The following is a 115343-nucleotide window of genomic DNA, read 5'->3' on the forward strand; positions in this document are numbered from 1 at the left end:
CGGTGCCGGCCGGCAGGTGCTCGACCGCGGGCTGCCACGCGGGGGCGGGCTGGCGCGAGCCGATCCGCACCGGTTCCGCCCCCGGCGCGAAGCGCCACCATCCGCCACGCTCGCCACCGCCCCGCTCGCCGACCCGGCCCGAGCCACCGCGCTCACCGCCCCGGCCCGGGCGCCGCTCCGGTACGAACAGACCGCCGCCGGGCACCACGAGGGCGACGCCGTCGGGGGCGATCACCTCGATCTCCCAGGTGTCGGCGATCCGGCGGGCCACGGCGGGCTCGTCCGGCCGGTCGTCGCCCGCGGCCGACAGGACGAGCCGGACCACTCCGACGCCGTCCGAGCGGAGCGAGTCGAGCACTCCGCCGAGCCGCGGCCACAGCTCACCGGCTGACGACGTGTCGGCCCCGGCGACCACCGTCACGGTGTGCTCCGGGTCGGCGGAGAGGGCCCGGACCAGGTCGGCGACGTCGGAGGCGGACAGGGTGTCGTCCGCGGGAGAGCGGAGCAGCATGACACCGCCGTGCTCCTCGACGAGCAGCGCCCCGCCCCGCCCGCGGCCCTCGGGACGCTCCAGCGTGTCCAGCGTGGTGACGGGCGCGGACGGCGCGGGGTCGGTGGCGGGCCCGGTACGGGCTCGGGCGCCCCGCCCGCTGAACCAGCGCGCTCTGGCGCCCCCGGAACGGCTCACGCCTGTCCTCCTCGTTCTTCTTGTTCTTCTCGTTCTTCTCGTTCTTCGCGGGCACCGGCTTCTCGGGCACCGGCCGATGTGGCTTCGGCCTGAACCGCTTCGGCCCGTTCGCCCCCGTCCGTCTGCTCGAACCCCAGCGGGCCGGTCCGGTGGAGGTGGCGCGGCGAGGTGTGGATCGGGATGTCGTCGGAGCGCCACTGGCCGACCACCGCGAACTCGGGCGGCGCGGGGTCAACCGTGGCGGCAGTGGTGGCCGGGGTGGTGGCCTCGCCGTTGGACTCACTCATCGTGTTCTCGCTTGCTGTCGCACTGTTCTCTTGCTGGGCGAGCGGCCCTGACGACTCGCCCACCGACTCGGCCAAGGTGACCGACCGGCCCACCACAGGACTGGCCGGCGAAGCCTTCCGGCGGCGCTTGGCGGTGTCGTCCGCCTCGGTCAACGGCTCTCGCTCTCGCCGGAGTCCGGCAGCTGTACGTCGGTGACGCGCTTGCTGCGGGGCGCCGCCGTACCGCCCCCCGGTGCGGTGCCCTCGCGGGCCACTGTCGTCGGCCACTCGACCTGGGCCTCCTCCGCCCCGGCCTCCTCCGCGGGCGCATCGGCCGCGGCGGCCATGATGTCCGCCAGGCCGTCCGTGGTCATCACCATGCTGACCGGGGCGGAGCTGTTGATGCACAGGCTGTGCCCCTCCGGAAGCCGCTCCAGGAACGCGGGCACCCGCACCCGCTCGAACCCCAGACGTCCGGCCGCGTGCAGATAGCGGGGCGAGGTGTAGATGGGGACCACCGCCGTGCCGTCCGGCGCCGACGCGCTCACCGGTTCGCCGTCCGCCGTGACCAGCACCGCGACCTCCGCCTTGGCCAGCGCGGCGGTGACGTCCTCCGCCGGACCGTAGCCGGTGGTGGCGAGTTGGATGGCGGCGTCCACGTCGTCCTCGGGCTCGGGCCAGCCGAGCGCTTCCGGGGAGGGCTGGTAGCTCTCGTTGTCCTGCCACTCCACGATCTCGCCGTCGTCGTCGGAGCGCCACTGGCCCACCACGGCCCAGTCCGGCGGCGGGCCTTCGCCCTGCCACGCGGGGTCGGTCAGGTACAGCCAGTGGTTCGGCGCCAGTTTGGCGGCCTTGACGAACTCCTCCGGCGGCTCCGGAACTTCGGTGTCGCCGGACGCCCCGGGCGCCGTGCCGTCGGGAGACGTCCCGGGTGCCGGGGCATCGGCTGCCGCCTCGAACTCCGCGAAACCGGCCGTCGGTTCGGCCGATTCGAATGGGGTGATCGCGGCGGAAGCGCCCTTGTCGCTCATGCTGTCCTCGCTTACTGGGCCGACTGGCTCACTGCTGGCAATGCTCGGCGTGGTCGATGATGTGGGCGCACCCCTGCGGGGTTGCCCGGTGTGCCCGCTCCGTCCCCCCGAGGCGCGTCACGTGGATCTTGACATTCCGCCCGCCTTCCAGCCGGCGACGGGTCAGCACCGGGCAGGCCACGGCGAGGGTGACCAGGCTGGTGCCGGCCGTACGGTCCGGCGTCGGCTTGTTCCGCGGGGGCTTCACCACGGTCTACGGCACCCCCTCGGTCACCTCGGCCGACGGCACCGGCGTCTCGGAGGCCGAGCCGTGCGGCGGGTCGGGGGTGAGGAGCAGGTGGACCGGGCCGCCGATGGTGCGCAGGACGAGTTCGACGGGGCGCCGCGCCCGGTCGGTGGCGCGGGCCGCCGCGTCCAGGGCGAGCCGGAGATCGGCGGGGAGCGTGCCCCCCCTGGGTGTTCAGGGCCTCGTCGGGAGTGGCGCCGTTCCGCAGCGCCTGGCGTACGGCGTTCAGCGTGCGCCGGGTGTCGGCCGTGACCTCGCCCGCGTCCAGCCATACCTGGGCCCGCGCGTCCTGCTCGGCGAACCCTTCGGCGAGCCGGTCGCCGAACTCCTCGGGGCGCAGCGCCCGCCAGTCGTCGATGCCCTGTTCCGCGAGGACGGCCGGGGCGTCGTAGACCTCCGGGGACGGGCGGGCCGGGGTGCTGCCGGGGTTCACGGGCGCGCCGCTGGGCACGGGCGGGACCGGGAGCGGGGCGTCCGTGGGGGTGGTGGGGTCGGCCGGTTCCATGACGACCCAGCTCTTCGCCGTCGGCTTCGCCTCCTGCGGCGAGGGGGACAGGGACAGCACCGGGTGCTGCGCCCCGCTCGGGTGGGCGATCCCCGTCCTGCCGCGGGTGAACGTCGTGGGGCGGCCCAGCCGATCGGTCAGCATGTCCGCCAGGCGGGTGTCGTAGAAGCCGGGGATGTCCAGCACCAGGACGCCGCTGAGCTCCCGGTCCACGAGGGAGGGGTGATAGGCCATCAGTTCCACGAACTCCGCGAACGGCACCCGGAAGACCCGTGGCTTGTCGCGGAAGCGCAGGCGTAGGGCATCCGGGTCCGACGGGTCGTAGGACGCCCGCACCACGAAGGGCACCGCCCGGTCGTCGCCGTAGGAGTCCTGACCGGTCCACGAGGCGTCGACGAGGCCGTCGGGCGTCTGGATCCTGGAGGTGTCCAGGCTGTTGATCTTCGTCCCGGTGGACCAGTCGTTCCCGACGTTCGCCCCGTTCAGCAGCGGGTTCTTCAGCCGGTCGGCCCGCGCGAAGGGCTTGGCCATCTCCAGGTGGAACGCGGCAAGCACATGGGGATCGGCGGCGTCGCGGCCGCGCGCGTACGCCTTGCCGACCAGCGTCCACAGCTCCTCCCGGCGCGCGTCGTCCACCGGGTCGGTCGCCTTCAGGTGGAGGGCCTTCCGGGCGAGCCCGTCGACGTCCAGACCTGGCCGGTGGAGCAGCTCATGGGCCTTGACGCGGGCCCAGAACGCCCGGGAGCGGTGGCTGTCCTCCACATCGGAGGCAGTGACCTTCAGCATCAGCGCGACGACGCCGTCCCAGGCCACCCTCGAAGGACCGTCCTTCCAGGCGCTCGCCGCGTCCACGGCGGGGGGCAGCGTCACGAAATCGCTCAGTCGCGCGCCGTCGGCCGCGTTCGCCGCTTCCAGGAGCACCGCGCGGTAGTCCGCCCGGCGCGGCTCCGTCCGGCCCGCGGGGAGCTTCGCCGCGACGATCCGGTGGAAGAGCTCCATCGTGAACGGGCCCGACGCGCCGAACCTGCTGTCCGCGTGCCACATCTGGTCCAGCGCGGCCGCCCCGCGCAGCAGCCTGGCGTACTCGGGGTTCTTCTCGATGCGTACGGCGTCGTCCACCTCCTTGCCCAGCGCCAGCCTCAGCGCCCGCACCAGCCGCCGCGTCCGGTGCCGCTGCGGTCCGGACACCCTTCCGTCCGGGCCGCTGAAACCGATCGCCCGCGCCCGGCGGTTCAGCTCGGCGGACCTGGGCTCGGGGAAGTACTTCGCACGCGCGGACCGCCGCGCCTGGGGGTCGGTGTACATCACGCGGAAGTAGACGCGGTTCGTCGGCTCCTGCCGATCCGCCATCGCCGCTGTCCGGATGGTGCAGCGCGTTTTGCGTCGCATCCCGTTGGAGTAGAGCTGGCCGACGGCCACGTCCTCCAGCGGGTCGGCGACGAACGGCCCGGGGAAACCCTGACCGGCGTTGCCGTGGTAGGGCAGCCGGGTGTCCTTGGGCGAGCCCGCCCAGCAGATCTCCAGGTCGACCCAGTACTCCCGGGGGTGGACGGACATGCTGTTGCACCGCGCGCGGGCCCACTGTTCCGTCTCGGGACCGTCCAGCCCGCGCTTGCTGCCGTCCCGCATCGGGAGCACGATGCCCCCCGGATATCCATGGGCGCTCTGGTAGACCGCAGGGGCGGCCTCGGCCGGGTCCGCCGGGGTGAAGAGGCTGGAGAAGTCGCGGGTGGCGGGGTTGTAGTGGGCGAAGGACGTCATCTGGTCGATGCGGCGGAGCAAGGACTCACGGCGGTCGGCCAGGTCGGCGGGTTCGAACGCGGAGCGTCCGATCTGCTTCCTGTTCAGCTTGCTGACGATGGCCCGGGTCTCCACGTCGTGGTGCCAGTCGGGCACGTCATCGAGGGAACCGGGGTCCAGGTCGGGGACATTGGGCACCCAGTCGCCCCCGGGTTCCCCCTCATGGCGGACCACCCGGACCTTCGTCGGCTTCCCCGGCTGGACGGTGAGCTCCACATCACCGCTGTGCGCGTAGACCAGGCGGCCGGTGCGGAACGCGAGCCGGCGCGCCAGGAACAGGAGGCCACGGCCCGCATACGGAACGGCCAGCACGATCGGCACGTCCATCGGCAGCCTCGACAGCCCCGGGTCGTGCACCATCAGCTCGGCGAACTCGTCGATGCCCAGCTCCCGGGTGGTGCCGTCCGGCCACGGCACCACGATCTTGTACTGGTCCCCCGCGGCGGCCACGACGAAGGCGGGCTCGTCCCAGGCCCACGGCTGGTCTTCCCGCCACAGGCCGGTGGTCCTGCCCTGCTTGTCCTTATCGGCCCGATCGACGATGGAGGTGTCCAGCTCCCCCGCGCCCGAGCCCGTCCAGTTCAAGCCCGCGGGCTCCCCCGGGCTCTGAACGTCGGTGAACCGGTAGCGATCCCCCAGTACGCCCTGCTGCTGGGCGTGGAACGCGCCCAGTGCCGCCAGGCTGGTCGCCCGGCCCGTCTTGCCCGCCTCCAGCACCAGGTCGAACAGCTGGTCCCGGACGCCCTGGTCGACGACCGTGCCCGTGGGCAGGTGGAGGAGGCTCCGGACGAGTGCGGGCACGTCCATCGGCCCGTGGCGCAGGCCCTTTTCCTGGCGGCGCAGCCGGTCCAGGGTCTCCGCCGCGTTCGCGCGGGGCTCGGTGGTGATCCGGATCAGGGTGGGCCGGGGGAACTGAGCGACCCTCTTGTTGGCGGGGACTTCGGGGAGGCCGTACTGCCGCATGTCGAAGTCGTGCGGGCCCAGGCGCGGCTGATCGGACGGCACGTCCCGCTGGAGGGTGGCCAGCGCGACGCCCAGCTCCCGGAGCAGGAGCGCGTACACGGCCTGGGCGCGCCGCGCACCGCGCTCCCGGGCCAACTCCTGCCGGGCCGGCAGCTCGGCGTCGGACCGTACGTCGTTGCCGAAGCCGGTGATGAGAATGTCCGGCAGGGGCGCCCCGGCCCGGTGGTTCCGCAACCCGGCCAGGGCGAGGCGACGGGCCAGCCGCCGCACGCTCGCCCGGTCCGCGTCGGACAGCGCGGTCGATCCCCGTACGAACGACACCCCGGCCGTCGGCGGCAGCGCGGTACGGGAAGCGGGCTTCGAGACCGACGCGGAGCGGTCGGAATCGGAGTCGGAGTCGCTGTCGCTGTCGCTGTCGTCGGGTGCGGACGAGGCGGTGTCGTCCGAGAAGAGGCTGTCCTCCGACTCGGAGGACTCGGCCTCCGACTCGCCCGGGGCGTCCGGCATGTCGTCGTCCGAGTCCGACTCCGCCGACCCCTCGAAATTCAGCAGGTCGGCGTCCCACGCGTGCCCGTCCAACGATGCCGCGGCCGCCGAGGTCACCGGCCGGGGAAGCGGGGCGGGCGGGGTGGCCTCGGTCCACCGGGGCCGCAGACCCAGCTCCCGCCGCAGCGTGTCGGCCAGTTCCACGGCCGACCGGGCGTCCGGCCCGTGGTCGAGCAGGTGCTCGGCGACGTCCCGTACCGCCTCGCGGAACGCGTCCTGGGCAGGCCATCCAGTCGAGGTACGGCCCCTTGCCGAACAGGCCTGTGGTGCGCGATCCGGTCGCGCTCGCGTTCTGGTCGACGTTGGCCGTCAGGAACTGCGGCTGCTCCGGGCGTACGGCGGCGTCGTGCGCGGGGGCGCCGACCCGGGTCAGCTGCCACCTGTTGTGGGACGCCTTGGCCAGGACCCGGTCCACGATCCCCGGGGAGTTGTTGTCGGCCACCACCGAGAGGGTCTGGTGGGGCAGCCCGTCGAGCGGCCCGGGTTTCCCGTTGTCCTCGGCCGAGGCGTTGATCAGCTTCCTGGCCTCGTCGCGGGTCATCGCGGTGCGGGTGACCGGGTTCGGGTCCAGATACGGGTTTTCGGCACCCTCCGCGTGCGGGTCGGTCTTCGGGGAGTGCTCGGACGGGACGCTCAGCAGCACCTTGCCCTGGACGGCCGGGACCTCGACGTTTCCGCCGATGATGTCGCCCCGGCCCTTGGGGCCGCGGGCGAAGAAGGAGGTGCCGAGGATGCCGAAGGTGACCAGGCCGCGCAGCAGGCTCCGGGGCCGCCAGTAGCCGCCGGTGCTCATGGTGAGGGAGCAGTCGTAGGAGACCAGGTTGCCCGGCTTGGTGCTGATCGCCATCTGGTCGAACGTGGCGGTCGCGCCGTAGCCGGAGTCGTCGCGCGTCTGCCAGCCCGCCTGGTAGCCGAGCTGTCCGGTGAGGGCGTGGTTGGGGACCCCGATGTTGTCGACGGCAGTGTCCCGCAGCGACGCCATCGCCTCGAAGCCGAACTCGGCCCCATGAGTCCCGTGCTGGCTCTCGTCCAGGTCGCCCAGGTCATCGGCGGTACGGCCATCAAGACCACCGAGGCGTTCAACGAGGCCGTCGACGGCGTGCTGTTCATCGACGAGGCGTACACGCTGCTGTCCGACGGCAAGGGCTCCGGCGCCGACTTCGGCAAGGAGGCCATCGACACGCTGCTGAAGCTCATGGAGGACCACCGCGACGAGGTCGTCGTCATCGCCGCCGGATACACCGACGAGATGGGCTCGTTCCTCGCCTCCAACCCGGGTATGGCCTCCCGCTTCACCCGGACCCTCGAGTTCGCCAACTACTCGGTGGAGGAGCTGGTGACCATCACCGAGAGCATGTGCGCGGCGCACCGCTACGAGCTGGCCCCGAGCACCCAGGACGCTCTCGCCCGGCACTACGAGCGGATACCCCGCGACGCCACGTTCGGCAACGGCCGCGCGGCCCGCCAGGTCTTCGAGGAGATGATCGACCGGCAGGCGTTCCGGCTCGGCTCCATGGCCAACCCCGCCGAGGCCGACCTCTCCCTGCTGCTGCCCGAGGACATCGCGGACGAGTCGGCGGCCGCGGCGGGCGCGGGCGGCGGCCGCAGCTCCGAGGAACTGCTCGCCGACCTCGACGCGATGATTGGCCTGGAGGCCGTCAAGCGCGAGGTCACCGACCTGGTCAAGCTGCTGTCGGCCACCAGGCAGCGGCAGGCCGCCGGCCTTCCCACTCCGAAAATCAGCCACCACCTGGTCTTCTCGGGTCCGCCCGGCACCGGCAAGACCACCGTGGCCCGGCTCTACGCCGACCTGTTGCTCTCCCTGGGCGTGCTGGCCACCGGCCAGTTGGTGGAGGTGGCCCGCGCCGACCTGGTCGGCCGCTATGTGGGCCACACCGCGCAGCTCACCAAGGAGGTCTTCGAACGCGCCCTGGGCGGCGTGCTGTTCATCGACAAGGCGTACACCCTCACCCCCGAGGGCGTCGGCTCCGACTTCGGCCGAGAGGCCGTCGACACTGCTGCTGAAGCTCATGGAGGACCACCGCGACGAGGTCGTCGTCATCGTCGCGGGCTACACCGAGGAGATGGCCCGCTTCCTCGCCTCCAACCCGGGCCTGGCCTCGCGTTTCTCCCGCTCGGTGGACTTCGAGCACTACTCCACGGACGAACTGGTCGAGATCATGGGCCGCCACGCCACGGCCTCCGGCTACGACTGCGCACCCGAGACGGTCGAAGCGCTGCTCCAGTACGTGGCCGGACTGCCGCGCGACCGCTCGTTCGGCAACGCCCGTACGGCCCGCCAGATCCTGGAGGCGATGATCGGCAGGCCCGGCGGATCGGCCCGATGACCGCACCGGGCCTGGACGACCTACGGTTGCTGCTGCCGGACGACCTCCCGACGGACACGCGGCAACCGGCGGGCTGACCCCGCCGGTGGCGCAGCCGGCCATCCCAGCCGTGAGGAAGAACCGTCAATTAGATACGCTGGGACGGAAAATGAGCCTTGACCAGGAGCGATCCAGGGAGCCTGGAATGCGGGAATGGGCTGCGGCGGGCCACGCGGGACATTGGAGGAACGGTGTCAGGGTCGATAGGGTCCACCGGAGCGACCGGGCCCACCGAGGACGCGGAAGCGCTCGCGGAGCTGCTGCAGGGGCTCAAGGAACGCTCGGGGCTGAGCTACGGGGCGCTTGCCAAGCGGCTGGGCATGAGCACCTCGACGCTGCACCGTTACTGCAACGGCAGCGCGGTGCCGACCGACTACGCGCCGGTCGAACGGCTCGCCCGGGTGTGCCGGGCGACCCGCGAGGAGCAGGTCGAGCTGCATCGGAGGTGGATTCTGGCCGATGCGGCGCGAGCACGCAGGAGGCCGGGTCCGAACGGAACAGAGCCGGAGGGAACGAGGCCGGAGGGAACGGCGCCGGGCGGGGCTGGACCGGAGCGAACGGCGTCGGCATCCACTGGCAGCGGACTCCGCAAACCAGGTGAAAGCGATGAACCAGACGTCGGCAGCGTCGCCCCGTCCTCCCCCGCACACCCCCGCCGACGCCGCACCGCGCTCATCGCCCCCGTCGCCGCGGCCGCCGCTCTGGGAGCCGTCGCGCTCGCCTCGATTCTGCCGTCCTTCAGAGGCGACGACGACGGCTACCAGAGGGCCGGGGACACCACCGTGGGCACCCTGGCCGGCCCGGAGGACGACGGAACCCCGGCCGACACAATCCCGGCCGCCTCCGACTCCGCTTCCCCGTCCCAGCCCGAGAAGAAGGGCAAACCCTCGGCGTCGGCGTCCGACGCCCACAACAGCGGAGTCACCACCGAGCAAGCCGAGGCGGCACCGGTCAAGGTCACCACCCGGCCCTACGTCTACAAGAACCCGTGCAACCAGCACTTCCTCGTCGACAGCGAGCCCGCACGGGTCGGCCCGCCCGTCACCGAGCAGGACGCGCCCCGCTGGGCCGCCGCGTACGGCGCGGTCCCCTCGGGGGATCAGCGCGTCGCCCTCTCCGTACAGGGCACCGGGAAGGACACGGTCGTCCTGGAGGCGCTGCATGTACGTATCGTCACGAAGGACGCCCCGCTCGCCTGGAACGACTACTCGATGGGCGTCGTCTGCGGCGGTGGCGGCGCCGCCGTCAAGAGCGAGTCCTTCGACATCGCCCTCGACGACGGCAGCCCCCAGGTCACCCTCAAGAACGGCCAGCGCGACTTCCCTCACAAGGTCAGCGAATCCGACCCGGAGGTCTTCTACGTCACCGCCCGCACCAACGCGCACGATGTCCGCTGGGACCTCTCCCTGGACTGGTCCAGCGGCGACCGCCACGGCACCGTGCACATCGACAACAACGGCACCCCGTTCCGCACCAGCGCCCGCCGGCCCGGCTACAACTACCAGCCGGGCAGCAGCGAGTGGGTCAAACGAGGAGGCTAGGACCTGTCGTCAAAGGGCGCGGCCGGAACGGTCATCCGGTGGGTGCCGGGCGGGGCCTGGTACAGGGCGCCGGCCGGGTGCGCCCCAGCGTCATCGGCCGGGGTCTCCCCCACGACCACGACGTTCCAGGGCAGTTCACTCTCGGTCTCGATGACTGTCTCGCCGCCCGAGCGCCGGACGGTGAAGACCGCGGCGGCCGCAGAGCCCGACCGTGCGGGGATGGTGGTGACGGTCACGGAGCCGTCGGCCCCGCCCGGGTACACATGAAGCGTCACGCCGTCCGCCCAGTCGGATCGCGGGCCGTCGTCCACCGCGCCGAAGGGGACCACCGAGCCCGGCCGGGCCAGCAGCGGCAGCGTATGGAAGCCATGCCGCTCGCGCCTCCAGCCCGGACCGCTGACCCGCTCGCCGGTGAGCACATTGGTCCAGATGCCCTCCGGTACGTAGTACTCGACCGTGCCGTCTTCGCTGAAGACGGGGGCCACCAGCAGATCGGCGCCGAGCATGTACTGCCGGTCGAGCGCGTGGGTGCCCGGGTCCTCGGGGAATTCCAGCAGCATCGCCCGCATCACCGGTGTGCCGGACTCCTTGGCCTCGACCGCCGCGTGGAAGAGATACGGCATCAGCCGGTGCTTCAGCCGGGTGAAGTCACGGGTGACCTCCACCGCCTCCTCGCCGTAGTCCCACGGCACCCGGTAGGACTTGCTGCCGTGCAGCCGGCTGTGCGAGGAGAGCAGACCGAACTGCACCCAGCGCTTGAAGACGGCCGGCGGCGGGGTGCCCTCGAATCCGCCGATGTCGTGGCTCCAGAAACCGAAGCCGGACAGGCCGAGGGACAGGCCGCCGCGCAGCGACTCGGCCATCGCCTCGAACGTCGACTCGCAGTCGCCACCCCAGTGGACGGGCATGCGCTGGCCGCCGGCGGTGGCGGAACGGGCGAAGAGCACCGCCTCGCCCTCGCCGCGCTCTTCGACCAGTAGGTCGAAGACCGTCTCGTTGTAGAGCTGGGTGTAGTAGTTGTGCATCCGCTCCGGGTCCGAGCCGTCGAACCAGACGACGTCTTCGGTCGGCACCCGCTCGCCGAAATCGGTCTTGAAGGCGTCCACTCCCTGGCCGAGGAGGTCTCGCAGCTTGGCTGCGTACCACTCGCGGGCGGCGGGATTGGTGAAGTCCACCATGCCCATCCCGGCCTGCCACTTGTCCCACTGCCAGACGTCACCGTCCGCCCGCTTCAGCAGATAGCCGGCTGCCATGCCCTCGGCGAACAGGTGGGACTTCTGCGCGATGTACGGATTGATCCAGACGCAGACGCGCAGCCCCCGCTCCTTCAACCGGGACAGCATCCCTTCGGGGTCCGGGAAGACCTCTGGGTCCCAGACGAAGTCGGACCACTGGTACTCCCGCATCCAGAAGCAGTCGAAGTGGAAGACGCTGAGCGGGATGTCCCGCTCAGCCATGCCCGCCACGAACCGGGTCACCGTCTCCTCGTCGTAGGAGGTGGTGAAGGAGGTCGACAGCCACAGCCCGAACGACCAGTCCGGTGGCAGCGCGGGCCGGCCGGTGAGACCCGTGTAGCGGCGTAGCACGTCCTTCGGGGCGGGTCCGGCGATGACGAAGAACTCGAGGGACTGGTCCTCCACGCTGAACTGGACCCGGCCGACGTTCTCGGAGCCGATCTCGTAGGAAACGTTGCCCGGGTGGTTGACGAAAACACCGTAACCACGGTTGCTCAGGTGGAACGGCACGTTCTTGTAGGCCTGTTCACTGCTGGTGCCACCGTCGGCCTGCCAGATGTCGACGCTCTGGCCGTTCCTGGTGAACGGGGTGAAGCGCTCGCCGAGGCCATACACGGTCTCGCCGACGCCGAGCGACATCTTCGCCAGCATGTGGTGGCGGTCGTCGGCGTCGGTGACAAAGCCCATGTCGCGGGGGCCGAGCGAGGTGATGACCTTGCCGTCGGAGACGAAACTGAGGTTGCAGGAGCCCTCGGTGTCGGCTTTGAGGGACAGCGCGCCCGAAACGAGCTCGACCGTCGAGCCTTCGCGGACGGTCTTCGCATGCCCACCGTCCGGTTCGGGGTTAAGGGTGAACGCCGGGGTTCGGGGGCGCCTGCCACCGTGGTGCCACAGCCGTACGCCGATGACACCCTCGGCTGGTGACCACGCCTCCACGGTCACCAGCGGGCCGTTGAGCGTATCGCCGCGGTGCCGGATGCGGGTGACCGGCGCGTAGAGGGTGAAACGGTCGTCGGCGACGTCCACGTCGGCGACGGAGGTGGCATAGCGGGCCGTCACGCCCGGCCGCAGCTGCCAATAGCCGTCGGTGAACTTCATCTCAGTGCTCCTGCGTGGACGCGCGGTTGACGGTGATCAGCTCGCGGAACCAGTGGTAGCTGTCCTTCGGTGTGCGTTCCTGGGTCTCGTAGTCGACCCGTACGATCCCGAAGCGCTGACCGTAGCCCCGGGCCCACTCGAAGTTGTCCAGGAGCGACCAGCAGTAGTAGCCGCGGACATCCACCCCCGCGTCGATGGCGGCGGAGACGGCCGCCACATGGTCGCGCAGATACGCCACCCGGTCGGTGTCCCGCACGGCTCCGTCCGGCGAGACGGTGTCAGCCTCGGCGGAACCGTTTTCCGTGATGTAGACGGGCGGCAGGTTCGGGTACCGCGCGGCCAGGTCCACCAGCAACTCGGTGAAGGCCGCGGGGACGACCGGCCAGCCCATGGTGGTGTGCCGGGTGCCGTACGGGTCGCTCTCGGCGACCCGGATGTCCATCGCGGTACGCCGGGACGCGTGGGCCTCCGCGTACGGTGCGTCGGAGACGGTCAGCGGGCGGTAGAAGTTCAGCCCCACGAAATCCAGTGGTGTGCCGATGGTGTCCAGGTCACCGTCGCGCCGGTACGAGCCGTCGGCCAGCTCGCCCCAGGTTTCCGACTCATCGGTGGGATACCGGCCGTTGAACAGGGGCTCCGTCCAGACCTCGTTGTGCAGCGTCTCGGCGCGGCGCAGCGCGGCCAGGTCGGCCGGGGAGGAACTGGCCGCGTGAATACGGTCGAGATTCAGTGTGATGCCGACCTGGGAGGCGCCGGCCTCGCGCAGCACCCGCACCGCGTTCCCATGAGCGAGCAGCAGGTGATGCGCGGCGGCCAGGGCTCCGGTGCCTTCGCGGGCGCCGGGAGCATGGCGTCCTTCCGCGTATCCCACGAAGGCGGAGCAGAAGGGCTCGTTGAGGGTGATCCACCGGCCCACCCGGTCGCCCAGTCGCTCCACCACCAGCCGGGTGTACTCGGCGAAGGCTTCGGCGGTCTCCCGGACCCGCCAGCCGCCCCGGTCCTCCAGCGCCTGCGGCAGGTCCCAGTGGTAGAGCGTGACGGCCGGGGAGACACCGGCCTCGAGGAGCGCGTCGGTGAGCCGGTCGTAGAAGTCCAGCCCCTTCGCATTGGCCGGGCCGGTGCCCCGCGGCTGGATCCGCGGCCAGGCCACGGAGAAGCGGTAGGAGTCGACACCGAGCCGGCGCAGCAGTTCGACGTCCTCCCGGTAGCGGTGGTAGTGGTCGCATGCGGTGTCACCGGTGGCACCACCCTGGGTGCGGCCGGGAGTGTGGCTGAAGGTGTCCCAGATGGACGGTCCGCGGCCGTCCTCGTCGTGCGCGCCCTCGATCTGGTAGCTCGCGGTCGCGGTCCCGAAGACGAAGCCGGGTGGGAGGACGGGAAACCGCGCGGTGTCCGGTGCCTGAGGTGAGGTGCTGCTCATGCTGTATTGCGGACCTTCCGGGTCTTGAGAGGTGTGCGTACTACTTGACCGAGCCGCCGGTGATGCCCGCGGCGACGTACTTCTGGGCGAGTATCAGCAGGATCGCCGCCGGGACGGCGGAGACGACGGCCGTGGCCATGACCGCGCCCCAGTCGCTGACGTGGGCGCCGATGTACTCGTACATGCTGAGGGTGATCGGCTTGACGTCGTCCGTCGTGTTGAGCGTCAGCGCGAACATGAAGTCGGACCAGGCGAAGAGGAAGGTGAAGAGCCCGGCCGTGATGAGCGAGTTACGGCTGATCGGGAGCACGATGCGGACGAAGGCGGTGAATCGGTTCGCCCCGTCGACCATCGCCGCTTCCACGATCTCCTTCGGGATCGACACCATGAACGCCCTCAGCAGCACGATGGAGAACGGCAGTCCGAGCGAGGCGTCGGCCAGGATCAGCCCGGGGAGCGAGTTGACCAGGTGCAGGTCGACATAGGCGCTGTAGAGCGCGTTGGCGATCACAATACCGGGCACCATCTGGGTGATCAGGGTGCCGAACACGATGGACCGGCCGCCCCGCACACCGAGCTGGGCCAGGCCGTAGGCGGCGGGCGCCGCCATCGCGAGACAGACGACGACCGCGCCGAGGGCGACGACCAGGCTGGTCACGAGCGAGCCGCCCTGGCTGTCCAGCGCCCGCTCGAAGTTCGACCAGCCGGGCGAGGTGGGGAACCAGCTGGTCGAGGCGAGACTTTCGCCCGGCTGAAGGGCGATGTTGAGCATCCAGTACAGGGGGAAGAGCAGAATGGCCAGAACGACCAGCGCGATGACGGTGTTGCTCCACCGTCGCACAGTGCGGGCGGACATGGCGATCACTTCCCCTGACCGAAGTCGGACCGGTTGGCCCGGAGATAGAACACGGCGAACACCGCGCTGATGAGGATGAGGACGTTGCCGACCACCGCGCCCTGCCCGAAGTCGAGCTGCTGAAATGACAGTTGGTAGGTGGCGGTGCCCAGGGTCTGTGTGGAGTCGGCCGGCCCGCCGCCGGTCAGCGCGAGGATCAGGTCCAGGATCTTGATCGTCGACATGAAGCCGAGGACCAGGACCACCGTGATCACCGGCCGCAACTGCGGCAGTGTGATGCTGCGGAACGTACGCCAGGGACCGGCGCCGTCCAGCGAGGCGGCCTCGTACATCTCACGCGGGATCTCCTGCAGCCCGCCGTAGAGGATCACCATGTTGAACGGGATGCCGACCCAGATGTTGACCAGGACCGCCGACAGCAGGGCGACGCTCGGACTGCTCAGCCAGGGCACCGGCTCCGAGGTGAGGTGCAGGTTCATCAGCAGGGTGTTGAGCACCCCGGTGTCCTGGTCGAGGAGTTTCCGCCAGACGACCGACGAGACGACCATCGGGATGAGCCACGGAAGCAGCAGCACCGCACGGGCGAAGCCGGACAGCCGGAACCGGCGGGAGAAGAACACGGCCAGCGCCAGGCCCAGCACGAACTGGCCGAACAGCGAGCCCAGCGTGAAGAGGGCCGTGTGCCACAGAGACTTGGTGAACAGCTCATTGCCGAACACCGCGGTCCAGTTGTCGAGGCCGTTGAACGGTGCCTCGCCGGTGAAGAAGGTACGCGGTGTGTAGTGCTGGAAGCTCATGACGACGTTGCGTACGAGCGGATACCCGAAGAACGCCAGCATGTAGAGCACGGCGGGGGCCACGAAGAGCCAGCGTGTCAGCGCGGCGCGGGAGGCTCGCCGACTCGGGACCGCGGGGCTCGCCGCCGCGGACTTGGCGGGCACGGCAGTGGTGGTACTCATGAAGGCTCCTCACTCTCCGCCGGCCGTGGCCTGCGACTGGGCACGCTTCAGCGCCGCTTCGGGCGAGGAGCTGCCGGTCAGTACAGACTGGAAGGCGCCCGCCAGGGCGTTGGAGACGGCCGGCCACCGGGCGCCGACCTTGGCGGTACGGGAACGGGCGGTGGCGACGGTGTCGGCGAAGCCCGCGAGCTTCGGGTTGTCGGACTTGTACTCGGCGGCGGCGTCGGCCCTGGTGGGGATGTTGTTCACGCCCGCACCCCAGCCCACCTGGTTCTTGCGCTCGTTGAGGCAGTTGAGGATCTTGGCGGCGGTGGCCTGGCGCCCGGTGTCGCCGGTACGGGGCAGGGTCATCACGGTTCCGCCCATCGGCGCCACCGGAGCCTTACCGGCCACGGGCACCGGGATGGTGGTGACCGCCCAGTGCAGGGACTTGTGCTCGCTGAGCACGGGAACCTGCCAAGGGCCGTTGACCATCATGGCCGTCCGGCCCGCGATGAACTGATCGTTGACGTCCTGCTGGTTCCAGGTGACCACGGCGCTTGACGCGGACCGGTCTTTGACCAGGTCCTTCCACAGCTGGACCGCTTTTTCGCCCTTGCCGTTGTCGATGTGGGCCTCGTCGCCGCCCGCGGACCAGAAGAAGGGAAGGAACTGGTACACCCCGTCGGCGTCGGGGGTCGCGCTGAAAGCCATCCCGAACGTCTTGCCCCGGGTGAGCTTCTTGGCCGCCACCTTCAGCTCGTCCCAGGTGGTGGGCGGTGTCACCCCCGCCTCCTTCAGCACGTCCGTGTTGTAGAACAGCGCCAGGGTGTTGACCGAGCGGGCGATGCCGTACGCGGTGCCCTTGAAACTCCCCATGCTCACCGCCCCTGGCGAGAGCCCGTCCACCCTCACGCCCGCTGTCTTCAGCGGGACCAGGCCACCGGTGTCCGCGAACTGCGGCAGCTCCGATCCGTCCAGCTCCAGGATGTCGGTCATCGAGTGCGACGACGCCATCCGCAGCGCCTTGGTCGCCACTTGGGCGGCGGGAACACTGGTCTGCTCGACCTTCACTCCGAGGGGCTTGGCACACCGGTCGAAGAACTTCTGCTGCTGGTCGTGTTCATGCTGGTCCGTGGCGGAGTTCAGCACCGTGATGGTGTCGGGGTCGGCCTCCTGCGCGCATCCGGTGAGGCCGGCCGAGGCCACAAGGAGGGTCAGGAGCAGGACCGGCGCCGGCGGGCGGCGGCGAAGCAATGGCATGTGGGTGTCTCTCGGTTCGGGCAGCGGCTCTGGCTCCGGCTCCGGCTGTGGTTCTGCGAGGAGGCGGGGGTCGTACGAGGTCGGTGTTCCGCGGTGGCCAGTGCGCCGGAACATCGCGTCGAATCGATTCGACGAAGTGGACTGGAGTGATGTTAAGGGCAGGTATCCGATGGCGACAAGTGTCTCAGGAGAGGAAAACAGCCACGGCTGCGCCGGGCAGGCGCGCGGGGAAGCCCTACGGCGTTCAGCCCCGCGGGGCGGTGAGCGGCGCGTCCCCCGGCAGCAGGGCCGGGGCGATCAGCAGATGACCGACGGCGTCGGCGAGCAGCCGGGGACCGGCCTCCGCCTCACCTGCGGCGGTCTCGTGCAGCGCCATGGCCGCGGCCACGGCGAGCCGGGTCACCTCGCCGGCCAGCGTTTCCACCGGCAGTTCGACGCGAGGCAGCCGACGGCCGGCCGGGTCTCCGGGCAGGGCGCCGATCACCACGACGGTCAGATCCTCGGGTATACGGAGCCCGGTATCGGTCACGGACGTCAGGATGTGGTGATGCGCGGAGGGGTGCTGCACGATCAGCGCGGTCGGCCGTCCGCCCGCCCCGCCGTCCGCGCGCTCCGCGAGCAGCACCCGGAGCCGGCGGGCCAGCCCGGCCGGATCGTTCACCGCATGGGCCACCGTGACGGCGGCACCGGTGCTCCGGGCGCCACGGGCCGCTCCGGCGATACCCCGGAGCGCGTAACTGCGCCTGGCCACCACTTCCGCCTTGGTGGGCGCGAGGTACACCATCTCGCGGTGTCCCGCGGCGGCCAGCTCGGACACCACCAGGGCGGCGGCCTCCTCCCAGTCCAGGTCGGTCCATGGCAGGGCGTCCTCGTCGGCCGGCCGCCCGATGAGCGCGGCGGGAAAGGCCAGCTCCCGCACGACGTCGATCCGGGCGTCCTCCATATCGACGGCCATCAGCACCGCCGCGTCGGCAAGGCCGCTCAGTGCCACCCGGCGCAGCCCCTCGGCCTTGTCCTGGGACGTGGTGAGCAGCAGGTCGTAGCCGAGTCTCACGGCCGCGTCGCTGACCTCGATCGCGAAAGCGCCGTCCACAGCGTTCCGCCGGCCGGCCGGGCGGGGCAGAGCGAGCGCGATCACATGGGTACGACTGGAGCGCAGGGTCCGGGCGCTGGCCCGCGGGTGATACCCGAGCGCGTCCACGGCCTCCTGCACACGTCGGCGCGTCTCATCGGAAATGGGCCGGGAGCCGTTGAACACGTAGGAGACGGTGCTCGGTGCGACCCCTGCGTGCTGGGCGACATCCCTGATGGTTGGCAACCTCGACCCCTCGGTGATGCGGGCACGACGACGAAAGGCCCGAGCGGCAAACCCCATCATATATGCGACGCCTCACCTGCATATATGCGACGGCTGCCGATACTGCGAAGTCAGACCACGGAGAGACGCAGATCTGTCACATACCAGCGGCCTTCCCTGACGCCGGCCTCGATCCTGACAGCGACCTCGTCCTCGTCCACTCCGGTGGAGTTCGACAGGACGATGGCCTTCAGCGTCTGACCGTCCACGGTGATCTGCTCACCGTCGACCGTCGCCTTCTTGTCCGTGACCGGGACCTCGGCGACCTTCACCGTCGGGGGATTCTTCGGCTGGTCGGGGGTGAACGCGGTGTGCACGCGGTGGACTTGTTCCTTCATCTCCTTTGCCTCTTCCCCGTTGCCCGAGCACATCTCCGCGGTGTTGGGCGTCGGGGGAGCCCCGTCCATGCCCGGGTTCGCCATGGCCAGGCATGCCTCCTTGGCACGGTCCTGGACGACCGCGGTGACCCACGTGGCCACCGCCCCCCGCACCGAGGACTGATCGCCGGCACCGGACTGCCCCTTCCGGGACGGAGTGGCGTCGGCGGTCGAGGCCGAGCCCTTGGTGTCCGTCGTCTTCGGCGAGTCCGCCGAACACCCCGCCAGGACGGGCACCGCGGCCATCACACAGATGCCGACGATCCAGCTGACAGCAGTCTTCTTCGACCTGACCATTTTCACTGCGCTCATGCTTCCTTGACCTGGGGGTTCGGCGGAACTGCGGGATCTCGGGATCTGATGCCCCGACAGCAAAAAGGTGCGGTTGACCTGCGAGGATACGAAAGTCTGCAGCGAATCCGTGGCAGCGGGCAGGGCACCTCGGGGGTCGAGAGTAACAGGGTGGGAACGTCGGCTGTCCGCGGTGGCCGACGGGACGAAGCCGGTCGGGCTCATATCCGCGATCGGGCTGCCGTATGACCTCTCACCTGCACTTATTGCTTCGACACTGTCCGGTGGCGCTCATATTCCACAACATTGACGCTGTGGTTCAAGCGTGCGCCGCGCCACCCTCCTTAGGCTGCGCCGAGATCCGTAGTAACGGGGGTTGCCGGGAGTAACGGGGGTTGCTCCGGGCCCCTCGCATACCTGGCCTGACAGCCGCCACCACAAGGAACACCTGATGAAGCACGTCTCTCCGCCAAGATCCACAGTGGGCCCCTTCCCTCGCGAAGAGGCAGTTGGTCTCCATGACGGTGCCCGCTTCACTGCCCGCCATCGGCGGTGACAGCGATCCAGGCCCCGCCGCGCAACCTGGGCGAGCCGTACTCCGGCCGCCCGTCAGTACATCGGGGGGTACCTCGGCAGCCGTTCGCGGTGTGCCAGGAGGTGAGCGAACAGCATGAACTCAAGTCACGAACAGACCAGGCGATACGCCATACTCGGTCCGGTCGAGGTCCTGCACGGTGAGACGCTGCTGAATCTGGGCCCACGGCAGCGCCGGGTACTGCTCACGCGCTTGCTGATCGAGGACGGTCGGCCCATCTCGCTGCCACAGCTGTGCCGGGATCTGTGGCAGGGAGACCAGCCCGCGGCGGCGGCCTCCTCCGTACGCGCGCACATCAGCAGGCTGCGCTCGGTACTCGACCCGGTGCGCCAGGGCCGGTCCACCGTGCTGGTGAACGGACCGGCCGGCTACGCCCTGAAGGTGCCCCGTGAGGCCCAGGACACCGTACTCTTCGAGCGGTCCCTGGCCAGGGCTCGCGAGTTGCTGCGAAGCAATCAGTTCGCCTCGGCTCACACGGAGTTGGAAACCGCGCTCGGACTGTGGCGTGGCGATGCCCTCGGTGAGTCCGCCGAGTATGCCTTCGCGGCGCGTGAGGCGGCACGGCTCGCCGCCGCCCACCACGATGCCAGAGAGCTGCAGGCCACCATCCTCATCGAACTGGGCGATCTGGAGCGGGCGGTCGGCATCGCCGAAGATCTCGTCGTCAAGGCCCCGCTCCGCGAGGCATCCTGGGCGCTGCTGATGCGCTCGCTGTACAAGATGGGCCGGTCGGTCGAGGCGCTGCATCAGTACGGGCGGTTCCGCACCATGCTGGCCAAGAACCTCGGTCTGGACCCCAGCCCCGGGCTGAACGACCTGCACACCGCCATCCTGCGGCATGACACCGCGGTCCTCGGTAGCCCCCGTCACTCCCGCTCCGCCACCACCCTGTCCCCTGGTCCCGGCGTCACCGCGGAACCGCTGGTGGGCCGGACGGCGGAGACCGCCCATCTGACCGCCGTCCTCCAGACCGCGGCGGCGGGCCGCACCCAGTGGGTCGTACTCTCCGGTGAGCCGGGGTCCGGAAAGACCCGGCTGCTGGACGAGATGTCGGACCAGGCGGAGGCCGCCGGGTTCACCGTCACCCGGGCCGTCGGGGGACAGACGCTGAGCGAGAGCGAGGAGATCTCGGTGGTGTGCCCCGCCACCCAACTCCTGGACGGCCTGCGCCAGGAAGATGCCGGAACACCGACCAAGGACGGTACCGGCGGGGGGCAGCTCACCGCGCTCCTGCGGGAGCTGAACCGACAGCCCACCGTGTGTGTGATCGATGATCTGGACTGGGCAACACCGGACTTCCACGCCCTGCTGCGCCGACTCTCCATCGTGCTGCGGGGCGCCCGCGTCGCCGTCGTCTGCGCCCTGCGGAACGCCGATGTCCCCATGGCCAGCGGGCTGCTCGCGGAGCTGGCCCGGCACGGCGCCACCAGGCTGCATCTGGAGCCGCTGTCGGTGGCCGACGTGGCCGAACTGCTCACCGCCCACGGGGAAAGCGCCTCGCCCGATGAGGCATCGGCGTTGCACCGGCGCAGCGAGGGCAATCCCTTCACCCTCGGCGAGCTGTTGAAGCTCCGGCCCGACCGGCGCACCGGGCCCTCGGCGCGGGTGCCGGCCTCGGTACGCAGCGTCGTACAGGCACGGCTGGCGGAACTGCCGGCCGCGGCCAAAACCATGCTCACCTACGCCGCCGCCGACGGTGAAACGCTGGACATCGGTCTGCTCGCCGATGTGCAGGGCATGTCGCGGGACCGGCTGCTGCCGCTGGCCGACGCCGCCGTCACCGCCCGCGTCCTGATCTGGGACGCCGGCCCCGATGAGCACTCCACGGGCCGCTACCGCTTCCCCGAACTGCCCCGGGAGGTGGTGCTGTCCACTCTCACGCCCTCCTCCAGACATCTGCTGCACGCCGCGCTCGCCCGTGAGCTGGCCCGCAGCGGCGGTGCCGACCCGGCGCGAGTGGCCCGCCATCTGCGCGCGGCGGGCCCGATGGCCGAAGTCGCGGAACCCGACCGGAGCCGCAGCCCGGCCCAGGACCACGGGCGCTGACGCGTTCCCTCACCCCGTCACCAACCCCACCCCCGCCGCCGGACCCGTGTCCGTGGCCAGAGGAGAAGTACATGTCCGATCCGCACAAGGCCGCCGGCCAGGCCGACCATGCCTCCGCTACCGGCGAAGGGGCCGCCACCGCCTCCGGCGACGCCGCGAGCGTCGAGGCACATCTCACCGGCAACGATGCCCCCACCGTTCACCTCGCCGGGTCCGCGTCCGGGTCCGCAAACGAGGAGGTGAGGAGCGCGCGTGCCATCGAGGAAGTCACCGCCATCCCGCGAGGCGGCCTGCCCGCCCGTCCCACCTCCCAGCCGAGGACTGCAGTCAACAGCAACGACGTGCAGACGCCGACGGCGTCCGAGACCTCGGCGGCCTGGAGCGACGGCGAGGCCGAAGCCACGACCAGCGCGGAACCGGTGAGCGATACGCGGGCCGGCGGTGGCATCCGCGGCTGGGCGTCCCGCCTGGGCAGGGGCTCGGCGGCGACGGCGGCCGCCGATGGGGAGGCGGACGGCGTCGCCGCGACGGCCACCGCCACGGCGGGCTCCGGTGGCGACTCCCCCGACGCGGACGGGGGTTTCCCCGGCCGCCCCAAGAGGCCCGTGCTCGCCGGTGCGGCCATGGCGGGGGCCATCCTCATCGCCGTACCGCTGCTGGTCATGGCCACCGGCAAGGACGATGACGACAAGAGCGAGAAGGTGAACTCCGCCCGCTCCGCCGACACGGTTCTGGACGATGACGGCTCCAAGTCGGGTGATTTCGTCGCCGAGTCACCGACGCCCAAGAAGTCGAAGACCACCAAGGAAAAGGAGAAGGAGACACCGAAGAAGACCTCCTCCCCCGCGGCGGAGAAAGCGGCGGCGAAACCGACCCCCAGCCCCTCGCACTCGGCGAAGGCCGAGAACAAGAAGCGCACAGCGGCCAAGCAGGCAGCGGCCGCCGCCAACCTCCCGTCCGTGCTGACCCGCGTGCTGATCAAGAACAACACCAACGGCACCTGCGTCGACATCCCCGGCCTGGGCAGTGGCCCCGTCAACGGCCCCGTCCACCAGTCGGACTGCACCAACAGTTCGGCCGACAACCAGGTGTGGAACCTGGAGAACAAGTACGACAGCGCCGGTCCCGGCGGAGTGCCCCTCTTCCTGATCCGCAATAACGTGGACTCCCACTGCCTGGATCTGCCCGGGTACGGCAGCGTCGGCAACGCCACGAAGGTGCAGGAGTCCATCTGCGACGGCACGACCGCCGACAACCAGCTGTGGTGGCTGGACGAGCGGGCGGAGGGCAAGTTCTGGATCCGCAACCTCGCCAATGACAACCAGTGCCTGGACTCGTACGAGCGGGACAGCGACATCCGTGACCTGATCATCTGGCCCTGCGCACAGGAAAACCTGAACAACCACGAGTGGATCTTCACCCGCGGGTGAACCACCACAAGTGAGCTTGCTCTTGTGGCCCCGGCGGTTTCTTCCGCCGGGGCCACTGCCGTGACATCAGGTATCCTCCCCCGGTCCGGAGCCGCCCCCGCCCGCCGCCTCGAACCGCTCCAGATCGGCCTTGCTCGACCGCACCACACTCACCTCGACAAGCTGTGCCACCGGTGCGGAGGAGCTGAGGAACAGCACCTCCTTCCCCTCCGGCATCCGGTCCAGGAGATCGGGCACCGACATGACCTCATGTGGGGGCAGCTTGCCCTCCTCCGGTTCCGGTGACGCCGAGAAGACCGGCACCGCGGATGTTCCATCGGACGCCTCGGTGACGGCCAGCCCACCCTCCTCGTCGAGGCAGACGGCCACTTCGGCGTCCGCGAGCACCAGCGCGAACAGCTCCTATGCGGCGCTTCCTCGACTCCAACCCCGGTCTGGCCTCACGTTTCTCGCGCTTCGTGGAGTTCGAGAACTACACCACCGACGAACTGCTCACCATCATGGAGCGGCACGCCGAGAAGTCCGGCTACACCTGCCCGGCGGCTGACGGCGCTGCGCCAGCCGAGCGTGGACGATCTGCGGACGCTGCTGCCGGAGGACCTGCCGACCGCCGGGCCGGGCCTGCGCGGATGAGGACAAGCGGGACGGCCCTGGTCTCACGGCCAGGGCCGACGGAGGTACATTGGGCCCGGCCCGGGAAAGTTGACGCCACAACCACACGACGACAGGATGGCGGGCCAGACGCGCAGTGACAGCCGACAGTGTCGACGGCGACGGCGACGGCGACGGCGACGGCGGACCGTGCGGCGCCCTACGACGAGCGCGCCTCCGTACTCACAGGACATCCCGAGCCGGACATCGGTGTTGGAGTGATGCATGGAGGTGGACCGGAAGGTGATGGACGGCGCCGGAGCCGGGACTGACGGCTCGTACGGGGCGTTCTCTCTGGACTCCACCATCCCCGGCGCCGTACCCGAGGGATACGACGCCTTCCGACGCGAGTGGGAGACGCAGATAGGCGCGGCCTTCCCTGTGTCGAAGTTCAGTCCGGCCACGGCCGGTGACCTCCGGGCCAGGACCCGCGTGACCAAACTGCGCGACGTGGTGGTCACCGATATGCACAGCGCGTCCTCCCTCCGGACCGCGACTCCTCCGGGTGGCGTCGAGGATCAAGTGTTGCTGTACGTGGTGGGAGGCGGTGCGTGGACGCTGGGTGAGTTGCCCGACCGCAGCGAACACTCCCTATCGGCCGGGCAGTTCCTCCTCCGCCACGTGGGCCGACCCCTGCATTTCCGGACGGCCCCGCACACCACGACGGAGATCCTGGTCCTTCCCTCCGCGACGTTCGCACCGCTCCTCGGGAACCGGCACATCACCGGGTCGGCGGAAACGGCCGAGGTACGCCTGCTCACGGCCCACGCGAACATGATCCACGCAACCATCGCCGACCTCAGCCCGGCCGGTGTGCACGCCGCCCACAGCGCCCTGATCGAACTGGCCAAGGCGGTGGCCAGGCATCGTTTCGACGACGTGGAGCCGTTGCTGGCTCCCGCGCTCGCCCAGGCCGCGCGGGACCTCGCCAACAGCCATCTCACCGACCCCGAACTCTCTCCCACGATGCTGGCGCGCGAACTCGACGTCTCCATCCGCACCCTCCAGCGGGCCTTCGCCGCGACGGGAGAGTCGCTGACCGCCTACATCCGCCACCGGCGGCTTGAGGAGGCCCGGCTCGCTCTCACCGCGCCGTCCGCCCGGCTGACCGTCTCGGAGCTCGCCGCCCATCTCCAGTTCGCGGACACCAGCCACTTCACTCGGGCCTTCAAGAAACGTTACGGCCAGACTCCCACCGAATACGCCCGCTCGGTCGCTCCAGAATCTCGTACAACGGCCGTTCCTCGGCAAGACCTTCGCTGATGTCCTCCAGACGCCCGGCCGGCCGCTCAGCCCAGTAGGTCGCGCAGCAGTCTCGCGTTCTTCACCACCTGGCTCGATCCGGTACCCGCGGCAGCCATCGTGACCTCGGGTATCTCCCCCTTCGCCGCGCAGCCGTGAGGCGCAGTCGACGCCGAGGGCGAGCAGTGGCCCGGTGCCCCGGACCACGGGGTCGCGCAGGAGGTGGGGCAGGGCGGCTTCGAGTACGGACCAGATGGTGGCGTACGCGCCGGTCTCGGCCGCCGTACGCAGGGCGGCGGTCACCCGGTTCGCCTCGATGTGCATATCGCGCAGCAGCTCCGCCAGTTGCCATCCGAACAGGTGGTGTCGAGCTGTTCCCGCGCGGCGAGCACCAGCAGCGCGTCCACCGCCACGTCGCGTTCGCGCTGCTGGTATCCGAGGGTGGACGCCAGGGCCAGGTGCAACGCGAATCCCGCCGGGCCGCCGCCTCCGCAGCGGGCACCTCGGCCCGCAGCGCGAACCCCGCCGCGAGCACCTGGGGCCTCGGCGAGCCGCGCAGCCAGCGCTCCAGCAGCGGGACCTTCTTCTCCACGAACTCACCGTCGAAGGTGCGGACCGCCACCTCCTCCGGCCCGACGGCCAGATGGAGGGGATCGAGCCCGCCGAGCCCGGCGAGCGCCCACCGCAGCGGCGGGTTGATGTCCACATTCGTGGTGCCGTGGCCGACGTCGTCACCGTCGAGGCCGGGCGCGAGGACGTCGAGCCGGGCGTAGAGACGGCAGCAGCCGGAGAAGGACTCGAACCGCAGCCGGTCGCCGTCGCCAGCCACCGCCGGGTCGAGCCAGGCGCCGGTGCTCGGCCGGTAGTAGCGGGCGGCGGCCGCGTCGGCGACCGCGAGCAGCGCCGTCGCCGCGGCGGCCGGCGCGCTCAGGAACCCGCCGAAGAAACGGGGGTTGGCCGCCTCTCCGGCCCGGGTGGCATAGGCAACTCCGTCACCCTGCGCCCTTGCTACGGTCGGCACATGTCAGGTCGCCGCTACCACTCGCCCCGCCGCGCGGAGGCCGCTGCCGCGACCCGGCAGTCGATTCTGGACGCCGCTAAAGAGCTCTTCGCCACCCACGGCTACGTGGCCACCACGGTCACCCGGATCGCCGCCGCGGCCCGGGTGGGCACCAACACCGTCTACACCAGCACCGGCGGCAAGCCGCAGATTCTGATCGACCTGGTCACCGCGGGCGTCGAGGACCCCATCGCCGACCGAACCCTCGCGCGGATCGCGGCGGCCGACGACGCCCGCGACATCGTCGTATACGCCGTCGAGGGCGTCCGCCGCGACAGCGAGAAACACGCGGATGTCATCGAGATCCTTCTCGATGCGGCCTCGGTCGACGCGCACGCCGCCGAGGTGCTCCGCCTCGCCCAGGAGCGTTTCCGTGACGCGCTGCGTGCCACCGCCGACCGGCTCGCCGCGCTGGGCGCCCTGCGGGAGGGGCTCGACGCGGCGCACGCGACGGATGTGCTCTGGTACTACCTCGGCCTGTCGTCCTGGCGCGTGCTCGTGCGGGAGAACGGCTGGGACTGGGACACCGCCGAGCGGTGGCTGCGGAACCGGACCGTGGCCGCCCTGCTCACCGGGTGAGCGTGGCCTCCAAGATCGCGAACGGGCTGTCCACCGGCCCTGGGACGCGCCGGTCGAGGGTGAATCCGGCCTCGGCGAACAGCGCCGCGAACTCCGTCTCCCGGCGCTCGTGGCCCGACACCATGCCGAGCATGGTCAAGTCGAGCAGCTTGCTCGGATGCGGCTCGTCGCCCTCCGAGAGCACCGTCTCCAGCACCACCAGTCGGGCACCGTAGGGCGCCGCCTCCGCGATCCGGCCCAGGATGCGCGCACACGACACGTCGTCCCAGTCGTGCAGCACCGTGGACAGCAGATAGACGTCCGCGGCCGGTACGCTCTCGAAGAAGTCACCGGCCTGCACCTCCATACGGTCGGCCATCCCCGCACCGGCCAGCCGTGCGTGTGCGGTGGGCACCACCTGCTCCAGGTCGAAGACGATGCCGCGTCGACCGGGTTCGTCGGCCAGCAGCCGGGCCAGCACGGAGCCGTCGGCACCGCCGATATCGGCAACCACCTCGCCGGGCGGGAGCCGGTAGCCGGCCAGTGCGGCGTCCTTGGGGCCGTACGTCAGGTTCGCCATCGCCGACGCCATGACGGGTATGTGCTCCGGGTGGGAGCCCAGCCACTCCGCGAAGGGCTGCCCGAAGTGCGCCGTGGCCGCCGGGACGCCCGTGCGGATGGTGGTGCGCAGCTCGGAGAAGGGCGCGTAGTGCGTCTCCATCCACATGATGGCCATGTCGCGCACCGAACCGGGCACATTCGCCACCAGTGTGGAGCCGAGCGGGGTGAGCGCGAACGCGTCCTCGCCGTGATGGGCCACCACCCCCATACCGGAGAGAACATGCAGCAGCCGCCCCAGCGCGTCGGCGTCCGTCCCTGTGGTCTTCGCCAGCTCCGCGACCGTCATCGGACCGTCGTGCAGCGCCGTGGCCACATCGAACTTGGCCAGTGTGTACAGCGCCTGGGACTGCTGGAAACCGGACAGCAGACGCAGCATCTCCATGGATTGCTCGGACGAGGGATTGGGCGTGGGGGGCATGGGCTTCTCCAGAGTGTGCAGAAATTCGCGGTAATACGACTACCGCGAAACCGTATCGCACCGGCTTGCGGTGATGTCGTCAACTTGCCGGAGGGCTGGGGAGGTTGGGATGCGCTGGAGTCCGGCGGGGCTGAGTGCCGACCGAGCGGGCGTATTCGGTGGGTGTCCGGCCGTAGCGCTTCTTGAAGGCCCGGGTGAAGTGGCTGGTGTCCGCGAACTGCCAGTGGGCGGCGAGCTCTGAGACGCTCAGCCGACCGGACGGCGCGATGAGAGCGAGCCGGGCCTCCTCAAGCCGCCGGTGGCGAATGTAGGCGGTCACCGACTCGCCGACCACGGCGAACGCCCGCTGGAGGGTGCGTACGGAAACATTGAGCTCACGCGCCAGCATCCGCGGAGAGAGCTCGGAATCGGCTAGATGGCTGTTGACGAGGTCCTTCGCGGCCTGGGTGAGCGCGGGAGCCAGTAAAGGCTCCACATCGTCGAAACGACGCCTGACCACCGCCTTGGCCAGTTCGATCAGGGTGCTGTGAGCGGCGTGGACACCGGCCGGGCTGAGGTCGGCGATGGCGGTGTGGATCATGTTCGCATGGGCCGTGAGCAGGCGGATCTCGGCCGTATCCGTCGGCCCGATGATGCTCCGGTTTCCCAGGAGTGGCCTGAACAGCGGGGTGGGAAGGACCAGGAGCTCCGCCGTGGTGTGCGGGGCCGTCTCGAAGTGCAGCGGCTGCCCGACGTGGCGGAAGAGGAACTGCCCTGCCGATACGGTGTGTTCACCACGATCGGGCAGCTCGCCCAACGTCCAGGCACCACCCCCCACCGCATACAGCAATACCTGATCCTCACCGCCACCCGGAGGAGTCGCAGTCCGGAGGGGGGACGCGAGGTGGATATCGGCGATCACCGCGTCACGCAGTTTGGCGACGCGAGTCTTGGCCCGGAGGTCACCCGCCGTGGCCGGACTGAAGTTCGGCAGCGGGAAAGCAGCCCCTACCTGCGTCTCCCACTCGTACCGGAAGGTGTCGACACCTCGCGGTACGGCGCCTGGGATGGTGGAGTCCAGGGAGAACATCCCGCGCGAGCCGTCAGTCCCCGCTCCAGGGCCGTCCATCATCTTCCGATCCACCTCCATGCGTTCGATGTGTGTCTGGCCGTACTGTTTCTTGAAGGCCCGGATGAAGTGGCTGGTGCACACGGACTGCGGACTGCCAGTGGGCAGCGAGTTCCGAGACGCCCAGCCGACCGGACGGGTGGTAAGAGCAAGCCGGGCCCCTACGGGTTGCCAACGGCTGTCGTAGTTCAGTAACCGTCCCGCCGGGCAGTGCGAGAGGAAGGAATTCAGGTGGCGCTGGGGTTGGTCGTGCCACGGGCGTGGGCTTCGATCAGGGCGAGCGTGACGTCGGGCTGCTCGATGTGAGGCAGGTGTCCGGCCTTGGGGATGACTTCGAGGTGGGCGTCGGCGAAGGCTGCGGCGTAGGCGGCACCGTAGGCCGGTGTGACCACGCGGTCGCTCTCCCCCCACAGCAGCAGTGCCGGGATGTTCACACGGCCCAGGCGGCGCAGCAGTTTCGCATCGTGCATGTACGGCTCGCCCGCGAGAACGCGCATGGTGGCCATGTTGGCCTGCCGGGTGGCGCGTTGGCCGGCCGGTATGGCGGCGGGGTCCACGTAGTAGCGGTCCGGGTCGTGCCAGGAATGCTCCGCCACACCGCGGGCATCGAGGGCGAAGAAGTTCGTGATCGGCTCGTCGGCGATGTGCACGCCCACCGCGTCGATCAGGACGAGGCCGCTGATGACACCCGCCGTGTCACGTACCGCCATCTCGGCCGCGATCCAGCCGCCGAGCGAGGAGCCGATGACCAGGACGTCGCGCAGGCCGCGGTCGCGCAGGAGCCGCAGGTAGGCCATGGCCAGATCGTCCACGCCGGTCAGCCAGCCGGGGCGAGGTGTCCCCTCCCAGCCGGGATGCACAGGTGTGAGGGTGTGCGCGGTGGACGAGAGATGTGCGGCGATGCCGGCGACCGTGGCGGGCCCACCGCCTCCGTGCAGAACGAGCACCGGGCGGCCGGTGCCCGCCTCGGACAGGGTGAGGTCGAGGCCGTCGTACGAGGCGTCAGGAGCAAGGGAATTGATGTCCGTTGTCATGCCCCACACCCTAACTAAACTTCTTTAATTAAGCTAGTTTCAATGCGGGTAGACTTGCAGCATGGATGCTGATCTGCAGGTTTTGGGGCGCGCGGTCAAACAGGCGCAGTACCGGCAGCACCGGGCGCTGGACAGTGCACTGAGTGAGGTCGGTACGACGTTGGCGCAGTGGGACGCGTTGCGCGCCGTCAGCCGCCGGCCCGGAGCGTCGGCGCGCGAGCTGGCCGCCGTGACGTTCCAGAGCGAGCAGGCGTTCGGAGCGCTCGTGGGCCGTCTGGCCGCCCAGGGACTGGTGGAGCGCAGGCCGGGCCACGGACGCCGCGTCGAACATCACCTCACGCCCGCCGGCGAACAGACCCTGGCCGCCGGCCACCGGGTCAGCGACAAGGTCCTGGAGGAGTGTTTCTCGCCTCTCCCGTCCGCGGACCGGGCAACTCTGCTCGGCCTGCTACGACAGCTCAACGGCGAGGGCCCTGATCAACTCGACCTCCAGAAAAGGTAGTTGCCGTCGAGGGCAGCGGCCGGCCGGCGGATCAGCGGGCGTCGATGATCATGAGGGCGGTGTGCAGCGAGGTCCGTGACTCGGCAGACTCCAGTGAGACGTCAAGGATGCGTTCGATGGTCCGCAGGCGGCTGTAGAGGGTGGGGCGGCTCAGGCCGGTCAGCCGGGCGGTGTGCGTCTTGGAGCCCGCGCAGTCGAGGTGGGTGCGCAGCAGGGACAAGAGGTTGTCGCCCGTGCGGGCGTCGTGGTCGAGGAGGCGGCCCAGTTCCGTCTCGGCGAACGCCTGGACGCGGTGGTCGTTGCGGAGGAGGGCGACGAGCCCGCGCAGGCGTACGTCGGTCGAGCGGTAGAGGCGGTTGGTCTCCGGCATGGTCAGCCCCACGTCGGCCACGTGTTCCGCCTCGGTGATGCCCTGGGCCGCCGCGATGAGGCTCGGGGAGGCGGGTGCGGTGCCGGCGGTCCAGCCGTCCGTGCCGCCTCGTCCGGTCAGCCGCTCGCGCAGCCCGCCGCATACGGCGCTCAGCGCGCTGTCGGCGCCCTTGGGGGGACACGACATGATCGCCGAGACGGTTCCTTCCCGGCGGATGGAGACGATCGCGCTCTGCCCGGCGGCGGCGACCGCCTGACGCACGGCGGTCAGCAGGCGGCGGTCGACTTCGCCCTGGGTCAGCGCGTCGGTGTCGGGCCGCCCGGGGACCCGTACGGACAGCGGTACGTACTGGGTGCTCGGGGTGAGGCCGAGGGCGCTCGCCCGTGCCAGGGCCTCGGCGCCGTCGTTGATCCGGCCGCCCCGCAGATCGTCCAGGAGGCCGCCGTGCGCGTGGACGACGAGGGCGTCGCGCTCCTGCTGGATCATCCGGTGCAGCTGCAGGGACTGCGCGGCGCGTTCGAGGACCATGCGTGCGCGGGACGCGTTCGGTGTGCGAGCGGGCAGTACGAGTCGGCCCCACCGTTCGGAACCGACACCCACCGGGACGGCCGACCAGGCCGAGCCGGTGGCGGAACCGGTGGTGGATCCGGTGGTGGATCCGGTGGCCGAACCGGTGGCGGATCCGCTGGCGGGGGTGTCCGCCGAGGCGTGGAGGCGTGATCGTTCGGCCCACTGGTACAAAAGTTGCGCCGTCGGGGTGTCCACCGCGCAGAAGGCCAGCACATGCCGGCTGAGATCTTCCAGTACCAGGGGGGCGCCCAGGGTCTGTGCCGCGCGCGTCACGATGTCCGTGGTGGAGGCGCGGGCGATGTTGAGCGAGGTGAAGACCTCGTGGGTGGTCCGGGCGAATTCCACCTCGTCGTACTGGTCCGCCACGATGAGCCGGTGTACCTGCTGGGTGACCTCGATGAAACGGATCGTGGCGGACAGGACCGCCACCGGGAGACGGAGCGAGTCGGCCAGGGTCCCCAGATAGTCGGGCGCCGCCTTGAGGTGGGTGCCCAGTTCGATGACGAGTCCCGCCACGCCCTGCTCGGCCAGCATGGTCAGGTAGGCGGACGCCTGGCGGGCACCGCCGGACAGGGGCAGACCGGTGGTCAGGACGAGCTCACCGCCCTCGAGCAGATCGGTGAGGTCGGTGAGATCGCTGATGTGGACCCAGCGGACCGGTCGGTCGAGGTGATCCCGGCCGCCGATGACACGCGGGCGGCCCGCGGCCATGACGGGCAGCGCGAGGACTTCCCGGATCGTCAGCTGCATGGCCGGAGTGTAAACAGCCGGGCAGATATTTTTACAGTCTGTCGGCCCGGGCTCTGGCAGCCTCACCAACAATCGAGCAGACCGAGCGAGGGCGAGGAATCAGTGGCGACCAGCGATCTTTCACGTATCGGCCATTGGGCGAACAACAAGGCTTTCCCCGGTACGAGCGGCCGTACCGCCGCCGTGACCAATCCCGCGACCGGTGCGGTGACGGGCGAGGTGGCCCTGGCCCATGTGGAGGACTGCCATGCGGTGATCGAGGCGGCCGCGGCCGCCTTCCCCGCCTGGCGTGACACCTCGCTGGCCAGGCGCACCGCGATCATGTTCCGGTTCCGTGAACTGCTCAACGAGCGCAAGGGCGAGCTCGCCGAGATCATCACCAGTGAGCACGGCAAGGTCCTGTCCGACGCGCTGGGCGAGGTCACCCGCGGCCAGGAGGTCGTGGAGTTCGCCTGCGGCATCCCGCATCTGCTCAAGGGCGGGTTCAGCGAGAACGCCTCGACCGGGGTGGACGTGACCTCGATCCGGCAGCCGCTCGGGGTGGTCGGCATCATCTCGCCGTTCAACTTCCCCGCCATGGTGCCCATGTGGTTCTTCCCCGTGGCCATCGCGGCCGGCAACACCGTGGTGCTCAAGCCGAGCGAGAAGGATCCCTCGGCCGCCCTGTGGCTGGCCGAGCTGTGGGCCGAGGCCGGACTGCCTGCCGGGGTGTTCAACGTACTGCAGGGTGACAAGGTCGCGGTCGACGAGCTGCTGTCCCACCGGGCCGTCAAGGCCATCAGCTTCGTGGGCTCCACTCCGGTCGCCCAGTACGTGTACGCCGCGGGCACCGCCGAGGGCAAGCGGGTCCAGGCGCTGGGCGGGGCGAAGAACCACGCCGTCGTGCTGCCCGACGCCGACCTGGACCTCGCAGCCGACGCCATGGTCAACGCCGGATTCGGGTCGGCCGGGGAGCGCTGTATGGCGATCTCCGCGATCGTGGCGGTCGGGGCCATCGCCGATGAACTGGTCGCGAAGATCGCCGAGCGCACCCGTCTCGTCAAGACCGGCGACGGCACCCGGGACAGTGACATGGGGCCGCTGGTGACGGCCGCGCACCGGGACCGGGTCGCCTCCTACGTCGACGGGGCCGAGCGGGAGGGCGCGGCCATCGTCGTGGACGGACGGCAGGTCGTGGCCGACGGCGACCGGGACGGTTTCTGGCTCGGCCCCACCCTGCTCGACCGCGTCACCACCACCATGAGCTGCTACACCGACGAGATCTTCGGACCGGTCCTGTCCGTCCTGCGGGTCGACTCCTACGACGAGGCCCTGGAGCTGATCAACGCCAACCCGTACGGCAACGGCACGGCGATCTTCACCAATGACGGCGGGGCCGCGCGCCGCTTCCACAACGAGGTCGAGGTCGGCATGGTCGGCATCAATGTGCCGATTCCCGTGCCGATGGCCTACTACAGCTTCGGCGGCTGGAAGAGCTCCCTGTTCGGGGACACCCATGCGCACGGCACCGAGGGCGTGCACTTCTTCACCCGCGGCAAGGTCGTCACCACCCGCTGGCGCGGCCCCGACCAGGGCGGCCTCAACCTCGGCTTCCCGCAGACCGTCTGAGACCGCCTGAGCCCGCCCGAAGGAGAATGAAGGAGACGCCCGTCATGACTCTCGTCCACCCCGAGCTGAACCCGCAGGCCGTCGCCCGGACCTACGAGCTCGACCGCCGCCATGTCTTCCACTCCTGGTCCGCCCAGGCCGAACTCACCCCCATGGTCATCACCCGCGCCGAGGGCTCCTACATCTGGGACGGTGAAGGCAACCGGCTGCTCGACTTCTCCTCCCAGCTGGTGAACACCAACATCGGCCACCAGCACCCCTACGTCGTGGAAGCGATCGCCGACCAGGCCCGCACCCTGGCCACCGTCGCCCCGCAGCACGCCAACGACCAGCGCTCCGAGGCGGCCCGCCTGATCTGCGAACGCGCCCCCGGCGATCTGAACCGGGTGTTCTTCACCAACGGCGGCGCCGACGCCAACGAACACGCCGTGCGCATGGCCCGGCTGACCACCGGCCGGCCCAAGGTACTGAGCCGCTACCGCTCGTACCACGGCGGAACGCAGACCGCGATCAACCTGACCGGGGACCCGCGCCGCTGGCCCAACGACGAAGGGACCTCAGGCGTGGTCCACTTCTTCGGCCCCTACCTCTACCGCAGCCACTTCGAGGCGACGACCGAAGAGGAGGAGTGCCGACGGGCGCTCGCACACCTCGAGCAGGTCATCGAACTCGAGGGGCCGCAGACCATCGCCGCGATCCTGCTGGAGGCCATCCCCGGGACGGCCGGCATCATGCTGCCGCCGCCGGGCTATCTCGCGGGCGTAAGGGCGCTGTGCGACCAGTACGGCATCGTGTTCATCGTCGACGAGGTGATGACCGGCTTCGGCCGCACCGGCGCGTGGTTCGTCTGCGACGACGAAGGCGTGGTCCCCGACCTGCTGACCTTCGCCAAGGGCGTCAACTCCGGGTACGTCCCGCTGGGCGGTGTCGTCATCTCGGACCGGATCGCCGAGCACTTCGCACACCGTCCCTACCCCGGCGGGCTCACCTACTCCGGGCACCCGCTGGCGTGTGCGGCGGCCGTCGCCGCGATCACCGTCATGGAACGCGACGGCATCATCGACAACGCCCGCCGCATCGGAACCGACGTGTTCGGCCCCGAACTCGTCCGGCTCGCCGCACAGCACCCCAGCGTCGGCGAAGTCCGCGGACGCGGTGTCTTCTGGGCCATCGAGCTCGTCACCGACCGGCACACCCGCCAGCCTGTCGCGCCGACCGGGGGCAGCAGCCCGGTGATGGCCGAGGCCGTCCGCGCTTCGAAGGAGCTCGGGCTGCTGCCGTTCACCAACTCGGGCCGCATCCACCTCGTACCGCCGTGCACCATCAGCGAATCCGAGGCCCGCGAGGGGCTGCACATCATCGACCAGGTCCTGAGCCGGGTCGACACGCTGGTGGCCCAGGGCTGAAACATCAGCGGTGCAGCACCATCAGGTCCGGCCGCTCGAGGAACCGGGCGATGTCGCGCAGGACTTGCGAGCCGAGCTCGCCGTCGACGAGGCGGTGGTCGAAGGACATGGTGAGGGTCGTGGTGTCGCGCAGTCGTATGCGTCCCTTGTGTTCCCATGGCGTTCGCCGCACCTGGCCGAAGCAGAGGATCGCGGCTTCGCCGGGGTTGAGGATCGGTGTTCCGCCGTCGATGCCGAACACACCGATGTTGGTGATCGTGAACGTCCCGTTTCTCATCCGCTCGGGTGGCGTCCTGCCGGCGCGGGCCTGATCGATGAGATCGGTGAGCGCCACGGCGATCTCCCGCAGGGAGAGCCGCTGGGCCGCGGCGATGTTGGGGACGATGAGCCCCCTGGGCGTCGCCGCGGCGATGCCCAGATTGACGTCGGCGTACCGGACGATCTCACCGGCCGCGGCATCCCACTTCGCGTTGATCTCGGGATGCCGCGCGATGGCGGTCAGCGCGGCCTTGATGACCAGACACAGCGGTGTCAGGCGCACACCGCCGAACGCCTTGTCGGCGCGCGCCCTCGCCAGCAGTTTGAGGGACCGCGTCATATCGACGGTGACCCATTCCGTGACATGCGGAGCGGTGAAGGCGCTGGTGACCATGGCCTCCGCGGTGTGCTTGCGCACTCCGCGGATCGGTGTGCGCACCACGTCGTCACTGGGGACATCGGGGGTGTTCGGCGCGGTTTCCCGCTGCTCGGCGAGGCGGTGCACATCCTCGCGGGTGACGCGTCCCGACGGGCCGGTGGCGGTGGCGAGGCCCAGGTCGACTCCGAGGTCGCGGGCGAGCTTGCGCACCGGCGGGCTGGCCAGGGATGTGCGGGTGGCGGGTGTGTGGATGGCGGGTGTGGCGGCCGGTGGCCCGGGCTTTCTCTTGCGCGGGCGGCGCGCCGTCCGCGCGTGTGCCGGACCGTAGCCGACCAGGACGGGCTCGCGGGCGGGGGCGGAGGGCTCCTCGACCTCGAACGCGATGATCGGCGCGCCGACGGCCACCGCCTCGCCGGCGGCGCAGAGGACTTCGGTGACGGTCCCGGCGTACGGGCTGGGCAGTTCCACCGCTGCCTTCGCCGTCTCGATCTCCACGATGATGTCGTTGACGCCGACCGGGTCGCCGGGTCCCACGCGCCACTCGAGGATTTCGGCCTCGGTCAGGCCCTCGCCGACATCGGGGAGGTGGAAGTGCTTGGTTACGGGCATCGTGTCCTCCAGGTGGGATTCGCCGGACGGTTCAGGGGGCGCACACCCGGTCGACGGCGTCGAGAACTCGATCGAGATCGGGCAGGTAGTCGTCTTCGGCCCGGGCCGGCGGATAGGGGACGTTGTAGCCACCGACCCGTGCCACGGGGGCCTCGAGGTCGTAGAAGCAGTGCTCCATGACCGTCGCGGCGATTTCAGCGCCCAGGCCGACGTTGACGGGCGCCTCGTGTACGACCACGACGCGTCCCGTCTTCGATGCCGAGCGGGTCAGTGCGGTGGTGTCCAGGGGCGACAGCGAGCGGAGGTCCAGGACTTCCAGCGAACGGCCTTCGGCGGCGGCGACCTCGGCCGCATTGAGTGCGACGGCGACCGTGGGCCCGTACGCCACCACGGTGACGTCGGTGCCCTCGCGCAGGACCCGGGCGCGCCCCAGCGTGTCGCCGTCCACGGGGCGGCCGAGGTCGAGCTCGGCCCGGTCCCAGTACCGGCGCTTCGGCTCGTAGAAGATGACGGGGTCGTCGCAGGCGATCGCGGCGCGGAGCATGTCGTACGCGTCCTGGGGATGGGCGCAGGCCACGACGCGCAGTCCGGCCGTGTGGCAGAAGTACGCCTCGTTCGACTCGCTGTGGTGCTCGACCGCGCCGATCCCGCCGCCCACCGGGATCCGGATGGTGACGGGAAGCCGCAGCAGCCCGCCCGACCGGGCTCGCATCTTCGCCAGTTGGCTGACGATCTGGTCGAAGGCGGGGTAGACGAACCCGTCGAACTGGATCTCGCACACCGGCCGGTACCCCCGCAGGGCCAGGCCGATCGCCGTCCCGACGATCCCCGATTCGGCCAGCGGGGTGTCCATGACGCGGTCGCCGAACTCGTCGGCCAGGCCGTCGGTCACCCGGAACACCCCGCCCAGGGACGCGATGTCCTCACCGAGCAGAATCACCCGCTCGTCGTCGCGCATGGCCTGGCGCAGGCCCTCGTTCAGTGCGCGTCCGAGCGTGGCCGTGGCGGCCGCGGCGGAAGTCGCGGCGGTGGCGGAGGTCGCGGCGGTGGTGGTCACAGGAAGGACTCCCGATACGTCTCGAAGCCTTCGCGTTCGCGTCGCAGGGCCTCGGTCTCCTCACACAGGGTGTTGCGGAAGGTGTCGCTCAGGGACGGCTCCGGAAGCGCCCGGCACGCCTGGCGCGTCCGCAGCGCAAGCTCCTCTGCTTCGGCGGCGACCGTGGCGAAGTAGTCCTCGTCGGCCCAGCCGCGGGCGGTGAGCAGCAGGCGTACGCGCTCCACGGGGTCGTGGGCCTCCCACCGGGCGAGCTCGGCGCTGTCGCGATAGCGCTTGGGGTCGTCGGATGTGCTGTGTCCGGACCTGCGATACGTGTGCGCCTCGATGAACCCGGGCGCCCCACCGCCGCGGACCCGCTCGGCCATGCGCCGGGTGGCGGCGTAGACGGCCAGTACGTCGTTGCCGTCCACGGACACCGCGTCGAGCCCGAATCCCCGCGCGCGTTCCCGCAGCGGACCGGCGTACTGCTTGCTCGCGGGCGTCGAGATCGCCCATCCGTTGTTCTGGCAGAAGAACACGATGGGTGCCGATGTCACCGCGGCCCAGTTCAGCGCCTCGTTGGCGTCCCCCTGGCTGGACGCGCCGTCACCGAAGTAGGTGAACACGACGCTGTCGGTGGCGTCGTACCGTACGCCCATCGCATAGCCGACCGCGTGCAGTGTCTGCGTCGCCAGCACGAGGCTGTAGATGTGGAAGTGATAGCGCTCGGGGTCCCATGAACCATGGCTCGCGCCACGCCACTGTGACAGCAGCTCCGCCGGTGAGATACCGCGGCACAGGGCTGCCACGTGTTCGCGGTACGACGGGAAGACCCGGTCGTCCGCTCGGAGGGCGCGGATCGACCCGGCTTGTGCCGCCTCCTGCCCGAGGGACATCAGCCAGAGCCCGAGCTCGCCCTGGCGTTGCAGGGAGTACGCCTCCTGGTCGAAGCGGCGCCCGAGCACCATGTCGCGGTACAGCGTACGTACCAGATCATCGGTCACGTCGAGGATGCCCGCGGCCGCCTGTTCGTTCAGCGTCCCGGCGGGATCGACCAACTGCAGGACATCATCGGCCGCCGCCGTGCGGTTCGTACTCATGACGGCCCCCAGGTCCCCGCGCGGTCCACGGCGGTGTGTCGCTTCCGGGGCGGGCACGAGATCCGCAGCGGCGGGGCCGTCACGAGCTCCCGGATGGTGAAGCCGGAGAGCGCTTTGACGAGGGCGTCGACACGGGCGGGCTCCGCCGCGGCGAAGACGGTGCAGCGCGTCCGTTCGGCTTCCACGATCTCGGCGGAGAACGCCCGCGCGATGGCGAGGGCTTCGGGGAGTCGGCCTTCGGGGAAGGCGACCGTCACGAATGCCCCACGCCGGTGGTGCGACCTGTCGTCGGAGAGACGGACGACCTTGACGACCTCGGGTGACCGGTTCAGGAACTTGACGAGCTGCTGCAACGTGATCTCGTCTGCCGTGTCCACCTCGATGGTGATCCTCCGCAGCCCGTCGACGGGCGCGGCGACGTCCATGGTGATCACGTCGAACTGGCGGTGCGCCAGGATCGATGCGACCCGGGCGACCGCCAAGGGCGTGGCGACGACATCGAGTTGCAGCACGGCACCACCGGGGTGCGGGCCTGGTTTCACGGCTTCGGAGGGGGCAGCGCGGGTTGCTGATTGTGTCGCGGCTGACATGAGGGACACCGTGGCAAGGGCGCGATGGCGTCCACAACGAAAGTGCGCACAGCGATGCGAAGCACGCTCCTCTCGAGCAGTCCGTCCGGGGCGAAAGTGAGCGTTGCGGTAAGTGCTGCTTACACTTGGGGCATGTCGGCACCCGTACATCTCGACTCGGTCGATCTGCAGATCCTGGAGTTGCTGCGAGCCGACGGGCGGCGCACCGTGCGCGATATCGCACGTCTGGTGAAGCTCTCTCCGGCGCCGGTCCGCCGGCGCATCACACGCCTCGAGGAGTCGGGGGTCATCACCGGCTACACGATCACCACGGATCAGGCCAGGCTCGGTCAGGGCCTTCAGGCGGTCACCGAGCTGCGTTTCACGGGCGACACGGACATCCATGACATCGTGGAGTTCGCGTCGACCCTGCCCGAGGTCGACGAGGTGCTGACGCTCACCGGCGATGTGGACGCCCTGGTCAGGTTGCATGTCGACAACGTCGATGACCTGCAGAAAGTGGTCAATCGTCTGCGTCGTAAGGGGGTCGGCGTGCTGCAGACGAAGACACTGATCGTCATCGCCTCCTGGCAGCGTGGAGCACCCGTGCCCTGAGACCGCCCGGACTCGGCGGTGTATATGTGATCAGTCGGGCCAGGAACAGCAGCCACGGTCGGAGGAGCGATGTCAGGTGCGTGTTGCGCCCCCGCCTCAGGGGGCGACCGGGAGATCCCCGAGCCCTCCGCCGTTCGGCTCCAGGCCCCGGAGCGGGACCGGGCGCAGGGGCTGCGCGCCATGCTGCGCATCCCTGGGGGGACGTTTTCGATGGGGGGCGATGACGCCGACGCGTTTCCCGAGGACGGTGAGGGCCCGGTCCGGGCGGTGCGGCTGTCGCCGTTCCTCATCGACGCCACGGCTGTCACCAACAGGCAGTTCGCGGCGTTTGTGCGCGGCAGCGGCTATCGGACCGATGCCGAGCGCTATGGCTGGTCCTACGTGTTCTACGCGCTCGTCCACCCCGGGGCCCGGCACCTGGTGCGCGACAAGGTGGCGCAGGCGCCCTGGTGGCTCGCGGTGGAGGGGGCGTGCTGGCAGGCCCCGTACGGGCCGGGGTCGTCATGGACCGAGTTGTCCAACCACCCCGTCGTCCATGTCTCCTGGCGCGACGCGTCCGCGTATGCGGCCTGGGCGGGCAAGCGCCTGCCCACGGAGGCGGAGTGGGAGCGGGCGGCGCGTGGCGGTCTGGAGCGCTCCCGCTTCCCCTGGGGGGACGAACTGCTGCCCCGCGGGCAGCACCGCTGCAATATCTGGCAGGGACGATTTCCGCAGGTCAACACGGGTGAGGACGGGTATCTGGGCACCGCGCCGGTCAAGACCTACCGGCCCAACAACTTCGGCCTGTACAACACCTCGGGCAATGTGTGGGAATGGTGCTCCGACTGGTGGAGCACCACCTGGCATACGGCCGACCGCGCGGAGACCCGTCAGGACCCGGCCGGGCCTCCCGCCGGGGAGGCGAAGGTGATCCGCGGCGGCTCGTATCTGTGCCATGCGTCGTACTGCAACCGCTACCGCGTCGCCGCGCGCACCTCCAACACACCGGACAGCAGCACCGGCCACATGGGGTTCCGTTGCGCGGCTGACCTGCCCCGGACGGGCTGGTAGGCGAACCACCGCCGCAGCGGGCCGGCTGGGGTGGCGATGGTTGACACCACAACAGGAGCGGGCGAAACTTACTGCCCAGACTACTGGTAAGACCAGTTAACCTGATCCTCCCTTGGTCAAAGGAGCGTCCTGGATGACCATCGCCTCCCCGCATCCGCCGTCCGAGAGCGGCACATTCCAAGGCAAGATCGGCACCACCTACGAGGAGTCGACTCCCTGGTGGCCGGAGCCGCAGACGCTCCCCGAGGACACGCCGAATGTCGTGGTCATCGTGCTCGACGATGTCGGCTTCTCCGACCTGGGCTGTTTCGGCTCGGACATCGACACCCCGGCCATGGACGCCCTCGCCACCGACGGCCTTCGCTACGCGAACTTCCACACCACCACACTGTGTTCGCCCACCCGTGCCTCCCTGCTGACCGGCCGCAACCACCACTCTGTCGGCATGCGCATGCTGTCCAACTTCGACACCGGCTTCCCCAGCGGCCGCGGACGGATCACCAAGGCCGCCGCGACCCTGCCCGAGGTGCTGCGCGACAGCGGCTTCAACACCATGGCCGTGGGCAAGTGGCATCTGGCGCCGATGGAGCAGACCACCGCCTCCGGGCCGTACACCCAGTGGCCGCTGTCCCGCGGGTTCGAGCGCTACTACGGATTTCTGGAAGCCGAGACGGACAGCTTCTATCCGGAGCTGTTCTACGACAACCACGCCGTGGACCCGCCGAAGAGCCCGGAAGAGGGCTATCACCTCAGCGAGGACCTGGCCGACCGGGCGATCCAGTTCATTACGGACCAGACGTCGGTCACCCCGGACAAGCCCTTCTTCATGTATCTGGCGTTCGGCGCGGCACACGCACCGCACCAGGCTCCCCAGGAGTACCTGGAGAAGTACCGGGGCCGGTTCGACCACGGCTGGGACGCCGAGCGCGCCACCCGCCACGCCCGCCAGATCGAACGGGGCATCCTGCCGCCCGGCACCGAACTGGCGCCGCGCAACCCAGGGGTCGTTCCCTTCGACGAGCTGTCGGACGACGAGAAGAAGCTGTCCGTACGCCTCCAGGAGGCCTACGCGGCGATGCTCGACCACACCGACCACCAGATCGGCCGGGTGATGGAGTTCCTGGAGCGGATAGGCCGGCTGGAGAACACCATCACCATCCTGCTCTCGGACAACGGGGCCAGTCAGGAAGGCGGGCAGAAGGGTTCGCTCAACCCCACCGCGTTCCAGAACGGCATCGCCGAGGACCTGGCGGAGATGGTCGCGCGGATCGATGACATCGGCACCACGCGCGCCCATGCCAACTACCCCTGGGGCTGGGCGCAGGCGGGAAACACACCGTTCAAGCGCTACAAGCAGAACACCCACGAAGGCGGTGTCCGCTGCCCGCTCATTGTGCGGTGGCCGCGGGGACTGCCGCGCACCGGTGAGATCAGGCAGCAGTTCCACCATGTCACGGACATCGTCCCGACCCTTTTCGAACTGCTGGGTGTGCAGTCCCCCTCGGTCCACAACGGCATTCCGCAGCTGCCGGTCCACGGTGTGAGCATGGCCTACACCTTCGGCTCGCCGACCGCGCCGACACGCAAAGAAGCCCAGTACTTCGAGATGTTCGGACACCGTGCGATCTGGCACGACGGCTGGAAGGCCGTCTCCTTCCACCAGCGCGGTACGTCGTTCGACACGGACCAGTGGGAGCTCTACCACCACGACACCGACTTCTCGGAGTGCGACGACCTGGCGCAGAAGCGGCCCGAGCAGCTGCAGAAGATGATTTCCCGCTTCTGGGTGGAGGCGGGAAAGTACGATGTGCTGCCCCTGGACGACCAAGGGTTCGCCTACCGGGCGAAGATTCCGCGCCCCGGCTCCCCGCGGATGCGCACCACCTTCACCTACTACCCCGGTATGGCCCATCTGCCCATCGCCGCGGTCCCACCGGTGATGAACCGCGGGCACCGCATCACCGCGTTCGTCGACCGGGCCGCCGCGTCGGACGAGGGTGTCCTGGTGTCCCTGGGCAATATCAGCAGCGGATACGTCCTGTACGTCAAGGACAACCGGCTGATCTACGAGTACAACTTCCTCGGCACCCGGTACACGGTGACCTCCACGGAAGAACTCCCGCTCGGCCCGGCGGAGCTGACCTTCGAATTCGTCAAGACCGGTGATATGCGGGGCACCGGACATCTGTATGTGTCGGGAAGGCCGGTCGGCTCCGAGCCCATTCCGCGGGTGCTCCCGCACTTCCTGGGCTGGCAGGGCCTCGACATCGGCCGGGACACCCTGTCGCCCTCCTCACCCAACTACGACGGCGAATTCGCGTTCACCGGAGGGTTCGAGAAGGTGGTGTTCACGGTCGCGCCGGACGAGGAGGACACGGAGCCCTTCGAGCGGATCGACTGACTCCCGCCGCCACACGACTGGGAGCGACGCGGAGCCCTTCGGGGCCCGCGTCGCTCCCAGTTGGTCATCCGGTCAGGTGGGCGGTGTGAAGCGCCCGTCGATCGCCGTCCAGCCACCGTCCACGAAGAGCTGGCTCCCCGTGACGAAGGACGACGCGTCCGACGCCAGATAGACCACGGCGCCGGCCAGCTCGTCGGGCCGGGACCAGCGGCCCAGGGCGCTCTTGGTCGCGTACGCCTCCGACCACTCCGGCACGGCCCTGATCTGCGTGGTCAGCGGTGTGTCCACGATGCCCGGCGCGATGGTGTTCACCCGCACGCCCGACGGGCCCAGTTCGGCCGCCGCGGTCCGTACCAGCTGGACCAGGCCCGCCTTCGTGGCCGCGTACACCCCCTGCCCCGGCTCGACGGCCACCGCGCGGATCGAGCTGAAGCCGATGATGCTTCCCGTGCCGCGTTCGGCCATGCCACGGCCGAACGCGCGCACCAGGTCGAAGGACGCGCGCAGATTGAGCGCCACGACCCGCTCGAATTCCTCCGCCGTGTAATCGAGCAGGCGCTTGCGCACGTTCGTCGCGGCCGTGAACACGAGCACGTCGACGGGGCCGAGCTCCTCGGCGGCGCGCGCCACCGCCTCGCCGTCGAGTACATCGAGTGCGTACGGGACAAGGCCCGGCCCCATCGACGCCGACGCCGTGGCCGCCGTCAGGTCACGGTCGGCGCACACCACCGAGGCGCCGTGCGCGGCCAGCGCCAGGGCGCTCTCGCGGCCGATCCCGCTGCCCGCGCCCACCACGACGGCCTTGCGGCCGTCGAGCCTGAACAGGCGGGAGTAGGCGTCCACCGCATCGGTGCGGTCCTTAGCTTGCATGGTCCTCACGGCTTCTTTGTCGTCGGAGTTGTCGTGGAAGCTGTCGTCGGAGCTGTCGTCGGGCGGATCACTGCCATACGGGTGACGGTGAGCTCTTCGATGGCGAACCTCGGGCCCTCCCGTCCGGCCCCGGAGTCCTTCACGCCGCCGTACGGCATGACGTCGGAACGGAAACCGGGCACCTCGTTGACCACCACCCCGCCCACCTCCAGGCGGTCGAGAGCGGCGAACGCGGTGTCGAGGGCGCTGGTGTAGACGCTCGCGTGCAGTCCGTAGCGCGAGTCGTTGACCAGGTCGAAGGCCGTCTCCAGATCGGGGACGGACCGTACCGCGACCACGGGGCCGAAGACTTCCTCGCCCCAGACGGGCAGGGCGCGGTCCACGTCGAGCAGCACGGTGGGCTCGATCACCCCGTCGGTGACCTTGCCCCCGGCCACCAGCGACGCCCCCGCCGCCACCGCCTCGTCCAGCCATACGCGGACCCGCTCGGTCGACCGCTGGTCGATGAGTGCCGACACCCTCGTCGCCGGATCGCGGGGATCGCCCACGACCACCTGGGCCACCCGCTCCGCCAGGCGGGCCAGGAACTCCTCGCGCACCGCGTCCACCACGATGACCCGCTGCACGCTGATGCACGCCTGGCCCGACGCGTAGTACCCGCCGCGCACCACCGCGTCGGCGGCGGCGTCGAGGTCGGCGTCGGCGGCGACCACCAAGGCGGCGTTGGAGCCGAGTTCGAGCAGCACCTTGGTGGGGGCCGCGTCCCGGGCGATCTGGTGGCCCACAGCGGCGGAGCCGGTGAAGGACACCGCCCCGATCCGGCGGTCGCTGGTCAGCGCGATGCCCACCTCGGGGCCCCCGGTCACCAGTTGCACCGCGGCCTGCGGCGCGCCGGCGGCGCGCAGGGCCTCGCGGAGGAGGTGCACCAGCCACAGGGTGGCCAGCGGCGTCTGCGGGGCGGGCTTGACGACGACCGGGCAGCCGGCGGCCAGCGACGGCGCGACCTTGTGCGCGGCGAGCAGCAGCGGGTAGTTGAAGCCCGCGATGCCCACCACCACGCCGATCGGCTTGCGGATCCAGAAGCCGAGCAGCCCCTCCCCCGTCGGCAGCAGGTCCAGCGGCACCGTCTCCCCGTGCAGCCGGGCCACTTCCTCGGCCGCCGTCAGCAGGGTCAGCAGGGTGCGGTCCACCTCGACACGGCAGTCGACCAGCGGTTTGCCGGTCTCCAGGACCAGGAGCCGTTCGAAGTCCGCGCGCCTGGAGGTGATCGCCTCGTGCGTGGCGAGCAGCGCCGCCCTGCGGGTGTGCGAGGGGAGCCGGCCCACCTGTTCGCGGACCGCGACGGCCGCGTCCACCGCGCGGCGCGCGAGGTCGGTGTCCCCGACCGGGGCCCGCGCGACGAGCGTCCCGTCGTAGGGGAAGCGGACATCCTCGGCGGCGGGTGCCGCCACCCAGTGGTCGCCGATGGGCAACCCCGTCGGGAACTGATGGAACTCCAACACCTGGGCGCTTTCGCCACCGGCGGTTTCGACGTGGGTAGTCACGGTCAGTACTCCCGGTTGAGGTCGGCCGCCGACACTCCGGACAGTGCCTTGCCCAGAGTCGGTACGGCGGCGATCAGCCTGCGTGTGTAGGAATGTTGCGGCTCCTCGTACACCTGCTCCGTGGGCCCGGTCTCCACGATCTGTCCGCCGTTCATGACCGCGACCCGGTCGCACACATGGCGGACCACGGACAGGTCGTGGGAGACGAAGACCAGCGTGAGGGACAGCTCCTCGACGAGGTCGGCGATGAGGTTGAGCACTTGGGCCCGCACGGACACATCCAGGGCGCTCACCGGCTCGTCGGCCACGATGATCTTCGGGCGGGGGGCGAGGGCGCGCGCGATGGAGATGCGCTGCCGCTGGCCGCCGGAGAACTGGTGCGGATACCGGTCCGCCGCGTCGGCCCGCAGGCCGACGGCCTCGAGCAACTCGGCCACCCGCTCCCGGCGGTTCGGGTGCCCCTGTGCGACCAGCGGCTCGGCCACGATGTCACCGACACGCATCCGCGGGTCCAGCGAACTCATCGGGTCCTGGAACACGAGTTGCAGCCGTTCGCGGACGAACCCGAGCTGTCTTTCCCTGAGCCCGGTGATGTCCCGGCCGTCGATCGCGACGCTGCCGCTGGTGGGGCGGTCGAGCCCGGCCAGAATCCGCAGCAGGGTCGACTTGCCGCACCCCGACTCCCCCACGATGCCGAACCGTTGCCCCTGGGGGACGGTGAAGCTGACGCCGCGCAGGGCGTGCACCGGCGGGCTGGGGTGGCGCAGCGAGGTACGAGGACGGTGGTAGACGCGTGTGATGTCGCGGACGCTGATGGCGGTCGGCTGCTCAGCCACGGCCGGCCTCCTGGTTCATCGGTGTGCCCTTCACGTGTGCGCCACTTTCGTCCGCCGGACTCGTGGACACGGCCGCCGGGCTCTTGGACACCGGGCTCTCGGATGCCGGGTGGAAGCAGGCGTAGCCGGAGTCCGGCCCGGTCGGGACCCATTCCGGCCTGGTGGCGCACGCCTCGGTCGCGTGGGCGCATCTGTTTCTGAAGACACATCCGGCGGGGAACTGGCCCGCCGGCGGCACCGATCCGGGGATCGTGGCCAGCCGGCCGCGGTCGTCGACCACGGTCAGGTCCGATGCGCCGATCAGGCCCCGGGTGTAGCGGTGCCGAGGGCGGGTGAACACCTCCTGGACCGGTCCGGACTCGACCAGCCGCCCGCCGTACATGACCATGACCCGCTCGCAGGCGGTGGCCACCACGGCCAGGTCGTGGGTGATGAACAGCATGGCCGACCTGCGGTCCTGGACACCTCGCACGATCAGGTCGAGCACTCGCGCCTGCACCGTGACGTCGAGCGCGGTGGTGGGTTCGTCGCAGACCAGGAGCGCGGGGTCGTTCGCGAGGGCGATCGCCAGCACCACCCGCTGCCGCTGGCCTCCGGAGAACTGGTGCGGGTAGGCCTGCGCGGCGGCCGCGGGGTCGGGGAGCCCCACCTGCGCGAGCAGTTCCACGGCGGCGGCTCGCGCGGAGGCCCGGTCGGGCCTGGTCCGGTGGATCAGCAGCACCTCGGCGATCTGCCGCCCGATCCTCATCGTGGGGTTCAGAGCGGTCATGGGCTCCTGGAAGACCATGGCGATCTCCTTGCCCCGCACCCGGGACATCCGCGCCTCGTCGGCACCGACCAGGTCGTGGTCGACTCCGGCGAGCCGCACCGAACCCGTGGCCCGGAGCCCTTCGGGGAGCAGGCCCATGACGCTCAGCGCGGTCAGCGACTTGCCCGACCCCGACTCGCCGATCAGGCCGACCCGCTCGCCGGCCCGGATGGTGAAGTCGACATCTTCGACGAGCTTGCGGCCGCCCACCGTTACGTCGAGGTTCCGCACGGCCAGGACGTCATCCGGGGAACCCGGCCCGGGGACCGGTGCCGTATCAGGTGCCGCGGTCATCGGCGGTCCTCCAGCTTGGGGTCGAAACGGTCGCGCAGGCCGTCACCGAGCAGGTTGAATCCGAGCACCGCCACCGCGATCGCGATGCCCGGGAACACGGCGAGCCGGGGGGCGGACGACAGCATCTCCTGGCTCTCCTGCAGCATCCGGCCCCAGGACGGGGTGGGGGGCGGGGTTCCGAAGCCCAGGAAGGACAGCGCGGCTTCGGCGAGTACGGCGATGGCGAAGCCGACCGACGCCTGCACGATGACAAGACTGCTGACGTTGGGCAGAACATGCCGCACGGCGATCGCGAACGGGCCGCGGCCCGCCGCACGCGCGGCGGTGACGTACTCGGTCTTCATGACCTGCAGCGTGCCGCCGCGGATCAGCCGGGCGAAATTGGGGATGGACGCGATGCCGATGGCGACCATCGCGACCAACGTGCTGGCGCCGTACACGGCGGCGAACATGATGGCCAGCAGGAGCGCCGGGAAGGCGAGCAGCAGGTCGTTGGCGCGCATCAGCAGCTCGCCGAGCCAGCGGGGCGCCATTCCGGCGGCGATGCCGAGGGGCACTCCGGCCAGGGCGGCGACCCCCACCGCCACGAAGCCGACGAACAGCGTGGTGCGCGAGCCCACCAGGATCTGGCTGAACACATCACGGCCGAATTTGTCCGTGCCGAACCAGTACTCCAGCGACGGCTTCTCCAGCCGGGCCGAGGCGTTCACCAGGGTCGGGTCGTGCGGCGTCCATACGAAGGACAGCAGCGCCATGCCGAACACGACCGCGACGATGAGACCGCCCACCAGCAGGCTGCCCGTCACCGGGCGGCGCCGACGGCGGACGTCGGGCACAGCGGACGCGGCGGCCTTGATGTCCGGAGCGGACTTGGTGTCCGGAGCGCTCATGACGCACCCGCCCCCCTGAGCCGCGGGTCGATCACCAGATAGACGATGTCCACCAGGAAGTTCACCAGCAGCACCGCCATTGCGATGATCATGACCACGTCCTGCACCATGATGAGGTCCCGGTTGGAGACGCTGTCCAGCAGCAGGCTCCCGAGCCCGGGGATGACGAAGACCCGCTCAATGACGACGGCGCCCACCAGCAGCGTGGCGAGATGCAACGCCAGGACGGTGACCACGGGTACCGCCGCGTTCCGCAGGCCGTGCCGCAGCAGCGCCCGCGTCGGGCGGAGTCCTTTGGCACGGGCGGTGCGCAGATAGTCCTCCCGGAGGACATCGAGCACGGCGCTGCGGACATAGCGGGTGAGCATGGCCCCCTGCACCAGTCCGAGGGACAGCGCGGGCAGCACCAGCTGCTTGAGGAACATGACCGGATCCTGCGCCGGGGGTGTCCAGCCGTTCGCCGGCAGCCACCCGAGTCCCACCGCGAACACGGTGACCAGGAGGATGCCCGCGAGGAAGGCCGGGACGGCCACGCCGACCTGGGACAGGGCCGAGAGAATGAGCCCGGACGGCTTGCGGTGCCGCACCGCCATGAGCGTGCCCATGGGAATGGCCAGGATGCAGGCGAGCGCCATCCCGGCGCCGACGAGCCACATGGTGACCTGGAGGCGGTCGGCGATCTGCGGGCCGATCGCCGTCTGTGAGATATAGGAGTTGCCCGGGTCGAAGGTCACCAGTCCCTTGACCCAGCTGAAGTACTGGACCACGAGCGGCCGGTCGAGCCCGAACTGCTCGCGCAGTTGCGCCACCGCCGAGTCCGACGCGCTGACACCGAGGGCGACGCGGGCCGGGTCCCCTGGCAGCACCGCCATGAACGCGAACACCAATACGGAGCTCACGACGAGGCTGGCCAGGAGGATCCCGATCCGCTGCACCAGACGGACGATCATCGGTCGAGTCCGCCCTTCACGACCGGGCCTTTCACGACCGGCCCAGGCCGGTGAGATCCAGCGACTCGGAGACGTTGTCCACGGGCAGGCCGGTGATGTCCTTGTCCGCCACCATCAGGTTCGGCAGCAGGAACAGCCAGTCGGCCGCGGCGTCCTTGGACAGCAGCCGGGCGGCCTCCCGCATGGCGGTGATCTGCTCCTTCTGGGTGCCCCGGTCCGCCTTCTTCAGCAACGCGCGGAATTCGGGGTTGTCGTAGTGGGTGTAGTAGCTCTTGTCCCCGAACACCGTCTGCATATCGCGGGGTTCCAGGTGGCTGATGATGGACATGTCGTAGTCGCCGTTCTTGAACACGGTGCTCAGCCAGGCGGCGGGGAACTCCAGCTGATCGAGGGTGACCTTGAACCCGGCCTGTTCGAGCTGGCTCTTGACCACGGTGCCGCACGCCGTGGCGTAGGGCAGCGTCGGAATCCGCAGCCGCAGCGTACTGCCGGCTACACCGGACTCCTTGAGGAGCTTCTTCGCCTTGTCGCGGTCGTACGGATACTGGTTCGAGAGGTCCTGGTACCACGGGTCGGTCGGCGGGACCATGCTGCCGATGAGCTTGCCGCGCCCTGCCCAGCAGGTGTCCAGCAGGGCCTTGTGGTCGATGGCGTAGCGGACGGCCTGGCGGGCCTTCAGATTCTTCAGCGGGCCCGAGCCGTTGTTGAGGGAGAGGAGCACCTCGCCGTTGGTCGTGCCCTCGATGACCTTGTACGTCGAGTTGTTCGCGAACCGGTCCAGGGAATCCGGGGTCTGCATCGTGCCGATCACGTTGATGGTGCCCGTGAGCAGCGCGTTGTTCATGGCCGTCGGGTCCTTGAAGTACTTGAGGGTGACCGACGCGAAATGCGGTTCACTCCCCCAGTAGCCATCACGGCGGGCCAGTGTGATCGAGTCGCCGCGGGTCCACTTCTTGACCTCGTACGGGCCGGTGCCCACCGGCGCGGTGGCCAGCTTGCTCACACCGGTCCGGCTGAACATCACGCCGACGCGGGTGGTCATCCGGTACAGCCAGTCGTTGCTCGGCTCCTTCAGGGTGACCTTGAGTTCGGTCGGTGACACCGCCTGCACCGTGTCGACGACGTCCATCTGGGCCTTCTGCGCGATCGTCCAGTCGGACTTGACGCGTTCGATGGAGAACTTCGCGTCCTCGGCGGTGAACGGTGCGCCACTGCTGAACTTGGCGTCCTTCACCAGCTGGAACGTGTACGTCTTACGGTCCTTGGACAGGCTCCACGACTTGGCCAGTTGGGGCTGGATCTTCCCCGACTGGTCCACCTTCACCAGGTTCTCGTAGACGTTGTAGAGCAGCGCCTGGGGAATGGCGGCGCCCGCGGTCTTGGTGATGTCGAGGTTGGCCGGCTCGGCGTTGAGGCCGATCTTCAGGGCGTCGTCGGTCTTCCCGGACTTGCCGCCGCCACCTCCGTCCGTCGTGGACCCGGCCGAGCAGGCAGCCAGCAGTAGGGATGCGAGCGTGGCCGCGATCACCCCGGTGTGCCGCGTCAGCTGCTTGTTGTCTCTCATAGGTGCTACCCCTGGCTTTCCATGGTGTGCAGGACAGCGGATGACACATCCGCTGTGGTGGCGTTTCCGCCGAGGTCGGCCGTGTGGTGCCGGGCATCTCGCAAGGTGCCCGCCACCGCGTCACGGATGCGGCCGGCCGCGCCGGTGTGTCCGAGATCGTCGAGCAGCAGCGCCCCGGAGAGCATGCATGCCACCGGATTCGCCACGCCCTTCCCGGCGATGTCGGGTGCGGAGCCGTGGACGGGTTCGTAGACACCCGGCACCTCGGCGCCCGGAAGGACGTTGGCGCTGGGCGCCATGCCCATACCGCCGGCGAGCACCGCGGCCAGGTCGGACAGGATGTCGCCGAACAGGTTGCTGGTGAGCAGGACGTCGAGGGAGCGCGGAGCCTGGATCATACGGGCGGCCATGGCGTCGACCAACACGGTTTCCAGCCGGACCGCCGGGTACTGCTCGCCGACCTCGCGCACCACCCGGTCCCACAGCGGATAGCCGTAGCGCATCGCGTTGGACTTGGTCACCAGGCACAGCCGCCCCGACCGCCGGCCGGCCAGGGCGAAGGCATGGTGCGCCGCCCGCTCGATGACGCGACGGGAGTGCACCGCGATCTCGATGCCGAGATCGTGTCCGCTGCCGGCGTGCGCCACCCCGCCGGCGCCGACGTACTCGCCCTCGGTGTTCTCTCGGACGATGACCAGGTCCACGCCATCGGTGTCGCGCACCTTGGTGGGGACGCCGGGGAACGCGCGCACCGGGCGGATGTTCACGGCGAGGTCGAGCTGCTGCCGCAGGCCGATGATCAGGCCCCAGACCAGTTCGTGATCGGGCACATCGGGGCGTCCGACGGCGCCGAACAACACGGCGTCCGTCTGCTTGACGAGGTCGGCCGCATCGGCCGGCATCGCCGCGCCCTGCCGGAGGAACCGCTCGCCTCCCCAGTCGAACGAGGTCACGTCGAGCCGGTGGCCGTCGGCCTCCAGCGCGGCCCGGAGCACCGGCACCGTTGCCGCGACGACCTCGGGGCCGATTCCGTCACCCGGTATGACGGCGAGCCGCACGACCTTGGTCTCCCTCGTCATCAACGCCACCTTCCCCTCTCACTGGCCTGACCAGTAAGCTCACTTGCCAGGTACCGTGACGACTGAGGCTGTACTTGTCAAGGGTTCGTATGCGACGGGTATCGCGAGGGGGCACCGCCCAGCGACAGCTGGGGGATAGGGAGAGTGCAAGTGCTCACCGAACAGGGCCTGGCCACCATGCCGGCCGTCGAGATGGTGGCCGGATTCGCCGACCGCACGCTGTCGCCCGTGCAGGTCCACGACGCCGTCCAGGCGGTGATCGAGGCGCGCGAGAGTGTGCTCAACGCGTTCTGGGTGCGGGATCCGGACGAGTCCCGCAAAGCGGCCCTGGCCAGCGAGGCGCGCTGGGCGGCGGGTGAACCGCTCGGACCCATCGACGGCGTGCCCGTGACGCTGAAGGAGAACGTCGCCCGCAGGGGCGTCCCCATGCCCTCGGGCAACGCGGGGACCGAGCCGGTCGTCCCCGAGACGGACGCGCCCATCACCGCGCGGGTCGTCGAATCCGGTGGGGTGGTCCTCGGGTCCACCGTGATGCCGGACTGGGGCATGCTCTCCTCGGGAGTCTCCAGCCGGCACGGCATCACCCGCAGCCCCTGGAACCCCGCCTGGACCACGGGCGGTTCCAGCTCCGGCGCGGGGGCCGCGGCCGCCGGGGGCTACGGTCCGCTCCACGTCGGCACCGACATCGGGGGGTCGATCCGGCTGCCGGGCACCTGGCTCGGGCTCGCCACGCTCAAGCCCAGCTATGGTCGGATCCCGCTGGACGCCCCGTACCTGGGGCGCGCCGCCGGCCCCATGGCGCGCACCGTGGCGGACGCGGCCCTGTTCATGAGTGTCCTGAGCCGGCCGGATCCCCGGGACTGGTCGAGCCTGCCGCCGCAGGACATCGACTGGTCGGCGCCGGCCGGCGAGGTGCGCGGACTGCGGGTGGGGGTGCATCTGGACGCCGGCTGCGGGGCGCCCTGCGACGCCGAGATCCGTGACGCGGTGAACCGCGCCGCCGCGCTCTTCGAGGCGGCGGGAGCCGTCGTGGAGCCGGTGGAACCGTTCATGAGCCAGGACCTCCTGGACGATCTGGATCTGTTCTGGCGGGTGCGGTCCTGGAACGACTTCCGCGCACTGCCGGCGGACGCCAAGCTGCGCGTCCACCCCAGCATCATCCGCTGGGTCCAGGGAGGCGCGGATGTGCCGGGCACCCGGGTGCTCCAGTGCTACCAGCAGATCATGCGAATCCAAGAGCGGACCGTGGCGGCGACGCTCCCGTACGATCTGGTGCTTTCGCCGGTGGCTCCGGTGGCGGCCTTCCCCGCCGAGCAGCCGATGCCATACCTGGAAGACGCGAAGACCATGGCCCACATCGGCTTCACCGCGCCGTACAACATGTCGGGCCAGCCCGCGGCGACCGTCAACTGCGGTGTGACGGCGGACGGTCGGCCCATCGGGGTGCAGCTCGCGGGCCGCCGATTCGACGATCTCGGTGTCCTTCGGGCGGCGGCGTGGTACGAACGGAACCGGCCTGCCGAGGCGGTCCCACACTGGCCGGACAGCGCCCCCGGGGCGACCACGGGGGAGACCACCGGGGGAACCACTGGGGAGAAGACGACAACGCTCGAAGGGGAGACGCCGTGAGTGACGGGGCACAGTTCCAGCAGGTCGCGCCGGTACGGCTCTACCAGCGCATCGTCGAGCAGATCGAGCAGGCAATCACTCGCGGCGACCTCAAGCCCGGTCAGCGCCTGCCGAGCGAACGAGAACTGGTGACGCAGTTCGGGGCGAGCCGGCCCACCGTACGCGAGGCCCTGCGCGTACTGGAGAGCAACGGCCTGATCCGCTCGCGCCCGGGCGACCCGAACGGCCCGGAGATCCTGCCGTTCTCCTCGGCGGGCCTGACCAAGGAGATGACCCGGCTCGTTCAGTTCGACAATGTGTCGATGGCCGAGTTGATCTCGTTCCGCATGATCCTCGACGGCTCGGCGAGCATGCTGGCGGCCCGGCTGCGGTCCGAGGAGGAGCTGTCCGCCATGGAGCGGACGATCGCCGTCATGTCGGACGCGATCGAGAAGGGGTACGACGAGTTCAGCAAGGCGGACGTCGCGTTCCACGAGGCGGTGGCCGTGGCCAGCCGCAACTCCCTCATCGAGGTCTGCAACCAGGTGGTCAGGGGCGCCGTCCTCTCGCTGATCTCGGACAAGGTCGCCCATGCGGACAACCGCAAGGCGCTCATGCGCGAATCGCTCCAGCACCACCAAGAGGTGCTGGAGGCGATCCGGGCACGGGACGGCGCGGCGGCGGCGCGCATCTCGCGACGCAAACTCCTCGACTACTACGCCGGCTACGTCCCCGAGAGCGAGCAGGGGCCGCTGCTCGCCCTCGTGGACGACGAGGACGCCTGAACCTCCACCGTGACCGTGGTCAGACGTTGCGCCGGTACTGGCCGCCGACCTCGAAGAACGCCTCGGTGATCTGCTGGAGCGAGCAGACCCGGGCGGCGTCCATGAGGACGGCGAAGACGTTGCGGCCGCTCACCGCCGCGTCCTTGAGGGCCACCAGGGCGGCATGGGCCTGGTCGCGGTGGCGGGTCTGGAAGTCGCCCACGCGCTCCAGCTGGGACTCCTTCTCCTTCTCGGTGGCGCGCGCCAGCTCGATGGTGCCGGACTCGGCCGTGTCCGCATGCGGGTTGCGGAACGTGTTGACTCCGATGATCGGCAGGGTGCCGTCGTGTTTGCGCTGCTCGTACAGCATCGACTCGTCCTGGATCCGGCCGCGCTGATAGCCGGTCTCCATGGCGCCGAGCACACCGCCGCGCTCGCTGATCCGCTCGAACTCGGCGAGCACGGCGGCCTCGACCAGGTCGGTGAGTTCATCGATGATGAACGAGCCCTGCAGCGGGTTCTCGTTCATCGCCAGGCCCCATTCCCGGTTGATGATCAGCTGGATGGCCAGGGCCCGGCGGACCGAGTCCTCGGTGGGGGTGGTCACCGCCTCGTCATAGGCGTTGGTGTGCAGGCTGTTGCAGTTGTCGTAGATGGCGATGAGCGCCTGCAGGGTGGTGCGGATGTCGTTGAAGTCCATCTCCTGGGCGTGCAGGGAGCGGCCTGAGGTCTGGACGTGGTACTTCAGCTTCTGGCTGCGCTCATTCGCCCCGTACTTCTCCTTCATCGCCACCGCCCAGATGCGGCGGGCGACCCGGCCGAGCACGGAGTATTCGGGGTCCATGCCATTGGAGAAGAAGAAGGACAGGTTCGGGGCGAAGTCGTCGATGTCCATACCGCGCGCCAGGTATGCCTCGACATAGGTGAAGCCGTTGGCCAGGGTGAAGGCCAGCTGGCTGATGGGGTTCGCCCCGGCTTCGGCGATGTGGTAGCCGGAGATGGACACCGAGTAGAAGTTGCGGACCTTGTGCGCGATGAACCACTCCTGGATGTCGGCCATCATCCGCAGGGAGAACTCGGTGGAGAACAGGCAGGTGTTCTGGCCCTGGTCCTCCTTGAGGATGTCGGCCTGCACCGTGCCGCGCACGCTCGCCAGCGCGTGTGCACGCAAGCGAGCGGCTTCCTCGGGTGAAGGGTCGCGCCCCTCTGCGGTGCGGAATCTTTCCGTCTGCTGGTCGATGGCGGTGTTCAGGAAGAACGCCAGGATGGTCGGCGCGGGTCCGTTGATCGTCATGGAGACCGAGGTCGTCGGCGCCACCAGGTCGAAGCCGTCGTAGAGGGCCTTCATGTCCTCCAGCGTGGCCACCGACACCCCGGAGGTGCCGACCTTGCCGTAGATGTCGGGGCGTTCGCCGGGGTCACGGCCGTAGAGGGTGACCGAGTCGAAGGCGGTGGACAGCCGGGTGGCCGGCTGGCCCTCGGAGAGCAGCTTGAAGCGCCGGTTGGTACGGAACGGATCGCCCTCGCCGGCGAACATCCGCGCCGGGTCCTCCCCGTCGCGCTTGAACGGGAACACCCCGGCGGTGAAGGGGAAGTAGCCAGGCAGGTTCTCCCGGCGCCAGAACCGCACCAGCTCCCCGTGGTCGGTGAACCGGGGCAGGGCGACGCGGGGAACCTTGTTGCCGGACAGGGACTCGCGGGTCAGCTTGGTGCGGATCTCCCGGTCGCGGACCTTCACGACCTGCTCGTCACCGGAGTAGGCGGCCACGACGGCCGGCCAGTTGCCGATCTGCTCCGTGACGTCGTGCGGAAGTTGCTTACGGGCGTCCGCCAGCAGCGACTGCACGCTCCCCGCGTCGGAGCCGGCCAGGGCGAGCTCGTCCCTGACCGCGTCCAGGCGCTGCACCCTGCGAGCCGCCACGGCCAGCCGCTCGGTCTCCTCGTGATACCGGCGGACCGTCTCGGTGATCTCGGCGAGATAGCGCACCCGGTCCGTGGGCACCACCTGCCGGATGCCCGAGGAGTGGCGTACGTCGACCGGCGGCAGCGTGCCTTCGGACAGCGGCAGGCCCCGCTCGGCCAGGGCGGTCCTCAGGTACTGGTAGAGCGCAGTGACACCGTCGTCGTTGAATGTGGCCGCCGAGGTGCCGTACACCGGCATCTCCTCGGGCCGCATACCGAACGCCTCGCGGTTACGGACCAGTTGGCGGCCCACATCACGCAGTGCGTCCTTGGCGCCGCGGCGTTCGAACTTGTTGATGGCCACCACATCGGCGAAGTCGAGCATGTCGATCTTCTCCAGCTGCGAGGCGGCGCCGAACTCCGGCGTCATCACATACAGCGAGGTGTCGACGAACGGCACGATCGCCGCGTCCCCCTGGCCGATGCCCGGGGTCTCCACGACCACCAGATCGAACCCGGCTGCCTTGACCACGTCGATGACGTCGGACAGATGCTCGGGCAGCTCGCGGCTGCCGCGCGTGGCCAGGCTCCGGAAGAAGACCCGGTGCCCGTCCAGGGAGTTCATCCGGATCCGGTCACCGAGCAGCGCACCGCCGCCACGGCGGCGGGTCGGGTCGACCGCGATCACCGCGATGCCCAACTTGTCGTGCTGGTCGACTCGGAACCGTCGCACCAGTTCGTCGGTCAGTGACGACTTTCCCGAGCCGCCGGTGCCGGTGATGCCGAGCACCGGGGTGACCCGCGCCGCCGCGGCGGCCCGCAGCTGTTCCAGCAGCTCCGGGGGCAGCTTGCCGAGCTCGGCGCCGGTGATGGCGCGGGCGATCGCGAACCGGTCGCCGGCGAGTACGGCGGCGGCGTCGGCCGGCTTGCCGTCCCAGAGGTCGAAATCGCAGTCCCGCACCACCGAGTTGACCATCCCGGCGAGGCCCAGCCGCTGGCCGTCCTCGGGAGAGAAGATCGTCACCCCGCATGCGCGCAGTCGGGCGATCTCCTCGGGCACGATGACACCGCCTCCGCCGCCCACCACGCGAACGTGGTCCGCTCCCCGCTCGCGCAGCGATGTGGCCAGGTACTCGAAGTACTCGACGTGTCCGCCCTGGTAGGAGGAGACCGCGACGCCGTGTGCGTCCTCCTCCAGCGCCGCGTCCACGACCTCGCGCACGGAGCGGTTGTGCCCGAGATGGATCACCTCGGCGCCCTGGGACTGGAAGATCCGCCGCATGATGTTGATCGACGCATCGTGCCCGTCGAACAGCGCCGAAGCCGTAACCAGGCGGACAGGGTGCACGGGACGGTGCAGATCGCTCATGAGGGCCTTCCCAGACAGCTGAGGGGACGCTGACCAACAAGATACTAGGACGTCCTAGTAAATTACTGAAGGTGAGATCGGTGTGAAGAGAAGCACAGCGGGCGAACGCTCCCGGCTCACAGCGCGGCGACAAGCCGCCTCAGCATCTCGTACGCCGGCAGCAGCGACGGGCCGTACCAGGTGATCAGCCGGCCGCTGACCAGGCGGGTCGGTGTGCGGTGGAAGGCCTCGGGGCCGTCGCTCTCGGTGAACACATACGGCTCGTCGGGCAGCAGGACGACACCCACGCCCGGTCGGTCGACCTCATCCAGCGCCATATGCGGATAGCGGTCCGCATGCTGGGCAAACGCATTGGCGATACCGGCCCGGCGCAGCAGGTCGCCGGTGAAGGTGGCCCTCCCGACCACCATCCAGGGGTCCCGCCAGATCGGGACCGCCGCGGTGACCGCGACCTCGGGAAGGGGGCCCGACCAGAGCTCCCGCGCCGCGTCGAGCCAGTCGGGGACCGGGACTTGAAGCGCCTCGGCGAACAGCCGCCCGAGCGAGTCCAGGGCCTGTGGGACGGTCTCGATGACGGTCACCCACACCGGCACTCCGGCGGCGCGCAGCCGGGTGACGTCGAGTTCGCGGTTCTCCTCCTTGTTCGCGATCACCAGATCCGGCCGCAGCCGGGCGATCGCCCCCCGGTCGGGGTTCTTGGTGCCCCGCACCCGTACCACGTCCAGATCACCGGGATGGGTGCACCACTGGGTCGCCCCGACCAGCACCTCGCGATGGCCGGCGGCGACCGCCTCCGTGAGCGACGGCACCAGCGACACCACCCGGCGCGGCGGACGGGCCAGGTGCACAGCGGTGCCCATGTCGTCGTACAGCGGTGACATGGCCGCTCCCCTCGCTTTCTCTCGTCCTCCCTGGCCTTCCAACTTAATGGGCACCCGTGGAGTTCCGTCTCCGGAGGAAAACCGAGGCAAAATCAGCACGATTTACAGGCTTTTCCAAAAAAACGCATCCCCCGGTTTTCTGCTACCGAATGTCCCCAAAAAGGAAACGGAGTTGAACCCCAATGGATTGACTGTTGTAACCTCTGCTTTCTCATCCGGTCATCTTGTCGCCGAGAGGAATACACGTGGGTTTATCCCCCGGAATCAGGCCCTCTTCCGTCCGCGCCGCGGGGAGGGCACGTGCCGTCCTCTACGTCGTCCACAACCGGGTCTCTCTGCGAACACTGCGCCGGGTGCACCGACTGCTGGCGGACGACGAACGCCTGTCCTTCGCCGCGACGCTGGCCCCGGACCACTTCGGGCAGGGCTGCGAGGCGGAGGTGGGCCGCTGGGGCCTGCCCCTGGTGCCGTTCGATGCCGCGACCGCCGAGCCCTGGGACCTGGCGGTTTTCGGCAACCACGGCGGAGCCCACCTGTTCACCCGGGCCGGGGCCCGGGTGTTCGTCCCGCACGGGGTGGGCGCGGGCAAACAGGCGCTGGGCCAGGACTTCACCTACGGCCCGGACTTCGTCCTGCGCTCGGGAGAGCCGATCTACACCGCCATGTTCGAAGCGAGCGAAGAGGGGCGGGAGCGGGCCGAGGACATCACCCCCCGGCTCGCCGGACGCATACGGGTCGTCGGTGATCTGGAGACCGACGAATTCCTCGCCGTCCTCGCGCGCCGCGCCACCGCCCGGGCCCTGCTGGGCGTCGGCCCCGAGGACCTTCTCGTGCTGCTCTCGGCCACCTGGGGCGATGCCGGAATGCTCGCGTGGCACGGCCCCACCCTGCTGAAGAGCGCCCGTCGGCTGCCCGGACACGTCCGAGTCGTCCTCAAACCACACCCCCACAACTGGGACTCGCGCGGACGCCCCCGTCCCCACCTCGCCCGCGCTCTCGCCGCCGCCCCGGAGACGGTCTGCCTCGTCCCGCCGTGGCAGTCCTGGATGGGCGCGTACGCCGCCGCCGACCTCGCGGTGTACGACTTCGGCTCGCTCGCCCTGCGCTTCGCCCTGCGGCCCAGGCCGATGGTCGCCGTCCCCGCCGAACCGGGTGCCGTCACCCCCGGTTCCCCCGTGGACGCGCTGCGCGCCATGACGCCCGAACTGGCCGCGCCCTCGCTGCCGCAGGCCCTCGAACTCGCCCTTGAGACGGGGGCGCCGCCGGGGCTCGCCGACCTCGCGCCCCGGTTCGTCAGCCACCCCGGTCAGGCCGCGCCCCGCACCCGCGGCGCGCTGTACGAGCTGCTCGACCTGGCCGTACCGGGCCCGTGGGAGGAGGAGAAGACCAAGGAAAGGCAACTGGAGGCGAGCGGATGAGGGCCGTCGTCGTCGGCATCGCCAACCTGCAGACCCGGCTGCCCGTGGCGGACTTCCCCCACCCTTACAGCCCCGCGCGTCATCTGCCCGGCGGGATCGAGGACACCGTCGGCGGGGTGGGCTTCAACGTCGCCGCGGGCCTCACGCGGTTGGGCGCCACCGTCGAGCTGATCGCACCGTTGGCCAACGACGCCCCCGGGCAGGCGGTGCTGGCCGCCGCTCACCGCCTGGGCATCGGCACCAGCCTGTGCACCCGGTCCCTGGAGCGCACCCCCCGGTCCGTCGTCCTCGTGGACGCCGCGGGCCGTCGCCAGGTCAACACCGACCTCGGCGGGGCCCTGGCCGTCTCCTTCGACCCTGCCGCGTTCCGCGCCACTGCCGCCGGTGCGGACGTATGCGTCCTGGGCAACCTCGACTTCTCCCGCCCGCTGCTGTCCACCGCCCAAGGGCTCGGCGTGCCGGTGGTGGTGGACCTGCAGGACGTACGCGGCCCCGACCACCCCTACGATCAGGACTTCCTCGCCGCCGACACCCTCGTCATGAGCCACGAGCGCCTGTCGGACCAGCACTTGCCCGGCTTCCTTCGTGCGCTGCGCTCCCGCTCCCGCGCCTCGCTGCTCGTCCTCACCCTCGGCAGCGACGGCAGCCTGGCCCTCACGCCCGACGACGCCGACTGCCGGCACACCCCGGCCGTGGACATCGGGCCGGTTCCCGACACCACCGGGGCGGGCGACGCCTTCACCGCCGCCCTCGCCCACGCACTCCACGGCCTGCGCCTGCCCGCCCGGAAAGCCGTCCGCGCCGCCACCGCCCACGCGGCCCGCCACCTCTCCCCCGGCGAGCGGCGGCGATGACGGGGCTGCGCGTACTGGTGGCGGCCCAGGCGGTGTCGCTGGCCGGTTCGGGGATCAACGCGGCAGCCGTGGCCTACCTGGTGACGGTCCGCTCCGGTGTCCCCGCCCTCGGCCTGGTGCAGGGGATCCCGCTGGTGGCCACCGTCGCGTGCGCGCCCTGGATCGGCGTCCTGGTGGACCGTCATGACGCCCGCCGTGGCCTGGTCGTCTCCTCGACGGTGCTGGCGGTCCTCACCGCCCTGATGCTCCACTACGGAGCCTGGTGGTACGCCCTGGTCCTGGCCCTCCGCACGCCGTGGGAGGTCGCCCTCTCCGGGTCCCTGACCCGCCTCCTGCCGGCCGCCGCCGCCCGCGCCGGTGTGCCCGTGGCCAAGGCCAGTGGGACGATGTCGCTCACCGGCCGGCTGGCCACCGCCGCCGGGGTCGCCGCCGGCCCCTTCCTCGCCGGGACGCTGGGGCCGGCCGTCTTCGTGGCCGACGCGGTCACCTTCGCCGTCACCGCCGTCGCCTTCCATGCCTTGCGCCTGCCGGCCCCGGCCACCGCCACGCGCACCGGAGCCGGCGTGGCCCGCCAGTTCCGCGAGGGCCTGCGCTATCTGCACGGGCGCCCGCCGGCCCTCTACACGGCCGCGCTGTACACCGTCGCGGGCATCGCCTGGGGGGCCAAGGACACCCTGTACGTCGCCTATGTCGACGAACGCCTGGGCCTGTCGGCGGAAGTGTGGGCCGGACCGTACGGGGCCGCGGCCCTCGTCGGGGAGACCGCCGCCGCGGCCCTCATCGCCTCAGGCCGCCTGGGCCGGCCCGAGCGGATCCCCGCCGTGGCCACAGGAGCGGTGCTGCTGCTGGGCGGCTGCCTGCTGACGGCCGCCGCGACCACCTCGCCGCCGGTGGCCTTCGCCGCCAAGGTGCTGGAGGGTGCGGCGACGAACATGGTCGGGGTGCTGGCCGTGACCTTCGTGTCACTGCTGGCGGCCGAGCAGCTGCGCGGCCGGATGAAGACCCTGCTGACCACGGCCAACCGCGTCTCGCTGGGCGGCGCGAAGGGGGCTCTGCCTCCCCTCGCCGGAGGGCTCGGCGTCCACAGCGCCTACGCCGCGGCGGGGGCGGTGGTCCTGGCCGGTGTCGCCCTGGCCGCCCTCCTCCTGCGCCGCCGCCCCGCTCCTCGACCCGTTGCGCAGCGATGAGGTACGTCTCAGAGGGCCACCGGAAACTCGGACTGAAGCCACCGCTGCTCGACACCGTCCGCCGCCGTGCGCAGCATGGCGATGGCCTGGTCAAGCAGCGGGTTCGGGTCCGCGGCGCGGCGGACCGCGGAGACTCTTCGCACATGGGAGGGGTCGGCGAGGCGGATCACATGGACATCCGAGGACTCGATCATGGCCAACTCCGGGATGATCGCGATGCCCAGGCCCTTGCGGACGAGCTCGAACGGCAGGTTGTAGTCGTTGGTGCGGAAGAGCACATCGGGGTGGAAACCGGAGGCCGCGCAGATCCGGAACAGGGAGCGGGCAGCATCCGTGTCCTCCAGGAAGCAGATCCAGCGCTCATCGGCCAGCTCGCTGATCTGCACGCGCTTGCGGTGCGCCAGCCGGTGGCCGGTGGGCAGCAGCAGATACAGCGGCTCTTCCAGGAGCGGCGTCAGGTCCAGGTCGCTCTGCCAGCTGCTGTGCGGCACCGTTCCGTATTCGAAGACGACGGCGAGGTCCAGCCGTCCGTCGAGGACGGCGGGCACCGTGACCGGTGGGTCGCCTTCCTGGTAGCGGATGTCCACGTCGGGGCGGTCCCGTAGGAAGGCGGCGAGCAGCGCGGGGACGAGTTTGAAACCGGCCGACCAGAAGCTGCCGAGGTGAAGCCGGCCGCGCTGAGCCGAGGCGAACGAGCGCATCTCGTCCTCCGCCGCCGCCAGATCCGCCAGCAACCGGGTGGCGCGGCGCGCCAGTTGGATGCCCGCCGGTGTGGGCCGCACGCTGCGCGGAGTGCGCTCGAAGAGCTTGACGCCCACCGCGCGCTCGATGGACGAGATCTGCTGGGAAACGGCCGATGGCGTGAATCCCAGTTTTCTGGCAGCCGTCCGGAGGGAGCCGGTGGCCACGACCTCGCGAAGGGCCATGAGCTGCGTCGGGGTCAGCATCGCCCGAACTTAACGCCTGGTGCGCCATGAGCACCATGGTCTGTTCCTCGAGCTTCTTCCGGCAGCTCCGCCCCGAACACGTCTGACGTGGCGGGGAGGGATCGACGGGGGCACCGAGCATCAGCTCAGCTGAACAACAGGGTCGCCAATGCTCATCCTGAACGATCTTGCGTCGGTGGTGGGCGTCCCGCACATTGTGGGGAGCCAAATCCAGCCAACCCGATGAGAGAGGGGCCCTCATGGCCGTTCGACGTGCGCTGATGTCTCTCGTCCTGGTAGGGCTCGCGGCCACGACGGCGTGCGGCCCGACGAGCGGTGAGTCGAAGTCCACCGCCCCGAAGCAGAAGGTGGACCAGCGGCTGCACGATCTGTTGCCCGCGAAGATCAGGAAGTCCGGCAAGCTGGCCGTCGCGCAGGGCAACAACTATCCGCCGCTGGTCTTCCTCGACAGCGACAACAAAACGGTCATCGGCATGGAGCCGGACCTGATGAAGGCCATCGGCGAGCTGCTGGGCGTCAAGGTCGAATTCTCCCAGACCAGCTTCGACAGCCTGATCGCCGGCGTCCACGCCCACCGCTACGACCTCGCCATTCAGGCCATGCTGGACAAGCCCGAGCGGCGTGAGCACATCACCTTCGTCGACTACTTCAAGACCAGCAGCTCGATTCTGGTGCAGGCGCAGGACGCCACGGAGATCGGCTCGCTCGGCGATCTGTGCGGCAAGTCCGTCGCCGTGGAGCAGGGCACCGCCCAGGTCGACGACGCCAAGGCCCAGTCCGACAAGTGCCAGAAGGCGGGCAAGCCGACGGTGAAGCCCCTGGTCTTCCCCGACACGGTCGGCTGTATCCAGGCCCTGTCCACCTCGCGGGCGGACGCCTTCGTCGGCGGGACCCCCACCGTCGTCTACCACGCAGGGAAGTCCGCCGGGAAGCTGAAGAAGGTGGGCGAGCCCTACCGGTACCTGCCTTACGGAATCCTGGTCGACAAGCAGGACACCTCGCTGGTCAAGGCCGTCCAGGGCGCTCTGAGCGAGCTGATGCGCAACGGCACCTACCGAAAGATCCTCCAGGCCTGGAAGCTGTCCTCCGGCGCCCTCGACCGCGCCACGGTCAACGGCGGTGCCTCATGAGCGGACGGTCGCCGCAGTACACCACCGAGGTGCTGAAACAGGACGGTGGAACCGCGGCGCGCCCGGCCGACCAGGGCGTGCCGATCCGGGCGGTTCCGCTGCGCCACCCCGGCCGATGGTGCGCATCCGCCGTGATGGTCTTTCTGGTGGTCTTCCTGGTCCAGGGGTGGGCGACCAATCCGCGCATGCAATGGAGCGTGGTGGGGGAATACCTCTTTGCTCCCGCGGTGCTCGAGGGACTGCGGACCACCGCCCTGCTGACGGTGCTCGCCATGGTCATCGGGATCGTGGGCGGCATCGTCCTGGCGATCCTGCGGATGTCGTCCAATCCGCTGCTGTCGGCGCTCAGCGGTTTCTACATCTGGGTCTTCCGCGGCACCCCGCTCCTCGTCCAGCTGTTGTTCTGGTACTTCCTGTCCGCCGTTGTTCCCACGGTGGGGCTCGGCATCCCGTGGGGCCCGACCTTCGTCGAGGCCGACACCAACCAGCTCATCACCCAGATGACGGCGGCCGTACTCGGACTCGGGCTGCATGAGGCCGCGTACATGGCCGAAATCGTACGCGCCGGTATCGCCTCGGTGGACGACGGGCAGACCGAGGCGGCGCATGCGCTCGGAATGACGCGGCGCCAGACGATGCGGCGGATCGTCCTGCCGCAGGCGATGCGGGTCATCATTCCGCCCACTGGCAACCAGGCGGTTTCGATGCTCAAGACCACCTCGTTGGTGTTCGCGATCGCCGTGCCCGAACTGCTCACCTCCGTCCAGGGCATCTACTCCCGCAACTTCGCGCAGATTCCGCTGCTCACGGTCGCCTGTATCTGGTACCTCGTCGCCACCACCGTGCTCACCGTGGCCCAGCGCTACCTCGAGCGCGCCTTCCGAAAGGACAGCTCGTCATGACCGCGGTGGTGAGGGCCGAGGGGGTACGCAAGAACTTCGGGCCCGTGGAGGTGTTGAAGGGCGTCGATCTTCAGGTGGCCCAGGGCGAGGTGCTCTGTCTGGTGGGGCCGTCCGGATCGGGCAAGTCGACCCTCCTGCGCTGTGTCAACCATCTGGAGCGGGTGGACGCGGGCCGTCTGTACGTACGCGACAGACTGATCGGGTACGAGGAGCGCGGAGGGAGGATCCACGAACTCTCCGACAAGGCGGTGGCCGAGCAGCGCCGTGGCATCGGGATGGTCTTCCAGCAGTTCAATCTCTTCCCTCACATGACCGCGCTGCAGAACGTCATGGAAGCGCCGGTACGGGTCGCCAAGGAACGCAAGGAGATCGCCAGGGCACGGGCGCTGAGGCTGCTGACCCGGGTCGGCCTGGCGGACAAGTGCGAGAGCTACCCCTCCCAGTTGTCCGGAGGCCAGCAGCAGCGGGTGGCCATCGCCCGGGCACTGGCCATGGAACCAGAGCTGATGCTCTTCGACGAGCCCACCTCCGCCCTCGATCCCGAGCTCGTGGGCGAGGTCCTCGATGTGATGCGGGCACTCGCCCGGGACGGTATGACCATGATCGTCGTCACCCATGAGATGGGTTTCGCGCGAGAGGTGTGCGACTCGCTGGCCTTCATGGACGGCGGGGTCGTGGTGGAGTCGGGTCCGCCCGACGCCGTCATCGGTTCACCGCGCCACGAACGCACCCAGGCGTTTCTCCGCAAGGTCCGCTGAACCGGTCCGCCGACCTGCCGCCGCTGACACCTGGTCAGCTCCGATCAACCCTTAAGGAACCCACGTGTCCCGTGTCATCGTCCTCGGTGCCGGTGTGATCGGCGCTTCCGTCGCCTATCACCTGGCACTGGCCGGCGCCGACGTCATCGTGATCGAAGCGGGCGGCCCCGCCGCGGGAACGTCCAGCGCGACCTTCGCCATGGACGTCACTCACCTGAAAACCCCCGTCAGCTACTACGAGTTCAACCGTCGCAGCGCCGCCCTCCACGCCGAACTGACCGCGGAACTGGGCGGCGCCTCATGGCGCCATGCCGCCCCCACGGTGCAGTGGGCCGACACGGCGGCCGAACAGCGGTCGCTCCGGGACCGGGCCACCCGGCTGCGCTCCTGGGGCCACCCGTGCCGGATCGCGGACCCCGCCGAACTGCGCGAACTGGCGCCCGCAGTGGACCCCGGTGCCTGCTCCGCTGAGGAAATCGTCGTCCACGACGGCACCGCCTGGTATGACGCTCCTCTGTTCGTGCGGTCGCTGCTCGACCGGGCCGCCCTGCTCGGAGCGGACATCCACTACGGTCTGCGGGCCACCGGTCTGTCGCTCGACGGTGACCGGGTGCGGGGTGTGCGGACCGAGTCGCGCTGCTGGGAGGCCGACTGGGTGGTGAACTGCGCGGGCCCGGACGCGGACCGGATCGCCGGCTTTGCGGGCGTGCGCCTTCCGATGGACCGCGTGCCGGGCCTGGTCGGTGAGACCACCCCGGTGCCCGAGGCTCGGCTGGAGGCGATTCTCACCACGCCCGAGGTGGATCTGCGGCCCGCACCGGGCGACCGTATCTGCTCGATCTCGTGGTCCATCGACGCCTTGCTGCCCCAAGAGCCCGCTCCGGGTGACCGGCTCACGCCCCAGGAGCGCCTGCACCGTCATGGCCAGCGCCTGCTTCCCGCGCTCCGCTCCACACGGCTGGCCGGGGCCCGGATCGGCGTCCGCCCCGTCCCCACCGATGGTCTCCCGCTGGTCGGCACCAGCCCGGCGGCCCCGGGGCTCTACAGCGTGGTGACCCACAGCGGCGTCAATCTGGCCCCGCTGCTCGGGCGGTTGGTGGCCGACGAGATCAGCCATGGACGGCCACGTGCGGAGCTCGCCCCGTACCGGGTGACACGCGATGTGGCGGCCACCGTGCAGGATGAGAGCCTGCACCGGATGAGCGGTGAGAGAGCCGCCCTCCACTGAGGTGGTGGGCGTGTTGTCGCCTCGGAGGCCGGTCGGCGACGCCGGCAGGACAATCCGGATTCGGCCCTACGACACCAAGCCTTGCGTGTCGCGCCATTCGCGGGGAGCCATCCCGTAGGTGGCCCGAAAAGCCCGGCTGAAATGCGCGGCGCTGCTGAAACCCCATCGGTGCGCCACTGCGGCGATCGTGGTGCCGTTCGCGCGGTGCGCCAGGTCGCGTCGGCACTCCTCCAGGCGACGCCGCTGGATCCACCGGCCGACCGTGACGTCTTCGCTCTCGAACAGCTTGTGCAGATAGCGCAGGGATATGCGGTGGGCTCGGGCGATGGCCTGCGGGGTGAGATCGGGGTCTGCGAGATGGCGGTCGATGAACGCCTGGATCCGCAGCAGCAGTGCCCGGTTCCCGCCGGGCGTGTCCACGTGCGATCGGCCGAGGACCTCTCCGGCCAGCACACCGAGCAGGTCCACCACGTTACGGGCCATCCGCTCACTGGTGCGTGGCGAGTAGGTTCCCGCGCCGTCCACGAGCCCGGCCAGGAAGGGGGAGAGCAGACCACCGAGGGGTGTGTCGGGGCCGAGCGGGGACGCCGTGACATGAGTCATGTCGGACTCGCTCAGGCCCAGAACGTCTCTCGGTATGACGAGGGACTTCGTCCGGAAGGACTGGGGAAGATTCAGCCGGACGGGGCGCGCCATGTCGTAGACGAAGATTTCTCCCGGTCCGAGGACCGCCTCACGGCCGTCCTGCTCCAGCCGGGCGACTCCCCGGTCCAGCAGTTTGACGACCACGTACTCGTCTTCACGGCCCTGCGTGACCAGTCGGCGGGTGCGCAGTGCGGACAGGCAGTCGCCGTCCACGGTGACGGCCTGGAGCCGGCCGAGCGGTGCCGTACGGATCGTGCCGGAATACACCTCGTCGGGGACGGTCATGTCCACGGCGCCGAACGTTTGGGACAGCGCTTCACGCCAGTACGACCGTCTGCGGGGGACGGGCAGCGATTCGGTGGTGTGGAAGCTGCCGAGGGCGCTTCGTTCCTGGACCAGCACGCCGGGCCTCGATGAATCCAACGACATGATCCTTGCCCTTCAACCGGTGAGCCTTCCGAATCACCATGTCAGCGGCCCTGGAGCGGCACATCGCGTGAATCCGCTAGATCACTTGCCGACCCCCCTGGTGGCGCCGGCGGCGACATGGCGCTGAGCGGCGACGAGCAGTACGGCGGCAGGGACGGACGCCAAGACTGACGTGGCCATGACTGCGTTCCACTGGTTCGTATGGGCCCCCATGTATTGGTAGATGCCCAGGGTGATCGGCTGAACGGTATCCGTGGTGGTCAGTGTGAGAGCGAAGAGGAAGTCACTCCAGGTGAAGAGGAAGGTGAGGACGGCGGCGGTGATCAATGCGTTTGTGCTCACCGGAAGCACCACGGAGGCGAAGACCCGCAGCCTGCCGGCACCGTCCACGCGCGCGGCCTCGATGATCTCCCTGGGAATGCTCCGCATGAACGCACTCATGATGATGATCGCGAAGGGGGCCCCGGCGGTGGAGTCGGCGAGGATCAGCCCGGGGTAGGAGTTCAGCAGTCCCAGGTCGTTGTAGGCGCCGTAGAGCGCGTTGGCCACGGCGATGCCCGGCACCATCTGTGTGATCAGGATGCCGAACATCACGAGGTTGGTTCCGCGGAGCGGGAAGTGGGCCAGCGCGTAGGCCGCTGGTGCGGCGAGCCCGAGGCTGAGCGCCACGCTGCCGAGGCTGACGACGAGGCTGGTGACGAGGTTGCCTCCCTGATCGCGCAGTGCGGTGAGGTATCCGCTGAAGTCCGGATGGGAGGGAAACCATCCTCCCTGGAGCGTGTTGCCCGCCGGCTGGAGGGAGGCGTTCACCATCCAGTAGACGGGAAACAGCATCACCGCGAGCAGGACGATCCCGACGATGGTGGACAGCCGGCCACGGCCCGGCGCGCGCTTCATGGAATCGCCTCTCGGACGTTACGGGCGCGACGGCCGGCGCGCAGGTAGACGAGGGCGAAGGCGAGCGAGATGACGATGAGCACATTGCTCATCGCGGCACCGCGCCCGAACTCGAACTGCTGAAAGGACAGTTCGTAGGACTGCGTGGCGATGGTCTCCGTGGCGTTGGCCGGTCCTCCGCCCGTCACCACGAGGATGATGTCCAGCACCTTGACCGTGTAGACCACGCCCAGCACCAGCACGACGCTCACCACGGGCCGCAGCAGTGGCCAGGTGATGTGGCGGAACGACGCCACCGGGCCGGCGCCGTCCAGCTTCGCCGCCTCGTACAGGTGCGCGGGGATGTCCTGGAGGCCGCCGTACAGGATCGCGGTGTTGAAGGGGATTCCGACCCAGATGTTGATGAGAATCACCGACACGAGCGCCTGTGAAGTGCCGGTGAGCCAGGGGATGCCGGACGAGAGATGGAGGCCGCGCAGCACCGCGTTGACGACTCCCGTATCGGGGTCGAGCATCCACTTCCATGTCGTTCCGGAGACGACCAGCGGCAACAGCCACGGCAGCAGCAGGAGCGATCGCAGAACGCCGCCGAGCGGGAAGCGGCGCTGGAAGAACAGCGCGAAGGCCAGGCCGAGCACGAACTGCCCGATGATCGAGCCGGCGGTGAACAGGACCGTGGTCAGCAGGGCCTTGGAGAAGAGGTCCGACGAAAGGATCGCCGAGTAGTTCCGCAGCCCCACGAACGGCGCGGAACCCGTGTAGAACGTCGTGGTCGTGTACTGCTGGAAGCTCATCACGACGTTTCTGAAGATCGGATAGCCGAAGAACAGCAGCAGGTACGCCGCGGCGGGCACGATGAACATCCACTGGGCCAGGCGCTCCCACAAGCGCGCCCGGGCCGCGGTCCGCTCCCGCGCGGCGACGGCGCCGTCGTCCTGACCGGTGCGGGACTTCGGCTCGGTCGGGGGCAGGTCAGTTATCGGTCGCGAACCGCTGCGCATGCCTGAGGGCTTCCTCCGGTGTCCGTTCGCCCGTCAGTGCGGACTGGATCGAGGTGTATATCCCGGTCGCCGCCTTGGGCCACCTGACGCCGAGCTCGCTGGTGCGGGCGCGCGCCGTTTCCACGCTGGTGACGAAGGGAGCCATCGACGGCACCTGCTCCGCGCGCCGGGCGGCCACCGCGGTGCGGGAGGGCACGGTGAAGTGCTGCTTGGCCAGGGTGAGCATGTTCGAGGAGTTGTTCAGGCAGGCGAGGACCTGGGCGGCCTTCTCCTGCCGGGCCTTGGAAGAGCTCTGCGGGACCGTCCACACCTCACCGCCGAGCGGGGTGACCGGGGTCTGCCCCGCCCGGGGAACGGGGATGGGGGCAACCCCCCAGCGCAGGTTCTTGTCCTTGTTCAGGGCGGGGATCCGCCAGGGGCCATTGACCATCATGGCCGTCCTTCCGGCGATGAACTGGTCATGGACATCGGCCTGTGTCCAGTTCAGCACCGACTTCGACATGGATCCGCTCTTCACCAGGTCGACCCACAGCTGGAGTGCCTGCGCGGCCTGCGGGGTGTCCAGCCGCCTCTCGTCCCCGCCGTTGGACCACAGGAAGGGCAGGAACTGCCAGGTGCCCTCGAAGGTGGCGTTCGCGTCGACCGCCATGCCGTAGCGCCCGGGACGGGTCAGCTCGGCCGCCGCCTTCTTCAGTTCGCCCCAGGTCCTCGGTACGGCGACACCCGCCTTGGCGAGCATGTCCTTGTTGTAGAACAGGGCGACGGTGCTGACGTAGGGGGCCAGTCCGTACACCTTTCCCTCGTATGTACCCGCCGACAGGATGCCCTTGGCGAAGCCGCTGGAGTCGATGCCGAACCGGTCCAAAGGGGCCAGCGCGCCGGTCTGCGCGATCTGCTGGAGGTCGGGGTTGTCCAGCATCAACAGGTCGGGAAGGGTCCGCGACGACGCCTGCCGCAGGACCTTGGGGACGAGCGACGCGGGCGGAACACTCGTCTGCTCGACCTTCACACCGGCGGTCCTGCCACAGGCGGTGAGCATCTCGCCCCATTGGGTGTGCTCGGGTTCGTCGGTGTAGTAGTCGAGCGCGGTGATGGAGGTCACCTTGCCGCCACCGGACCCGGCGCCGGTACCGCCACCGCACCCGGTGGCGGCCACCACCAGGGTGATGGCTCCGGTCAGGAGGGCGGCGATCCGCCGCGCCGGCGGTCTGGCCGGTGAGATCATGCTGGTGCCTTTGCCGAGTGATGTCAGTGGCCGAAGCCGGTGTCGCGAAGGTGGACGACTCCAGGGCGCCGCCGAGATGGCCCATACCGGCATCTTTCGCTCGAACGCATGTTACAGGGCGGCCCTGACCGGCCGATGACATGGATCATTCGGCCCGGTGGTCATGGCCCTGTGCGGCGGCTTCCCGGATCATCGCCACCACGGCGTCGGGCTGCGACAGCACCACGGCGTGTGAGCCGTCCAGCGCGTATTCGGTGGCCGCCATGCGTTGCGCCATGAACCGCTGAGCGGTGGGGTTGAGTATCCGGTCGGCGGTCGCGATGGCGTACCAGGACGGCTTGGAGGCCCATGCCGGCGGGCCCGACCTGCTGGTCAGCGCGGCGCAGGCGATCGGGCGTTGCGCGACGGACAGCACCTCCTTGACGCCGGTCGGCAGGTCGGCGGCGTACACCTGCGGGAACTGTTCCTTGCGGATGTAGATCTCGCAGTCCGGGTCGCCGGAAATCGGGGCGGGGAGGGCGGCGGTGAAGGTCGCGTCGGCCCCCGGCGCGGGGGCGAAGCGGTTCACGATGTCCAGGACGCACTCGCCCGCGTCGAGGCCGAACGCGGCGACGTAGCACAAGGCCACGACGTTGTCGGCGTCGGTGGCGGCGTGTGTGATGACCGCGCCACCGTAGTCGTGGCCGACCAGCACGACAGGGACATCGATCTCCCGCACCACGCTCCTGATGTAGGCGGCGTCCTGCGCCAGACCACGCAGCGGGTTCGCCGGGGCGCGCACGGTCAGCCCGGCGGTGTGAAGCCGGCTGATGACCCCCGCCCACGACGAGGCATCGGTGAACGCCCCATGCACAAGCACGATGGTCGGCGGTACGGGGAGGGATCTGCGCATGCCGGTGGCCTCCGACTGACTGTGGGGATACGCCAGCCAAGCGCGCTCAGGTGCGGCAGCGCATCGCGTGAACGTACCAACAGGTCCGCTCAGTCAGGTCCGCTCAGTCAGGTCCGCTCAGCTGTCGGGCAAGGTCATGACCAGGTTCGCGAGTTGAACCCGCGAGTTGATCGACAGCTTGTGGAAGACGGACGTCAAGTGGGTGTTGACCGTATGCGGGGAGACGACGAGCAGGTCGGCGGCCGACCGGTTGGTGTGACCCGCGGCGACAAGGCGTGCGACTTTCTTCTCCGAGGCCGTGAGGGCCCCCCATCCATGGACGGGGCGGACGGGGCGCTGCTTGGCCGCTGTCCCGGGGCTGCCCGCGCCTGCCCCCTCCAGAGCGTGCTGTACGCATGCCGCCGCGGCGTGGGCGCCCGACTCGGCGAACGTGCCACGGGCGTGCGTCAGCGCGGCCACTGCCTCACGTTTCCGGCCCGCCGCCAGGAGTGCCTGTCCGAGATCGGCGTACGCGGCGGCCCGGACCAGCGGGCGAGGGCTTGCCTTCAGCAGTTCCGCGGAGCGTTCGAGCATGGCGAGATCGTTTTTCACGAGCCCGAGGGCCTGCGCCGCGATGCCCGTGGCGGTCGGCACGGCGGCGTTGCGTCTCGCATGGGCTTCGGCCTGTGCGGCAAGGTCCTCGGCGAGTTCGTGGTCCGCGCCGCGCAGGGCCATGCGTATCGCGGAATCGACCCAGTCGCGCAAGAGCCGCCAGCGCATGAAGGCACCTTGCTGCTGCACTTGTCGGATCCTGTCGACGGCAAGCCCGATGTCCCCGTCGGCCTCGGCATGGACCGCTTCCAGGAAGCGCACCGCGGCCGTGTTGCCCGGGTTCGGTTTGGCCGCCAGCCGTTCCCGCGCTGCGACCAGGTGCTCCCGCGCCGCTTCCCGGTCGCCGCGCAGGAGGGCGATCCGGGAGCAGATCACGCGAGCGTTCACCTGCTGGGCGGGTATCTGCACCTCGTCTTCCAGGTGCTCCATGGTCATGAAGTCGGCCTCGGCATCGTCGAGCCGGCCGAGGCCCAGATCGTGCAGGCCCTGTGCCCACAGCATCATGGCCTGACGCATCGCCCCGGCATGGTCCGCCGCTTGCGAGAGCAGCCGTTCGCCGGCCTCGAAGTCGTCCATGTGCAGATGCGCGACGATCTCTTCGGGGAGGAAGGCGGAGTCGATGGCGCTCAGCGCGGCAAAGCGCCCCAGCGCGACCGCGTTCTCACCCGCGTTCTGCGCGATCTCGCCGAGCCCGGACAGGGCCAGGATGTGTGCCTCCCGATCACCGGCCGCGGTGGCGGCACGCAGCGCGGCCTCTCCGGCCTCACGGGCCGCGACGAGATCATGATCCCGGGACAAGGCCAGGGCGTGCAGGGCGGCCAGCCTCGCCCCGATCTCCGGGGCGGCGCCCCCCATGGCGAGGGCGGTTTCGGTCCGGCGGCGCAATTCGCCGGAGAGATCCATGTTCCACAGCGCCCCACCGAGGGCGGCCTGCAGCCGGCTGAACACCTCCAGCGGCGGCCGGCCGGCCAGCAGCCGGTCACCTGCCGACAGCGCCTCGCGGTTCCGGCCGGCCCGCGTCAGGGAGAGGATCGTCCGCTCACCCACGGTGAACCTCAGCGGCAGTGCTGGGGGCACCAGTTCCAGAGCGCGTGTCATCAGGTCGGCCGCGAGGCCCGGCGTGACCGACAGTACGTCGTCGGCCGCTCGCTGCAGCAGCGCTACGGCTTCCTCGTCTCCGAGCAGGGCTCCCCTGAGGATGTGCGGCACCGCGTCGATCGGCTGGTGGCCTGCGGAGACAAGGTGGCGGGCGGCCTCTCGGTGAAGGGCCTTCCGGGCCGACGGCGGGATGTCGACGTAGACCGCCTGGCGCAGCAGATCATGCCGGAAGGCCAGATGATCGCCGTCGTCGTCCAGGAGTCCGGCGCGCACGGCTTCCTCGAGCGCCTCGATCAATGTGGCGGCCGGCCGGCCGCAGAGCGCGGCGGCGTCGTGGAAACCGAAACTGCGTCCCAGCACCGCTCCCATCTGGAGGAAGCGCAGCGTGCCGGGGAGCAGGGACCTGAGCCTGCCCCGCACACCCACCACGAGCCCGGGGGGCACAAGCTCGCCGGAGGGCACGACCTCGTCCGATGCCCCGGCGGTCCGCAGGCCCGCAAGCATCTCGACCGCCAGAAACGGGTTACCGCCGGCCCCCTCGAGCAAGTCCCGTACCTGCTCGTCAACCGCTGCCCCGAGTGTGTCGCCGACCAGTTGATCGATGGCCGTGCCGGACAGCGGCCCCAAGGGCACGGTGACCGTCGGGAGGTTGCCGATCGCGGCCGCGACGACCTCTTCCGCTGGGCCCGCGGGCTCCCGTCGCGCGGTCAGCAGCCACAGCACCGGCGAGGTCCGCAGGCGTGCCGGAAGCTGCTTCAGGGCAAACCGGCTCAGCGGATCGGCCCACTGCACGTCGTCCAGACCGATCAGCACCGGCACGCTGCCCGCTCTGGCTTCGATCGCCTCCGCCAGGCGCTCCACCAGCCAGATGCGCTGATCCTGATTGCGGGCGAGATCGGCAAAGGCATCGCCGGACAGCAGCGGCTGATCGCCGTGCAGGACGCAGGCCGCCAACGACGAGAGCGGCACGATGTGATGAAGCTCATCGGCCTTGCCGACGCCGACTGAGAATCCCGCTGCCCTGGCCCCGGAGACGGCCTCGGCGAGCAGCGTGCTCTTGCCGATGCCCGGCTCCCCCTGGATCAGGGCCAACCCGCCGCTTCCGGTGCGGGCCACCGAGGCGATCAGTGCCTGAAGCTCTTCGAGCTCGACCTCTCGGCCGCGCAGACCCTTACGGCTCAGCGATCCGCCTGCCCTCGCCACTCACGTACCTTTCCTATCCGTACTCCCCAGCCGAGGCCGGGGCCGCTCGTGGGGTCCTGTGTAGGTGAGTGGATGGAGGAGCGATCGAATGCCTGGGACGGGTTCAGTAGCAGCATAACGGGTCACACCTCCCCCGCCGCCGGGCACCGATCGACCCCAAAATGACCCTATGTTCCCAACTGGACACTTAGTGCAACCAGCGGCAATGCCGGCGCCGCTCGGCCTTCACATACCCACCAACTCCTCCGTGATCTCTTTCAAACGCAGCGCGTCCGCCACATCGAACGCCTTGCCACGGGTATTCACCGACTTCTTCTTCCAATACGCGGCGAAAGGCCCGGTGGGCGGGCTGTCGAGCAGTTCGACCATGGGCTTGATCGCCTTGTCCACCGACGTCGCCGCCACAGCGAACGTGGCCTTGGTCATGACCTTCATGGGAAACGGCAACGAGCTCGGCATTCCCGTGGAGACCACACCCGGGTTGTACCCGATGTACGTCACGGAGCCTTTGTCGTAGGTCTCGGCGAAACCCACACCCAAGAGGTCGTTGGCCCGGAAGGACTGCAGCGTGGCCTTGTTGCCGTTGTATCCGCGCTCCAGCTGCAGGTCACCCCAGTGGATCTTGCCGAGACCCACACCAGGAGTGCCCACATTCATGATCACCGGCCGCTTGGTGCACTCCAGCGCGTCCCGCAGGCCGTAGCTCAGTACGAACCGGCTCAGATAGGAAAGCGCGAAGCTGTGCTCGAACCCCTCCGCCGTCACCGAACGCTTACCGAAGAGTTTGTAACGCTGAGCACACAGGACGAGTTTGTCCACGGCCGCGTACGAGTTCTCGATTTCTTCCACCAGACGCCTGGTGGCCGACATCGACGTCAGGTCGACCGCGAGGAAATGGGCCCGGTCCGCCGCCGAGATCTTGTGGGCCTCCTCGATTAATGCCTCCCCTTTCTGCCGAGTGCTCCCAATGGCCACGACCCTGGCACCCTCACTCAGATAGTGCAGGGCGATCCCACGTCCGATGCCATCCGTGCCACCGGTAATGACGACGGTCTGCATGCCTTGCCTCTCCCCTTTCAGACCACGGACTCGAGCCGGCCGCGATGTCGTGACAGACAGCGAGGGCAACCCAGACAGAAGATATGGCAGTCACTGACAAATATCAATGTCTGCCAGTAGGCATTTTGTGCCATGTTTTTCTGACACACTGGTCCCCAGATCGGTCGCGGTACGGATACCTCAACCGGCGTCGTCGCCACAGGGATCGCGGCGGCAGGTCAGCCCATCAGGTGATCACTAAGGAGTTGGCCACAGGTGAAGCTGGGAGCCGAGGCGGGCGAACCCGGACTGCGGGAACGGAAGAAGCAACTCACCCGCGACTCGCTGATCCGCTCCGCGATCAGCCTGTTCACGGAACAGGGTTACGAGAAGACGACGGTGGACGAGATCGTCACCGCCGTCAACGTGTCACCGCGCACGTTCTTTCGTTATTTCGCCGGCAAAGAGGACGTCGCCCTCGCCCCCGTGACCGAGATCGACGAGCGTGTCCTGGAACTGCTCGCCCAACGCCCCCCGAGCGAAGGCCCGCTGGATGCGCTGCGCGGATCGGTGCGGGAGACCTGGGCAGACGTCAAAGAGCAGACCGAGCGGATCAGCGGAGTCACCGCACTCGCCCGGATCCTGCGCATCATCGAGACCGCTCCGGGCCTGAGCGCCGCGCACGCACAGCGCACCATGGCGTTCGAGGAACGCCTCGGCCGGGAAATCGCCCGAAGGGAGGGCGTCGACTACGACACCGATCCCCGTCCCAAGCTGGTGGTGGCCGTCTTCACCGCGGTGACACGAGTGGCCAGTCGCTGCTGGGGCCTTGACGAGGATGCCGATCTCGACGCGGTCGCGCAGACGATCGAGGACCACTTCGACCTGCTCCTGCCGACACTCGAGGGCCGGTGGGTCCCACAGGTTCCGCACTGAGCGCATCTCCTCCGCCCCCGCCCCGTCTCCGGATCGGCAAGAGCACGCAGCACCAACACCGTCCGGCACGGAGCGCCCCGCCCCGATTCGGCCTGTAGTGCGTAGGCACCAGGACAGGTGAGTGGCTGGTCCGGGGGCACCAGGGGAAGACGGCGGCCAGGGACGATGTCCGGAAGTGGCGTTGGAGGGAAGGGTTGGAGGCGCGTGAATCCCGCGCGTTTCCCCTTGCCCAGCGGTGGCAGCGCACGGATCAAGCAGGTCCACGCGCTTGCTCGCAACCAACGATGAAAAGGACGTCCATGTCCGAAGCTGTGGTTTCCCCGGTCCGCATCGAGAGGCTGTCGATCGGTGCGCTCGGCATCCTGGCACTCGCTCTCGGCACCCTGCAGTCAGTGGTGGAGCCTGCACTCCCGCTGCTGCAGCGTGAGATGGGGGTCAGCCCCGCCGAAGGGGCCTTGATCGGCAACACGTTACTCGTCACCGGCGCGGTCGTCGCACCCGTCGCGGGCAAACTCGGCGACCGCTACGGCGGAAAGCGGGTGCTGGTCCGGCTGATGGCCGTGGTCTCGGCCGGTGGTCTGTTGGCCGCCCTGGCGCCGAACCTGCCGGTGTTGTTGCTCGGTCAGGTACTGCAGGGCGTCATGGTGGGTGCGCTGCCCCTCTCGTTCATCCTGGTGCGCAAACACCTCCCGACAGGAGAGTCACAGCTGGCTCTCGGGGTGGTCATGGCACTGTTCACGGGCGGCGGCATGGTCGGAACGCTGTTTGCCGGGCCGATCGCGGAAGGACTGTCCTGGCATTGGATGTTCGCGCTGCCGACGATCGCGATCATCGCGATGACGTTGGTCGTGGCTCGGCTGATGCCGCATGATCCGCCGGTCCAGTCGGACAACAGGATCGACTGGCCTGGCATGGTTCTGCTGAGCGGCACGTTGCTCACGTTCATGCTCGGGCTCGTGAAGGTGACGGGCGCCGGACTGCCGCCACTCGCGGTCGGTGCCATCGCGGTGGCCGTGGCCGCCCTCGCGACCGGATGGGTCGCCGTCGAGCGCCGGGCGGCCTCGCCGATGGTCGATCTGCGCATGCTGGCAAAGCCTGCGATGTGGCATTCGTGCGTGCTCACCCTCGTCATCACCACCAGTTTCGGGATGGTGGCCTTTCTGCTCCCGCAGTTGTTCGCGGTATCGGCCGACGGGTACGGCTTCGGAGCCGGCACCACCGACATCGGACTGTTCCTGCTGCCCGGCGCCATCGCCGGGGCGGTGAGCGATTCGGTCGGCGGGATCGCGGCGCGGCGTTTCGGTCTGCGTGCCGTGCTCATCATGGGCGCCGTCGTCACGGCGGGCACGATGATCGCCGTGGTGTCGCTGCACACCGCGGAGTGGCAGCTCGTCCTCGCGAAGGTGCTGGCCGCTATCGGCGCGGGCATCGCTACCACGGCGTTGCTCACCCGAACCGCCACCGCCGTCGAGACCAGGGACACCGGCATCGCCACCAGCCTGCTCGTGGTGACACGCGTGATCGGCGTCGCCGTGGGCTCCCAGGTCGCCGGCGCGTTCCTCGACGCCGGGGCCGACTCGATGACGGGCCAGCCGACCGAATCGGCCTTCGTCACAGGTTTCGCCGTCGCCGGCCTCGTCGCCGCATTGTCACTGCTCGTTGTCCGTATCACGAAGAAAGGAACCCAGGCATGACACCTACAGGTCTGTCGATGGATGTGAGTACTCCCGCGAAGCGCAGAGTTCTGATCTCCGGGGCCAGTATCTCCGGGCCCGCCCTTGCGTACTGGCTGCACCGGTCCGGATGCGCGGTCACCGTGGTGGAGAAGGCAGGAGCACTGCGCGCCGGTGGTTACCCGATCGATGTCCGCGGTACCGCGATAGAGGTGGTCCGTCGGATGGGGATACTGCCGCAACTGCGGGACGCGCACATCGACTCGCGTCGCTGCACTTTCCTCGACGCCGATGGCACTGAAGTGGCCTCGCTCAGCCCGCGCGCCGTTGCCGGCGGTGTCGAGGGACAGGACCTCGAGGTGCGTCGTGGGGATCTGGCCGCGAGCCTCTACGCGATAGTCCGCGACGACGTGGAGTTCCTGTTCAACGACTCCATCGACACCCTCGACCAGTCCGAACAAGGGGTCGACGTGACTTTCCGCAGTGGGCAACGGCGCACCTTCGACCTGGTGGTCGGCGCCGACGGGATGCACTCACATACCCGGGAGTCCCTGTTCGGCCCCGAAGAGCGGTTCCACCGCTACCTCGGCTACTGCTTCGCCATTTTCACCATGCCGAACACCTTCGGGCTCTCCCGCGAGCTCATGATGTGGAACACCCCGGGGAAAGCCGCTGCCCTCTACGCCGTCGGGGACAACGACGAACTGCACGCCTTCCTGAACTTTCACCAGCCAGAGCCGCCGTTCGATGCCCTCCGGAACCCCGACGCCCAGCGGGACCTGGTCGCCACGGTCTTCGCAGGCGCGGGTTGGGAGGTCCCCGGCATGGTCAACGCCATGCGCGACGCGGATGGTCTGTTCTTCGACACGGCCGGTCAGATCCGCATGCCGCACTGGTCCAGCGGCCGCGTCGCGCTCGTCGGCGACGCCGCGTACGCACCCTCGTTCCTCACCGGACAAGGCTCAAGCCTTGCGCTGGTCGGTGCCTACATGCTCGCCAACGCCCTGGCCACGCACCGGGACCACACTGCCGCCTTCGCCGCCTACGAACGCGACGTTCGCGAGTTCGTAGCCATGAATCAGGCACTGGTCGACAACGGTGCGGCCACCCTCTTCCCCACCACGGTGCGGGCCCTGGAGCAACGCAACACCATGCTGCGTGGCCTCGTCGCCATGCCCTCCGCGACACCACGACCCGCCCACTCAGCCCTTACGCTGCCCGAATTCGCCCCGACGCCGTGACCTGATACGGCACCGACCGCCTGTGGGACTACGCCAGGCGGTCGGTGCCGCCGTCGGGGGTGGCGTGGGCCAGGCCCGTCCGGTAGGCGATGACGACCAGTTGCGCCCGGTCGCGGGCCTCCAGCTTCGTCATGGCGCGCTGCACATGGGCGCGGACGGTGAAGGGGCTGAGGAACATCCGCTCGGCGATCTCCTGGTTGGACAGGCCGGTCGCGACCAGGGCCACCATCTCGCGTTCGCGCGGGGTGAGCACGGCGAGCTGTTCGGGGTGGCGCGACGGGGCGTCGTCCGGTGTGGCCAGGAAACGGGCGACCAAGGAGCGGGTCGCGGCGGGGGACAGAAGAGTGTCGCCGTCGGCGATCGTACGCACGGCGTCCAGCAGGTCCTCGGCCCCGATGCCCTTGCCGATGAAGCCGCCGGCCCCCGCGCGCAGCGCCTGAGCGACGTACTCGTCGGTCTCGTACGTGGTGAGGATCAGGATGCGGCTGGCACGCAGTTCCGGGTCCGCGCAGATTTCCGACGTGGCGGTGAGACCGTCCACCTCGGGCATCCGGATGTCCATGATCACCACGTCCGGGCGCAGCTCCCGGGTGAGTCTCACCGCCTCCCTACCATCGGCGGCCTCGCCGACCACGGTGATGTCGTCGGCACTGTCGAGAAGCATCCGGAAGGCACCGCGCAGCAGGGCCTGATCGTCGGCGAGCAGCACCCGGAGCGTCACGGCGCACCTCCGGCCGCTCCGTCGCCTGTTACTCCGCCGGCCATCTGCCCCTCGTTGGTTGTCGCTCCGTCAGTCTTCCGCGTCGTGTCCTTGGCGGGCGGGAGGGGCAGCTGGGTGGAGACGAGGAAGCCGCCCTCCGGGCGCCTGCCCGCGGAGAGGTGTCCCCCGACCGCGGTGGCACGTTCACGCATCCCGATCAGACCGTAACCAGGCGGACGGTCCGCCGCCGCGGACGCACTCGGACTCGTGGATGCGGTCGGCGCCGTACGGGTGCCCCCTCCGTCGTCGGCGACGGTGATGGTCACACGATCGCGGTTCCAGGCGAGGCGTACCCGGGCGCTACCGGTACCGGCGTGCTTGGTCACGTTGGTCAGGGCCTCCTGGACGATGCGGTAGGCGGTGAGGTCCACTCCCGGCGGCAGCGGCCTGGCCGTGCCCTCCTGGTGCACCGACACCTCCAGACCCGCGCGGCGGAAGGACTCGAGGAGCGTGGGAAGCCGGGCCAGCCCGGGCGCCGGTTCGCCGGTCGCGGCCGTGTCCCCGGACTGACGCAGCAGACCGACCGTGGCCCGCAGTTCGTCGAGCGCGTGGCCGGTGGTCTCGACGAGCTCCTTCAGGCTCTTGCGGGTCTGCTCCGGGCGGGCGTCGAAGAGGTGGGCGGCGACCGTGGCCTGCGCGTTGGCCAGGGTGATCTGATGGGCCACGAGGTCGTGCAACTCCCGGGCGATGCGTACCCGTTCCTCGGATACTCTCCGGCGCGCCTCGCTGTCCCGGCTCTGCTCGGCCCGCCGGGCCCGCTCCTCCACGGCCGCCAGGTAGGCCCGTCGGTTCTGCGCCGAGTGCCCGAGTACGCCGGCCACCAGCGGGAACGCCGCCACCGCTCCCACCCTGCTCGCGTCCTTCCACGAGAGGGCCCCGAACAAGGGGGCGGAGGCGACCAGCAGCGCCGCGGAGGTGAGCGACACCGCGCTCGCCGCGTGCCGTTCGGTGCGCGCGGTGAGCGAGTAGGCGGTGATCACGGCGGGGGCCACGATGAGCGGGCTCAGCAGGAGACCCAAGGACGGCACCAGCATGCCGCTCGCGGTGGTGACCGCCATGGCGGCCAGGGGCGCCCGGTGCCGCACCGGCAGCACGGCACAGGACACCACGGCGATGAAGTAGGCGGCGGCAGGCGGCGGTGACAGCGTCCTGCCGTCGTCCCGCAGCACACCGCCGAGCAGACAGAGCGCGAACGCCGTCGCCGTGACCGCTGCCTCCCGCCACCACGTGCCGCGCGGTCGCGGGCCACCGCCACCCGTGTTCGTCATGACCGGATCAGTGCCGGTGCCGGCCGACGGGGAGCCGCGGCACCGCCGCGTCCAACTCGGCCGCGGAGGCCGGGACATGCCTGCTCAGTTTCTCACCCTCGATATCCACATTCGGCAGCACACGGTTCAGGATAGGGGGCAGCCACCAGGCCCGGTGGCCGAGCAGTGCCAGGACCGCGGGGGCGATCGCCATCCGGACCACGAAGGCGTCGAAGGCGACGGCGGCGGCCAGGCCGACGCCCATCGTCTGGATGGTCGGGCTGCTCATCCCGATGAATCCGGCGAACACGCTGATCATGATGATCGCCGCCGCGGCCACCACTCGTCCGCTGTGCCGGAAACCGCTGACGATCGCCTCGCCGGGGGACGCGCCATGGACGTACGCCTCCCGCATCCGGGTGAGGAGGAAGACCTCGTAATCCATGGCGAGGCCGAACACTATTCCGATGATGAGAATCGGCATCAGCGACATGACCGGTCCGGTCTGTTCGATGCCGACCAGGTCTGCCGCCCAGCCCCACTGGAAGACGGCGACGAGGACGCCGAAGGCGGCACCCACCGACAGCAGGAAGCCGAGCGCGGCCTTGACCGGGACCAGGACCGAGCGGAAGACCACCATCAGCAGAAGCACCGCCAGGCCGATGACCACGGTCAGATAGGGGATGAGGGCGTCGGACATGGCTTCGGAAATGTCGATGTTCATCGCGGTGGTGCCGGTCACCAGGATGTCGGCGCCCGTGTCGGCCTCGACGCCGGAGACCGCGCCCCGGATCGCGTGCACCAGGTCCTTGGTCTCGCCGCTGTTCGGCGCGGTCCGCGGGACGGCGGTGAGGACGGCCGTGTCCTTGCCCCGGCTGAGAACCGGATCACCGACCGACGCGACCCCGTCCACTCCCCGTACGGTCTTGGCGACCAGGTCCGTGGTGGCCCTGGTGTCCCCGGACCCCGAAGACTCCGACGTGTCCACGACCACGGTCAAGGGGCCGTTGAAGCCGGGACCGAAGCCTTCTGACAGCAGGTCGTAGGCGCGGCGCTGGGTGGTCTCCACCGACTTGGACTCGTCTCCGGGCAGCCCGAGTTCGAGGCTGAGCGCCGGTACGGCGACGGCGCCGAGACCGAGTCCGGCGATCAGCAGCACGGCCGCCGGCCGGCGCAGCACGAACCGCGCCCAGCGGGTGCCGAGCCCGGGCCGGCCGGCCGCGGTGGGCGCCGGGTGCGGGCGCTCGCTTCCCGGGCGCTCATGTCCCCAGCGCTCGCTTCCCGGGCGCTCGCTTCCCGGCCGGGTGCCCTTGCGGACGGCGCGGGACAGTACCCGGCGGCCGAAGAAGCCGAACAGCGCGGGGACCAGGGTCAGTGCGACGAGTACGGCAAGGGCCACGGCGCCCGCGCCGCCCATGCCCATCTTGGTGAGTTCGGGGATTCCGACGACCCCCAGCCCGACCAGGGCGATGAAGACGGTCGCGCCGGCGAAGACGACGGCGGATCCGGCCGTGCCCACCGCCCGCCCGGCAGCCTCCTCCGGCTCGCTGCCCTGGGCGCGTTCATCGCGGAAGCGGGAGGTGATGAAGAGTGCGTAGTCGATGCCGACCGCCAGCCCCAGCATCAGCGCCAGGATGGCGACGGTGGACGTCAGGCCAAGCGGCACGGCCAGCGCGGAGACCAGGCCGAAGGCGATGGCCACGCCCACGAAGGCGGTCAGCAGCGACAATCCGGCCGCGACCAGCGACCCGAGGGCGAGGACCAGCACCACCGCCGCCACCGCCACGCCGATGATCTCCGTCGTACCGCCCGGTTCCTCTTCCGAGTCCAGGGCCGAGCCGCCGATCTCCACGGTCAGCCCCGCGTCCCGGGCCCGGTTCGCGGCGTCCTCGAGGGCGCTCTTCGTCGGCTCGGCCAGGTCGACGGCGTCCGCGGTGTAGGTGATCGTGGAGTAGGCGATGGTGCCGTCCTCGCTGACCGCGCCGGTCTCATAGGGGTCGGTGGTCGACGCGACCTGAGCGCCCCCGTCCACCGAGCGGAGCGTGTCCTCGACGGCCGCCTTGTTCTCCCTGGCCGTCACCCGCTGCCCGGCCGGGGCCCGGAACACCAAGCGGGCCTCGGCGCCTTGGGAGTTGCTCTGGGGGAAGCGCTCGTCCAGCAGGTCGAACGCCTTCTGCGACTCGGTGCCGGGCATGGAGAGGTCCTCGTCCTTCCCCTCCGGCGCCACGGCGGCGGCGACGACGGCCAGCACCAGAACACCCAGCCACACACCACCCACGAGCCGACGGCGCCGGAAGGCCCACCGTCCGATCCGGTAAAGAAATGTCGCCACCTGTTGATCACTCCAGACACCGCTAGGCAAGGGGGAAATGCGCGGGATTCACGCGCCTCCAACCCTTCCCTCCGACGCCCCTCCGGGCATCGTCCCTGGCCGCCGTCTTCCCCTGGTGCACCCGGACCAGCCACTCCCCTGTCCTGGTGCCTACGCACTACGGGCCGACTCGGGCCCGGGCGGGGCTTGACCGCAATGGAGCGGTCAGCGCACCGTCAGGCGCCGCAGGCGTGACTCCGGCGCATGCGCCGACCCGTCCACGTCGAGGCTGACGTAGCGGGCCGTCTCGGAAGCGGTCAGCCGGCGCACGGGGCCCCGGCCGGTGAGGGACCCGGCGTCCCGGTAGGTGATGCCGTCCGTGCTGAAGCCGACCTTCGCGTCCGACGCCGCGCCCGCCGTCCACTCGGCCTCCACCAGGCGGACCGGGCGGGCCGCGCCGAGGTCCACGACCATGCGGCCGCGCGTGCCCGGCTGCCACGCGGTGCCGGCGTCGCCGTCCACCGCCGCGGCGGGGTCGGACATGCCCTCCGGCAGCGGGCTGGTGGGGAAGACGGTCCTGCCGAGGGCCAGGTCGTCGTACGGGTGGGCGGCCGCCCCGGCCAGGACGACAGTGATCGTCCGGCCCGCTCTGACGACGGCGACCCTGCTGCGCCCCTGGGCCCTGACGCGCAGGGCGCAGGAGGCCCCGGACAGGCGCACGGTCGCGCCGTCGACGACCTGGACCCGCAGGCCCGACGGCAGGCGTCGGCTCGTGAGGGGGGTGAGCGTGAAGCGCGGGGCCAGCACGACCGCCGTGGCGGCGGGCAGCGCGGCCTCGAAGGACGTGCCGTCGGCGGTCAGCCTCTGCGTGCCCTCGAAGACCACCGTGTCCGTGCCGGTGCTCGGGATCGTGATCCGCGTCCTGACGGGCTCGCCGGAGAGGTTGAACAGGGTCAGGTGCCCGTCCGTCAGCGTCGTGCGCACCTCGGTGGCCTCCGCCGTGGGCGCGGTCCCCTGAGCGATCGCGCGCAGGTTCCCGGCCGACCCGGCGGGGAAGCCCTCGACGAGGAGAGGTGCCGCCGGGCCGTCGCCGAGGACGATCGTGTCGTCGTAGACGCCGATCGGGTTCCGGCCGTCACGTACCACGAGTCCGGCGCGTCCCTCGACGTCGAGCCAGCCGCCGCGGCTGCTCACCGCCGGCCTCGGCCCGGTCGCCAGGTCCCTCCAGTCCCGGCCGTCCGTGGAACCCTGGATGCGGTAGGCGCGGCCGGCCGCCGATTCCCAGCGCAGGGTGACCCGGTCGATCCGGCGCTCGGCGCCGAGGTCGACGGCCAGCCAGCTGTCGGCGCGCGGACGGTCGGCCCTCGACACCGCCCAGCGGGTGGCCGCGTCGCCGTCGACCGCGAGCGGCGCGCCCTTCCCGGCGTCGGCCGACGAGGCGGTGGCGGACCCGCCGCGTGCGAGGTCCGCGCCCTGGGCGCCGTCGCGCACTTCGAAGGCGTACAGGGAGTACCCGTAGGCCGGGTCGGGCCGTACGCCGAGCATACGGACGTGGCGCACCGTCGTGGGTGTGAAGCCGAGGTCGTCGACCCGTCCGGCGGGTGTGCCGGTGGAGGTGTCGCGGGCGCGGACGGTCGCCTCGCCCTCCTCGAAGCGGTAGGTGCGCGCGCCGTCGAGCCCCGGCATGCCGGGCATCGTCAAGTTGTGCACGTCGAGGTGGCCCTCCGCGTCGGCGGTGCCGCTGCTCGCGTAGACGACGGCGCCCGTCGGGAGCGTCGCGAACCCGGCCCAGCCGCCGTCGAGGCGCAGGAGCGTCGCGCTGCCGTCGAAGCCGTCGCGCAGGGACTCGTACACGCGCACGGTACGGCCCTGGACCTTCGCGGCGGTGGCGGGCAGGAACATCGGGGTCGCGCCGCTGAGCCGGAACAGCCAGTCGTCGTGGCCCGGCTGCCAGGCGAACTTCACGAACCCGGGCTTCGTCACGGCACCGGCCCACGCGGCCCGCGACTGGTGCGACACCAGTCCGGGGCCGGTCCCGAAGTCCCTGACACCGGAGGCCCGCGCGAACAGTTCCTCGCGCGACAGCGCCTCGACGGGCCGCCCGGACGCCGCCGCCCACACGTGCAGCAGGTAGCTGATCGCGATCTCGGCGCGGGCCTCCGGCTCGTACTTCGGCTCCCCCGAGAACTTCGCCATCCGGTGCTCGGGCGGGTACTGCTGGTACGCCTCCAGCCGCGCCGCCAGCTCCCGCTCCGCGCGTGCCGCGGCCCGGTCGCGCATCACCTGGGAGAGGAAGGCGAGCGGGATCACGTCCCTGCCGTAGAGGTGTTCGCGGTCGTTGACCATCGGCATCAGCGGTTCGCCCGCGTCGCTCATGACGCCCAGCAGCGTGCGCCACAGCGGCTGGGCGTTCGGCTGCCGCGCGAGGACCTGCGGGAGAGGGCGTCCGGCGGCCAGGAAGTGCGCGGCGTTGCGGCCGGAGGTGCGCCACAGCTCCTCTTGGTAGTGCGGGCCGAAGGAGCCGTGGTTCTCGACGATGAAGGTGTCGTACAGGTTGCGGGCGGTGTTCTCGGAGACGGCGACGCCGTCCACGCGGGCGGGGTTGGCGAGGTCGGCGGGCGGCAGCCCCGCCTCGTTGCGCGACCAGATGCCGTACCACATGGCCCAGTCGGCGGCGCGGCGGTCGTCGTGGGCCCACGCGAGCGCCGGTGCGAGGGTCTGCGCGTACAGGCCCATCTCTTCCAGCTTGGTGTCGCCGACGTGTCCGCCGCTCAGGCCGTTCGGTGTCCAGTCGCCCGAGGCGGGGTCGTCGCCGCTGCCCAACGACACGGTGTAGGCGGCCTGTTCGCGGACGATGGTCTCGACGTTCTGCTGCGTCGCGGTGTCGAGGTCGTTCCACAGCAGCCGGGCGGCGAGGACGAAGTACGACTGGAAGGTGGTGTCGAAGAAGAGTGTGCGGCCCCACTCGTCGCCGCCGGTGAGCCGGTTCGACGCGGCGAAATGACGGATGGTGGCGAGCGTGCGCCGCGTGAGGGTCTCCCGGTCGGTGCCCGCGCGCGCCGCGTCGTAGCTGCCGTGGGTGAGCAGGACCGCGTTGCCGAGGACCACGGCGAACCCGAAGTCCTTGGCCCGGTAGTGGCCCTGGGCCTCGTCCCACTGCGTCTCGGACCACCGGGTGTGGTCCAGGAGCACCCGCAGGTAGGTGGCCGCGACGGCGTCGGGCGGTGTGTCCGTACGGCCGTGCGCCGCGTGGGCGCTCGCGGCTCCGGTGAGCGGGGGCAGGGCGGCCAGCGCGCCCGTGAGACCGGTGAGGCGCAGAAAGCGGCGGCGGTCGAGGGGCAGGGACTGGTGCGACACGGAACGACACCTCAAAGGCTGGACAACGTTGTCAGAGCAGCGGTGCCGCACATTCTTCGACGGTTCCGGTCCGCGCGTCAACGGGTGTGACGTCAGCCCTCGTCGACCGGTGGGGGCAGGGCCGCCCACCGGCCGTGCCGGGGGTCGTGCGCAATGGCGTCAGACGGCGACGAGTTCCAGGCCGAAGTGCCCTGGCCCGCGAACTCAAGGTCTCCAACACCCGCCCGATACGCACGCTCGCGTCAGGATTTGTCCCTGGGGCGCAGCACCGGGCGAGCGCGTCGGCCATTGTCCAGGTGAGGCGCCAGTTCGGCGACTGTGGGGGCCTCGAAGACGGTCTGCAGGTCAAGGCTGGTCCCAAACCGCGCGCGGACGCGGTTGACCAGGAGCATGGCGAGCAGTGAGTGCCCGCCCAGCTCGAAGAAACCGTCGTCCCGGCTGACAGCGGGTACCCCCAGGATGTCGGCGAAGAGCTTGCACAGGGCTTCTTCCCGGGCGTTGCGGGGGTGTTGGGAGGTCGAGGCGGCCGCGTGGCCGGGGGCGGGCAGCGCGGCACGGTCCAGCTTGGTGTTGATGGTCAGCGGCAGTGCCTCCAGCTGCACAAAGGCCGACGGCACCATGTACGTTGGCAGGCGCTCGGCGAGCCGGTCGGCGAGCGCGGACGTGTCCAGTGCGGCGCCGGTGTCCGATGTCACGTAGGCGACGAGTCGTTTGTCGCCGGGCCGGTCCTCGCGCAGTGTCACCGCGGCACGCCGTACCCCGGGCAGGGCCGTCAGGGTGGCTTCGATCTCTCCCGGCTCGATCCGGAAGCCGCGGAGCTTGACCTGGTCGTCGGTACGGCCCAGGTAGAGCAGGTTGCCGTCGGCCGTCCAGCGGACCATGTCGCCGGTCCGGTACATCCGTTCCCCGGCCGCGCCGAACGGGCACGCGACGAAGCGGCTGGCCGTGAGTCCCGCCCGTCCGGCGTATCCCCGGGTCACGCCCGCGCCCGCGAGATACAGCTCGCCGTCCACTCCGGGCGGCACCGGCCGCAGAGCGTCGTCCAGGACGTATGCCTGAGTGCCGGCGATGGGTCCGCCGATGGTGACGGAGCGGCCCGGGGCCAGGAATGCGCCGGTGGATCCCACGGTGACCTCGGTCGGCCCGTAGAGATTGAACAACGGGTTGTCGACGGACCAGAGGTCAGCCACCATCTGCGGGACCGCCTCGGACCCGGTGACGATCGTCGTTCCGGCCGGCACGGCGGCCGAGGGCAGCGCGGACAGCAGCGTCGGCGAGATCCACACGTGCGTCGCGCCGTGGGCGGGCGTACTGCCGTGCTCGGCCTCGACGAGTGCCTCGGGCCGGATGAACCGGAGCCTCGCGCCGGTGAGCAGGGCCATGCCGATCTCCCACACGGACGCGTCGAAGCCGATCGAGGCCAACTGCAGCACCACGCTCTGCGGGCCGACTCCCAAGGCGGATGTGTGGGTGCTGATCAGCCGGGCGATCCCGGTGTGGGGGACCGCGACGCCCTTGGGCACCCCCGTGGAGCCGGATGTGTAGATCACATATGCCGTGGAGGCGATATGCAGCGGACCGAGCCGGTCGTCGTCGCTCACCTCCGTGGCGGGGAAGCCCGCCAGGTCGAGGCCGTCCACCACGATGACCTCGATGTCCGCACCGCCGAGCCGCGCGGGGTCGTCCACCAGCGCCATCGTGGCCGCGGTGTCCGCCAGCATGAAGGCCATGCGCGCCGGGGGATACGCCGGGTCGATCGGCAGGTACACCCCGCCCGCGGTGAGCACCGCCAGCATGGCCACCAGGAGGCCGGGGCCGCGCTCCGCAGACACGGCGACGGGGACCTCGGGACCCACTCCGCGCCCGATCAGATAGCGTGCCAGCCGGTTGACGCATCGGCTCAACTCGGCGTACGTGACTCCCCCGTCGCCGTCCTCGACGGCGATGGCGCCCGGTCGCTGCCGCACCTGCTTCTGGAACAGGTCGGGGATGGTCGCCGGCTCGACCTCGGTGCCACGGCCCCACTCGGCGAGGATCCGCTTCCTCTCGTCGGGGAGGAGCACCTGGTAGGTGCTGAGCCGGGCGTCGGGGGCGGCCGTTGCCTGCTCGAGCAGCTGGATCAGCCGCCGGGCCAGGCTGAGCGCGGTCGCGGGGGCGTAGAGGTCCGTCGCGTATCCGACGCTCAGCCTGAGCCCGGAGCCGCGGCGCTCGCTGAACTCGAATTCGAGGTCGAACTTCGCGACGTCCAGGGGCGCCGGGCCGGGCTCGCAGCGAAGGCCGGGCAGCTCGAGGGCGGCGCTGGTGGCGTCGGTCCAGACAAGTGCCGTCTGGAAGAGGGGATTGCGTGACGGGGAGCGAGTCGGCTGGAGCTCTTCCACGAGGCGGTCGAAGGGAAACTGCTGGTGTTCGAAGGCGGCCAGATCGGTCGCGCGGACCCGGGCGAGCAGATCGGAGAAGGCGGGGTCGCCGCTGGTGTCGGTGCGCAGGACCACGGTGTTGAGGAAATAGCCGACGAGGTCGTGCAGGGTGTGGTCGGGGCGTGCCGCGACGACGGCGCCCAGCGGGATATCGGTGCCGGCGCCCAGCTGGGTGAAGAGGGCGGCCAGGGCGGCCTGGGCCACCATGAAGGGGGTGACCCCGTGGGTCCTGGCCAGCTGTCGCAGCCGCTGGTCCAGTGCCTGGTCGATCGGCAGTTCGACCTGGCCGCCGCGGCGGGAAACGCGGGCCGGGCGGGGCCGGTCGGCGGGCAGCGTCAGCTCCTCGGGCAGGCCGGTCAGGGCCGTACGCCAGTAGTCGAGCTGGTGGCTCTGCGGACCGTCCGGATCGCCGGCGTCCCCCAGCGCGTCCTCGTACCAGAGCGCGTAGTCCGCGTACTGGACGGGCAGCGGCTCCCAGTCGGGGGCCTCACCCCGGGTGCGGGCCGCGTAGGCACGGGCCAGATCGGCGGTCAGCGGCCGCATGGACCAGGCGTCGATGGCGATGTGGTGAACGGTCAGGACGAGGGTGGAGTCCTGTGGGCCGGTGGTGATGAGTTCGGCGTGCAGGGGAAGATCGGTGGACAGGTCGATGGCGTGGGCACAGGCTCGGGCGATGGCATCCTCCGCCTGCTCGGCCGTGGTGTCGGTGAACCGCGGCCGCGGCCGGGCCCGGTCGGCGGGAACGACGATCTGAACGGGCACCCCCTCGCGTTCGGCATAGAGCGTACGCAGGGCCTCGTGCCGTGCCGTGAGGTCGGCCAGTGCCGCGGTCAGTGCGTCGCGGTCCGCCGTCCCCCGGATCCGGGTGACCATCGGGACATTGTGCGTCGCATCGGGGCCGTGCAGCTGATGGAGGAACCACAGGCCACGCTGGACGGGGGCCAACGGCAGCACCTCGGGGCGCGGCACGACCGCCACCACCCCCGGTGGTGTCCGGTCGGCCGACTCCTCGGCGAGGCGCGGGGCCAGTTGGGCGACGGTCGGCGCTTCGAACAGGGTGCGCACCTTCAGCCGGACGCCGAACCGGACACGGATGCGGTTGATCAGTCGGATGGCGAGCAGAGAATGACCGCCCAGGTCGAAGAAGCTGTCGTCGGGGCCGACCCGGGTCATGCCCAGAACCTCGGCGAACATCGCGCCCAGCGCCCGTTCGGGCTCGCCCAGGGCCGCTGCCCCATCGGGGCCCGGGGCATGCGCCGGGGACGTCGGAAGGGCCTTGCGGTCCAGCTTGCCGTTCGGCGTGAGCGGCAGGGCGTCGAGGGCGATGACGGCGGACGGGACCATGTACTCGGGAAGCGCCGACCGGACGTGATCGCGGAGCTCGGTGGCGTTCGGCACCCGGCCCGGCGCGGGCACCACATACGCCAGCAGCCGCTGTTCATGGGCCACCACGACGGCGCGGGCCACCGACTCGTGCGCGCCCAGCGCCGCCTCGATCTCCCCGGGCTCGATCCGGAAGCCGTGCACCTTGACCTGGTCGTCCACCCGGCCCAGGAACTCCAGCACGCCGTCGCGGGTCCGTCGGCCCAGGTCACCGGTGCGGTACATGCGGGCGCCCGAGCCGTCGCCGTACGGGTCGGCCACGAACCGCCCCGCGGTCAGCCCGGGGCGGGACAGATAGCCATGGGCCAGTTGTGCACCCGCGAGGTAGAGCTCCCCCACGGCACCCGGAGGCACCGGCCGCAGGGCCGTGTCCAGGACGTAGACCCGGGTGTTCCAGACCGGACGGCCGATGGGAACCGGTTCCGCACCGGGGATGGCCTGGGCGGCCGTCACATCCACCGATGCCTCGGTCGGGCCGTAGAGGTTGTGCAGCTCGGCGGTCGGCAGGACCTGGTGGAAGCGTCCGGCGAGCGACGCCGGCAGGGCCTCGCCGCTGCAGATGACGCGCCGCAGAGTGGTGCACCCGGCCGCTGACGGCTCTGCCTCGAGCGCGTCCAGAAACGCTTCGAGCATCGACGGCACGAAGTGCGCCGTGGTGATCCCCTCGGACTCGATGAGCTCGGAGAGATAGGCCGGGTCGCGGTGGCCGTCGGGCTCGGCCACGACCAGCGTGGCCCCGGTGATCAGCGGCAGGAAGAACTCCCACACCGACACGTCGAAGCTCGCGGACGTCTTCTGCAGCACCCGGTCGGCGGCGCTCAGCCCGTACTCGTCCCGCATCCACAGCAGTCGGTTGACGATGCCCGCGTGCGGCACGACCACACCCTTGGGCCGGCCGGTGGAGCCCGATGTGTAGATCACGTACGCCGGCAGGCTCGGGGCGTACGCCTTCGGCAACTCACCGGGCGGGCCGTCCGGCGCCGCCCCGTCCAGGACGAGGACCGGACGGGCGTCGTCCAGCATGAAGGCGGTCCGCTCGGCCGGATACTGGGTGTCCAGCGGCAGATAGGCCGCCCCGGTACGGTGCACCGCGAGCAGCGCCGCCACCAGCTCCACCGAGCGCGGCAGCGCGACCGCCACCGTCTCCCCCGGCCCCGCGCCTTTTCCGGCGAGGACCCGCGCCAGCCGCTCCACCCGTGCGTCCAGGTCCGCGTACGTCAGCCGCTCACCCCGGAAGACCAGCGCGGTCGCGTCGGGTGTCCGCGCCACCTGCGCCCGGAACAGCTCCGGCAGGGTCGTGGACGGCACCTCGTGGGCGGTGTCGTTCCACCCGTCCACGGCCCACGCTCGCTCGTCCGCGACCAGCACGTCCAGTCGGCCCACGGGCTGTTCCGGAACCGCAGCCACTTGCTCCAGCAGGCGGACCAGTCGCTGTGCGAGCGATTCGGCCATGTGCGGGGCGAATAGATCGCGACGGTAGGCGATCCGGCCGTGGAGGCGGCCGTCGGGCCCCTGTTCGGCGAGGTCGAAGGCGAGGTCGAACCGGAGGTCGTACGCGTCCCGGAGGTCGTACGCGTCCGCCGCGAGTGGGCCCACCATCACCTGGCAGAGCGGATGCTGTGCTGGATCGAACGGCAGGTCCTGGTGCTCGTGGGCCGTCAGGAGCGTGGCATGGACCTGGGTGAGAAGGTCGTCGAAGCCGATGTCCCCGGAGAGGTCGATGCGCAGTACCAGGGTGTTCGCGAAGCGGCCGACCAGGTCGCGCGACTCTCCGTGGGGTCGGCCGGAGACCGGTATGCAGAACGGGATGTCGTCGCCCGCGCCGACCCGGTGCAGCAGGGCGGCGACGGCTGCCTGCGCCACCGTCGGCATGCTGATGCCTCGGCTGAGGGCCCATTCGCCCAGCGCCCGCGCCGCTTCCGCACCGACCGTGAAGTCCACGGTGGCGGCCTGTCGGCCGGGCACCAGCCCCCGAGGCCGGTCGACGGGCAGCCTCAGCTCCTCGGGCAGGCCGGCCAACTGATCAGCCCAGTAGTCGCGTTGCCGATCTCCCAGCCGCTCGAGTCGGCCCGCTGTCGCGGTCACGTGATCGGCGTAACGGGGCGCAGGGCCCCACTGTGGCGCCCTGCCACCCGCGCGCGCCGTGTAGGCAGTGTCGAAATCCCTGAGTAGCGGGCGTACGGACCAGGCGTCGATGGCGATGTGGTGGACGGTCAGGACGAGGGTGGCGTCCTGTGGGCCGGTGGTGATGAGTTCGGCGTGCAGGGGAAGATCGGTGGACAGGTCGATGGCGTGGGCACAGGCTCGGGCGATGGCATCCTCCGCCTGCTCGGCCGTGGTGTCGGTGAACCGCGGCCGCAGCCGGGCCCGGTCGGCGGGAACGACGATCTGAACCGGCACCCCCTCGCGTTCGGCATAGAGCGTACGCAGCGCCTCGTGCCGCGCCGTGAGGTCCGTCAGCGCGGCGGTGAGCGCCTCCCGGTCCACCACGCCCGGGATCCGGGTCACCATCGGGACATTGTGCGACCCATCGGGGCCGTTCAGCTGATACAGGGACCACGGGCCACGCTGCGCCGGGGCCAGCGGCAGCACCTCAGGGCGAGGTGCCGTTGACGCCGCAGGACCATGTGAGGACTTCTTTTCGGGCATTACCATCGACCTGCCAATCTTCGCTCACACTATGGCGTCAACTACTGGGGTCCGCAGCTTAATTGTGCTCTGTGGCACGTCGGCCGAGGATGCCGTCTGTGACGTTTACGGAATCGCGGGGCACTCGAAAGGGATATATCGCAAATGAATGATTTCGAACCTCGCCTGATAGAGGCGCTGCAACCGGTGCGCCACTTCTTCCTGGCGCAGGCGATCGAGTTCGGCCTGACCTCCGGGCTGCTGGACGAACTGGCTGCCGACCGGACGACAGCCGACCGGTCACCGGCGGATGTGGCGAAACGGTTGAGCATGGACCCCGAACGCCTCCTCGGCCTCCTGCGCTACTTCGCGGCCGAGGGCATCGTGCGCGATCCCGACACCTCCCCACGGCTGACGCACAAGGGGGAGGAGGCGCGTCGGTTCCGGCCGTGGTACGAGCTGCTGATCGGCGGGTATTCCGCGACCCTTGGCGAACTGCCGGCCGTCATGACCGACCCGAAGGCGTATGCGGGACGTAACGGCGGCATGGTGGGCCTGGGCAGCTGCGGGATCAGCCGCCACGATGCCATACCTCTGGTGCGGCGCCTGCTGGCGCTGCTACCGGAAGAGCCCGCGGTCGTGGTCGATCTCGGCTGCGGGGACGGCTCGTTCCTGCTCGAAATCCGCGCGGACGGGGGCCGGGGAATCGGCATCGACCCGGACGCGAGCAGTATCGCGCGCGCCCGTGCGCTCTCCCGTGAACAAGGACGCGGGGCGGAGATGACGTTCGATGTGTCCACGGCTCAGGATTTCCTGTCCCGCACACTCGATCTGCCGCACCGTTCGGTCTGCTTCATTACCGCGTTTTCCCTTCAGGAAGTACTGGAACAGCGCGACCGCGGGGCAGTGGTCAACCTTGTGCGCTCCGCTCTGGAGCAGGCGCCGGAGTCCTATCTGATCGTTGTGGAGGTCGACCACCGGCCTACCGACCCCGCTGTCATGAGGCATGGCCTGGGGCTGGCCTACTACAATCCCTATTACCTTTTGCACCAGGTGACGGAGCAGCGGCTCGAGACCACCGAATTCTGGCGGGACCTCTTCGCCGAAGCGGGTGGTTCGGTCGTCGAATGCCTGACCACTGACCCGGAGGTCGACTCGACCGGCCTTGAACTCGGCTTCCTTGTCCGGAAGGCCGGTTAGGTCCGCTGCCGGACTTCCCAAGCGGCCATGGCCCGGTCGAGCAGTGCGAGACCTTCCCGGATCGTCCGGGGTGCCAGGCCGGTGGGAAAGCGAATGAATCCCGGGATCACCGGAGCGTAGTTCTCCGATGTCGTGAGCACGAGCCGGTATTCGTCGAGAGCGAAGTCGGCGAAAGCCTCGACGTCGGCCGTCCCGAGGTCCATCCAGAGCTGGGTGCCACCGTTCGGCAGCGGGGCGTCAAGGAGGTGGTGACCGGCCGCGCCGCGCCGTATGGCGTCGCGGCCGGCCCGAACCCCGCCGACCAGCGCGGCATTTCCATGGCCGATGACCACCGCCGCGAGCTGCTGCGCCCGGCTGTTGATCGAAACGGCCTCCCACTCCAGACGGGGAACGATTCGGCCGACCGTCTCTTCATGCCCGGTGATCCAGCCGATCCGGTCGCCGGGCCGTCCGTAGTTTTTCGACATGGAGTTCACCACGACCAAGTCGGGCCTGCTGACCGCCAGATCGACGGGAGCAGCACGGAATTCCGGTCCGAAGGAGAAGGAATCGTAGACGGCGTCGTAGACCACGAGGACATCGTGCGTATCCGCGAACCTGCTCAGGAATCGCGGATACCCGGCACTCGCCGTCGCTCCTGTGGGGTTGTGCGGGAAGTTGACGTACAGGACCGTGGGCTCGCGACACATCGGGGCGAGCACGTCCCAGTCCTCCGCCGACCCCGTGAGCGTGACCGTCTCGACCGCCAGCCCTGCCGCCAGCATCGCGTCGTGCACTCCGCGGAACACCGGAGCCTGGCAGACCGCCTTCCGGTAGCCCCTGGCGACGCTGTCCCGGAACACAAGCCCCAGAGCGTGCATACCACCGGCGCTGACGACGATGTTCGACGGATGCACGGCCGCGCTTCCGGACATCTCGCGCTCGCGCCGGGCTATGGCCTCGCGCAGGACCGGCAGCCCCTGCGAAGGCGCGTAGAAGTACGGAGCGTCGTCGGAATCCGGAGAAGCCGTACTGGATTCCGGCCGCTTCCCCTCCGGCCAGCAGGGAACATTCTCCACGAGAACCGACCATGGTTCGTCGGGCCGCGACTCGGCGATCGCCAGCCGACGCTGCAGGGCGGACACAGCCGGTGTCGCGAGGTTCTTTTCGATGAACTCCGATCGCATCAGCGGTACGTCTCCAGAGTTCCGGTTCTGCGTATGTCGAGGGAGACGCAGTGGAACGATCCGCCCAGGGTGCGCGCGTGGGTGAGGCGCATCGGAAGGACGTCGATCCCGCGCTTCTCAAGAGCGCGGAGAAGCGCGGGCTGGCGCTCGTCCGCCACCACCAGATCCTCCCTGATGACCAGGAGGTTCATGCCGACCCAGGGGGAGCCGTAGGGGTACTCCCCCACATACTCGGTCTCGGTCATTTCCGGGCACCAGAGATGGTCCCAGCCGCGGAGGTAGTCCGGCATGTTCTTGTCGTTGACGCGCTCAGGATTGAGGAGTACGAGTCCGGGCCGGAGCGGGACGATGGTGGTGTCGATATGGGTTCCGGTGTAGATGTCACGGCAGGGATGAACCGTGTAGGTGTCCCCCAGCGCCGACTGGAGCCATTTCCAGCCCAGTTCGTTTCCGCTGTCCGAAACCAGATACAGCAGATCGGTCCCGCAGCGCATCACGTTGGCGGCGTCGAATGCGGGTTCCAGGTTTCCGAGCCGACGTCCGGGCTCGGCGCCCATGTCGTACATGTCGTCGCCGAGCCGCGGCTTCGGCGCCGATATCCATCGCGCTCCGCTTTCAAAGAACTCAAGCAGCATGTTCTTGTAGGCGAAGGGTTCCAGGAATCTCGACCGAAGAACCATGGGGGTCTCGATGACGGTGCTGCCCACGGTCAGAAAGACATCGCGCGGGCAGTAGTCGTAGAAACCGTCGGTCTGCCAGTCCGGCGTGGCGAGTTTCGCCGCGTGATCGCGGGCCTCGGGCCGCCGGACCTTCACACCGATTTTCGTGAGCTCATCACAGAGCATGGACAATTCATGCTCGGTCTCCTCGAGAATATGGCGCCCATACGGACCGGAAGGGATTTTGTCGACCGTTCCGTATTCCGGGTACTCCAGGGTGAACAGGCCCTTGTCGGGGATCGGTACGCGGGCGCCGGCCGCGGTGCCGATGATGACTTCTTCGAGCGGATCCCACTCGTTGTGCACATCGACCAGACTAAACGGATTTGTCACGGCAAACCCCTCCCCGTCGCCCGCATACGCCGTCATGACTGCGGGCAATCTAGGAGATTCCGCGGCCCGGCGACAAGCCTTGCGGATTTGATCTCGGCCCTGAAATCATGGCCGAATTATTTTGGGCGGTGGCAAGCGGGGGCAGGGGATGGCGTCGGCTGAAGCGGGTGAGACGACCGCGGGTTTGCGTCCACTGCGCAGGAACTGGCGGTTTCAGATGCTGTGGGGAGGTGCCGCGGCATCGCTGCTCGGCTCCCGCATGTCCACCATCGCGTATCCGCTCCTGTTGCTGGCGATGACCGGATCGACGTTCGCCGCCGGAGCGTTCAGCGGAGTGCAGCTTCTGACGCAGGTGCTCTTCGGGATCCACGCGGGCACTGTCGCGGACCGTTACGACCGCAGGGTGGTCCTCATCGTGGCCGACGGGCTGCGCTTCCTGGCGTCCCTGACCGTCCCTCTCGCCCTCGCGATGGACCGGCTGACCCTCATCCACATCCTGCTGGTCGCGGTGGTGGTCGGCGCCACCATGGCCTATGCGTTTCCGGTCCGCACGCTCGCGATTCGCTCGGTCGTGCCCAAGGCGCAGCTGCGGCAGGCACTCGCCCAGGACGGCTTGCGGACCAACGGTACGGGTCTGCTGGGGCCGCCGCTGGCGGGATTCCTCTTCGGGCTCGGCCGTTCGGCTCCGTTCATCGGCGCGGCGGTCGGCTCGCTGCTCTCGTTCGGCGCGGCCTGCGCGGTCCCGTTCGACGGCAAGGCGGAGACGAGCGGGGGGAAGGCGCGCGGCGGAGCCCTGGAGGGAATCCGCTTCCTGGCCCGGAGCCCGCTGCTGCGGGCCACGGTGGGCATCACCTTCGCGCTCTATCTGGTCTGTTCCGCCACGGTGCTGTCGTGCCTGGTGCTCCTGCAGCGCGAGGGGGTCGGCAGTGCCGGCATCGGCCTCGCCCTGTCCGGCGAGGCGGCGGGCGGGATCGTCGGGGTGCTGTTCGTCAGCCGGCTGCACCGGCTGATGGGCCCCGGGAAACTGCTGATCGCCGCGTCCTGGCTGTATGTGCCGCCGCTCCTGGTGCTGCCGCTGTCCAGCAGCCCGGTCCTGGTCTTCTTCGTACTCGCGGTGATGCTGCTCAGCGATCCGTCGCTCGATGTGATGACCGATGTGCTGATCTTCCAACAGGTCCCCGACGAGCTGAGGGGCCGGGTCATGGCCGCGACCTTCATGCTCTTCACTCTTGGGATGCCCGCCGGGACGCTCGGCAGCGGCCTGCTGCTCGACTTCCTGTCGCCCGGCGCCATGTTCACACTGCTCGCGGCGGTACTGGCGGTCGCTCTGGTACCCCTAACCCTCAACCGCACACTGTGGGAGTCCGGGTGGCCGGTCTGATTCCGCTGTCCTTCGCCCAGCAGCGCCTGTGGCTCATCGACCGGCTGGAAGGGCCCAGCGCGGTCTACAACGTCCCCTTGGCGCTGCGATTCTCCGGCGCCGTGAACCGTGCCGCCCTGGAGGCCGCCCTCCGGGATGTGGTGGTGCGCCACGAGAGTCTGCGCACGGTGTTCACCGAGACGGAGGGGGTCGCGCACCAGGACATCCTCGGTCCGGATGCGCTGAGCGTGCCGTTCGAGGTACGTGGGACGGATGAGGCGGCGCTCGCCCAGGACCTGGCGGAGTTCGCCGCCCGCCCCTTCGACCTGGCGCACGAACTGCCCGTCCGCGCTCGGCTGTTGCTGTCGGCACCGGAAGAATCGGTACTGGCGCTGGTGATTCACCACACCGCCTGCGACGGCTGGTCCATCGGCCCGCTCTTCCGCGACCTCGGGACCGCGTACCGGGCGTGGTGCCAGGCGGACGGTCGCGCACCGCAGTGGGAACCGCTGCCGGTCCAGTACGCGGACTACGCCCTCTGGCAGCGGGAGATGCTGGGGGACGAGGACGACCCGGACAGCGAGGTGTCCCGCCAGTCCGCCTTCTGGTCCGCCGAACTCAGCGGCCTGCCCGCGCAGCTGTCGCTGCCCGCCGACCGGGTCCGTCCGGCGGTGAGCGACTTCCGTGGTGGAGCCGTACCGATCGAGATCGGCGCCGGGGCCCACCGCGGACTGACGCGGTTGGCACGGGACGCGCGGGCCAGCTCCTTCATGGTGGTCCAGGCCGCGCTGGCGCTGCTGCTGACCAGGCTCGGGGCCGGCACCGACATCCCGATCGGCACCGTGACGGCGGGCCGCGACGAGGTGGCGCTGGAGGAACTGGTCGGCTTCTTCGCCAACACTCTGGTCCTGCGCACCGACACCTCCGGCAACCCCACCTTCCGGGAGTTGCTGGAGCGTGTGCGGAGCAGGACCCTGAAGGCGTACGCACACGGCGAGCTTCCGTTCGAGCGAGTCGTGGAACTCATCAGCCCCGAGCGGTCCCTGGCCAGGCATCCGCTCTTCCAGGTGATGCTGGTCTTCGAACCCGAGGGTGATGCCGTCCCCGAACTGCCCGGGTTGCGGGTCGGCCTCGAAGAGGTGGACACGCGAAGCGCCAAGTTCGATCTGACCGTCAGTCTGAGGGAGCGATTCGGCCGCGACGGCGAACCGGTCGGCCTTTCGGGGGAACTCCGTTATCGCACCGACCTGTTCGACCATGGGACGGCCGAGCGTATGGCCACCCGTCTGGTACGGATCCTGGCCGCCGCCGCGCGGAGCCCGGAGCTTCCCGTCGGACGCGTCGATATCCTCGACGCCGCCGAGCGGAACCGTGTGCTGATCGAATGGAACGACACCGGCCTGGACGCACCCGCCCCGAGCCTGCCCGCGCTCTTCTCGGCCCAGGCCGCCCGGACCCCGGCCGCACCGGCCGTGTCCGACGGCGGCCTGGTGCTCACGTACGCGGAGCTGGACGCGCGGGCCAACCGGCTGGCACATCTGCTGGCCGCACGCGGAATCGGCCCGGAGAAGCTGGTCGCGGTCGCCCTGCCCCGTTCGGCGCAGGCCGTCATCGCGCTCCTGGCCGTCCTCAAGGCAGGGGGCGGCTACCTTCCGCTGGACCCCGGCTATCCGGTGGAACGGCTCGGCGCCATGCTCCGTGACGCCCGGCCGGAGCTCGTCCTCACCACGGCACAGGCCGACCCGACGGCCGAGCCGGCCATACCCCGGCTGTGCCTCGACGGCTCCTCGATCCAGGCCGAGTTGGAGAGCCGACCCGCCACCGATCCGGCCGTGCGGACACATCCCGGTCATCCGGTCTACGTCATTTACACCTCAGGATCGACAGGCCGTCCCAAGGGTGTCGTCGTCACCCACGGAGCTCTGGCCGACTACCTGGCCTGGGCACGCCGGGCCTACCCGGCGACCGCCGGTACGGTTCTGCTCCATACGTCGCTCTCGTTCGATCTGACGGTCACCGCCCTGTGGACGCCGCTGACGGTCGGCGGCTGCCTGTTCACGGCCTCGATCCCGGAGCCGGCCGAGATGGCGGAGCCGGCCGGTATGGAGTTCACCTTCGTGAAGGCCACACCGAGTCATCTGCCGCTGCTGGCCGAGGCATCCGACCTCTGCTCGCCCACCGGTCAGCTGCTGCTCGCCGGCGAAGCCCTCACCGCCGAGGCGCTTCACAGATGGCGCCGCCGACACCCGCACATGACCGTGCACAACGTGTACGGACCGACGGAGACCACGGTCAGCTGCGCCGACTTCCCCGTGGAGCCCGGTGCCGAGCTCCCGCCCGGAACGGTGCCCATCGGCCGTCCCCTGGCCAACACCCGGATCTACGTACTGGATTCCGCGCTGGCCCCGGTGCCGCCCGGTGTCGTGGGCGAACTGTACGTCGCGGGCTCGGGCCTGGCCCGGGGATATCTGGGCCGGCCGGGCCTGACGGCCGAGCGGTTCGTCGCGTGCCCCTTCGGGGCCCCGGGCGAGCGGATGTACCGCACCGGCGATCTCGCACGGTGGCGGCCGACCGGGGTGCTGGACTTCATGGGGCGGGCCGATCAGCAGATCAAGATGCGTGGCTTCCGCATCGAACCCGGCGAGATCGAGACCGTACTGGCCGCCGACCCGGTCGTGGGCCAGGTCTCGGTGGTGGCTCGGGAGGACAGGTGGGGAGACCAGTGGCTGGTGGCGTACGTGGTGCCCGTCGAGGGCGGGACCCCCGAGAGCATGGACGGCTCGGCCGTACGCGAGCGGGCGCGGCGGCTGCTGCCGGAGTACATGGTGCCCGCCGTCGTGGTGCCGCTTCCGGCGCTGCCGCTGACGCCGAACGGCAAGCTCGACCGTGCCGCCCTGCCCGCGCCACGGCCCAGCGCCGGGAAGTCGTGCCGGGGACCGGGCACGCCGGTCGAAGAGGTCTTGTGCGAGCTGTTCGCGGAAGCTCTCGGCGCCGAGGGGATCGGCGCCGACGAGGGGTTCTTCGAACTGGGCGGCCACTCGCTGCTCGCCGCCCGGCTGACCGGCCGGATCGCGGCCCGGCTGGGCGTGGAGGTGCGGCTGCGAGACCTGTTCGAGGCGCCTACGGTCGCCGCCCTCGCCAGCCGTCTGGGCAGGGTCGGCGAGCGCGACGGGACGGCCTTCGACGTCCTTCTGCGGCTTGGGGTGGGCGGTTCGGGCACCCCGCTGTTCTGTGTGCATCCGGGTGGTGGCATCAGCTGGTGCTACACCGGGCTGATCCGCCATCTGCCACCGGATCTGCCGGTCTACGGACTACAGTCCCGGGCGTTGTCGCCCGACACCGCGTGCCCCGCGACCATCGAGGAGATGGCGCGCGACTACCGCGAGCAGATCGTCTCGGTGCAGCCCGTCGGCCCGTACCGGCTGCTCGGCTGGTCCTTCGGCGGCCTCGTCGCGCATGCCGTCGCCGTACAGCTCCAAGAGGCGGGCGAAGAGGTGCGGTTCCTCGGCATGCTGGACAGCTATCCGGAGTTCCATGACCACGGCGACCGGCTTCCCCGGTGGGGGGAGGACGGCGCGGTGGACCTTCTCCACGAGGCGATCGGTGGACTCGACGGGCTCGCGGCGGACGAGATGCCGCGGGTGCTGGCCGCCCTGAGGCATCACCGTGCGCTGTGGCGGGGTTACGTACCCCGGCGTTACCGGGGAGATCTCCTCTTCTTCACCGCCGCCCGGGACCGGCCCGAGGGCCGGGACGCGGTCAGGGAGTGGACGCCTTTCATCAATGGGACGATCGAGGAGATCTCCGTCGAGTGCGCTCATCCGGCGATGCTGTCCCCCGGACCGTCGGCCATGATCGGAAGAGCGCTGGCAGCCGCGCTCTCCCCCTGACCTGCCCGGCCCACGAGGTCCACAGAGCCGTCGCCGCGCAGTCGGGCCCGGGCGCCGGTGCGGTACATCCGCCCGCCGGGCGGTCCGTACGGATCGGCCACGAAGCGCTCCGCGGTGCGGGCCGGTCGCCCCGGGTAGCCACGGGCAGGCCCCGGACCGGACAGGTACAGCTCGCCGACGACGCCGGGCGGCAACCGCCGCCCCGCTCCGTCCAGTACGTAGGCCGGGGGCCGGTCGGCACTCGGGTAGGTGTCCGCGACCTGCCCGGCCGAACGGCGGGACGTGACGGTCACGCGGCCGCCCCGCAGCAACTGCCCCCACCATTCCCATACGGTGAAGTCGAAGACGTCGCCGAACCCGGGACAGGGACCGGCCCCGGTGATCACACGCAGCACGTCCTGGTGGGAGAGGACGGCCCCCAGGGGTTCGCCGTGCGCGCTCGCGGCCCGGACCACGCAGGCGGCGCCGGCCGGCTGTGGAGGCGGTGTGCGGACGTCCGGCGGGGTGGCCGGTCCTGGTTCGCCGATGACCAGTGTGGGCAGGTCGGCGGGGAGGAACCAGGCATGGGCGCGATCCGTGACGGTCAGGACGGGCGGGCAATCGGCCGGCAGCAGTTCGAGGCGATCGTGCGGCGTGCCGGGGTCGAGCGGAAGACAGCAGCCTCCGGCTCTGAGCACGGCGAGCGTCGCGATCACCAGGTGGGCCGAGCGCGGGAGCGCCACCGCCACGGTCAGCTCCGGTCCCACCCCCGCCTCCCGCAGCGCCGACGCCATCTGGTCCACCCGCTCGCCGAGTTCGGCGTACGTGAGCTCGGTGGCGCCGTACACCACCGCGATCCGGTCGGGTGTGCGCCGGACCTGGGCCTCGAAGCGGGAGATGACGGTCTGCCCGTCAGCGGTCTGCCCGTCGGCGATCGGCGGTGGCGGGAGCTCCGCGCCGGTCGGCGGTGCCGTGAGCGGGCGGGTGGCGGAGAGGGGCAGGTCGGACAGGCGGGTGTCCGGGGCTGCCGCCACGCTGTGCAGCAGCGTGCCCCACAAGGAGGTGATCCGCTCAGCGGTGTCCTCGTCGAAGAGTTCGGTGCGGTACGAGAGCATGCCCTGGAGCCCGGAGTCGGTCTCCCAGAGCTGCATGCCGAGGTCGAACTGTGAGGTGCTGACGTCGAACGGTACGGGCTCCACGTCAAGTCCGGTCAGTTCGGCCGTCTCCGGGGCGTTGTTCTGCAGTACGAAGAGCACCTGGGCCAGCGGATTGTGCCATGGGCTCCGGTCCGGGTTCAGCTCCTCGACGATCTTCTCGAACGGCACGTCCTGGTGCGCGTAACCGTCCAGCGCCACTCGCCGTACCTGGTCCAGCAAGGACCGGAAGGTGGGATTCCCGGAAAGGTCGGCGCGCAGCGCCAGGGTGTTGACGAAGAAGCCCACGAGACGGTCGAGTTCGGTACGACCCCGGGCAGCGGTCGGCACGGCCACCACGATGTCGTCCTGACCGCTGAGCCTGCCCATCAAGCAGTGGAAGGCCGTGAGCAAGGTGATGAACACCGTGGCACTCCCCGCCTGACTGACGGCGCGGATCCCGTCCAGAACATCTGCCGGGACGCGGAATTCCACGACCCGTCCCGCCGAACTGCCCGCAGCCTCGCGAGGTCGATCGAAAGGCAGCTCGATGGCCGTCGGAGCGCTGGCCAGCCTTTCCTTCCAGTAGACCAGTTGGTGTGCGAGAACCCCGTCCCGCAGCCAGTCGCGCTGCCACACCGCGTAGTCGGCGTAGCACACCGGCAGCTCGGCCAGGCCAGCCCGCTCCTGGCGACCCCCGGCCGCGTAGAGGGCGGCCAGGTCCTCGAAGAAGACGCTGCCGGACCAGCCGTCGGTGACGAGGTGGTGCATGGTCAGCAGCAGGATGTGCTCGTCGGCGGCCAGACGCAGCAGCTCCGTCCGCATGAGCGGTCCCCGGACCAGGTCGAAGGGGCGCATGGCCTCCTCGCCGACCAGCCGCTCGGCCTCGCGCGTCCGCTCATCCGACCCCAGCCCGCTGAGATCGGTGAGGGCCAGTTCCCAGGACGGCACGGGCCGGATCTCCTGCCACGGCTCGCCGTCATCGGAACCGAAGACCGTACGCAGCACCTCGTGGCGTTCGACCATCGCCTCCAGACTCCGCCGCAGCGCCTCCCGATCGAGCGCGCCGCGCAGCCGCAGCGGAGAGGCGATGTTGTAGGCCGGGCTGCCCGGCTCCAACTGGTCGATGAACCACAGGCGTCGCTGGGCGAATGACAGCGGAAGCCGCTGTCCGGCGACCCGGGGCAGGGGCACGATCGGCGGCGTCGTCGGTGTGCCGGACCGCAGCGACGCCTCGGCCCGTTCGGCGAGTCCCGCGATCGTCGGGCTCTCGTAGATCGCGCGAACCGGGAGCTCGGCGCGCAGATCGGTGCGGATCCGGGCGAGCACCTGGGTGGCCAGGAGTGAATGGCCGCCGATGGAGAAGAAGTTGTCGTGCACGCCGATGCCGCCGAGCCCGATACTGCCGACCCCGATGAGGGCACTCCAGATGCCCCCGATGATCTCCTCGGCCGGGGTGCGTGGCTCGGCGCCGCCGCCGACCTGGGCGGACAGCTCCTGTTCGGGGCTCGGGAGCCCTCGGCGGTTGAGCTTTCCGTTGGAGTTGAGCGGCATGCTCTCCAGCAGAACGATCGCTGAAGGAATCATGAAGCCCGGCAGCCGCCCACGCAGGTGATCGCGCAGCCGGGCCCGGGTCTCCCGCTCCCACGTGAGCCGCGTTTCGTCCGAAGTCGGCCACCGTCCGGCGGCGACCGACGCATAGGCCACCAGATGCCGGTCCCCAGGGGCCTTGTCATGCACGATGACCAGGACGTCCTCGACATCCGGGTGGCCGCGCAGGGCTTCCCCGACCTCTCCCAGCTCGACCCGGAAGCCACGGACCTTCACCTGGTGGTCGGACCGGCCGACGATCTCGATCGTGCCGTCGGGTCGGTACCGGGTCAGATCACCGCTGCGGTAGAGCCGTGCCCCGGGGACTCCGCTGAACGGATCCGGAACGAAACGGGTCGCGGTCAGATCCGTCCGGCCGAAGTAGCCGCGCCCGACGCCGTCACCCCCGACATAGAGCTCACCCGCGACTCCGGGCGGGACCGGCTGCAGCGCGCTGTTGAGGATGTAGATCCGGCTGCCCGGCAGCGGGCGGCCGACCGGGAGGGCGCCGTCGGGGTCGTCGCCGGGGTGCCCCTCGGCGAAGTGGGTGTTGTCGATGGTGGACTCGGTGAGACCGTAGGTCCCGGCCATCACGGTCCCCGGGTGGCACAGGCGCCGCGCACGCTCGAAGTCGCGTACGTACCAGACGTCACCGCCCGCCATCAGGAAGTCCAGGAACTCCAGCGACTCCCCGCTCGCCTCGACATGGTCCAGGAACACCCGCAGCAGCGGCGGTACGAACTCCGCGCTGTTGACGCCTTCCTGAAGCATCAGGTCGAGCAGCTCCGGCGGCGACAGCGAGACCTCGCGCGGGCACACCACCAGCGTGGCGCCGGTGAACAGCGCGCGCATGGTGTCGCCCATGAACATGTCGAAGGAGAAGCTCGCCATCTGCACATGGGCCCTCAGGCGCCGGCTCAGGTCGTAGCGCTCCTCGAACGAGTGAAAGTAGTTGACGAAGTTCGCGTGCGTGAGCATCGCGCATTTGGGGGTTCCGGTCGAGCCCGAGGTGTAGAGCATGCCCGCGAGATTCGACGGGAGCACGCCGGTGACCGGCGGGAGCGTCGGCTGCGACCGTATCTCCGGGTCGTCCCTGTCGATCAGGAGGACGGGTACGGCGTCGGCTCCGGTCAGGGCCGCTGCCGTGGTGGCGTCGGAGATCAGCAGCGAGGCTTTGGAGTCCGACAGCATGAACGCCAGGCGCTCCGCCGGGTAGTCCGGGTCCAGCGGGATGAAGGTGCCCCCCGCCTTGAACACCGCGAGAAGGGCGACCAGAGTCGCGGCCGAGCGCTCCAGGCAGATCCCGACGCCGGTTTCGGCCCCGACCCCTCGGGAGCGCAGGGCGTGCGCCATCTGATTGGCGCGCTCGTCCAGCTGCCGGTAGGTGAGGCGCTGATCCCGCCACACCACCGCGAGGGCTTCCGGCGTGCGGCGGACCTGCTCCTCGAAGAGGGTGTGCAGGCACCGGGGCTCACCGCGCGCCGAGCCGGTGTCGTTCCAGCCGGTCAGGATCTGCTCGCGTTCCGCTGGGAGGAGCAGGCGCAGTGCGCTGACGGGCCGGTCGGGGTTGGCCAGGGCGTCTTCGAGCAGCTGCCGCAGGTGTCCGGCCATGCGCCGGATCGTGGCGGGCTCGAACAGGTCGGTGCTGTATTCCAGCTCGCAGACCAGCTTCTCCCCCAGATGCCGTACCGCCAGGGTGAGATCGAACCTGGCCGAGGTGCGCGGCAGGTCGATGCGCTCCACCGCGAGCCGGGCGAATTCCGGTGCTTCCTCCGCTTCCTCTGCTTCCTCGTGCCCTTCCGACCCGCGGAACAGCACCTGGAACAGCGGGGTGGAACTCGGATCACGTTCCGGCTGAAGGATTCTGATCAGCTCTTCGAACGGCACGTCGCCGTGCACCCGGGCCTCCCGCACCGCCGCGTCCACCCGGCGGACGACCTCGCCGAAACCGGGCTCGAGCCGGGCTCCGGAAAGGTCGCTGCGGAGCACCACCGTGTTGGCGAAGTGCCCGATCGCGCTGTCCGGTTCGCCCTGGGGCCGGTTGGGCAGGATCGTGCCCACCGTAATGTCCCGCTGGTCGCAGTAGTGAGCAAGCAGGGTCTTGAACGCCGCGAGGACCGTGGTGGCCACGGTGGTCCCCCGGCTGTCGCTGAAGCCGGTCAGCCGGGCCGTCAACTCCTGGCCCAGCTCAAAAATTTGGGCTGCCCCGCGTCCGCTCCGTACGGCGGGCCGACGTCTGTCGCACGGCAGCCGCAGCATCGCGGGCACGCCATCGAGCCGCTTCCGCCAGTATTCCAGCGAGGCGGCGTACGACCGGCCGCGCTGCTCGCGCGCGTAGTCGGCGTACCGCGGGGAGGGCGTGGGCAGCACGGGGGGCCGGCCGTCCCGGAACGCCGCGTAGACCTGCCCGAGCTCGCGAAGCAGCACCTCCATGGATGCGCTGTCAAGGACGATCTGGTGCGCGGTGACGGCCAGCGCGTGGTCCTCGCCGGACAGGCGCACCAGCCGCAACCGGATCAGCGGCCCCGACACAAGATCGAAGGGAGCGTCGGCCTCCTCGCTCAACAGCCGCTCCGCCTCGGATTCCCGCCGGTCTTCCGGGAGCCCGCCGAGATCGGTGAACGACAGCGGAAGGTCCGCGCTATCGGCCGGTACGCACACCGGCACGCCGGCCCTGTCGGGGAAGCGGGCCCGGAGTGTGTCGTGGCGTCGCACGATCTCGTCGAAGGCCCGACGCAGCGCCTCGACATCCAGGTCCCCCCGGATGCGCAGGGCGACAGCGACGCTGTAGACCGAGTTACCCGGCCGCAGTCTGTCGAGGAACCAGAGCTGCTCCTGTCCGAAGGACAGCGGCAGATCGTGCGGGGCTGAGTCGGCCATAACCTCACCAGGAACCGATGGAGCACTGCCAAGGCGATGAGATTAGCGGATCATCAGCCAGCCGGATCACGACTCCAACCGGTGGAGCCGCAGGTCGGTGAAGGCATACTGCAGGATGACGGCGAGCCCTTCGGTCATGTACCCCCGCCCGGCGGACGGGGCGAAGGCCGCATACCCGAGCCCTCTCCCCCGCGCGGCCGGTTCGCACAGCACCCGTGACGTGTGACTTCGCTGTACCGCGACCGCGCAGGCTCCGCCGGTGTACGACGACGCGGGGCCTCTCTCCTTGGAGAGAGGCCCCGTGCCGTTCGGCGCTGTTCGCGGTCTACTCGACGTTGATCTTGAACGTGCTGGTCGTGTTGCGGATGTCCTGGGCGTTGCCGCTCATCCGAAGGTTACGGAAGGTGGCTTCGCCGACGGCGGGGCCCTGACCGGGTTCCGGGAGTTCGTTGGCCCAGATGCCGAACCCGGACTTGGCGTCGAACGCGTCTCCGCTCTTCTTGGAGTTGGTGATGGAGATATCGGTGAAGATCGTGTCCTTCACCGGGAACTGCGGCTGACCGCCGACGTAGTTGGTCTGGAACATCACGCCTCCGTAGGTGGAGTCGTCGATGTCGACGTCATTGACGCGGATGCCCTGGAAGACCTTGGAGGCGGAGAACGCCCAGATGGCCGGGAAGACCTGCGAGCCCCAGAAGTGGCCGCCCGTCCTTTCCAGGGAGACGTTCTCGATCGTCGTGGGGTCGGTCCCGAAGCCGTTCATCGGGTAGCCGAAGTCCAGCGAGGAGATCGTGATGCCGGAGTAGACCAGGGTGTCGGCGACACGGATGTTGCGGAAGGTGTTGTTGTAGCCGCCGTAGACGGCGATTCCGGCGGCCCGCCAGGTGAGTGTGGACGTCAGGTTCTCGTAGAGGTTGTTCTTCTCGTCGGCTCCGCCCGCGTCGATCGCCGAGAAGAGTGCGAAGCTGTCGTCGCCCGTGGCCCGGGCGTCGTTGTTGACGACGTGGTTGTCCGTGGAGCCGTTCGTCATGTTGATGCCGTCGGCGAACATGTCCCGGATGCGGGAGTTCTGAATGGTCATGTGGTCGGTGTTGGCGCCCCAGTAGAGGCACACCATGTGCTCGACCCAGATGTTGTCGATGGTGATGTCGGAGACGCCTGCGAAGTCGAACACCTTGCCCGGGCCGTCGATGCGGGACGTGTAGTTGCCGAAGTAGGCGAATCCGGCGAACGTCGAGCCCTTGGCGGTGGCGTCGGCCCGGAAGCCGATGTCGGTGTTCTCCTGTGAGGAGGGTGCGTGGAAGCGGGTGAACCACGGTCCGGCTCCGACGACCTTGACCGCCTTGCCGTAGACCTGGAACTTGCTGGAGGTCTCGTAGTCTCCGGCGGGCAGGTAGACGCCGACGAGCTTGCCCGTCGTGTCCATACGGACCTTGTCGAGCGCGTTCTGCACGTCCTGTTGCGCGAAGCCGGCCGGGACCGCATAGGCGGCCGGGTCCGGGTTCGAGGCCGCTGTCGCCTGCTCGGCGTTGATGAAGTCGATGGCGTAGGTGGAGGTGTTGGCCGCGTCCTTCTGGAGCCGGATCTTGGAACCGGCCGGAACGGTCTTGCCGAGCAGCAGGTTCGCCTCGTCGTAGATGTGGCGGGGCGCACCGGAGCCGGGCGAGTTGCCGGGTGCGGTCTCGTTGCCGTACAGCCAGGCGTACTTCGAGGTCAGATCGATCGCTTTGAGGAACTGGCCGTCCACGTAGACGTTCAGCGTCGTGTTGGTGCCGTCGGGGATGGAGAAGCGGGTCACCAGGGTGTTGGTGGCCGCGCGGGTGGTCCACTCGACGTACTGGCCGGTCGCGCTGAGGGTGACCGCCTTGCGGCCGCTGGCCTCGCCGGCGATGTCGCCGATGGTCCGGTTCGGGCCGACGACCTTGGCTCCGCCGCCGACCGTGCCGTCCTCGGCCTCGTACATGTCGTACGGCATGTCCGCGCCGCGGCCGACGAACAGGGGCTGCGTGGTGGTGTTGTTGGCCCGTTTGACCGGCAGTTCGTTGGCGTCGTCGGCGATGACGGTCTTGACGGTGTACTTGCCGTTGACGGCCGTCCACGAACCGAGGCTGACGGGTGCGGTCGTCTGGCCGGCCGCGATGGCACCGCTGTAGGAGCCGGTCAGGGTCTTGACGGTGGCGCCCTTGGAGTCCTGGATCGTCAGCGTCACGCCGTGGGCACCCGAGGCCGAGGCCGTCGTGCCCTGGTTCTTGATCGCGACGGTGAATTTGACGTCGTCACCGGCCGACGCACTGGACGGGGCCCATGAGACCGGTGCGGCGACCAGGTCGGAGCTGGAGACCGGCTTGACGACAAGGGCGTCGGAGCGGGTGAATGCGTTGTTCGCCTCGTTCTGTTCGATGACCTTGTTCGACGGGTCCACCGCGGCGCCGACCGCGTAACTGCCCGCGTCCCGGGCGCCGGTGCTCGCGGTGACCATCTTCGACTCGCCGGCCGCGAGGGCCGGGACGTCCGCCGTGGCGGCCTTCGTGCCGCCGAGCGTGAAGTTCAGGTCGGTGGCCTTCGACGCCTTGGTGCCGCCGTTGGTGACGGTCGCCGAGAGGCTGACGGCGTCGGTCTCCAGCGGGGCGGCGGGCGTGTTCGTGATGCCGGTGACCTTGAGGTCCGGGTTGGCGGCCGGGGTGCCGATCACCTGGAACTCGGCGACCTGCGCGCCCGGAGCGCCCGAGTTGGCGGTGAACTTCAGCTGGATGTCCGCGGCCGCTCCGGAGACCGGGATCGTCACGGTGTTGCCACTGGCCGGGTTGAAGGTGTAGTCCTTCGCCGCCACGAGGCTTGTGAAGGCCGTCGCGTCCTGGTCACGGCCGAGCACCTGGATGTTCTGGGTGCGCGTGGGCCAGGCCGCGTCCGGGTTGAGCTTGACGACGACCTGACTGAGGTCGGCGTCGGCGCCCAGCTCGGTGGTGAGGGTGGCCGGGTAGGCGCCGCCCGCGCTCTCCCAATAGGTGCTGATCTGGCCGTCGTTGGCGTTGGCGGCGAGGTAGGTGAAGGTGTACGAGGATGCCTCGATGGGCTTGCCCTGGCCGAGGTCGGAGCCGGAACCGGAGCCGGGCCGGGTGACGCTGTTGCTCGCCGCCGACACGTTCCCGGCAGCGTCCTTCGCCTTCACGTAGTAGGTGACCGTCGCCGCAGCCGACGGGGTGTCGGTGTACGTCGTGACGTCGCCCGCCACAGACTTGACGAGTTCGCCGCCCGCGTAGATGTCGTAGCCGGTGACCTTGACGTTGTCGGTCGACGCCTGCCAGGTGAGCTTCACATCGCTGCCGGACTGCGTGTAGGCGAGGTTGCCGGGCGCCGTGGGTGCCTGGGTGTCGCCGCTCGTCCCCTTGCGGGTGACGCTGTTGCTGTTGGCGGAGACGTTGCCCGCGGCGTCCTTGGCCCGGACGTAGTACGTGATGTCGCTGTCGGCCGGCTGGGTGTCCGTGTACGTCAGGACGTTCCCGGCGACGCTCGCCCGCAGCTGACCGCCCGCGTAGATGTCGTAGCCGGTCACGCCGGTGTCGTCGGTGGCCGCGTTCCAGGTCAGCTTGATCTGGCCGGTGGTCGGCTCGGCGTAGCTCAGGTTCGTCGGCGCGGTGGGTGCCTGGGTGTCGCCGGTGGTCGGTCCGTACACCTCGAGCTCGGACAACTGACCTGCGGGCCAGCCGGAGTTGGCGGTGATCAGCACGCGCACGTAGCGCGTCGTGGTGGTGTCGAAGCCGATGGTCGCCGACTGGTCGTTGCCGCTGACGTCCCCGAAGGTATATGCCTTCGAGGCCGTCAGGTCGGTGAAGTTCTGGTTGTCCGTCGAGCTCTGGATCTTGAGCGTTTGACTGCGGCTCGGCCATCCGCTGGGCAGCCGCAGGGTCACCTGGTTCACCTTGACCGACGATCCCAGGTCGACCTGGAGCCACTGGGGGAAGGCGTTGTTCTTGCTCTCCCAGTAGGTGGCCCGGTTGCCGTCACCGGCGTTGGCCGCCCCGTAGACGTCGGCGTGCCCGCTCTCGGTGAAGGTCTTGCCCAGGGCGAGGTTGGGGGTCGAGGCGGCGGCCGTGAAGACCTGCATCTCGCCGAGCTGGCCGGTGGAGGCGACCGAGTTCTTGCTGAAGTCGGCGCGCACGTACCGGGCGAGGGTCGCGGGGAAGGAGATCTTGACCGTGTTGCCGTTGCCGGGGCTGAAGACGTACTGCGCCGACGACTTGAGCGTGGCGAAGCTCTTGCCGTCGGCACTGCCCTGGAGGGCCAGCGTCTGCTTGCGGGTCTGCCAGTCGGCGGGCAGGCGCAGCACGACCTGGCGGACGCGCTCGGTCCGGCCGAGGTCGGTCTGCACCCACTGGGCGGACTTCTTTCCGGCCTGCCAGTAGGTGTCGGCGTCGCCGTCGGCGACATTGGCGGCCGAGTGGGTGCCGAGGGCGCTGCCGGACTTGGTCGGGGCGTCCGCGGCGGCATTGGGACCGCCGGCCGCCTGCGCGCCGACGGCGGGCATGCCTAGAACCATGACAGTGGAGGCGAGCGCAGCGGTTGCTGCGCGCCGTCTCCAGGATCTCGGCTTGGGTCGAATCATGCGGGGTCACTCCCTGCGGAGGTTCGCGCGCGCCGGAGGGGCGGCGAGGACGGCTCTTTCCTGGGCAGAGCGGTGGCGCGGGGATGGTCAACATGGTCAACTTTTTGCGGGCTTTCCATCGAAAGATTGCAGAATTATGTGAGTACGTCTACGGTCATGACGGCACACTTTTCACCCGGTGTGCCCGGTACTTGGCTCTGGCGCTTCGCGCCCTTACCCGGCACTCCTCCGAGGAGGCGGGGAACAGACCGCTGTCGTCCGACTCGGGGCCTTCGAGTGCGGGCGGGGCGAGACGTTGCTCCATACAACGCAAGCGCCCGCAAGTAACGCAAATTCTTGCGCGTTGATTGCCCTCGGGTCGACTTCGTCGGCAAGGGACGCGGCCTTGTCGAGCTGCGGTCGGCTCAGCCGGACTGCGGGCCGGAGCCGGGCGGGGGCGTGCCGCCGGCCGAGGGGTGGGCGTGCGCGGCGTGCAGGATCGTGGCGGCGCCGCGGATCGCGGCGGTGTGCGGTGCGGGGACCGCCCGTAGCGGCGCGTGCAGTCCGCCGATGAGCCGGCGGGTGAGGTCGGGACGCAGTGCGCCGCCGCCGGCCAGGAGAGCACCCCAGCTCAGGGCTTCGGCGGTGAAGGACGTGCGGTCCTGCCGGAGCATTGAGGTGATCATGGCGGTGATGGCCTCGCTGATCTCCGCCGTGGTGCCGGCGCCGGTGAGGTCGGTGGTGCCCAGGGCGGTGCGGCGGGCGTCGAAGACGAGGCCGTCGACGAGGAGCACCACTTCGGTGAGGTGGGCGCCGACGTCCACCACGAGCAGCGGCAGGGAGAGGTCGGCGTCCGCGGCCAGGGCGATGGCGCGTGCGGTGGGGACGGTCAGGACCGCGCGCGGTCGCAGCACCTCCACGGCGGTGCGGGCACGTTCCCGGTAGCCGGGGCCGTCCAGCACGGGCGTGGTGACCACCACCAGCGGGCGGGTGAGGCGCGGCAGACGGTGGCCGAGCAGCCGGTCGAGCATCCGGGCCGTTCCCGGAACGTCGACGATGGCGCCGCGCCGGATCGGGTGGACGGCCCCGGGGAAGGTGACGGTGGGTACGTCGAGGATCAGTCCGCGGCCGGCCATCCAGGCGCGGGTACGGGCGCTGCCCAGGTCGAGCGCGAGGCCGCAGCACTGCCGGCACGACGGCCAGGGCCGGTGCCGGTGCCGGGCGGAGGAGTCGGCCCGGCGGCGGATGACGGTCATCGTCCGGCCTCCCGTACCTGCTGGCACCGCGCGCAGTAACGGGCCTGCGGAACGATCATCAGGCGTTCGCGTTCGACGGGGCGCCGGCACAGGTGGCAGTTGCCGTAGCAACCCTCGGCGATGCGTTGCAGCGCCGCCTCCACGTCGGCGAGGACCATGCACGCGGAGGCGGCGAGTTTCCCCCGCACTTCGGCCTGTGCCGCGGAACGGCACAGGAGCGGGTCCGCGGCGTGGGGCGCCACGGCTATCTGCCGCAGCTGCTCCTGGCGGAACAGGCGCTGTTCGCGCAGGTTCTCCCGCAGCGCGGCAAGGTCCTCGGGCGACAGGTGCGCGGCACGGTCGCCGATGGTCTGGTGGTTCACCACTTCACCCCTTTGAGCAGGGCGGAGACGAGGGCGGGTGGGACGGGGCCGGTCAGACGGCGGCGCGGCGCTGGCAGGCGACGCAGTGCCGGGTGTAGGGGAGGATCTCCAGGCGTTCGGCGGGGACGGGCTTGGCACAGCCCTGGCAGGTGCCGTAGGAGCCGTCGTCGACGCGGGCGAACGCCTCGTCGATCTCGGTGAGGACCCGCCGGATCGCCTCCGCCTGCGCGGACATCAGATGGTCGTCCGTGCTCTGTCCGGTCTCGTCGAGGGCCCGCAGCTGGGCCAGGCGGCTGTTGCGGGCGTGTTCAAGGCGCTGGCGGGCCTCGTGAGCGGTCAGCCGGCCGGGGCGGGGATCGCTCTGGGTGGTGTCGAGCGGCACGATGAGGTCCTTCCCGGAAGCGTGGAAACGCAGAAACGCAGATACGTGGAAGCGCGGCAGCGTAGAAACGTGGAAGCGTAGAAGGGCGCTGCGCGCGGCAGCGGCCGCCCGGTTCCGCCGACCGCGGTCTCCACGACCGCGGCACGGGCCGAACCGGGCGGCTCGGTCACCTTCGACTCTGCTCGACCCGGCGCCGGAAGCCCATCGGGCGCGGACCCCATTTGCCCGGGACAGCGGTGACCACGAGGCGATGGCGGGGAACGGCGGATGGGTAGCCGGTGACCTCGGATATGGGTGGCGTGCCCCATCGACCGCGCGCGGTGCGGGAGGCAGGCTGGGGCGGAATCGGTCGCGACCAGTCGCGGCAGCTCCGCCCGGGGTGCGATGACCGACAGCGGATAACCGACAGCGGATGACCGACAGTAGAGGTGATCACAGTCGGGTCGCAGAAGGAGGAGTTTCCGCGGTGTCGCTGTTCTGGCGGATCTTCGGGCTCAACGCCCTGGTGCTCGGCACCGCCACGGCCCTGCTGCTGTGGGCGCCGGTGACCGTCTCCGTGCCGGTGGTGCTGACCGAGGCGGTCATCCTGGTCGGCGGTCTCGCCGTCATGCTGGTCGCCAACGGCACCCTGCTGCGCTGGGGCCTGGCCCCGCTGGACCGGCTGACCAGGCTGATGACCACCGTCGACCTGCTGCGCCCCGGCCAGCGGCTGCCCGTGCCCGGCGCCGGTGGCGGCAGCGAGGTGATCGAGCTGATCCGCACCTTCAACGCCATGCTCGACCGGCTGGAACACGAACGCGCCACGTCCAGCGCCCGGGTGCTGCTGGCCCAGGAGGCGGAACGCCGCCGTATCGCCCAGGAGCTGCACGACGAGGTCGGACAGAGCATGACCGCGATCCTGCTGGTGCTCAAGCGCGCCGCG

At 69.9% G+C, this 115343-nt stretch carries 78 protein-coding genes and 4 pseudogenes (1 of these 82 running past the window's edge); 30 read left to right on the top strand and 52 right to left on the bottom strand.

What is annotated here, in order from left to right:
- The 4 genes and pseudogenes from ACFV2X_RS19775 to ACFV2X_RS19790 form a co-directional block, all read right to left on the bottom strand.
- Positions 1-688 (bottom strand): annotated as a pseudogene (locus ACFV2X_RS19775) (hypothetical protein); the annotation flags it as partial.
- Entirely contained in the window at positions 685-975 is a 291-nt protein-coding gene (locus ACFV2X_RS19780; protein ID WP_385617921.1) for a hypothetical protein, read from the bottom strand. The pseudogene ACFV2X_RS19775 and the gene ACFV2X_RS19780, both read right to left, overlap by 4 nt.
- A 299-nt stretch (positions 976-1274) precedes the next feature.
- Positions 1275-1958 (bottom strand): annotated as a pseudogene (locus tag ACFV2X_RS19785) (type VII secretion system-associated protein); the annotation flags it as partial.
- Positions 1959-1996: 38 nt separating this feature from the next.
- A complete protein-coding gene (locus ACFV2X_RS19790; RefSeq protein WP_385617923.1) occupies positions 1997-6229 on the bottom strand; it encodes a lonely Cys domain-containing protein in 4233 nt (1410 codons plus the stop codon).
- Positions 6230-6333: 104 nt separating this feature from the next.
- Between ACFV2X_RS19790 and ACFV2X_RS19795 the strand changes: the two genes are divergently transcribed.
- From ACFV2X_RS19795 to ACFV2X_RS19805, 3 genes and pseudogenes are all read left to right on the top strand, one after another.
- Positions 6334-6864: a hypothetical protein gene (locus ACFV2X_RS19795; protein ID WP_385617926.1), complete on the top strand. Its 531-nt coding sequence runs from the start codon at positions 6334-6336 to the stop codon at positions 6862-6864.
- A gap of 254 nt (positions 6865-7118) precedes the next feature.
- Positions 7119-8510: pseudogene (locus tag ACFV2X_RS19800) on the top strand (AAA family ATPase); the annotation flags it as partial.
- Between the two features lie 153 nt (positions 8511-8663).
- A complete protein-coding gene (locus ACFV2X_RS19805) occupies positions 8664-10013 on the top strand; it encodes a helix-turn-helix domain-containing protein (protein WP_385617929.1) in 1350 nt (449 codons plus the stop codon).
- Here the strand turns inward: ACFV2X_RS19805 and yicI are convergent.
- From yicI to ACFV2X_RS19840, 7 genes are all read right to left on the bottom strand, one after another.
- Complete coding sequence (yicI, locus tag ACFV2X_RS19810) at positions 10010-12346, bottom strand: alpha-xylosidase (RefSeq protein ID WP_385617931.1); 2337 nt, start codon at positions 12344-12346, stop codon at positions 10010-10012. The two genes, ACFV2X_RS19805 and yicI, sit on opposite strands and share 4 nt — an antisense overlap.
- 1 nt (position 12347) lies before the next feature.
- Entirely contained in the window at positions 12348-13766 is a 1419-nt protein-coding gene (locus tag ACFV2X_RS19815; protein WP_385617934.1) for a GH1 family beta-glucosidase, read from the bottom strand.
- 40 nt (positions 13767-13806) lie between these two features.
- A complete protein-coding gene (locus ACFV2X_RS19820; RefSeq protein ID WP_385617937.1) occupies positions 13807-14622 on the bottom strand; it encodes a carbohydrate ABC transporter permease in 816 nt (271 codons plus the stop codon).
- A 5-nt stretch (positions 14623-14627) separates the two neighbouring features.
- Positions 14628-15581, bottom strand: coding sequence for a carbohydrate ABC transporter permease (locus tag ACFV2X_RS19825; protein ID WP_385617939.1), 954 nt, complete (start codon positions 15579-15581; stop codon positions 14628-14630).
- A gap of 9 nt (positions 15582-15590) precedes the next feature.
- The gene (locus ACFV2X_RS19830; RefSeq protein ID WP_385617940.1) at positions 15591-16823 is read right to left on the bottom strand and encodes an extracellular solute-binding protein; all 1233 of its coding nucleotides are present in this window, start codon (positions 16821-16823) and stop codon (positions 15591-15593) included.
- 244 nt (positions 16824-17067) lie between these two features.
- Positions 17068-18141, bottom strand: coding sequence for a LacI family DNA-binding transcriptional regulator (locus ACFV2X_RS19835; protein ID WP_385617943.1), 1074 nt, complete (start codon positions 18139-18141; stop codon positions 17068-17070).
- 110 nt (positions 18142-18251) lie between these two features.
- On the bottom strand, positions 18252-18869 hold the full coding sequence (locus tag ACFV2X_RS19840) for a hypothetical protein (protein ID WP_385617945.1): 618 nt from the start codon (positions 18867-18869) through the stop codon (positions 18252-18254).
- A 649-nt stretch (positions 18870-19518) separates the two neighbouring features.
- On the opposite strand from ACFV2X_RS19840, the gene ACFV2X_RS19845 reads away from it, so the two are divergent.
- Both ACFV2X_RS19845 and ACFV2X_RS19850 read left to right on the top strand, forming a co-directional pair.
- Positions 19519-21489, top strand: a complete 1971-nt coding sequence (locus ACFV2X_RS19845) for a BTAD domain-containing putative transcriptional regulator (RefSeq protein ID WP_385617948.1) — start codon at positions 19519-19521, stop codon at positions 21487-21489.
- Between the two features lie 71 nt (positions 21490-21560).
- A complete protein-coding gene (locus ACFV2X_RS19850; protein ID WP_385617950.1) occupies positions 21561-22919 on the top strand; it encodes an RICIN domain-containing protein in 1359 nt (452 codons plus the stop codon).
- Between the two features lie 66 nt (positions 22920-22985).
- Here the strand turns inward: ACFV2X_RS19850 and ACFV2X_RS19855 are convergent, their stop codons facing one another.
- Positions 22986-23306: a hypothetical protein gene (locus tag ACFV2X_RS19855; protein ID WP_385617952.1), complete on the bottom strand. Its 321-nt coding sequence runs from the start codon at positions 23304-23306 to the stop codon at positions 22986-22988.
- 8 nt (positions 23307-23314) lie between these two features.
- Here ACFV2X_RS19855 and ACFV2X_RS19860 point away from each other — a divergent pair.
- Positions 23315-23552, top strand: a pseudogene (locus ACFV2X_RS19860) (hypothetical protein); the annotation flags it as partial.
- Between the two features lie 243 nt (positions 23553-23795).
- A complete protein-coding gene (locus ACFV2X_RS19865; RefSeq protein ID WP_385617955.1) occupies positions 23796-24833 on the top strand; it encodes a helix-turn-helix domain-containing protein in 1038 nt (345 codons plus the stop codon).
- 61 nt (positions 24834-24894) lie between these two features.
- On the opposite strand, the gene ACFV2X_RS19870 is transcribed toward ACFV2X_RS19865, so the two are convergent.
- Positions 24895-25833, bottom strand: a complete 939-nt coding sequence (locus tag ACFV2X_RS19870; RefSeq protein ID WP_385617957.1) for a hypothetical protein — start codon at positions 25831-25833, stop codon at positions 24895-24897.
- Here ACFV2X_RS19870 and ACFV2X_RS19875 point away from each other — a divergent pair, their 5' ends adjacent.
- Positions 25834-26451, top strand: a complete 618-nt coding sequence (locus ACFV2X_RS19875) for a TetR/AcrR family transcriptional regulator (protein ID WP_385617960.1) — start codon at positions 25834-25836, stop codon at positions 26449-26451.
- Here ACFV2X_RS19875 and ACFV2X_RS19880 read toward each other — a convergent pair.
- The 3 genes from ACFV2X_RS19880 to ACFV2X_RS19890 form a co-directional block, all read right to left on the bottom strand.
- Entirely contained in the window at positions 26441-27469 is a 1029-nt protein-coding gene (locus ACFV2X_RS19880) for a methyltransferase (RefSeq protein ID WP_385617962.1), read from the bottom strand. The genes ACFV2X_RS19875 and ACFV2X_RS19880 overlap by 11 nt on opposite strands.
- A 79-nt stretch (positions 27470-27548) precedes the next feature.
- Positions 27549-28598, bottom strand: a complete 1050-nt coding sequence (locus tag ACFV2X_RS19885) for a helix-turn-helix domain-containing protein (protein ID WP_385617965.1) — start codon at positions 28596-28598, stop codon at positions 27549-27551.
- Between the two features lie 206 nt (positions 28599-28804).
- On the bottom strand, positions 28805-29611 hold the full coding sequence (locus tag ACFV2X_RS19890) for an alpha/beta fold hydrolase (RefSeq protein WP_385617967.1): 807 nt from the start codon (positions 29609-29611) through the stop codon (positions 28805-28807).
- 61 nt (positions 29612-29672) lie between these two features.
- On the opposite strand from ACFV2X_RS19890, the gene ACFV2X_RS19895 reads away from it, so the two are divergent.
- Complete coding sequence (locus ACFV2X_RS19895; protein WP_385617969.1) at positions 29673-30113, top strand: MarR family winged helix-turn-helix transcriptional regulator; 441 nt, start codon at positions 29673-29675, stop codon at positions 30111-30113.
- Positions 30114-30144: 31 nt separating this feature from the next.
- Here the strand turns inward: ACFV2X_RS19895 and ACFV2X_RS19900 are convergent, their stop codons facing one another.
- Positions 30145-31803 (bottom strand): PucR family transcriptional regulator, encoded by a 1659-nt coding sequence (locus tag ACFV2X_RS19900; RefSeq protein ID WP_385617971.1) that lies wholly within the window; start codon positions 31801-31803, stop codon positions 30145-30147.
- A 102-nt stretch (positions 31804-31905) separates the two neighbouring features.
- Between ACFV2X_RS19900 and ACFV2X_RS19905 the strand changes: the two genes are divergently transcribed.
- Together ACFV2X_RS19905 and ACFV2X_RS19910 are read left to right on the top strand one after the other, a co-directional pair.
- Positions 31906-33411 carry a CoA-acylating methylmalonate-semialdehyde dehydrogenase gene (locus ACFV2X_RS19905; protein WP_385617973.1) on the top strand — a complete coding sequence of 502 codons (1506 nt, stop codon included), beginning with the start codon at positions 31906-31908 and terminating at the stop codon, positions 33409-33411.
- Positions 33412-33455: 44 nt separating this feature from the next.
- A complete protein-coding gene (locus ACFV2X_RS19910; protein WP_385617975.1) occupies positions 33456-34817 on the top strand; it encodes an aspartate aminotransferase family protein in 1362 nt (453 codons plus the stop codon).
- Positions 34818-34821: 4 nt separating this feature from the next.
- On the opposite strand, the gene ACFV2X_RS19915 is transcribed toward ACFV2X_RS19910, so the two are convergent.
- Genes ACFV2X_RS19915 through ilvN form a run of 4 tightly spaced genes read right to left on the bottom strand, consistent with a single transcriptional unit; the run spans position 34822 to position 38711 of the window.
- Complete coding sequence (locus ACFV2X_RS19915; protein ID WP_385617977.1) at positions 34822-36063, bottom strand: dihydrolipoamide acetyltransferase family protein; 1242 nt, start codon at positions 36061-36063, stop codon at positions 34822-34824.
- 31 nt (positions 36064-36094) lie between these two features.
- Entirely contained in the window at positions 36095-37120 is a 1026-nt protein-coding gene (locus tag ACFV2X_RS19920; protein WP_385617979.1) for an alpha-ketoacid dehydrogenase subunit beta, read from the bottom strand.
- On the bottom strand, positions 37117-38199 hold the full coding sequence (locus ACFV2X_RS19925; RefSeq protein ID WP_385617981.1) for a thiamine pyrophosphate-dependent enzyme: 1083 nt from the start codon (positions 38197-38199) through the stop codon (positions 37117-37119). Before ACFV2X_RS19925 ends, ACFV2X_RS19920 begins: the two co-directional genes overlap by 4 nt.
- A complete protein-coding gene (gene ilvN / locus ACFV2X_RS19930; RefSeq protein ID WP_385617983.1) occupies positions 38196-38711 on the bottom strand; it encodes an acetolactate synthase small subunit in 516 nt (171 codons plus the stop codon). The genes ACFV2X_RS19925 and ilvN overlap by 4 nt, the downstream gene beginning before the upstream one ends.
- Positions 38712-38921: 210 nt before the next feature.
- Here ilvN and ACFV2X_RS19935 point away from each other — a divergent pair, with 210 nt between their 5' ends.
- The 3 genes from ACFV2X_RS19935 (at position 38922) to ACFV2X_RS19945 (ending at position 42834) form a co-directional block, all read left to right on the top strand.
- Complete coding sequence (locus ACFV2X_RS19935; protein ID WP_089507827.1) at positions 38922-39383, top strand: Lrp/AsnC family transcriptional regulator; 462 nt, start codon at positions 38922-38924, stop codon at positions 39381-39383.
- Positions 39384-39452: 69 nt separating this feature from the next.
- On the top strand, positions 39453-40433 hold the full coding sequence (locus ACFV2X_RS19940) for a formylglycine-generating enzyme family protein (protein WP_385617986.1): 981 nt from the start codon (positions 39453-39455) through the stop codon (positions 40431-40433).
- 133 nt (positions 40434-40566) lie between these two features.
- Positions 40567-42834 carry an arylsulfatase gene (locus tag ACFV2X_RS19945; protein ID WP_385617989.1) on the top strand — a complete coding sequence of 756 codons (2268 nt, stop codon included), beginning with the start codon at positions 40567-40569 and terminating at the stop codon, positions 42832-42834.
- A 72-nt stretch (positions 42835-42906) separates the two neighbouring features.
- Here ACFV2X_RS19945 and ACFV2X_RS19950 read toward each other — a convergent pair whose 3' ends face one another.
- The 8 genes from ACFV2X_RS19950 to ACFV2X_RS19985 are packed head-to-tail and all read right to left on the bottom strand — an operon-like array spanning position 42907 to position 51669.
- On the bottom strand, positions 42907-43704 hold the full coding sequence (locus tag ACFV2X_RS19950) for an SDR family NAD(P)-dependent oxidoreductase (protein WP_385617992.1): 798 nt from the start codon (positions 43702-43704) through the stop codon (positions 42907-42909).
- 5 nt (positions 43705-43709) lie between these two features.
- The gene (locus ACFV2X_RS19955) at positions 43710-45248 is read right to left on the bottom strand and encodes an aldehyde dehydrogenase family protein (protein WP_385617995.1); all 1539 of its coding nucleotides are present in this window, start codon (positions 45246-45248) and stop codon (positions 43710-43712) included.
- A 2-nt stretch (positions 45249-45250) separates the two neighbouring features.
- Entirely contained in the window at positions 45251-46084 is an 834-nt protein-coding gene (locus tag ACFV2X_RS19960; RefSeq protein WP_385617997.1) for an ATP-binding cassette domain-containing protein, read from the bottom strand.
- Positions 46077-47186: an ABC transporter ATP-binding protein gene (locus tag ACFV2X_RS19965; protein WP_385617999.1), complete on the bottom strand. Its 1110-nt coding sequence runs from the start codon at positions 47184-47186 to the stop codon at positions 46077-46079. The genes ACFV2X_RS19960 and ACFV2X_RS19965 overlap by 8 nt, the downstream gene beginning before the upstream one ends.
- Positions 47183-48076 (bottom strand): ABC transporter permease, encoded by an 894-nt coding sequence (locus tag ACFV2X_RS19970; RefSeq protein ID WP_385618002.1) that lies wholly within the window; start codon positions 48074-48076, stop codon positions 47183-47185. The genes ACFV2X_RS19965 and ACFV2X_RS19970 overlap by 4 nt, the downstream gene beginning before the upstream one ends.
- A complete protein-coding gene (locus tag ACFV2X_RS19975; RefSeq protein WP_385618005.1) occupies positions 48073-49026 on the bottom strand; it encodes an ABC transporter permease in 954 nt (317 codons plus the stop codon). The genes ACFV2X_RS19970 and ACFV2X_RS19975 overlap by 4 nt, the downstream gene beginning before the upstream one ends.
- 31 nt (positions 49027-49057) lie before the next feature.
- Positions 49058-50590: an ABC transporter substrate-binding protein gene (locus ACFV2X_RS19980; protein ID WP_385618008.1), complete on the bottom strand. Its 1533-nt coding sequence runs from the start codon at positions 50588-50590 to the stop codon at positions 49058-49060.
- Positions 50591-50595: 5 nt separating this feature from the next.
- Positions 50596-51669 carry an isocitrate/isopropylmalate dehydrogenase family protein gene (locus tag ACFV2X_RS19985; protein WP_385618010.1) on the bottom strand — a complete coding sequence of 358 codons (1074 nt, stop codon included), beginning with the start codon at positions 51667-51669 and terminating at the stop codon, positions 50596-50598.
- 150 nt (positions 51670-51819) lie between these two features.
- On the opposite strand from ACFV2X_RS19985, the gene ACFV2X_RS19990 reads away from it, so the two are divergent.
- Both ACFV2X_RS19990 and ACFV2X_RS19995 read left to right on the top strand, forming a co-directional pair.
- Positions 51820-53298 (top strand): amidase, encoded by a 1479-nt coding sequence (locus tag ACFV2X_RS19990; protein ID WP_385618013.1) that lies wholly within the window; start codon positions 51820-51822, stop codon positions 53296-53298.
- A complete protein-coding gene (locus tag ACFV2X_RS19995; protein ID WP_385618015.1) occupies positions 53295-54062 on the top strand; it encodes a FadR/GntR family transcriptional regulator in 768 nt (255 codons plus the stop codon). Before ACFV2X_RS19990 ends, ACFV2X_RS19995 begins: the two co-directional genes overlap by 4 nt.
- A 19-nt stretch (positions 54063-54081) precedes the next feature.
- On the opposite strand, the gene icmF is transcribed toward ACFV2X_RS19995, so the two are convergent.
- On the bottom strand, positions 54082-57312 hold the full coding sequence (gene icmF, locus ACFV2X_RS20000) for a fused isobutyryl-CoA mutase/GTPase IcmF (protein ID WP_385618017.1): 3231 nt from the start codon (positions 57310-57312) through the stop codon (positions 54082-54084).
- A gap of 116 nt (positions 57313-57428) precedes the next feature.
- The gene (locus ACFV2X_RS20005; RefSeq protein ID WP_385618020.1) at positions 57429-58193 is read right to left on the bottom strand and encodes a helical backbone metal receptor; all 765 of its coding nucleotides are present in this window, start codon (positions 58191-58193) and stop codon (positions 57429-57431) included.
- A 353-nt stretch (positions 58194-58546) separates the two neighbouring features.
- Here ACFV2X_RS20005 and ACFV2X_RS20010 point away from each other — a divergent pair, with 353 nt between their 5' ends.
- Genes ACFV2X_RS20010 through ACFV2X_RS20020 form a run of 3 tightly spaced genes read left to right on the top strand, consistent with a single transcriptional unit; the run spans position 58547 to position 61652 of the window.
- A complete protein-coding gene (locus ACFV2X_RS20010) occupies positions 58547-59611 on the top strand; it encodes a hypothetical protein (protein WP_385618022.1) in 1065 nt (354 codons plus the stop codon).
- Positions 59608-60465, top strand: coding sequence for a carbohydrate kinase family protein (locus ACFV2X_RS20015; protein WP_385618024.1), 858 nt, complete (start codon positions 59608-59610; stop codon positions 60463-60465). Before ACFV2X_RS20010 ends, ACFV2X_RS20015 begins: the two co-directional genes overlap by 4 nt.
- Positions 60462-61652: an MFS transporter gene (locus tag ACFV2X_RS20020; protein WP_385618027.1), complete on the top strand. Its 1191-nt coding sequence runs from the start codon at positions 60462-60464 to the stop codon at positions 61650-61652. The genes ACFV2X_RS20015 and ACFV2X_RS20020 overlap by 4 nt, the downstream gene beginning before the upstream one ends.
- Positions 61653-61660: 8 nt before the next feature.
- On the opposite strand, the gene ACFV2X_RS20025 is transcribed toward ACFV2X_RS20020, so the two are convergent.
- Positions 61661-62599: a LysR family transcriptional regulator gene (locus tag ACFV2X_RS20025; protein WP_385618030.1), complete on the bottom strand. Its 939-nt coding sequence runs from the start codon at positions 62597-62599 to the stop codon at positions 61661-61663.
- A gap of 239 nt (positions 62600-62838) precedes the next feature.
- Between ACFV2X_RS20025 and ACFV2X_RS20030 the strand changes: the two genes are divergently transcribed.
- The 4 genes from ACFV2X_RS20030 to ACFV2X_RS20045 all read left to right on the top strand — a co-directional run bounded on the left by ACFV2X_RS20030 (position 62839) and on the right by ACFV2X_RS20045 (position 66617).
- On the top strand, positions 62839-63729 hold the full coding sequence (locus ACFV2X_RS20030) for an ABC transporter substrate-binding protein (protein WP_385618032.1): 891 nt from the start codon (positions 62839-62841) through the stop codon (positions 63727-63729).
- A complete protein-coding gene (locus ACFV2X_RS20035) occupies positions 63726-64631 on the top strand; it encodes an amino acid ABC transporter permease (protein ID WP_385618034.1) in 906 nt (301 codons plus the stop codon). Before ACFV2X_RS20030 ends, ACFV2X_RS20035 begins: the two co-directional genes overlap by 4 nt.
- Positions 64628-65389 (top strand): amino acid ABC transporter ATP-binding protein, encoded by a 762-nt coding sequence (locus ACFV2X_RS20040; protein WP_385618037.1) that lies wholly within the window; start codon positions 64628-64630, stop codon positions 65387-65389. The genes ACFV2X_RS20035 and ACFV2X_RS20040 overlap by 4 nt, the downstream gene beginning before the upstream one ends.
- A 64-nt stretch (positions 65390-65453) precedes the next feature.
- Positions 65454-66617, top strand: a complete 1164-nt coding sequence (locus tag ACFV2X_RS20045) for an NAD(P)/FAD-dependent oxidoreductase (RefSeq protein ID WP_385618040.1) — start codon at positions 65454-65456, stop codon at positions 66615-66617.
- Positions 66618-66683: 66 nt separating this feature from the next.
- Here the strand turns inward: ACFV2X_RS20045 and ACFV2X_RS20050 are convergent, their stop codons facing one another.
- The 7 genes from ACFV2X_RS20050 to ACFV2X_RS20080 all read right to left on the bottom strand — a co-directional run bounded on the left by ACFV2X_RS20050 (position 66684) and on the right by ACFV2X_RS20080 (position 75657).
- Positions 66684-67685, bottom strand: a complete 1002-nt coding sequence (locus tag ACFV2X_RS20050) for a helix-turn-helix domain-containing protein (RefSeq protein WP_385618042.1) — start codon at positions 67683-67685, stop codon at positions 66684-66686.
- 87 nt (positions 67686-67772) lie between these two features.
- Positions 67773-68588: a carbohydrate ABC transporter permease gene (locus ACFV2X_RS20055; RefSeq protein WP_385618044.1), complete on the bottom strand. Its 816-nt coding sequence runs from the start codon at positions 68586-68588 to the stop codon at positions 67773-67775.
- Positions 68585-69589 (bottom strand): carbohydrate ABC transporter permease, encoded by a 1005-nt coding sequence (locus tag ACFV2X_RS20060; RefSeq protein ID WP_385618046.1) that lies wholly within the window; start codon positions 69587-69589, stop codon positions 68585-68587. The genes ACFV2X_RS20055 and ACFV2X_RS20060 overlap by 4 nt, the downstream gene beginning before the upstream one ends.
- Positions 69561-70814 (bottom strand): ABC transporter substrate-binding protein, encoded by a 1254-nt coding sequence (locus tag ACFV2X_RS20065; RefSeq protein WP_385618049.1) that lies wholly within the window; start codon positions 70812-70814, stop codon positions 69561-69563. Before ACFV2X_RS20065 ends, ACFV2X_RS20060 begins: the two co-directional genes overlap by 29 nt.
- 145 nt (positions 70815-70959) lie before the next feature.
- The gene (locus ACFV2X_RS20070) at positions 70960-71706 is read right to left on the bottom strand and encodes an alpha/beta fold hydrolase (protein WP_385618051.1); all 747 of its coding nucleotides are present in this window, start codon (positions 71704-71706) and stop codon (positions 70960-70962) included.
- A 117-nt stretch (positions 71707-71823) separates the two neighbouring features.
- Entirely contained in the window at positions 71824-74598 is a 2775-nt protein-coding gene (locus ACFV2X_RS20075) for an AAA family ATPase (RefSeq protein WP_385618053.1), read from the bottom strand.
- A gap of 225 nt (positions 74599-74823) precedes the next feature.
- The gene (locus ACFV2X_RS20080; RefSeq protein WP_385618055.1) at positions 74824-75657 is read right to left on the bottom strand and encodes an SDR family NAD(P)-dependent oxidoreductase; all 834 of its coding nucleotides are present in this window, start codon (positions 75655-75657) and stop codon (positions 74824-74826) included.
- A 255-nt stretch (positions 75658-75912) separates the two neighbouring features.
- On the opposite strand from ACFV2X_RS20080, the gene ACFV2X_RS20085 reads away from it, so the two are divergent.
- The 3 genes from ACFV2X_RS20085 (at position 75913) to ACFV2X_RS20095 (ending at position 79486) form a co-directional block, all read left to right on the top strand.
- Positions 75913-76572 carry a TetR family transcriptional regulator gene (locus tag ACFV2X_RS20085; RefSeq protein ID WP_385618058.1) on the top strand — a complete coding sequence of 220 codons (660 nt, stop codon included), beginning with the start codon at positions 75913-75915 and terminating at the stop codon, positions 76570-76572.
- A gap of 299 nt (positions 76573-76871) precedes the next feature.
- Positions 76872-78266 carry an MFS transporter gene (locus tag ACFV2X_RS20090; protein WP_385618060.1) on the top strand — a complete coding sequence of 465 codons (1395 nt, stop codon included), beginning with the start codon at positions 76872-76874 and terminating at the stop codon, positions 78264-78266.
- A complete protein-coding gene (locus ACFV2X_RS20095; RefSeq protein WP_385618063.1) occupies positions 78263-79486 on the top strand; it encodes an FAD-dependent monooxygenase in 1224 nt (407 codons plus the stop codon). The genes ACFV2X_RS20090 and ACFV2X_RS20095 overlap by 4 nt, the downstream gene beginning before the upstream one ends.
- A 28-nt stretch (positions 79487-79514) precedes the next feature.
- Here ACFV2X_RS20095 and ACFV2X_RS20100 read toward each other — a convergent pair whose 3' ends face one another.
- The 5 genes from ACFV2X_RS20100 to ACFV2X_RS20120 form a co-directional block, all read right to left on the bottom strand.
- The gene (locus tag ACFV2X_RS20100) at positions 79515-80207 is read right to left on the bottom strand and encodes a response regulator (protein WP_385618065.1); all 693 of its coding nucleotides are present in this window, start codon (positions 80205-80207) and stop codon (positions 79515-79517) included.
- Positions 80204-81514, bottom strand: coding sequence for a sensor histidine kinase (locus ACFV2X_RS20105; protein ID WP_385618067.1), 1311 nt, complete (start codon positions 81512-81514; stop codon positions 80204-80206). Before ACFV2X_RS20105 ends, ACFV2X_RS20100 begins: the two co-directional genes overlap by 4 nt.
- Positions 81515-81521: 7 nt before the next feature.
- Positions 81522-83825, bottom strand: a complete 2304-nt coding sequence (locus tag ACFV2X_RS20110) for an MMPL family transporter (protein ID WP_385618070.1) — start codon at positions 83823-83825, stop codon at positions 81522-81524.
- Positions 83826-84029: 204 nt separating this feature from the next.
- Positions 84030-87161: a discoidin domain-containing protein gene (locus ACFV2X_RS20115; protein WP_385618072.1), complete on the bottom strand. Its 3132-nt coding sequence runs from the start codon at positions 87159-87161 to the stop codon at positions 84030-84032.
- Between the two features lie 242 nt (positions 87162-87403).
- A complete protein-coding gene (locus ACFV2X_RS20120; RefSeq protein ID WP_385618074.1) occupies positions 87404-93616 on the bottom strand; it encodes an amino acid adenylation domain-containing protein in 6213 nt (2070 codons plus the stop codon).
- Positions 93617-93754: 138 nt separating this feature from the next.
- Here ACFV2X_RS20120 and ACFV2X_RS20125 point away from each other — a divergent pair, with 138 nt between their 5' ends.
- A complete protein-coding gene (locus tag ACFV2X_RS20125) occupies positions 93755-94789 on the top strand; it encodes a 2-ketoarginine methyltransferase (RefSeq protein ID WP_385618076.1) in 1035 nt (344 codons plus the stop codon).
- Here the strand turns inward: ACFV2X_RS20125 and ACFV2X_RS20130 are convergent.
- Positions 94786-95955, bottom strand: a complete 1170-nt coding sequence (locus ACFV2X_RS20130; RefSeq protein WP_385618078.1) for a beta-methylarginine biosynthesis bifunctional aminotransferase — start codon at positions 95953-95955, stop codon at positions 94786-94788. The genes ACFV2X_RS20125 and ACFV2X_RS20130 overlap by 4 nt on opposite strands.
- Positions 95955-97007 (bottom strand): inosamine-phosphate amidinotransferase 1, encoded by a 1053-nt coding sequence (locus ACFV2X_RS20135; RefSeq protein WP_385618081.1) that lies wholly within the window; start codon positions 97005-97007, stop codon positions 95955-95957. The genes ACFV2X_RS20130 and ACFV2X_RS20135 overlap by 1 nt, the downstream gene beginning before the upstream one ends.
- A 148-nt stretch (positions 97008-97155) precedes the next feature.
- On the opposite strand from ACFV2X_RS20135, the gene ACFV2X_RS20140 reads away from it, so the two are divergent.
- Both ACFV2X_RS20140 and ACFV2X_RS20145 read left to right on the top strand, forming a co-directional pair.
- A complete protein-coding gene (locus tag ACFV2X_RS20140; protein ID WP_385618083.1) occupies positions 97156-98388 on the top strand; it encodes an MFS transporter in 1233 nt (410 codons plus the stop codon).
- Entirely contained in the window at positions 98376-102257 is a 3882-nt protein-coding gene (locus ACFV2X_RS20145; RefSeq protein ID WP_385618086.1) for an amino acid adenylation domain-containing protein, read from the top strand. The genes ACFV2X_RS20140 and ACFV2X_RS20145 overlap by 13 nt, the downstream gene beginning before the upstream one ends.
- Here the strand turns inward: ACFV2X_RS20145 and ACFV2X_RS20150 are convergent.
- The 6 genes from ACFV2X_RS20150 to ACFV2X_RS20175 form a co-directional block, all read right to left on the bottom strand.
- Positions 102185-107839, bottom strand: coding sequence for an amino acid adenylation domain-containing protein (locus ACFV2X_RS20150; protein ID WP_385618088.1), 5655 nt, complete (start codon positions 107837-107839; stop codon positions 102185-102187). The genes ACFV2X_RS20145 and ACFV2X_RS20150 overlap by 73 nt on opposite strands.
- A 66-nt stretch (positions 107840-107905) precedes the next feature.
- Positions 107906-108052 (bottom strand): GNAT family N-acetyltransferase, encoded by a 147-nt coding sequence (locus tag ACFV2X_RS20155; RefSeq protein WP_385618091.1) that lies wholly within the window; start codon positions 108050-108052, stop codon positions 107906-107908.
- Positions 108053-108164: 112 nt separating this feature from the next.
- The gene (locus ACFV2X_RS20160; RefSeq protein ID WP_385618093.1) at positions 108165-112442 is read right to left on the bottom strand and encodes a discoidin domain-containing protein; all 4278 of its coding nucleotides are present in this window, start codon (positions 112440-112442) and stop codon (positions 108165-108167) included.
- 404 nt (positions 112443-112846) lie between these two features.
- Entirely contained in the window at positions 112847-113677 is an 831-nt protein-coding gene (locus tag ACFV2X_RS20165) for a hypothetical protein (RefSeq protein WP_385618095.1), read from the bottom strand.
- Positions 113674-114042, bottom strand: a complete 369-nt coding sequence (locus ACFV2X_RS20170) for a TraR/DksA family transcriptional regulator (protein ID WP_385618097.1) — start codon at positions 114040-114042, stop codon at positions 113674-113676. The genes ACFV2X_RS20165 and ACFV2X_RS20170 overlap by 4 nt, the downstream gene beginning before the upstream one ends.
- A 49-nt stretch (positions 114043-114091) precedes the next feature.
- Positions 114092-114421, bottom strand: coding sequence for a TraR/DksA C4-type zinc finger protein (locus ACFV2X_RS20175; RefSeq protein ID WP_089507869.1), 330 nt, complete (start codon positions 114419-114421; stop codon positions 114092-114094).
- Between the two features lie 466 nt (positions 114422-114887).
- Between ACFV2X_RS20175 and ACFV2X_RS20180 the strand changes: the two genes are divergently transcribed.
- Positions 114888-115343, top strand: the beginning of a protein-coding gene (locus ACFV2X_RS20180) for a HAMP domain-containing sensor histidine kinase (protein ID WP_385618100.1). 507 nt of this gene lie beyond the right edge of the window; only the first 456 of its 963 coding nucleotides appear in the window; it begins with the start codon at positions 114888-114890; its stop codon lies off the right edge, out of view.

The organism is Streptomyces sp. NPDC059679 (assembly GCF_042734105.1).
In the GTDB taxonomy this organism is placed as follows: Bacteria; Actinomycetota; Actinomycetes; order Streptomycetales; family Streptomycetaceae; genus Streptomyces.

What these genes read in the sequence shown, in the direction of transcription:
- ACFV2X_RS19895 (WP_385617969.1), top strand. Translation starts at nt 29,673, where the DNA reads ATGGATGCTGATCTGCAGGTTTTGGGGCGCGCGGTCAAACAGGCGCAG.
- ACFV2X_RS19815 (WP_385617934.1), bottom strand. Translation starts at nt 13,766, where the DNA reads ATGAGCAGCACCTCACCTCAGGCACCGGACACCGCGCGGTTTCCCGTC.
- ACFV2X_RS20020 (WP_385618027.1), top strand. Translation starts at nt 60,462, where the DNA reads ATGACGGGGCTGCGCGTACTGGTGGCGGCCCAGGCGGTGTCGCTGGCC.
- ACFV2X_RS20055 (WP_385618044.1), bottom strand. Translation starts at nt 68,588, where the DNA reads ATGAAGCGCGCGCCGGGCCGTGGCCGGCTGTCCACCATCGTCGGGATC.
- ACFV2X_RS20070 (WP_385618051.1), bottom strand. Translation starts at nt 71,706, where the DNA reads ATGCGCAGATCCCTCCCCGTACCGCCGACCATCGTGCTTGTGCATGGG.
- ACFV2X_RS19845 (WP_385617948.1), top strand. Translation starts at nt 19,519, where the DNA reads ATGAACTCAAGTCACGAACAGACCAGGCGATACGCCATACTCGGTCCG.
- ACFV2X_RS19975 (WP_385618005.1), bottom strand. Translation starts at nt 49,026, where the DNA reads ATGATCGTCCGTCTGGTGCAGCGGATCGGGATCCTCCTGGCCAGCCTC.
- ACFV2X_RS20125 (WP_385618076.1), top strand. Translation starts at nt 93,755, where the DNA reads ATGAATGATTTCGAACCTCGCCTGATAGAGGCGCTGCAACCGGTGCGC.
- ACFV2X_RS19830 (WP_385617940.1), bottom strand. Translation starts at nt 16,823, where the DNA reads ATGCCATTGCTTCGCCGCCGCCCGCCGGCGCCGGTCCTGCTCCTGACC.
- ACFV2X_RS19850 (WP_385617950.1), top strand. Translation starts at nt 21,561, where the DNA reads ATGTCCGATCCGCACAAGGCCGCCGGCCAGGCCGACCATGCCTCCGCT.
- yicI (WP_385617931.1), bottom strand. Translation starts at nt 12,346, where the DNA reads ATGAAGTTCACCGACGGCTATTGGCAGCTGCGGCCGGGCGTGACGGCC.
- ACFV2X_RS20130 (WP_385618078.1), bottom strand. Translation starts at nt 95,955, where the DNA reads ATGCGATCGGAGTTCATCGAAAAGAACCTCGCGACACCGGCTGTGTCC.
- ACFV2X_RS19820 (WP_385617937.1), bottom strand. Translation starts at nt 14,622, where the DNA reads ATGTCCGCCCGCACTGTGCGACGGTGGAGCAACACCGTCATCGCGCTG.
- ACFV2X_RS19950 (WP_385617992.1), bottom strand. Translation starts at nt 43,704, where the DNA reads ATGCAAGCTAAGGACCGCACCGATGCGGTGGACGCCTACTCCCGCCTG.
- ACFV2X_RS19900 (WP_385617971.1), bottom strand. Translation starts at nt 31,803, where the DNA reads ATGCAGCTGACGATCCGGGAAGTCCTCGCGCTGCCCGTCATGGCCGCG.
- ACFV2X_RS20095 (WP_385618063.1), top strand. Translation starts at nt 78,263, where the DNA reads ATGACACCTACAGGTCTGTCGATGGATGTGAGTACTCCCGCGAAGCGC.
- ACFV2X_RS20090 (WP_385618060.1), top strand. Translation starts at nt 76,872, where the DNA reads ATGTCCGAAGCTGTGGTTTCCCCGGTCCGCATCGAGAGGCTGTCGATC.
- ACFV2X_RS19940 (WP_385617986.1), top strand. Translation starts at nt 39,453, where the DNA reads ATGTCAGGTGCGTGTTGCGCCCCCGCCTCAGGGGGCGACCGGGAGATC.
- ACFV2X_RS20065 (WP_385618049.1), bottom strand. Translation starts at nt 70,814, where the DNA reads ATGATCTCACCGGCCAGACCGCCGGCGCGGCGGATCGCCGCCCTCCTG.
- ACFV2X_RS20160 (WP_385618093.1), bottom strand. Translation starts at nt 112,442, where the DNA reads ATGATTCGACCCAAGCCGAGATCCTGGAGACGGCGCGCAGCAACCGCT.
- ACFV2X_RS20005 (WP_385618020.1), bottom strand. Translation starts at nt 58,193, where the DNA reads ATGTCACCGCTGTACGACGACATGGGCACCGCTGTGCACCTGGCCCGT.
- ACFV2X_RS20080 (WP_385618055.1), bottom strand. Translation starts at nt 75,657, where the DNA reads ATGCAGACCGTCGTCATTACCGGTGGCACGGATGGCATCGGACGTGGG.
- ACFV2X_RS19885 (WP_385617965.1), bottom strand. Translation starts at nt 28,598, where the DNA reads ATGGAGGTGGATCGGAAGATGATGGACGGCCCTGGAGCGGGGACTGAC.
- ACFV2X_RS19985 (WP_385618010.1), bottom strand. Translation starts at nt 51,669, where the DNA reads ATGACGAGGGAGACCAAGGTCGTGCGGCTCGCCGTCATACCGGGTGAC.
- ACFV2X_RS19865 (WP_385617955.1), top strand. Translation starts at nt 23,796, where the DNA reads ATGGAGGTGGACCGGAAGGTGATGGACGGCGCCGGAGCCGGGACTGAC.
- ACFV2X_RS20105 (WP_385618067.1), bottom strand. Translation starts at nt 81,514, where the DNA reads ATGACGAACACGGGTGGCGGTGGCCCGCGACCGCGCGGCACGTGGTGG.
- ACFV2X_RS20060 (WP_385618046.1), bottom strand. Translation starts at nt 69,589, where the DNA reads ATGCGCAGCGGTTCGCGACCGATAACTGACCTGCCCCCGACCGAGCCG.
- ACFV2X_RS19970 (WP_385618002.1), bottom strand. Translation starts at nt 48,076, where the DNA reads ATGAGCGCTCCGGACACCAAGTCCGCTCCGGACATCAAGGCCGCCGCG.
- ACFV2X_RS20025 (WP_385618030.1), bottom strand. Translation starts at nt 62,599, where the DNA reads ATGCTGACCCCGACGCAGCTCATGGCCCTTCGCGAGGTCGTGGCCACC.
- ACFV2X_RS19880 (WP_385617962.1), bottom strand. Translation starts at nt 27,469, where the DNA reads ATGCCCCCCACGCCCAATCCCTCGTCCGAGCAATCCATGGAGATGCTG.
- ACFV2X_RS20120 (WP_385618074.1), bottom strand. Translation starts at nt 93,616, where the DNA reads ATGGTAATGCCCGAAAAGAAGTCCTCACATGGTCCTGCGGCGTCAACG.
- ACFV2X_RS19935 (WP_089507827.1), top strand. Translation starts at nt 38,922, where the DNA reads ATGTCGGCACCCGTACATCTCGACTCGGTCGATCTGCAGATCCTGGAG.
- ACFV2X_RS20015 (WP_385618024.1), top strand. Translation starts at nt 59,608, where the DNA reads ATGAGGGCCGTCGTCGTCGGCATCGCCAACCTGCAGACCCGGCTGCCC.
- ACFV2X_RS19890 (WP_385617967.1), bottom strand. Translation starts at nt 29,611, where the DNA reads ATGACAACGGACATCAATTCCCTTGCTCCTGACGCCTCGTACGACGGC.
- ACFV2X_RS20040 (WP_385618037.1), top strand. Translation starts at nt 64,628, where the DNA reads ATGACCGCGGTGGTGAGGGCCGAGGGGGTACGCAAGAACTTCGGGCCC.
- ACFV2X_RS19965 (WP_385617999.1), bottom strand. Translation starts at nt 47,186, where the DNA reads ATGACCGCGGCACCTGATACGGCACCGGTCCCCGGGCCGGGTTCCCCG.
- ACFV2X_RS19945 (WP_385617989.1), top strand. Translation starts at nt 40,567, where the DNA reads ATGACCATCGCCTCCCCGCATCCGCCGTCCGAGAGCGGCACATTCCAA.
- ACFV2X_RS19925 (WP_385617981.1), bottom strand. Translation starts at nt 38,199, where the DNA reads ATGAGTACGAACCGCACGGCGGCGGCCGATGATGTCCTGCAGTTGGTC.
- ACFV2X_RS19910 (WP_385617975.1), top strand. Translation starts at nt 33,456, where the DNA reads ATGACTCTCGTCCACCCCGAGCTGAACCCGCAGGCCGTCGCCCGGACC.
- ACFV2X_RS19980 (WP_385618008.1), bottom strand. Translation starts at nt 50,590, where the DNA reads ATGAGAGACAACAAGCAGCTGACGCGGCACACCGGGGTGATCGCGGCC.
- ACFV2X_RS19875 (WP_385617960.1), top strand. Translation starts at nt 25,834, where the DNA reads ATGTCAGGTCGCCGCTACCACTCGCCCCGCCGCGCGGAGGCCGCTGCC.
- ACFV2X_RS20035 (WP_385618034.1), top strand. Translation starts at nt 63,726, where the DNA reads ATGAGCGGACGGTCGCCGCAGTACACCACCGAGGTGCTGAAACAGGAC.
- ACFV2X_RS20140 (WP_385618083.1), top strand. Translation starts at nt 97,156, where the DNA reads ATGGCGTCGGCTGAAGCGGGTGAGACGACCGCGGGTTTGCGTCCACTG.
- ACFV2X_RS19825 (WP_385617939.1), bottom strand. Translation starts at nt 15,581, where the DNA reads ATGAGTACCACCACTGCCGTGCCCGCCAAGTCCGCGGCGGCGAGCCCC.
- ACFV2X_RS19915 (WP_385617977.1), bottom strand. Translation starts at nt 36,063, where the DNA reads ATGCCCGTAACCAAGCACTTCCACCTCCCCGATGTCGGCGAGGGCCTG.
- ACFV2X_RS20150 (WP_385618088.1), bottom strand. Translation starts at nt 107,839, where the DNA reads ATGGCCGACTCAGCCCCGCACGATCTGCCGCTGTCCTTCGGACAGGAG.
- icmF (WP_385618017.1), bottom strand. Translation starts at nt 57,312, where the DNA reads ATGAGCGATCTGCACCGTCCCGTGCACCCTGTCCGCCTGGTTACGGCT.
- ACFV2X_RS20030 (WP_385618032.1), top strand. Translation starts at nt 62,839, where the DNA reads ATGGCCGTTCGACGTGCGCTGATGTCTCTCGTCCTGGTAGGGCTCGCG.
- ACFV2X_RS19780 (WP_385617921.1), bottom strand. Translation starts at nt 975, where the DNA reads ATGAGTGAGTCCAACGGCGAGGCCACCACCCCGGCCACCACTGCCGCC.
- ACFV2X_RS19840 (WP_385617945.1), bottom strand. Translation starts at nt 18,869, where the DNA reads ATGAGCGCAGTGAAAATGGTCAGGTCGAAGAAGACTGCTGTCAGCTGG.
- ACFV2X_RS20165 (WP_385618095.1), bottom strand. Translation starts at nt 113,677, where the DNA reads ATGACCGTCATCCGCCGCCGGGCCGACTCCTCCGCCCGGCACCGGCAC.